This is a genomic window from Vibrio sp. 10N.261.51.A4 (assembly GCF_041471945.1).
GTDB lineage: Bacteria > Pseudomonadota > Gammaproteobacteria > Enterobacterales > Vibrionaceae > Vibrio > Vibrio crassostreae_C.
In genome coordinates, this window is sequence record NZ_JBFRPJ010000052.1 from 1 (window position 1) to 115,343 (window position 115,343).

The 115,343-nt window shown below is 44.4% G+C and carries 95 protein-coding genes, 5 tRNA genes, 1 riboswitch and 1 other annotated feature; of the genes, 59 read left to right on the plus strand and 41 right to left on the minus strand.

The features are described 5' to 3' along the window. Positions 1-37: 37 nt before the first annotated feature. Together AB4384_RS12280 and AB4384_RS12285 are read right to left on the minus strand one after the other, a co-directional pair. A complete protein-coding gene (locus AB4384_RS12280; RefSeq protein WP_017062099.1) occupies positions 38-355 on the minus strand; it encodes a DUF2007 domain-containing protein in 318 nt (105 codons plus the stop codon). Between the two features lie 64 nt (positions 356-419). Further along, entirely contained in the window at positions 420-1,100 is a 681-nt protein-coding gene (locus AB4384_RS12285) for a TVP38/TMEM64 family protein (protein ID WP_102394105.1), read from the minus strand. Positions 1,101-1,479: 379 nt separating this feature from the next. Between AB4384_RS12285 and AB4384_RS12290 the strand changes: the two genes are divergently transcribed. After that, positions 1,480-1,839, plus strand: a complete 360-nt coding sequence (locus AB4384_RS12290; RefSeq protein ID WP_017067843.1) for a DUF3316 domain-containing protein — start codon at positions 1,480-1,482, stop codon at positions 1,837-1,839. 97 nt (positions 1,840-1,936) lie between these two features. On the opposite strand, the gene AB4384_RS12295 is transcribed toward AB4384_RS12290, so the two are convergent. The 3 genes from AB4384_RS12295 to torD form a co-directional block, all read right to left on the minus strand. Then, on the minus strand, positions 1,937-2,527 hold the full coding sequence (locus tag AB4384_RS12295) for a TfoX/Sxy family DNA transformation protein (RefSeq protein ID WP_019820997.1): 591 nt from the start codon (positions 2,525-2,527) through the stop codon (positions 1,937-1,939). A 127-nt stretch (positions 2,528-2,654) separates the two neighbouring features. Then, positions 2,655-2,740: riboswitch (cyclic di-GMP riboswitch) on the minus strand. A gap of 170 nt (positions 2,741-2,910) precedes the next feature. Beyond that, positions 2,911-3,915: an HTH-type transcriptional repressor PurR gene (gene purR / locus AB4384_RS12300; RefSeq protein WP_372129613.1), complete on the minus strand. Its 1,005-nt coding sequence runs from the start codon at positions 3,913-3,915 to the stop codon at positions 2,911-2,913. A gap of 316 nt (positions 3,916-4,231) precedes the next feature. Further along, positions 4,232-4,879, minus strand: a complete 648-nt coding sequence (gene torD, locus AB4384_RS12305) for a molecular chaperone TorD (protein ID WP_372129614.1) — start codon at positions 4,877-4,879, stop codon at positions 4,232-4,234. 285 nt (positions 4,880-5,164) lie between these two features. Here torD and torR point away from each other — a divergent pair, with 285 nt between their 5' ends. Beyond that, complete coding sequence (gene torR / locus AB4384_RS12310; RefSeq protein ID WP_172379748.1) at positions 5,165-5,878, plus strand: two-component system response regulator TorR; 714 nt, start codon at positions 5,165-5,167, stop codon at positions 5,876-5,878. Positions 5,879-6,044: 166 nt separating this feature from the next. On the opposite strand, the gene elyC is transcribed toward torR, so the two are convergent. Continuing rightward, positions 6,045-6,896: an envelope biogenesis factor ElyC gene (gene elyC, locus AB4384_RS12315; RefSeq protein ID WP_372129615.1), complete on the minus strand. Its 852-nt coding sequence runs from the start codon at positions 6,894-6,896 to the stop codon at positions 6,045-6,047. A gap of 115 nt (positions 6,897-7,011) precedes the next feature. Between elyC and cmoM the strand changes: the two genes are divergently transcribed. The 5 genes from cmoM (at position 7,012) to fdhF (ending at position 19,101) form a co-directional block, all read left to right on the plus strand. Further along, positions 7,012-7,797 (plus strand): tRNA uridine 5-oxyacetic acid(34) methyltransferase CmoM, encoded by a 786-nt coding sequence (cmoM, locus tag AB4384_RS12320; RefSeq protein ID WP_372129616.1) that lies wholly within the window; start codon positions 7,012-7,014, stop codon positions 7,795-7,797. Between the two features lie 125 nt (positions 7,798-7,922). After that, complete coding sequence (gene mukF / locus AB4384_RS12325) at positions 7,923-9,260, plus strand: chromosome partition protein MukF (RefSeq protein WP_060982361.1); 1,338 nt, start codon at positions 7,923-7,925, stop codon at positions 9,258-9,260. Further along, positions 9,241-10,047, plus strand: coding sequence for a chromosome partition protein MukE (gene mukE, locus AB4384_RS12330; RefSeq protein WP_050643794.1), 807 nt, complete (start codon positions 9,241-9,243; stop codon positions 10,045-10,047). The genes mukF and mukE overlap by 20 nt, the downstream gene beginning before the upstream one ends. Then, positions 10,044-14,504 (plus strand): chromosome partition protein MukB, encoded by a 4,461-nt coding sequence (mukB, locus tag AB4384_RS12335; protein WP_372129617.1) that lies wholly within the window; start codon positions 10,044-10,046, stop codon positions 14,502-14,504. Before mukE ends, mukB begins: the two co-directional genes overlap by 4 nt. 367 nt (positions 14,505-14,871) lie before the next feature. Next, positions 14,872-19,101 (plus strand): formate dehydrogenase subunit alpha, encoded by a 4,230-nt coding sequence (gene fdhF / locus AB4384_RS12340; RefSeq protein WP_372129618.1) that lies wholly within the window; start codon positions 14,872-14,874, stop codon positions 19,099-19,101. Between the two features lie 124 nt (positions 19,102-19,225). Here fdhF and AB4384_RS12345 read toward each other — a convergent pair whose 3' ends face one another. The 6 genes from AB4384_RS12345 to AB4384_RS12370 form a co-directional block, all read right to left on the minus strand. Further along, complete coding sequence (locus AB4384_RS12345) at positions 19,226-20,206, minus strand: alpha-L-glutamate ligase-like protein (RefSeq protein WP_029235672.1); 981 nt, start codon at positions 20,204-20,206, stop codon at positions 19,226-19,228. Between the two features lie 3 nt (positions 20,207-20,209). Then, positions 20,210-21,715, minus strand: coding sequence for an inactive transglutaminase family protein (locus AB4384_RS12350; protein WP_029235671.1), 1,506 nt, complete (start codon positions 21,713-21,715; stop codon positions 20,210-20,212). Positions 21,716-21,732: 17 nt separating this feature from the next. Beyond that, a complete protein-coding gene (locus AB4384_RS12355) occupies positions 21,733-22,473 on the minus strand; it encodes an ATP-dependent zinc protease (protein ID WP_372129619.1) in 741 nt (246 codons plus the stop codon). A 312-nt stretch (positions 22,474-22,785) separates the two neighbouring features. Next, positions 22,786-23,757: a tRNA 5-methoxyuridine(34)/uridine 5-oxyacetic acid(34) synthase CmoB gene (cmoB, locus tag AB4384_RS12360; RefSeq protein ID WP_017062084.1), complete on the minus strand. Its 972-nt coding sequence runs from the start codon at positions 23,755-23,757 to the stop codon at positions 22,786-22,788. 186 nt (positions 23,758-23,943) lie between these two features. Further along, positions 23,944-24,672, minus strand: a complete 729-nt coding sequence (cmoA, locus tag AB4384_RS12365) for a carboxy-S-adenosyl-L-methionine synthase CmoA (RefSeq protein WP_017062083.1) — start codon at positions 24,670-24,672, stop codon at positions 23,944-23,946. 139 nt (positions 24,673-24,811) lie between these two features. Continuing rightward, complete coding sequence (locus tag AB4384_RS12370) at positions 24,812-25,717, minus strand: DUF72 domain-containing protein (RefSeq protein ID WP_029235140.1); 906 nt, start codon at positions 25,715-25,717, stop codon at positions 24,812-24,814. Between the two features lie 340 nt (positions 25,718-26,057). On the opposite strand from AB4384_RS12370, the gene aspS reads away from it, so the two are divergent. The 18 genes from aspS to AB4384_RS12460 all read left to right on the plus strand — a co-directional run bounded on the left by aspS (position 26,058) and on the right by AB4384_RS12460 (position 43,893). Beyond that, positions 26,058-27,830 (plus strand): aspartate--tRNA ligase, encoded by a 1,773-nt coding sequence (gene aspS / locus AB4384_RS12375; protein ID WP_017072253.1) that lies wholly within the window; start codon positions 26,058-26,060, stop codon positions 27,828-27,830. Positions 27,831-28,042: 212 nt separating this feature from the next. Then, positions 28,043-28,564, plus strand: coding sequence for a crossover junction endodeoxyribonuclease RuvC (gene ruvC, locus AB4384_RS12380; protein WP_004736470.1), 522 nt, complete (start codon positions 28,043-28,045; stop codon positions 28,562-28,564). 196 nt (positions 28,565-28,760) lie between these two features. Then, positions 28,761-30,221, plus strand: a complete 1,461-nt coding sequence (locus AB4384_RS12385; protein WP_102319668.1) for a methyl-accepting chemotaxis protein — start codon at positions 28,761-28,763, stop codon at positions 30,219-30,221. A gap of 92 nt (positions 30,222-30,313) precedes the next feature. Continuing rightward, entirely contained in the window at positions 30,314-30,925 is a 612-nt protein-coding gene (gene ruvA / locus AB4384_RS12390) for a Holliday junction branch migration protein RuvA (RefSeq protein ID WP_017062079.1), read from the plus strand. 103 nt (positions 30,926-31,028) lie between these two features. Next, positions 31,029-32,045: a Holliday junction branch migration DNA helicase RuvB gene (ruvB, locus tag AB4384_RS12395; protein WP_017062078.1), complete on the plus strand. Its 1,017-nt coding sequence runs from the start codon at positions 31,029-31,031 to the stop codon at positions 32,043-32,045. A gap of 551 nt (positions 32,046-32,596) precedes the next feature. Continuing rightward, positions 32,597-34,183: a cytochrome ubiquinol oxidase subunit I gene (cydA, locus tag AB4384_RS12400; RefSeq protein WP_017062077.1), complete on the plus strand. Its 1,587-nt coding sequence runs from the start codon at positions 32,597-32,599 to the stop codon at positions 34,181-34,183. A gap of 13 nt (positions 34,184-34,196) precedes the next feature. Next, entirely contained in the window at positions 34,197-35,333 is a 1,137-nt protein-coding gene (gene cydB / locus AB4384_RS12405; protein WP_017067531.1) for a cytochrome d ubiquinol oxidase subunit II, read from the plus strand. A gap of 31 nt (positions 35,334-35,364) precedes the next feature. Continuing rightward, the gene (gene cydX, locus AB4384_RS12410; RefSeq protein WP_372129620.1) at positions 35,365-35,472 is read left to right on the plus strand and encodes a cytochrome bd-I oxidase subunit CydX; all 108 of its coding nucleotides are present in this window, start codon (positions 35,365-35,367) and stop codon (positions 35,470-35,472) included. Beyond that, the gene (ybgE, locus tag AB4384_RS12415; protein ID WP_017067532.1) at positions 35,465-35,767 is read left to right on the plus strand and encodes a cyd operon protein YbgE; all 303 of its coding nucleotides are present in this window, start codon (positions 35,465-35,467) and stop codon (positions 35,765-35,767) included. Before cydX ends, ybgE begins: the two co-directional genes overlap by 8 nt. Before the next feature lie 172 nt (positions 35,768-35,939). Continuing rightward, entirely contained in the window at positions 35,940-36,377 is a 438-nt protein-coding gene (gene ybgC / locus AB4384_RS12420; RefSeq protein WP_017067533.1) for a tol-pal system-associated acyl-CoA thioesterase, read from the plus strand. Beyond that, positions 36,367-37,050, plus strand: coding sequence for a protein TolQ (gene tolQ / locus AB4384_RS12425; RefSeq protein ID WP_017062073.1), 684 nt, complete (start codon positions 36,367-36,369; stop codon positions 37,048-37,050). The genes ybgC and tolQ overlap by 11 nt, the downstream gene beginning before the upstream one ends. 3 nt (positions 37,051-37,053) lie before the next feature. Beyond that, positions 37,054-37,497 (plus strand): protein TolR, encoded by a 444-nt coding sequence (gene tolR, locus AB4384_RS12430; protein ID WP_017062072.1) that lies wholly within the window; start codon positions 37,054-37,056, stop codon positions 37,495-37,497. Positions 37,498-37,510: 13 nt separating this feature from the next. Next, positions 37,511-38,578, plus strand: a complete 1,068-nt coding sequence (tolA, locus tag AB4384_RS12435; protein WP_017062071.1) for a cell envelope integrity protein TolA — start codon at positions 37,511-37,513, stop codon at positions 38,576-38,578. Between the two features lie 12 nt (positions 38,579-38,590). After that, positions 38,591-39,943, plus strand: a complete 1,353-nt coding sequence (tolB, locus tag AB4384_RS12440) for a Tol-Pal system beta propeller repeat protein TolB (RefSeq protein WP_017062070.1) — start codon at positions 38,591-38,593, stop codon at positions 39,941-39,943. Between the two features lie 113 nt (positions 39,944-40,056). Then, positions 40,057-40,599 carry a peptidoglycan-associated lipoprotein Pal gene (pal, locus tag AB4384_RS12445; RefSeq protein ID WP_017062069.1) on the plus strand — a complete coding sequence of 181 codons (543 nt, stop codon included), beginning with the start codon at positions 40,057-40,059 and terminating at the stop codon, positions 40,597-40,599. A gap of 33 nt (positions 40,600-40,632) precedes the next feature. Continuing rightward, a complete protein-coding gene (ybgF, locus tag AB4384_RS12450; protein ID WP_017072257.1) occupies positions 40,633-41,415 on the plus strand; it encodes a tol-pal system protein YbgF in 783 nt (260 codons plus the stop codon). A 209-nt stretch (positions 41,416-41,624) separates the two neighbouring features. Next, on the plus strand, positions 41,625-42,686 hold the full coding sequence (gene nadA, locus AB4384_RS12455) for a quinolinate synthase NadA (protein ID WP_017083926.1): 1,062 nt from the start codon (positions 41,625-41,627) through the stop codon (positions 42,684-42,686). 175 nt (positions 42,687-42,861) lie between these two features. Next, a complete protein-coding gene (locus tag AB4384_RS12460; RefSeq protein ID WP_017063519.1) occupies positions 42,862-43,893 on the plus strand; it encodes a potassium channel family protein in 1,032 nt (343 codons plus the stop codon). Between the two features lie 75 nt (positions 43,894-43,968). On the opposite strand, the gene AB4384_RS12465 is transcribed toward AB4384_RS12460, so the two are convergent. Beyond that, positions 43,969-44,538 carry a UPF0149 family protein gene (locus AB4384_RS12465; protein ID WP_017062064.1) on the minus strand — a complete coding sequence of 190 codons (570 nt, stop codon included), beginning with the start codon at positions 44,536-44,538 and terminating at the stop codon, positions 43,969-43,971. A gap of 171 nt (positions 44,539-44,709) precedes the next feature. On the opposite strand from AB4384_RS12465, the gene AB4384_RS12470 reads away from it, so the two are divergent. The 6 genes from AB4384_RS12470 to AB4384_RS12495 all read left to right on the plus strand — a co-directional run bounded on the left by AB4384_RS12470 (position 44,710) and on the right by AB4384_RS12495 (position 52,258). Beyond that, positions 44,710-47,163 (plus strand): ATP-binding protein, encoded by a 2,454-nt coding sequence (locus AB4384_RS12470; RefSeq protein ID WP_372129621.1) that lies wholly within the window; start codon positions 44,710-44,712, stop codon positions 47,161-47,163. A 248-nt stretch (positions 47,164-47,411) separates the two neighbouring features. Next, complete coding sequence (locus tag AB4384_RS12475; protein WP_017062062.1) at positions 47,412-47,861, plus strand: L-alanine exporter AlaE; 450 nt, start codon at positions 47,412-47,414, stop codon at positions 47,859-47,861. Positions 47,862-48,041: 180 nt separating this feature from the next. Beyond that, positions 48,042-48,132: transfer RNA gene (locus AB4384_RS12480), tRNA-Ser, on the plus strand. Positions 48,133-48,386: 254 nt separating this feature from the next. Continuing rightward, positions 48,387-49,601, plus strand: coding sequence for a sodium/glutamate symporter (gltS, locus tag AB4384_RS12485; RefSeq protein WP_017062061.1), 1,215 nt, complete (start codon positions 48,387-48,389; stop codon positions 49,599-49,601). A 251-nt stretch (positions 49,602-49,852) separates the two neighbouring features. Next, positions 49,853-50,779 carry a LysR family transcriptional regulator gene (locus AB4384_RS12490; RefSeq protein ID WP_017071749.1) on the plus strand — a complete coding sequence of 309 codons (927 nt, stop codon included), beginning with the start codon at positions 49,853-49,855 and terminating at the stop codon, positions 50,777-50,779. Between the two features lie 225 nt (positions 50,780-51,004). After that, the gene (locus tag AB4384_RS12495) at positions 51,005-52,258 is read left to right on the plus strand and encodes a D-amino acid dehydrogenase (protein ID WP_372129622.1); all 1,254 of its coding nucleotides are present in this window, start codon (positions 51,005-51,007) and stop codon (positions 52,256-52,258) included. Positions 52,259-52,375: 117 nt separating this feature from the next. Here AB4384_RS12495 and AB4384_RS12500 read toward each other — a convergent pair whose 3' ends face one another. Next, complete coding sequence (locus AB4384_RS12500; protein ID WP_017071751.1) at positions 52,376-53,155, minus strand: hypothetical protein; 780 nt, start codon at positions 53,153-53,155, stop codon at positions 52,376-52,378. Between the two features lie 499 nt (positions 53,156-53,654). Here AB4384_RS12500 and AB4384_RS12505 point away from each other — a divergent pair, with 499 nt between their 5' ends. The 6 genes from AB4384_RS12505 (at position 53,655) to AB4384_RS12530 (ending at position 62,788) form a co-directional block, all read left to right on the plus strand. After that, positions 53,655-55,289, plus strand: coding sequence for an ABC transporter substrate-binding protein (locus AB4384_RS12505; RefSeq protein ID WP_017071752.1), 1,635 nt, complete (start codon positions 53,655-53,657; stop codon positions 55,287-55,289). A gap of 55 nt (positions 55,290-55,344) precedes the next feature. Continuing rightward, on the plus strand, positions 55,345-56,319 hold the full coding sequence (locus AB4384_RS12510) for an ABC transporter permease (RefSeq protein WP_017071753.1): 975 nt from the start codon (positions 55,345-55,347) through the stop codon (positions 56,317-56,319). Positions 56,320-56,339: 20 nt separating this feature from the next. Then, positions 56,340-57,317 (plus strand): ABC transporter permease, encoded by a 978-nt coding sequence (locus tag AB4384_RS12515; protein WP_371957688.1) that lies wholly within the window; start codon positions 56,340-56,342, stop codon positions 57,315-57,317. Beyond that, positions 57,317-58,270: an ABC transporter ATP-binding protein gene (locus AB4384_RS12520; RefSeq protein ID WP_048659634.1), complete on the plus strand. Its 954-nt coding sequence runs from the start codon at positions 57,317-57,319 to the stop codon at positions 58,268-58,270. Before AB4384_RS12515 ends, AB4384_RS12520 begins: the two co-directional genes overlap by 1 nt. Positions 58,271-58,280: 10 nt before the next feature. After that, positions 58,281-59,270 carry an ABC transporter ATP-binding protein gene (locus AB4384_RS12525; RefSeq protein WP_017071889.1) on the plus strand — a complete coding sequence of 330 codons (990 nt, stop codon included), beginning with the start codon at positions 58,281-58,283 and terminating at the stop codon, positions 59,268-59,270. A gap of 74 nt (positions 59,271-59,344) precedes the next feature. Continuing rightward, positions 59,345-62,788, plus strand: a complete 3,444-nt coding sequence (locus tag AB4384_RS12530) for a hypothetical protein (protein WP_102319663.1) — start codon at positions 59,345-59,347, stop codon at positions 62,786-62,788. A 90-nt stretch (positions 62,789-62,878) separates the two neighbouring features. Here AB4384_RS12530 and AB4384_RS12535 read toward each other — a convergent pair whose 3' ends face one another. Further along, entirely contained in the window at positions 62,879-63,874 is a 996-nt protein-coding gene (locus AB4384_RS12535) for a LacI family DNA-binding transcriptional regulator (protein ID WP_102319824.1), read from the minus strand. A gap of 546 nt (positions 63,875-64,420) precedes the next feature. On the opposite strand from AB4384_RS12535, the gene AB4384_RS12540 reads away from it, so the two are divergent. Both AB4384_RS12540 and AB4384_RS12545 read left to right on the plus strand, forming a co-directional pair. Then, entirely contained in the window at positions 64,421-66,019 is a 1,599-nt protein-coding gene (locus AB4384_RS12540; RefSeq protein WP_372129623.1) for a family 16 glycosylhydrolase, read from the plus strand. A gap of 456 nt (positions 66,020-66,475) precedes the next feature. Beyond that, complete coding sequence (locus AB4384_RS12545; RefSeq protein ID WP_019821079.1) at positions 66,476-67,807, plus strand: carbohydrate porin; 1,332 nt, start codon at positions 66,476-66,478, stop codon at positions 67,805-67,807. A gap of 307 nt (positions 67,808-68,114) precedes the next feature. On the opposite strand, the gene AB4384_RS12550 is transcribed toward AB4384_RS12545, so the two are convergent. Next, positions 68,115-68,993 (minus strand): helix-turn-helix domain-containing protein, encoded by an 879-nt coding sequence (locus tag AB4384_RS12550; protein WP_048664698.1) that lies wholly within the window; start codon positions 68,991-68,993, stop codon positions 68,115-68,117. 142 nt (positions 68,994-69,135) lie between these two features. Here AB4384_RS12550 and AB4384_RS12555 point away from each other — a divergent pair, with 142 nt between their 5' ends. Then, positions 69,136-71,949, plus strand: coding sequence for a glycoside hydrolase family 3 C-terminal domain-containing protein (locus AB4384_RS12555; protein ID WP_017071400.1), 2,814 nt, complete (start codon positions 69,136-69,138; stop codon positions 71,947-71,949). 88 nt (positions 71,950-72,037) lie between these two features. Here AB4384_RS12555 and AB4384_RS12560 read toward each other — a convergent pair whose 3' ends face one another. From AB4384_RS12560 to AB4384_RS12580, 5 genes are all read right to left on the minus strand, one after another. Beyond that, entirely contained in the window at positions 72,038-72,943 is a 906-nt protein-coding gene (locus AB4384_RS12560) for a MalM family protein (RefSeq protein ID WP_061038885.1), read from the minus strand. A 176-nt stretch (positions 72,944-73,119) separates the two neighbouring features. Beyond that, positions 73,120-73,857: a dienelactone hydrolase family protein gene (locus AB4384_RS12565; protein WP_102320465.1), complete on the minus strand. Its 738-nt coding sequence runs from the start codon at positions 73,855-73,857 to the stop codon at positions 73,120-73,122. A gap of 222 nt (positions 73,858-74,079) precedes the next feature. Further along, on the minus strand, positions 74,080-75,015 hold the full coding sequence (locus AB4384_RS12570) for a pyridoxal-phosphate dependent enzyme (RefSeq protein WP_136973591.1): 936 nt from the start codon (positions 75,013-75,015) through the stop codon (positions 74,080-74,082). Positions 75,016-75,142: 127 nt separating this feature from the next. Then, on the minus strand, positions 75,143-76,441 hold the full coding sequence (locus AB4384_RS12575) for a sensor histidine kinase (protein WP_372129624.1): 1,299 nt from the start codon (positions 76,439-76,441) through the stop codon (positions 75,143-75,145). After that, positions 76,438-77,115, minus strand: coding sequence for a response regulator transcription factor (locus tag AB4384_RS12580; RefSeq protein ID WP_017062034.1), 678 nt, complete (start codon positions 77,113-77,115; stop codon positions 76,438-76,440). Before AB4384_RS12580 ends, AB4384_RS12575 begins: the two co-directional genes overlap by 4 nt. Positions 77,116-77,240: 125 nt before the next feature. On the opposite strand from AB4384_RS12580, the gene AB4384_RS12585 reads away from it, so the two are divergent. Genes AB4384_RS12585 through AB4384_RS12595 form a run of 3 tightly spaced genes read left to right on the plus strand, consistent with a single transcriptional unit; the run spans position 77,241 to position 80,195 of the window. Beyond that, positions 77,241-78,260, plus strand: coding sequence for a glycosyltransferase family 2 protein (locus AB4384_RS12585; RefSeq protein ID WP_102320467.1), 1,020 nt, complete (start codon positions 77,241-77,243; stop codon positions 78,258-78,260). Further along, complete coding sequence (locus AB4384_RS12590) at positions 78,257-79,744, plus strand: ArnT family glycosyltransferase (protein ID WP_372129625.1); 1,488 nt, start codon at positions 78,257-78,259, stop codon at positions 79,742-79,744. The genes AB4384_RS12585 and AB4384_RS12590 overlap by 4 nt, the downstream gene beginning before the upstream one ends. Then, the gene (locus AB4384_RS12595) at positions 79,731-80,195 is read left to right on the plus strand and encodes a GtrA family protein (RefSeq protein WP_017070766.1); all 465 of its coding nucleotides are present in this window, start codon (positions 79,731-79,733) and stop codon (positions 80,193-80,195) included. The genes AB4384_RS12590 and AB4384_RS12595 overlap by 14 nt, the downstream gene beginning before the upstream one ends. Positions 80,196-80,280: 85 nt before the next feature. On the opposite strand, the gene AB4384_RS12600 is transcribed toward AB4384_RS12595, so the two are convergent. Beyond that, positions 80,281-82,578, minus strand: a complete 2,298-nt coding sequence (locus AB4384_RS12600; RefSeq protein ID WP_017067347.1) for a YgiQ family radical SAM protein — start codon at positions 82,576-82,578, stop codon at positions 80,281-80,283. Between the two features lie 330 nt (positions 82,579-82,908). Here AB4384_RS12600 and AB4384_RS12605 point away from each other — a divergent pair, with 330 nt between their 5' ends. Both AB4384_RS12605 and AB4384_RS12610 read left to right on the plus strand, forming a co-directional pair. Beyond that, positions 82,909-83,589 (plus strand): hypothetical protein, encoded by a 681-nt coding sequence (locus tag AB4384_RS12605; protein ID WP_017069996.1) that lies wholly within the window; start codon positions 82,909-82,911, stop codon positions 83,587-83,589. 132 nt (positions 83,590-83,721) lie between these two features. After that, the gene (locus AB4384_RS12610; RefSeq protein WP_004736508.1) at positions 83,722-83,922 is read left to right on the plus strand and encodes a DUF4250 domain-containing protein; all 201 of its coding nucleotides are present in this window, start codon (positions 83,722-83,724) and stop codon (positions 83,920-83,922) included. 138 nt (positions 83,923-84,060) lie between these two features. Here AB4384_RS12610 and AB4384_RS12615 read toward each other — a convergent pair whose 3' ends face one another. Continuing rightward, positions 84,061-84,972 carry a LysR substrate-binding domain-containing protein gene (locus tag AB4384_RS12615; protein WP_050621806.1) on the minus strand — a complete coding sequence of 304 codons (912 nt, stop codon included), beginning with the start codon at positions 84,970-84,972 and terminating at the stop codon, positions 84,061-84,063. A gap of 280 nt (positions 84,973-85,252) precedes the next feature. Between AB4384_RS12615 and metE the strand changes: the two genes are divergently transcribed. Then, on the plus strand, positions 85,253-87,616 hold the full coding sequence (metE, locus tag AB4384_RS12620) for a 5-methyltetrahydropteroyltriglutamate--homocysteine S-methyltransferase (protein ID WP_372129626.1): 2,364 nt from the start codon (positions 85,253-85,255) through the stop codon (positions 87,614-87,616). 99 nt (positions 87,617-87,715) lie between these two features. On the opposite strand, the gene AB4384_RS12625 is transcribed toward metE, so the two are convergent. The 6 genes from AB4384_RS12625 to AB4384_RS12650 all read right to left on the minus strand — a co-directional run bounded on the left by AB4384_RS12625 (position 87,716) and on the right by AB4384_RS12650 (position 91,327). Further along, positions 87,716-88,111 carry a GspS/AspS pilotin family protein gene (locus tag AB4384_RS12625; RefSeq protein WP_372129627.1) on the minus strand — a complete coding sequence of 132 codons (396 nt, stop codon included), beginning with the start codon at positions 88,109-88,111 and terminating at the stop codon, positions 87,716-87,718. A gap of 1 nt (position 88,112) precedes the next feature. Continuing rightward, positions 88,113-88,409, minus strand: a complete 297-nt coding sequence (locus tag AB4384_RS12630) for a YciI family protein (protein WP_004741234.1) — start codon at positions 88,407-88,409, stop codon at positions 88,113-88,115. A gap of 195 nt (positions 88,410-88,604) precedes the next feature. Next, complete coding sequence (gene yciA, locus AB4384_RS12635; RefSeq protein WP_017061510.1) at positions 88,605-89,003, minus strand: acyl-CoA thioester hydrolase YciA; 399 nt, start codon at positions 89,001-89,003, stop codon at positions 88,605-88,607. A gap of 188 nt (positions 89,004-89,191) precedes the next feature. After that, on the minus strand, positions 89,192-89,758 hold the full coding sequence (locus AB4384_RS12640; RefSeq protein WP_102533827.1) for a septation protein A: 567 nt from the start codon (positions 89,756-89,758) through the stop codon (positions 89,192-89,194). Between the two features lie 146 nt (positions 89,759-89,904). After that, positions 89,905-90,153 carry a hypothetical protein gene (locus AB4384_RS12645; RefSeq protein ID WP_004736516.1) on the minus strand — a complete coding sequence of 83 codons (249 nt, stop codon included), beginning with the start codon at positions 90,151-90,153 and terminating at the stop codon, positions 89,905-89,907. Positions 90,154-90,439: 286 nt separating this feature from the next. Beyond that, entirely contained in the window at positions 90,440-91,327 is an 888-nt protein-coding gene (locus AB4384_RS12650) for a LysR substrate-binding domain-containing protein (RefSeq protein ID WP_102445375.1), read from the minus strand. A gap of 181 nt (positions 91,328-91,508) precedes the next feature. Between AB4384_RS12650 and hisC the strand changes: the two genes are divergently transcribed. Both hisC and AB4384_RS12660 read left to right on the plus strand, forming a co-directional pair. After that, positions 91,509-92,660 (plus strand): histidinol-phosphate transaminase, encoded by a 1,152-nt coding sequence (hisC, locus tag AB4384_RS12655; protein ID WP_102445376.1) that lies wholly within the window; start codon positions 91,509-91,511, stop codon positions 92,658-92,660. Between the two features lie 10 nt (positions 92,661-92,670). Beyond that, on the plus strand, positions 92,671-93,444 hold the full coding sequence (locus tag AB4384_RS12660) for an ABC transporter substrate-binding protein (protein WP_371720724.1): 774 nt from the start codon (positions 92,671-92,673) through the stop codon (positions 93,442-93,444). Between the two features lie 122 nt (positions 93,445-93,566). Here the strand turns inward: AB4384_RS12660 and AB4384_RS12665 are convergent, their stop codons facing one another. The 8 genes from AB4384_RS12665 to AB4384_RS12700 form a co-directional block, all read right to left on the minus strand. Further along, positions 93,567-94,886: a dicarboxylate/amino acid:cation symporter gene (locus tag AB4384_RS12665; RefSeq protein ID WP_346393668.1), complete on the minus strand. Its 1,320-nt coding sequence runs from the start codon at positions 94,884-94,886 to the stop codon at positions 93,567-93,569. Between the two features lie 310 nt (positions 94,887-95,196). Continuing rightward, a complete protein-coding gene (gene trpA, locus AB4384_RS12670) occupies positions 95,197-96,003 on the minus strand; it encodes a tryptophan synthase subunit alpha (protein ID WP_372129628.1) in 807 nt (268 codons plus the stop codon). After that, complete coding sequence (gene trpB, locus AB4384_RS12675; RefSeq protein WP_017061500.1) at positions 96,003-97,193, minus strand: tryptophan synthase subunit beta; 1,191 nt, start codon at positions 97,191-97,193, stop codon at positions 96,003-96,005. Before trpB ends, trpA begins: the two co-directional genes overlap by 1 nt. Positions 97,194-97,324: 131 nt before the next feature. Continuing rightward, complete coding sequence (trpCF, locus tag AB4384_RS12680; RefSeq protein WP_372129629.1) at positions 97,325-98,776, minus strand: bifunctional indole-3-glycerol-phosphate synthase TrpC/phosphoribosylanthranilate isomerase TrpF; 1,452 nt, start codon at positions 98,774-98,776, stop codon at positions 97,325-97,327. Between the two features lie 25 nt (positions 98,777-98,801). Next, positions 98,802-99,797 carry an anthranilate phosphoribosyltransferase gene (gene trpD, locus AB4384_RS12685; RefSeq protein ID WP_229647081.1) on the minus strand — a complete coding sequence of 332 codons (996 nt, stop codon included), beginning with the start codon at positions 99,795-99,797 and terminating at the stop codon, positions 98,802-98,804. 9 nt (positions 99,798-99,806) lie between these two features. After that, positions 99,807-100,415: an aminodeoxychorismate/anthranilate synthase component II gene (locus AB4384_RS12690; RefSeq protein ID WP_372129630.1), complete on the minus strand. Its 609-nt coding sequence runs from the start codon at positions 100,413-100,415 to the stop codon at positions 99,807-99,809. A 2-nt stretch (positions 100,416-100,417) separates the two neighbouring features. Then, complete coding sequence (locus AB4384_RS12695; protein WP_372129631.1) at positions 100,418-102,025, minus strand: anthranilate synthase component 1; 1,608 nt, start codon at positions 102,023-102,025, stop codon at positions 100,418-100,420. A 125-nt stretch (positions 102,026-102,150) separates the two neighbouring features. Continuing rightward, positions 102,151-102,265 (minus strand) — a sequence feature (Trp leader region). After that, positions 102,212-102,337, minus strand: a complete 126-nt coding sequence (locus tag AB4384_RS12700) for a trp operon leader peptide (protein WP_009848753.1) — start codon at positions 102,335-102,337, stop codon at positions 102,212-102,214. (Overlaps the previous feature by 54 nt.) A 120-nt stretch (positions 102,338-102,457) precedes the next feature. Here AB4384_RS12700 and rnm point away from each other — a divergent pair, with 120 nt between their 5' ends. From rnm to rluB, 3 genes are all read left to right on the plus strand, one after another. Beyond that, a complete protein-coding gene (gene rnm / locus AB4384_RS12705) occupies positions 102,458-103,312 on the plus strand; it encodes an RNase RNM (protein WP_017061496.1) in 855 nt (284 codons plus the stop codon). Between the two features lie 62 nt (positions 103,313-103,374). Continuing rightward, a complete protein-coding gene (locus AB4384_RS12710) occupies positions 103,375-103,995 on the plus strand; it encodes an L-threonylcarbamoyladenylate synthase (protein ID WP_009848751.1) in 621 nt (206 codons plus the stop codon). Positions 103,996-104,154: 159 nt separating this feature from the next. Continuing rightward, the gene (gene rluB / locus AB4384_RS12715; protein WP_017055112.1) at positions 104,155-105,189 is read left to right on the plus strand and encodes a 23S rRNA pseudouridine(2605) synthase RluB; all 1,035 of its coding nucleotides are present in this window, start codon (positions 104,155-104,157) and stop codon (positions 105,187-105,189) included. Positions 105,190-105,416: 227 nt separating this feature from the next. Here rluB and AB4384_RS12720 read toward each other — a convergent pair whose 3' ends face one another. The 3 genes from AB4384_RS12720 to yeiP form a co-directional block, all read right to left on the minus strand. Beyond that, positions 105,417-105,899: an RNA methyltransferase gene (locus AB4384_RS12720; protein ID WP_017061495.1), complete on the minus strand. Its 483-nt coding sequence runs from the start codon at positions 105,897-105,899 to the stop codon at positions 105,417-105,419. A gap of 147 nt (positions 105,900-106,046) precedes the next feature. Continuing rightward, positions 106,047-106,376, minus strand: a complete 330-nt coding sequence (locus AB4384_RS12725) for an HI1450 family dsDNA-mimic protein (RefSeq protein WP_004741258.1) — start codon at positions 106,374-106,376, stop codon at positions 106,047-106,049. Between the two features lie 10 nt (positions 106,377-106,386). Further along, positions 106,387-106,956 carry an elongation factor P-like protein YeiP gene (gene yeiP, locus AB4384_RS12730; RefSeq protein WP_017055115.1) on the minus strand — a complete coding sequence of 190 codons (570 nt, stop codon included), beginning with the start codon at positions 106,954-106,956 and terminating at the stop codon, positions 106,387-106,389. A 137-nt stretch (positions 106,957-107,093) separates the two neighbouring features. On the opposite strand from yeiP, the gene AB4384_RS12735 reads away from it, so the two are divergent. Further along, on the plus strand, positions 107,094-107,861 hold the full coding sequence (locus AB4384_RS12735; RefSeq protein ID WP_017061494.1) for a hypothetical protein: 768 nt from the start codon (positions 107,094-107,096) through the stop codon (positions 107,859-107,861). 141 nt (positions 107,862-108,002) lie between these two features. Here the strand turns inward: AB4384_RS12735 and AB4384_RS12740 are convergent, their stop codons facing one another. Continuing rightward, positions 108,003-110,366 (minus strand): DNA polymerase II, encoded by a 2,364-nt coding sequence (locus AB4384_RS12740; RefSeq protein ID WP_372129632.1) that lies wholly within the window; start codon positions 110,364-110,366, stop codon positions 108,003-108,005. Between the two features lie 426 nt (positions 110,367-110,792). Between AB4384_RS12740 and uvrY the strand changes: the two genes are divergently transcribed. From uvrY to AB4384_RS12775, 7 genes are all read left to right on the plus strand, one after another. Beyond that, a complete protein-coding gene (gene uvrY / locus AB4384_RS12745) occupies positions 110,793-111,437 on the plus strand; it encodes a UvrY/SirA/GacA family response regulator transcription factor (protein ID WP_004729778.1) in 645 nt (214 codons plus the stop codon). Between the two features lie 15 nt (positions 111,438-111,452). After that, positions 111,453-113,285: an excinuclease ABC subunit UvrC gene (uvrC, locus tag AB4384_RS12750; protein WP_029235144.1), complete on the plus strand. Its 1,833-nt coding sequence runs from the start codon at positions 111,453-111,455 to the stop codon at positions 113,283-113,285. 46 nt (positions 113,286-113,331) lie between these two features. Beyond that, positions 113,332-113,889, plus strand: a complete 558-nt coding sequence (gene pgsA / locus AB4384_RS12755) for a CDP-diacylglycerol--glycerol-3-phosphate 3-phosphatidyltransferase (protein WP_017061490.1) — start codon at positions 113,332-113,334, stop codon at positions 113,887-113,889. A 266-nt stretch (positions 113,890-114,155) separates the two neighbouring features. Further along, positions 114,156-114,229, plus strand: a tRNA-Cys gene (locus tag AB4384_RS12760). A 36-nt stretch (positions 114,230-114,265) separates the two neighbouring features. Next, positions 114,266-114,341: transfer RNA gene (locus AB4384_RS12765), tRNA-Gly, on the plus strand. An 80-nt stretch (positions 114,342-114,421) separates the two neighbouring features. After that, positions 114,422-114,508, plus strand: a tRNA-Leu gene (locus AB4384_RS12770). Positions 114,509-114,540: 32 nt separating this feature from the next. Further along, positions 114,541-114,616 (plus strand) — tRNA-Gly (locus AB4384_RS12775). Positions 114,617-115,343 lie beyond the last annotated feature (727 nt).

Consider the following 115,343-nt stretch of genomic DNA (forward strand, 5'->3'; position numbering starts at 1 on the left):
ATTAGGAAACAAAGCCTATCAGGTTACTGAGACCTTGCTATTCAGGTGAGGCAGCACCGCACTGCCAGCACGAGCCGAATTGCGCTTCGTTGACTTCATGACACTCACCACAACGCCACTCTTCATAGATGATCGAATCTTGCTGCTTTTGGTAGTCATTGACGAGCATGCGAGCTTTACTGGCCAATTCTGGCTCATATAACCATACGTAAGGGTCAGTTTCTTCGGTGAATGGGATTTCCCCCTTTAATCCGAACAACCCCTCACCACGGACTTCACAGGCAATATTCTCGCTTTCTAATAATCCACAGATGATATGAGCTTCTGTCGGATTCGATGCACTGAAGATTTTCATTGAAATAGAACCTTATTCGGCTATCTGTGTTATTTAGCTATTATAAACTATTCTGCTATATACGTTATTCAGCTACGGGTGCTGAGCGAAACTTACCCATCAACCATTTAGCCACTATTGGGAATATACCCAATAACGCAAATGACAATAGTACTGAAGGGGAGACGATGCCCGAAAGTGAATCAATTTCTGCGAGCTGAGTGCCAGCATTCAAGAAAACTGCCGTCCCCGGTAACATCCCGATTTGACTCGTAATGTAGTAACGACTCACTGACATCGGTGTTAGACCCATCAATAGGTTGATAAGGAAAAATGGGAATACAGGAATCAGACGCAGAGAAAACAGGTAAAACGCGCCGTCTTTTTCAACCCCCTTGTTAATCGTCGCCAATTTGTCACCAAACTTGGTTTGAATCCAGTCACGCAACAGGTAACGGCTACTTAAGAAGGCTAAGGTCGCACCGATCGCACTTGCGAAAGATACCAGCAGCAAGCTGTTCCAGAAGCCAAATAGCGCGGCCCCTAATAAGGTCACAACAGCGGCTCCAGGAATGGAGAAAGCCGTAATCATGACATACGCGACAAAATAGATAGCGGCAGCCGCAATAAAGTTGCTGTCAATGTATTCATTTAACACAGCTTGTTGGGCCTTAGCATTTTCAAGCGTTAAGTACTGGCCGAAATTGATGCCCAACAACACGATGGTTACGACCAACACAATACCCAATATCATTTTCTTACTCATTGATACTTCCTCTAAATTTTCAATGCATACCGATAGTATAGATAGACAGGCAAAGCATAGATTAACTTTCACCAGTTAATAAAAAACTATTTGTTCTAGACGATGGATCGGGGGCAAAAAGCTAGCCTAATTGCTTAGTCTTATGTTAGCGACAAGTATTGGCGGAATAGAGGTGGAAAAAGATTCGTTGATTAGAAGGTTGTGACTCTCTGCTAGGGACTTGTTTTGTATGCATTATTTTATTAGCGATAATTTGTACCACGTAAAAAGTAACAAAAATTTGAAAGAGTTTTGGTCTTGGCTCGTTCTATATACGTAACAATCGTGGCATGAAGATTGTTTTAGATAATTATTCAGGCAGACAACTAAGGAGCTAGCTATGAAATTATTATCAATGATTACGGTTATTGCTACAACGGGCCTATTCTCTTTCCAAGCCATGGGATCGGGCGTCTATCACCGTGCGGCTGTTGAGTCTAAAGTATTTAAAGGCGATGTAGTGGCGAGCCAATCACAGGCTTACGAATCTGGAAAAAAAATCTGGATGGATATAAACAGTAAGCGCTCATATGAATTGAGCAAAATCTTACCGCAAGCCTCTGAAAAAGTAGATGTACGCTCGTTTGAAATCAAAAACGGTACCATCAAAGTAAAAGAAATAATGGATTCCTCTGGAGAAATTAACTTCATTCCGATGGTTAAAGTGGATTACAAATACTATTACCGTCCATCTTTTTGAACTCAGTGGTTCAGCTATACATAAGACTAGTTTTGTCGACATAAAAAAAGCCGCAGTAAATGCGGCTTAGTTATGTATATAGATTGCACTGACAATGTTAATTGACGCGATTGATAAGCTCTTCGCGACGCTGCTGCGGTATAACAGACCAATGTGTACCATTAATCGCGCCTTCTAGCGCCCAAAGTAGTTCAATACTGACAGAAGACGCATGCGATTCTTTGATGGCGTTAAATGCGTTTACAGAGCCAGATTCATATAAACGTTCTACAGAATCGATCCCTGCCTTTTTCAACATACGCTCGGTAGCGAGTCGAAGATTAGGCAGATCTTTGAGTCGGGTCGGCTTAGCAGAAGACTGCTCAGCTTTTTCTTCTTTAGCAAAACCTAGAGACGTGGTTGCAAGCTGCAAGATTTTCTCTTGGTCTTGCCAGAGGCCTTCAGGTAAAGCGAAATATTTAGTAACGACAGGGAAACCACGTTTTTTGTAGACGTACGGTTGAAACCCTTGTTGTTCGAATTGTTTAGTTGTGCCTTTGTCTGCGCGTATGTGCAACTGGTCATTTACAACCAGAGCAAACATAGTGTCATCAGCAAAAAGACCGAAGCCACCAAACATTGAGCGTGATTTTATTTTTCCTAGGGACTCAAATAACTTCATCGAGTCCTTTAGTATCGGTTTATCCATGTTATTTATCTCGGTGTATTTGAACTACGCCACCAAATAAGCAGGTCCGAGAGATTAGCAAAATGTTGCAATTAAATTGTCAATAAGCCGTAAATTACTAAATTATTAGTAGTTACTGCATTTTGCCATCGGTAACCCCGCTACCATACCAACGAGTGGTTTAGGCCGGAAGCTTTGCGTCTCACTCTTTCGAGTGGTTTGCCCTGTGCGTGACTGATTGAATAGAATAAAGTTTTTGTTGAATGAAGCTCACACTTGATATTTCAAAATGTGATACTGCTTCAATTAATGATCTTTCATTTATGCATAAGGGTTCATTATAGTTGCTGATAAGAAAAGCGCACCTAAAGGTGCGCTTGATGAAATTAAACTCGAATTATCAATTAATTTAACGTCTTAACTGTACTTCGTTCAACAATTTCAGGGTGCATTTCGAAGACGCGTTTTTCGTGGTCTTTGTCTTTGATGCGCTCCAATAGAATTTCGAATGCATTCTTACCAACACGACGTTTTGGTTGGTGAACTGTCGTTAACGGCGGAGAGAAGTATTCAGCGAGTTCGATGTTGTCGTAACCGATCACTGAGATATCTTCAGGAATGCGGATGCCTTTTTCTTGCAGTCGGCTCATTAAGCCGAGTGCCATTGTGTCGTTAAAGCAGAATACCGCCGTTGGACGATCTTCCATCTCAACGATTTGTTCTGCAGCAAGAACAGCCGTATCACACTCAAAGTTACCTTCAATGATCAAGCGTTCGTCAGTGGCAATATTAGCTTCGTCAAATGCACGTTTGTATCCTGCGATACGTTCAACACAGGCTGCTTTATCTAAGTGGCCACTTAAACAAGCAATCTTAGAGTGACCGCGTTCAATAAGGTACTTGGTCGCAAGGTAGCCACCTTCTTCAGAGTTATCAATGATCTTGTCGGCTTGAGAGCTCTCAGGACCCCAGTCCATCACTACTTTAGGAATGTCAGCGTGACGGTCTAACATTTCTCTTAGTTCTTCAGTTAGGTCTGAACACATAACCAAGATGCCATCTACACGCTTCTCTGCAAGCATTCGAATGTAATCACGTTGCTTCTCATAAATACCGCCTGTGTTACACAAAATCAAAGTGTAGCCTTGACGGTAGCAGTAGCTCTCTACGCCATCGATAACCTCAGAGAAGAATAGGTTGGTTGACTGAGTTACTAGCATGCCGATAGTGCGTGTTGTATTACATTTCAAACTACGAGCAACAGCACTCGGTGCATAGTTTAGTTCGTCTACGGCTTTGTTTACTTTTTCTTGAGTCGCTTCTGCGACAAAACGTGTTTTGTTGATTACGTGAGAAACGGTTGTTGTTGATACGCCTGCTAAGCGAGCGACATCTTTTATAGTGGCCATGGTTTTATCCTATTAGAAGCTACTTTCCCAAAGTACGGAATAAAGTAGCCGTTAAGCTACTTAACTAAGAGCTTAAATTTGTAGGGCTCTTTGGGTACTAAAGTGCTAAAAAACAAAAAACCGCTATTGAGCGGCTTGTCTTAACACCGAAATGCTCTGAACTTAAATAAGCATAGCATTTCGTGAATGTTTCATATTTTATCGTTTGCGGTCACAATTTTAGACTGACTAGAAATTACTCGCAATATAATTCACCCAGAAATCCGGGTGAATTGTCACATTCTACTGAATTTATTTACCTAGTCGTTGGGCGAACTTATTCACAAGCTAAATATTGAGTGTCTAAATTGCAAAATGCGAGTAGCAAAGATGAGACCGAAGCGTAGAAACCAAATTGGTCAACGTCATGACATTTCACATTAAACTTTGGCAACCAAGTAAGTAGTTGCTGCTCGATAAACTGCTGTTGAATGACGAACGATTTCTCTAATTCTTCTTCAAGCTCAGTTTCATTTGAACGGATGATTAGATTGCCAAGGAAGTCGAGTTCGATAGCAATGTGATCTGCAGGTTCTTTTAAGTCTTGGTTCACGATTAAGTTGTGCTTAGCCATGATCTCTTCCATGTCTTTAGCTGGCTTATCGTTTAATAGACCTGTTTCGCCGATGTACATTGAAGCGTAAGGAAGAGCGCCGTGCTTATCTGTCTTTAAGAAAAGGTCGCAGAAGTCAGCAGACAGTTCCAGTTGGGCATCTTCACGTGTTTGTAGACGGTTCAATGCGTCTACAAGCTTATCAATCGAAGGCTTTAGAGCTTCATTCGAACCTAAACCAGAAAGGAAAGAACGAATTTCAACAGAGTGGTAGTGATCGAGTTCTTCTTGAGTGAGCTCTTTGGCGAATAAGCTTGATAGCCACCAGTATATTTCTGCTCTTTGCTCGTTGAACGCTTTCGTATCTTTCATTTGTTAGATCCTGACTTAGTCTTGTGATGTTGCTTATATGCATCTTGAAGTCACTTGGGCATAAGCACACCAAGGCTGAATAACAAGGTTATTTGCGAAACGCAAAGTTACTCATTAGTAGTAATGTCTATATTGAATTGCGATGGACGATAAATAGCAAGGTTTAAGATTGTCTTGTATCAAAAAAAATCCATGTTTCTGGCTTTTATCTTCTGTACCACTAGAATTGTTACTAGTTATGAATAGAATAGTCACTGAAACTATTAAATAAGAAAAGTGGTGTAGATGAGCTATCACGTATTAGTCGTAGAAGATGATGTGGTAACCCGCAGTAAACTGGTTGGATACTTCCAGAACGAGGGTTACACAGTGAGCGAAGCAGAAAGCGGCGCTCAAATGAGAAACGTGTTAGAAGAAAACAACGTTGACCTCATTATGCTGGACATCAACTTACCAGGCGAAGATGGATTGATGCTAACTCGCGAATTACGCAGTCAATCAGACATTGGAATTATTTTAGTTACTGGACGCACGGATAGCATCGACAAAATTGTTGGCCTTGAAATGGGCGCTGACGATTACGTTACTAAACCCTTCGAACTTCGCGAGTTATTAGTTCGAGTTAAAAACCTACTTTGGCGTATTTCTGCCGCTCGTAAAACAGCTGCGGGCACAGTCGAAGAAACATCAGATGAGTCTGTGGTTCGTTTTGGTGAGTGGACATTTGATATCCCTCGTCGTGCGTTAAGCAAAAACGGCGAACCGGTGAAACTGACCAAAGCAGAATACGAACTGCTAGTGGCGTTGTCTTCTTACCCTAACCAAGTATTAAGCCGCGAACGTATTCTGAATATGATCAGCCACCGAGTGGACGCGCCTAATGACCGTACTATCGATGTGCTGATTCGTCGTATGCGTGCAAAAATGGAGTTCGATCCTAAGAACCCACAAATCTTTGTGACGGTTCACGGTGAAGGTTACATGTTCGCTGGTGATTGATTTTCTTCGGGAGTGATTAATTAACAACGGCATTTAAACGTAAAAAGCCGAGACATCATTGATGTCTCGGCTTTTTTTATTACTCAGCTTTACTGGTAACGACCAGAGAATCTACAAATACTTGCCGACTCAGTCTGCACAAGATGAGTTTAAAGATTCAATGGGCTTACTGAGGCTGAGCCGCAGAAACTTCACCGTCATCTTCAATTAAGCTGGAAGCTTCTGGAATCACCGGCTCTTCAACAATGTCATTGCTTGTATCAAGCCAATCACGTAAATCTTGCCAAACTAATCCCATGGTTTCGTGCCAGTAACGCTCAGTCTGCTCAAGGTAGAGAGCTTTTGGCATGTACTTATTCCAAGGCTCAACAACGCCTTCTTGTGCAAGGTAGTTGGTTGGTGCAGGCAGTGGTTTCATACCAGCTGCATGGAATTCATTGAGTGCACGAGTCATATGGCTCGCTGAAGTCACCAGTACCATTTTTTTATTCTTAACGAACGCAGCGGCTTGGCGAGCTTCTTCCCAGGTGTCTTTTGCGGTTTCAAGCAGAATGATATCGGGTTTTGCTACGCCAAGTGCTAATGAAACCTTAGCCATCATTCTTGCGTTACTTACTTCAGTGCCTGCGCCATAGCCAGACAAAATGAGTTTTGCACCAGGGTAAAGACGTAGGATACGAATCCCTTCACTTAAACGCATCAGGCCGGTGCGGCTAAGTTCTGATGTCGGTGGAATTTGGTCATCTACGACGTGACCACTTCCGAGAACCATCACGTAATCGACGGTTTCATCGACAGGTAAAAATGCGGTGTGTTGCCTTTCCATTGGCATTAAAAGTTGACTAGAAACTGGTTGGAAAGCGATTAGGAAAATACCACATAGGGCTGAAAGGGTGATTAGGCAACCAGTCTTCCTTTTGGTAGTAAACATCACTAGGGCTAAACCCAGAAAAGCGAGAATTAACATTGCTGGTAGTGGCATCAATAGCGAAGACACTACTTTTTTCAGCTCAAACATATCCGAATAGTCCGAAAAAACATCACTTAGTAGTAAAAAGAGACATCGCCTCTTTATTCCTGAAATTCCTGTGACAGAATAGCAGGCACGATAGGACATAATAACTCAAGTAGCCGTGACTGAAGACCGTAATTTCGACGATATTGCCCACAAATTTGCAAAAAATATTTACGGCTCTGACAAAGGAGAGATCCGTCAGATCATCGTATGGGAAGATTTAGAACAAGCTTTGAGCAAATTTGAGCAATCAGCTTCGCCGCTGCATGTGCTTGATGCTGGAGGCGGACTTGCGCAGATGTCGCAAAAAATTGCGTCGCTTGGGCATAACGTTTCTCTGTGTGACCTCTCTTCTGAAATGCTGAAGCTCGCAAAAGAAAGTATCAGCGAAGCGGGTTTGCTAGAGCAATATCGATTTATTCATTCACCGGTACAAAAAGTCGCAGAACATCTCGATGAGAAAGTCGATTTTGTGATGTTTCATGCCGTAATGGAATGGTTAGCCGATCCTAAAGAGGCGCTTGATTTATTGCTTGAACAAGTTAAACCGGGTGGCGTTGCTTCGATAATGTTTTACAACCACCACGGATTAGTCCTGAAAAATGTGATTTGTGGCAACATTCCTCATGTATTGAATGGGATGCCACATCGAAAACGGTTTAAGCTGCAACCACAAAAAGGCTTGAAGCCGGAAGAGGTTTATCAATGGATAGAAGACGCTGGTCTAGAAATCTGTGGTAAATCAGGCATTCGCTCTTTCAGTGACTACATAGGTAATATGGAGTACATGGGCGATTACCAATTTGAAGATGTATTGGAACTGGAAAAACAGCTATGTCGCCAAGAGCCATATCTGTCACTAGGCCGTTATATTCACGTTTGGGCTCAAAAACCTGCGCAATAACAGCGGTGAATGTGGTAAAAGAAGCCACAACATGCGCTATGCAATCGTAAGAAGCCCGCGTCATAAAGAAATAGGCGTCATATCTAATAGATTCGATATGACGAAGAACAGTAACAGGAACCACAATGAGTGAAATGACTCAAACTGCCGAAGAGCAGCCAATTGATGAGTTGGTGGGCTGGGTCAAGCAGCATGATTTTTCATTAAACTTGCCACCAGAGCGCTTAGCATTTTTGATTGCTATCGCAGTACTAAGCAATGAAAGGTTCGATGAAGAGTTGGGCGAGGGTGAACTGCACGATGCATTTACCATCGTCACTCGACTGTTTGAAGATACTGGCGAAGCGTCCGCGTTTCGTGCCAACAATGCCATCAACGAGTTAGTTAAACAGAAGTTGATTAGCCGCTTTACTAGCGAAATCACCGATGGTGCGAGTATTTATCGCTTATCACCATTGGCGATTGGTATTTCAGATTATTACTTACGCCACCGTCAGTTCTCTAAATTAAAACTGTCTATCCAGCTTTCTATGGTTGCGGACGAGATGGCAAAAGCCATTGAAGCAGCACAAAAAGGCGGAACTCCAGGGCATTGGAGAAAGAATGTTTACGGCGTGCTCAAGTATTCTGTTGGTGAAATTTTCGATCAGATTGATCTTAACCAACGTGTTATGGATGAGCAGCAGCAAACCGTTAAACAGCAAATTGCCGACCTTTTAAACAAGGATTGGCGAGAGGCGATTAACAACTGTGAAACCTTGCTTTCAGAAACCTCTTCCACACTGAAAGAATTGCAAGACACCTTGCAAGCGGCGGGTGATGAACTGCAAACACAGATCCTCGATATTCAAGAAATTGTTTACGGTGACGATGAACTCGAGTTCGTTGGCGAAACCCTGTTCGGCTTGCAGATGAAGCTAGACCGAATCACCAGTTGGGGCCAACAAGCCATCGATTTATGGATCGGCTACGACCGCCATGTTCACAAGTTTATTCGTACCGCGATTGATATGGATAAAAACCGTGCCTTTAGCCAACGCTTGCGTCAGTCGGTTACCGACTACTTTGATGCGCCTTGGCTTTTGACCTACGCCGATGCTGAGAAGCTGACGGATCTTCGTGATGAAGCGCTCGTGCTTCGTGATGACGAAGTGATGGGACAAGCACCAATCGACGTTGAGTACGAAGAATTTGAGCAAGTGAATGACCTGCTTTCAGATCGAATTGCAGAGATGTTAAAAGCTCACAAACAGCAAGGCGCGCCAATTGATCTTGGCCATGTGTTACGCGATTACCTCGCTGCACACCCTCGCACACACCATTTTGATTTAGCCAGAATTGTTGTCGACCAAGCCGTACGCTTAGGTTACTCAGAGTCTGACTATCAGGCTATTCAGCCAGATTGGCAGGCAATCAACGATTTCGGTGCAAAGGTACAAGCAAATGTCATTAACAAGTACTGATGATTACATGCCAGAGAAACTGGTAAAAGCGATAGCGAACCCACTGTTCCCTGCGCTAGATAGCATGTTGCGTTCAGGCAAGCATGTTTCAACAGAAGATCTAGATAACCACGCGTTGTTGTCCGATTTTGAAGTTGAGCTTCAGCATTTCTATCAACGCTACAATACGGAACTGGTAAAAGCGCCGGAAGGTTTCTTTTACTTGCGTCCGCGTTCTACGTCTCTGATTGGTCGTAGTGTGTTGTCTGAGCTCGACATGTTGGTTGGCAAGGTGTTGTGTTTCTTATACCTAAGCCCAGAACGTCTTGCTCATGAAGGTATCTTCACCAACCAAGAACTGTTTGATGAGTTGATGTCGTTAGCGGATGAGAAAAAACTCATGAAGCTAGCAACCAACCGTGCGTCTGGTTCTGACTTAGATAAAGAAAAGCTGTTCGAAAAAGTACGTACTTCTCTGCGTCGTTTACGCCGTATCGGTATGTTGATTGCGATTGGCGAAACCGGCAAGTTCCGTATCAGCGAAGCGGTATTCCGTTTTGGCGCCGACGTTCGTGTTGGCGACGATATGAAAGAAGCGCAATTACGTCTTATCCGTGATGGTGAAGCTGTGGTTCATACCCAAGAGCCTAACCAAGGTAGCTTGTTGAATGAAGAACAAGCGGAAGCTGTATCAGAAGTCGTTGCAGACGTAGACGAAAACGGTCAACAAGACATTTTTAACGATCAAGCTGACTTTGACCTTGAGTCAAACGATGGCGAACAAACAAAAGTAGAAGGTGAAGCATGATTGAAAGAGGTAAGTATCAATCATTAACCATGGTCAACTGGAACGGCTTCTTTGCGCGTACTTTTGATATTGATGGATTGGTTACAACGCTTTCTGGCGGTAACGGTGCGGGTAAGTCGACCACAATGGCGGCATTCATCACAGCACTGATCCCTGACCAAAGCCTTCTGCATTTCCGTAACACAACGGAAGCGGGTAGCTCGCAGTCGTCACGTGATAAAGGCCTTTACGGTAAGCTTCAGCCAGGCGCATGTTATGCCGCACTAGATGTTGTGAACTCTCGTAATCAGCGTCTATTGTTTGCAGTAAAACTGCAGCAAGTTGCGGGTCGTGATAAGAAAGTCGATATCAAACCGTTTGTTATTCAAGGCCTTCCAAGCCATGTGAAACCAACGGATGTGTTGATTCAGAACGTTTCAGACAGCCACGCTCGCGTATGTCAGTTGAACGACGTGAAAGCGGCGGTAGCACAATACGAAGGCGCGCATTTTAAGGCCTTCTCTTCGATTGTTGATTACCACTCGCAAATGTTTGAATACGGTGTGGTACCGAAGAAACTACGTAACAGCAGCGACCGTTCTAAGTTCTACCGCTTAATTGAAGCATCACTTTACGGTGGTATCTCAAGTGCGATTACGCGTTCTCTGCGTGATTACCTTCTACCGCAAAATGGTGGTGTGAAGAAAGCGTTCCAAGACATGGAATCAGCACTACGCGAAAACCGTATGACGCTAGAAGCGATCAAAACGACTCAGTCGGATCGTGATTTGTTTAAGCACTTGATCACTGAATCTACGAACTACGTGGCAGCAGATTACATGCGCCATGCTAACGATCGTCGCAACAAGCTTGATCAAACCATGAAGTTCCGTGGTGAGCTGTTTGGTTCTCGTGAAACCTTGCTTGATCAAAACAACTTGTTGAACCGCGTTCAAGAAGAACTAGAGTTACTTGTCGATCAAGAATCAGCACTAGAGCAAGATTACCAAGCGGCTTCGGATCATCTGCAATTAGTTCAAACTGCACTTCGTCAGCAAGAGAAAATTGCCCGCTACAGCGAAGATCTAGAAGAGCTTAACGAGCGTCTAGAAGAGCAAATGATGGTGGTTGAAGAAGCTCAAGAGCGAGTACTTCTTGCTGAAGAGCAGGCAACCATCACTGAAGAAGAAGTGGATAGCCTGAAAACTCAGCTTGCTGACTACCAACAAGCATTGGATGTTCAGCAGACTCGTGCACTTCAATACCAGCAAGCGGTTCAAGCATTAGAGAAAACTAAGCAGCTACTTGGTGATGAGTCTATTACGGCAGAAAGCGCACTAACTCTGGTTTCTGAGCTAAAAGCACAAGAAGAATCAAGCACTCAAACGCTGCTGTCTACTAAACATAAACTAGACATGTCTTCTGCTGCTTCTGCGCAGTTCGACAAAGCGCTCGCTCTTGTTAAAAGTATTGTGGGTGACGTTGAGCGTAAAGAAGCGTCTCAAAGCGCTAAGCAAGCTTTAGAAAAAGGCCGTAACGCAAAACACGTTGTTGAAAATGAACAGCAGTGGCGTGCTCAGCACCGCGATATGGCTCGTGATGTGGCTCAGCAGCGTCAAGCAAAAGAGCTAGCGACTGAATACCAAAAGCAACACAACATCTCACTGACTGACGAAGCGGTTTTCGATGAAGAACGTGAACGTCACGCTATGCAGATCGAATCTCTTGAGTACGCTCAAGAAGAGCTGCGTGAAGCGAAGAGTGAGCAACGTCGTGTACAACAAAACCACGACCAAGAGATTCAAAAGCTTGAGTCCATTGCTCCTGCGTGGATCACGGCAAACGATGCGCTTGAAGCACTGAGAGATCAAACCGAAGCTGAGCTAGAAGATAGCCAAGCGGTGATGACTCAAATGCAGCAAGTGCTTGAAGATGAGAAATCTCAAGCGGTAGCAAAAGATCAGTTGGCTACGCGCCGAGCTGAACTTGAGCACGAAATTGAGCGTTTAGCGTCTCCAGGTGGTTCTAACGATCCTCGCCTCAAAGGCCTAGCGGATACGCTTGGTGGCGTGCTGCTTTCTGAGATCTACGATGATATCACTATTGGTGATGCGCCGTACTTCAGTGCGATGTACGGCCCGGCTCGTCACGCAATTGTGGTTTCTGATCTTGATGGTATTAAAGAGAAGCTGGTGGATCTTGATGATTGTCCAGAAGACCTTTACATCCTAGAAGGCGATGTCGACGCGTTTGATGACAGTTCATTCAATGCCGATGAGCTTGAAGGCGCAGTGTGTGTTCAGCTGAACGATCGCCAAATGCGTTACTCTCGTTTCCCTGAGATCCCACTGTTTGGCCGTGCGGCTCGTGAACAACGTCTAGAGAAATTGCGCGAAGAGCGTGACGTTGTGGTTGAAAACCACGCGAAGGCAGCGTTTGACTCTCAAAAACTGAATCGCCTATACCAAGCATTCAACAGCTTTGTTGCGAAGCACCTGCACGTTGCGTTTAACGCAGACCCAGAGCAAGCACTTGCTGCGATTCGTGATAAGCGTAATCAAATTGTTCGTTCTCTGGCTGAGCTTAACTCTAAAGAGCAGCAGCAACGCAGTCAGCTTCTACAAAGCAAGCAGGCACTTGGTGCGCTAGATAAATTAGCACCAATGGTTCGTATTTTAGAAGACGAAACATTGGCTGAGCGTTTAGCTGAATTAGAAGCGCAACTAGAGCGTTTAAGTGAAGCGAAATCTTACTTGAATACGCACGGCAAGGCGCTTACTTCTCTAGAACAGTTCGTATCTGCACTAGACGCTGACCCAGAGCAATTCGAAGCTTTGGAAGCAGAGTACCGTCAAGCAGACAACGCGCTACAAACGCTAAAAGGCAAAGTGTTTGCACTGTCTGATCTGATTGAGCGTCGTCATTACTTTGCTTACGCGGATTCTGTTGATTTGCTTAATAAGAGCAGTGAACTGAGCGAGCAACTGAAAGCGAAGTTGGTTCAAGCTGAACAAGCAAGAACCAAAGGCCGCGATGGCTTGAAGCAAGCTCGCGAACAGATGAACCAATACAACCAAGTATTGGCGGCACTGAAGAGCTCACATCAAGCGAAGCAAGAAACGGTTCAAGAGTTCAAACAAGAGCTACAAGAGTTCGGCGTAAACGCTGACGAAGGCGCTGAAGAGCGTGCTGTACGTCGTCGTGACGAGCTTCAAGAGCGTCTGCACACATCTCGCAGCCGTAAGAGTGAATACGAGCGTACGATTACGTCAACTGAACTTGAGATGAAAGCACTGGCTAAGCGTCTTAAGAAAGTTCAAAAAGAGTACACCGAGCTTCGTACTTTCGTTGTTGCAGCGAAAGCGGGTTGGTGTTCAGTACTTCGTTTAGCGCGTGAGAATGATGTTGAACGTCGTCTGCATAAACGTGAACTGGCTTATCTAACGGCAGGCGAGCTTCGCTCTATGTCGGATAAATCACTGGGTGCGCTACGTCTGGCGGTAGCCGACAATGACGACCTGCGTGATTCGCTGCGTTTATCTGAAGACAACGCGCATCCAGAGCGTAAAGTTCTGTTCTACATTGCGGTTTACCAACACCTTCGTGAGCGTATTCGCCAAGATATTATTCACACGGATGATCCGGTTGAAGCAATCGAAGAGATGGAAGTGGAGCTAGCTCGACTAACAGAAGAGTTGACGCAGCGTGAAAATCGCCTGGCAATCAGCTCTGAGTCCGTAGCAAGCATCATCAAGAAAACGATTCAGCGCGAGCAGAACCGTATTCGAATGCTGAACCAAGGTTTGTCTAACATTTACTTTGGTCAGGTTAAAGGCGTACGTCTGAACGTTAAGATCCGTGAAAGCCACGAGATCTTGCTATCAGGGCTAGCAACTCAACAAGAGCAACACAAAGACTTGTTTGAATCAACGCGCTTTACCTTCTCAGAAGCGATGGCGAAGTTGTTCCAACGAGTGAACCCGCATATCGATATGGGTCAACGTTCTCCACAGGTTCTTGGTGAAGAGCTACTGGATTACCGTAACTACCTAGAGCTGAGTGTTGAAGTTAACCGTGGTTCAGATGGTTGGTTACAAGCTGAATCGGGCGCATTGTCTACGGGTGAGGCGATCGGTACGGGTCAGTCAATCCTATTGATGGTTATTCAGAGCTGGGAAGAGGAATCTCGTCGACTTCGCAGTAAAGACATCGTTCCATGTCGTTTGTTGTTCCTTGATGAAGCAGCACGTTTGGATTCTAAGTCGATCTCTACGCTGTTTGAACTGTGTGACCGTTTGGGTATGCAACTTCTGATTGCAGCACCTGAAAACATTAGCCCAGAGAAAGGTACAACCTACAAACTGGTTCGTAAGGTCTTCAAAGACCACGAACACGTACATGTTGTTGGCCTGCGCGGTTTTGCTCAAAACAAACCAGCATCTCCGGTGCAAGAGCTTATCGAAGAAACTGAGCAATAACTTTGATAGCCGAATTATAATCTTGATAGCCGAGCAATAACCTTGATAGCTTAGCTATAAGCTCGAAAGCGACTCAATGATATTTGTTCAAAGCCCCTAATCATTAGGGGCTTTTTTGTACCTTGAATCTGATTTCTTACTTCTTACTTCTACAGCAGAACCCCTCCCGCTTAATCCTTTCGTCGACACTGATAAGACCACTCATACATTATGGTTATTATCAATGGAACTTGTTTGAGGTCACACGCACAAAACCACAAATAATGTATGGTAATGACATAGATTTAATAATATTAATAATATTGTATTACTTAAATTTTAATTGTTGATAACTCGCGTGTGCGAAAGGTAAAGGTAGGACTTAGGTATGATTCAAATCGTTATTGATGGGAAATATCGAATCGTCGAGCAAGGACAAACCGTTCTTGAAGCGGCAAAAACATGTGGTTTGGAAATCCCATCTTTATGTGGTTTGAATAAAACAGCGGATAAAGTGCCGTGTGATTTGTGTGTTGTGGAAGTTGATGGCGTTGGTGTTACTCGCTCTTGTGAGCTTGAAGTGTCTAATGGGCTGAATATTACCACTCAGTCAAAACAGTTAACGAATCATCGACAAGAAGCGTTGAATCGCATCATGACCGATCACTACGCTGACTGTGAAGCGCCATGCCAAACAGCCTGTCCTGCTGGGGTCGACATCCAATCTTACCTGCACCATATCGCTCAAAATGATCACATCAAAGCGATTGAAGTGATCAAAAAGACATTGCCAATGCCGCTTTCAATTGGTCGTGTGTGTCCTGCTTTCTGTGAAACCGAATGTCGTCGTAACTTGGTCGATGAATCCATTGCGATTCGCCAACTTAAACGACACGCTGCTGATGCGGATCTAGCGGCTCAAGAGAGCTACATGCCAGCGAAGAAACCAAATAAAGGCAAGAGCATTGCTATTGTTGGTAGTGGCCCCGGTGGTCTTACGGCGGGTTATTACCTATCTAACGAAGGCTATGATGTCAGTGTCTATGAGTCGATGCCCCAAGCGGGTGGTTGGCTGCGTTACGGCATCCCTGAATATCGCTTACCGAAGTCGATTTTAGACAAAGAAATCGAGTTGATGTGTCGTAACGGAATGGTGGTTGAGTGCGGTAAAAAACTCGGTGTTGATTTTACACTGTCTGATTTAAGTAACGATTTTGATGCGGTTTGTTTAGCCGTTGGCGCATCACAAGCGGTCGAGATGAATTACCCGGGTAGCGAACTCGGAGGTTGTTATTTGGGTGTCGATTATCTGAAAGATTACGTGACCGACCAGCAGTACGTCACTGGTAAAAAGGTTGCCGTGATCGGTGGCGGTAATACAGCGATTGACTGTGCTCGAACCGCAGTTCGTGATGGCGCGGATACTACGCTGATTTATCGTCGTACTCGAGATGAGATGCCAGCAGAAGATTACGAAATCGAAGAAGCTGAACATGAGGGTGTGAAGTTCCACTTCTTAACCAACCCTGCAGAAAACATAGCCGATGAAAATGGTCATGTATCAGAAATACGATTAGAACGAATGGCTTTGGGTCCTGCTGATGCTTCAGGCCGCCGCAGCCCTAAACCAACTGGCGAGTTCTTTGTTGAAGCGTTTGATACGGTTATTGCTGCCGTGTCGCAAAAGCCTGATCTGAGCTTTATGGACAATGAAGCGATTGATATTCCTCTTACTCGTTGGAATACCGCAGATGCTGATCCACAAACCATGCATACCGGAACCGGAAATATTTTCAGTATTGGTGATTTCCGACGCGGCCCTGCAACCGCAGTCGAAGCGGTGGGGGATGGGCGTATTGCTGCACAAGCGATCGATCGCTTCTTCCATGGTGATATGGACAATATTCCAGCCAAACCGTTTAACTCAAGAAAGCACAAACAGCTCAAAGCGGTGGATCCTGAGCAATACCAGTCGATACAACGCATGGCTCGTAAGATCATGCCAGAACTAACGCCCGAGCAGCGTGAACAAAGCTTTGATGAAGTAGAAACAGGGTTTGAGAATGCTGATGCAATAGCGGAAGCTGCAAGATGTCTAGAGTGTGGCTGCCAAGCCAATACCGATTGCGACCTACGAGACTACTCGACCGAATACAAAGCAACGCAAACGCATCCAGAGTACAAAATCGATGTGGCTTCGAATGAGAGTTGGCAGGCGATTCGTGCTGAAGAAGCGAAGGTCGGGTTAACAAGGCAAAAATTTTCGGTCGATGACAGTTCTGAGTTCATTATCTTTGACGCCAACCGCTGTATTAGTTGTGGCCAGTGTATTCAAGCATGTCGAGAACAGAATGTTCATGGCGTTCTAAGCTTCATGAATCAATCGGATGGCAAACCTGCATCAAGACCTGAATGTCGCCCTAACTTTGGGGCAGATAAGACCTTAATGGGCGACTCAAACTGCGTTCAATGTGGATCGTGTATTCAGGTGTGTCCAACCGGTGCAATGGTGGATGCTCGCGACAGAAAGCAGGGAGACACAGACGTACTCAAGAAAGTCGATACCATCTGCACCTATTGCGGTGTCGGCTGCAAGCTAACCATGCATATCGATGAGCAGAAAAACAAAATCCGCTATATCGAAGGCGGAGACTCTCCGGTTAATGAAGGCATGTTGTGTGTTAAGGGACGATTTGGCTTCGATTTTGTGGGCAGCGATGCGCGTTTAACCACACCATTAATTCGTAAAGATGGCTGGTTGCAACCTGCAAGTTGGGATGAGGCAGTTAAGCTTATTGCCGAGAAGTTTACTGCGATTAAGCAAGGCTTTGGCAGTAACGCTTTAGCGGGGTTCTCGTCGGCGAAAACCACCAATGAAGATAACTATGCCTTCCAAAAATTCATACGTCGTGAACTCGGTACCAATAACGTCGATCACTGTGCGCGCCTTTGTCACGCATCTACTGTTACTGGTTTAGAGGCTTCGCTAGGTAGCGGGGCGATGACCAATGATATTCCAAGCATCAAGCACTCAGATGTGATCTTTATTATTGGCTCCGACACCACGTCAGCACACCCAATTATTGGCTCGCATATCAAGCAAGCTGTGAGACATGGTGGAGCGAGATTGATCGTTGCCGATCCAAAACGAATCGATATTGCTGACCATGCTGAACTTTATTTAGCGCACCGACCGGGTACTGATGTAATGTTGATCAATGGTGTGATGCAGCAAATCATCAAACACGGTTGGTACGACCAAGAGTATATCGAAGACCGTGTGGATGGCTTTGATACCTTGCTTCAAGAGGTAATGTCACCAAGTTATTCACTAGACAAAGTGGAGCTGGTAACTGGCGTTAAAGCGGAAGACATCTTCGCAATGGCGCGATTGATTGGTACAGCAGAGCGTACAGCGGTGTACTACTCGATGGGCATTACGCAACATACCACTGGTCACGATAACGTTCGATCAATCGCTAACCTACAGCTCTTGTGTGGCAATATCGGAATTGAAGGCGGCGGTATCAACCCATTACGTGGTCAATCCAATGTTCAGGGTGCGTGTGACATGGGCGCATTGCCAAATAACCTTCCGGGTTATCAGAAAGTGTACAACCCAATGGTTCGTCAAAAATTCGCGATGGAGTGGGGTGTTTCTGACCTACCGGCTGAAACAGGCTTAACGTTGACCGAAATTATTGATGGAGCGTGTCATCGAGATGTTCGTGGTCTGTACGTAATGGGCGAGAACCCAGTGCTGAGTGACCCGAACCAAGCGCATGTGATTGAAGGTCTTGAAGCGTTAGATTTCCTCGTGGTTCAAGATATTTTCTTAACCGAAACCGCTCAATATGCCGATGTGGTGCTACCGTCTTGCTCGTTTGCTGAGAAGTCTGGTCATTTTACTAATACCGAGCGTCGTGTTCAGCGTATTAACCCGGCGGTATTGCCTCCAGGTGAAGCGAAAGAAGATTGGGTGATTATCCAAATGTTGGCTAATGCGATGGGCGGCAATTGGGAATATGACTCGGTTGCTGATATCACCAATGAGATAGCGCGTGTCACGCCACAGTATGGTGGTTTACGTTGGGAGAACATTACGGTGAACGGCGTGCAATGGCCAAGTAATAAGAACAACCCTGATGGCACACGTATCATGCACCAGACCCAATTTACGCGTGGGCGTGGTCAAATGGAGGCGATTCCGTTTAGATACGCTGCTGAGCTACCGGATGCGGAATACCCGTTAGTATTAACGACAGGCCGTATTCTAGAACAGTTCCACACCGGAACCATGACACGTAAAACAAAAGGGTTGGATAACTTAGCAGGACCGCGTGCCATGGTGAGTGTTCATGATGCTGAAGCGCTAGGTATCTCGAATGGTCAGATGCTTAAGGTCTCAACACGTCGTGGTGAAATCGAAATCGCGGCCTTTGTGACTAAACGAATGCAAAAGGGTGTGGTATTTATTCCATTCCATTTTGTTGAATCACCAGTTAACCGTTTGACTACCACAGCGACTGATCCACACGCGAAGATCCCTGAATTTAAGGTGGCGGCTGTGCGTATTGATCCTATTCGTGAGCCTGAGTGTGAAGTAACAGAGGCTTAATCATATTAGCTCGGTGAAGACGGCTGGCATTAAAAAGCCGCGTAACTCTCAGAGTTATGCGGCCTTTTTATCGAGCTAGATTCAGTATCAATAACTGAGTCGTTTCGCTTTAATTTAGATGAGCTTAGTTTTGAACAATTTCGCTACCGTGAACACCAAATTGCTTAGCAGCGTAGGCAACGCGCTCTGCTGGTTTTGGGTATTCAGCCGGTGTGCCCAGGTTTTCAATATGATGCAAGCGAGGTAATAAACCTGCGCCGTTTGCAATCTGTATTGCTAATCCAGGGCGAGCGTTTAGCTCCAGTACCATCGGGCCTTCTTCTTGGTCTAAAACCATGTCCGTACCCATGTAACCAAGGCCTGTCATTTCCCAAGCACTTGATGCAAGTGTCAGCAGCTTTTCCCAATGGGGTACTTGTAGTAGCGCCAACTCTTTACCCGTATCTGGGTGGTGAGTCACTGGGTGGTCAAATTGAACCGCACGAACGGCTTTACCCGTAGCGATACAAATACCTACGCCCACAGCACCTTGGTGCAAGTTAGCTTTACCATCAGAAGCCGAAGTCGATAGACGCATCATCGCCATTACAGGGTAGCCCTTGAATACAATGATTCGTACATCTGGTACACCCTCGTAACTGAAGCCGTCAAAACACTCGTCAAACTTGATGAGGTTTTCAACTACAGCAACATCGTTCTTACCACCGAGTGAGAAAAGACCCGCGAGAGCGTTACTGATGTGGCGCTCTACGTCTTCTTCATTGATAGTCGAACCCGATGGCTTGGTGTAAACGCCGTCCTTGTGAGAAGTCACAACAAGGATACCTTTACCACCACTGCCTTGAGCTGGCTTGATTACGAAACCCGGCCACTCTTTTACCATCTTGTGGATTGTTTTTACTTCAGCTTGATGACCAATCACGCCAATCAGTTTTGGTACAGTAGCACCAGCCTGTTCAGCAATGATCTTCGTCTTAAGCTTGTCATCAACGAGTGGATACTTGGAACGATCATTGTAGCGACCAATATAACTATGGTTACGCTTGTTCATTCCCATTATGCCTTTGTCTTTCAACCTAAACGGTGAAGTAAACTGATCAAACATAACTTAGTCCTCCGCTAGCGGTTTAAAGCGACGAAGCTCGGTTAGACGGTATCCTGTGTAGTTACCTAGTAGCAAGATGGTCGCTAGAATAACAAGTTGTAAACCAATAAAGTTAAACGTTAAGTGCTGAATGAACGGGTTAGTCATGCCTAAGTAAACAAGAACCGCAGTGAATAGAGAACCACCACCTTGCAGCATTACTTCTTTCGCGCCTTCTTCTTCCCATAGGATAGACATACGTTCGATAGTCCAAGATAGGATAATCATTGGGAAGAACGTAATGGATAGACCTTCAGTCAGACCCACTTTAAACGCGACCACAGTGAATACAGAAATGATCATGATTACCGTGATGATTACGGCGGATATCCTGGCGACCAGCAGTAAGTTGAGCTTGGATAAGTAACTTCGAATAATAAGACCTGTACCTACGATAAGTAGGAAGCCGACAATACCCGTTACCAATTGTGTTTGTACAAAGGCTACCGCAATCAGTACAGGCATGAACGTACCAGACGTTTTCAGACCGATGATGACACGTAGGAACACAACAATCAGAGCACCTATAGGAATCAGCATGATGGTTTTAAACATCGCTTGCTCTTCTAGCGGCAGACTATGAATGGAAAGGTTTAACAGTTGATCCGCAGAGACTTTACTGTTGGTTGCTTCAGTGGGAGTCACCTCCTGAGCAATCATCGAGAAGTGAACTTTACTGTTCTGACCGCCAACCACGTCTAATAGAGATACATTTGATTCATCCCAAATTAGCAGGTTTGGCTGAACTTGCTGTTCGCTTGATTCAGGAGAGAATAAAACCCATTGGTCGTTATCCCAGATCTGGTTCATTTGCTGGATAGATTGACGACGACGTCCATCTTCTAGCTCGATAACACCAACCACTTTATTGTGAATGTTTGCTGCTGAAAGTAGCTTGTGTGTCGCTTCCACTTTAGTCATGTTATTCAGAATTAGCGCTGAGTTTTGGCTGTCTGGATCGTTAAGTGTTTTGATGAGCTCACGGGTAAAAGTGAGGTTGTCTGCAGAACGCTTTGTCGCTCTATCAATCAATGCAAAAGAAGCGGCTTCTTCAGGGCCGTCGAAGCTTGGCTGTGCGACTTCGCCTTCTGGCGGTATAGCATCAACTTTTGCTTGGTTGTCGACTAGGAATTGTGTTTTGTAGTAGATAGTTTGAGGGCCATCTGCGTATCGAATAGACCACTCTGCGCGGCGACCTGATTCGGTATTCAAGTAAGAGATACCATAACCTGGCGATGAAGCCGATTCGCCGATAAGTGTGTAGTTAGACTGAGTATGAGGAGCCGCTAAGGAAACTTTTGCTTCTTTGCCTACTGCGTTGAACTCGATGCGAGCTTCAACGTCCCAAACCTGTCTGGTTTCCCCTGGAGTCCAAGGTACACCGTAGGTCGTATGTCTGAACATACTCAGTGTTATACCTGCCACAATAAGCAGGAATATAGAGATATAAAATGGAATTCTTGACGTCATAGCTTACCCTACTATTGTTATTTAACTTCCGTTTGTACGTACTTTTTACTTACATCTACTAGCGCTATGTCTTTGATAAATTCGCGCCCTAGTAACACAGGGTGACTCATTTGAGAGCGATCCGCCAATGTAAATTGCGCTTTTTCATGGATTTTTCCAACTTTCACCCATAATTCGATCACAGCTCGACGTTCTGCTTGATCATTGGTTGATTGACGGATTTTTACATAACGTACAACAGGCGCTTCAATCCATTTCTGGTCTTCTTTAGCTTGGGCTTTGTCGTCTAGGTGAAATTTAACCCAGTTCTTGCCGTTACGTTCGAATTCTTTGATATCGACAGCGTTTAAAGAAGAGGTGGTTGCACCTGTATCAACACGAGCATCAAAGCTTTGCTTGATAGAGTCGATAAACACTTTTTCGATGCCGCCAAGGATAGTCGGTTGTGATATAGGAGCGATAGGAGCAACGGCAATAGCGACCGGTTTCTCTTCCTCTAGCTCTTCAATAACCTTGTGTTCCATGCTCGTTAGATGGGTATCTAATTGACTAGAAAGGGTAGTAATTTCGTCTTCTAAGCTTTCAATATAGTCACTTTGATTGCTTAGTTGCAGTTCAAGATTTTGAACCTTATTTGCGATGTTTGTCTCTGAGCGGGAAATAGCGTCGAGAGTTTCTTGGTGGTAGGTAGCACCATTTGTAAGAGTACAACCAGAGAGCAAACCAACCGCCACAATAGGCGATAATCGCTTAAACATAAAAAAACCTTTGAGAATTAGAGAATAGTTCAGACTATTTAGAAGTTTAGCCCACAAAAAAGGATGCGTGAAGCATCCTATTGTAAGAGTCTGGTCATATTGAATCGCAATGTGAGCGCTACGCCAATTATTGCTATTTGGAATAGCTCACTTATTAAACACAAGTCAATTTTTGTTCAATTCTTAAGCTAAGGAAGCAAGGTTCACCGCGAAATTAACAGTGGCTTTTTGACCATGCAAGCAATTGTTTTGCTGCCTTAATAGGCTTGTGCTTTATTTACTCAATATGCCACTGCTTTGTGGGCAGTAAATCTATGGCTTTGTTGCTACCAGAATCGCACGTCTCGGTGCAGGGTGACCTTCAACCGTTTTACTTGGATCGTTCGGATCGAGGTAATCTGGAAGAGAGTTGTGTGTCATCCATTCTGTGGTGCGTTGTTCACCAATTGTCGTGACATTTTCGTCAACGATTCGTACGTCTTCAAAACCAACTTGTTCTAGCCAGCGTTTCAGTGCGCGAGCTGAAGGGAAGAAGTAGACGTTTCTCATTTGCGCGTAACGGTCAACCGGAACTAATACTGCGTTCTCATCGCCTTCAATCACCAAGGTTTCAAGAACCAGTTCACCGCCAGACACCAATTGGTCTTTCAGTTGAATCAAGTGGTCCAGTGGTGAACGACGATGGTAAAGCACGCCCATGCTGAATACCGTGTCGTAGGCTTCTAGCTTTGGGAGCTGCTCAATACCTAGAGGTAATAGGTGAGCTCGTTGGTCATCGCCCATCAACTTACGAATTGCTTCAAACTGAACCAAGAATAGGTGGGAAGGATCGATACCAACCGTTAAGCGAGCACCTTCACCCAGCATGCGCCACATGTGGTAACCATTGCCACAACCTACATCGAGAACCGAACGGTTTTTTAATGGAGATATATGTGGAAGCACACGATCCCATTTCCAGTCACTGCGCCACTCTGTATCGATATGGATGTCGTGAACCGTATAAGGACCTTTTCTCCACGGGTGGAAAGTCTTCAATAAGCTTTCTAGCTTTTTCAGTTCGCCTGTGTGGTATGGCGTAGAACTACCAATCGTCACTGAATTTTTCAGGTCAACTTGATCTGGCACGTCTTGTGGAATCTTGTTTAGTGCACGTAGCCAGCGGTCAAAGTCACCGTGCTCTGCATTTTGCCAATCGGTCAGTTGCTGTGGCAGGACATTTAGCCACGGCTGAAGGCGAGTATCTTGGGCAATAAGTTGATAAAAATTGGCAAAATTAAACATAGGTTTTCACTGAGTTGGTGGTGTAGAAATTAAATTTGTCACTCCATTAAGAGTGTGGACAAACATGCTAGGGAATCTCGTTTATCGTGTTTGATAAGAGATCCCCAATTCGTTTGTTCCTCGCTCTTGAAGATGACATTTTAGTACGTGCTAACGGTGTCGCGACGGTTACGTAATCTAAAATGTTTACTTTATCGCGAACATTGAACCAAAGTTGAAACATTGGAACCAGACTTCGCTGCTTGAGAAGCCAATCTTATCAAATCGCTCTCTGTGAACAGGGATCGAATCCGGGCGCATCACGTTTTCAATTGCGCTACGTTTCTGACTTACTTCTAGCTCGCTGTACCCGTTAGCACGTTTGAAATCATGGTGCAGGTCGATAAGCAGTTCATTTGAGCTTTCATCTTCGAATACGTATTTTTCTGACAGGATTAAGATCCCGCCTGGGCGCAAGCCAGCATGAATTTTCTCAAGCAGAGCGTATCGATCGTCTGGAGAAAGAAATTGCAGCGTAAAGTTAAGCACCACAACAGAAGCGTCTTTGATTTCCACTTCACGGATGTCGGCTTCAATCACTTCTACCGGTGTGTCACTGCGGTAAGCATTAACGTGCAATTTGCAGCGCTCAACCATGGCTTCTGAATTATCGATCGCGAAAATCGTGCAGCCTTCTTGCTGAATGTGACGACGCATAGAAAGTGTCGCAGCACCAAGCGAGCAGCCAAGGTCGTAAATATTTGAGTGTGGCTTTACAAAGCGCTCAGCCAGCATGCCGATTGCAGAGATGATATTGCTATAGCCAGGCACCGAACGTTGAATCATATCCGGAAATACTTCAGCAACCCTTGCATCAAAGGTGAAGTCTCCAATTTTATCAATAGGAGCGGAAAAGATATTGTCTGTGTTGCTCATAGCATTTTCTCTCGACAGTCAGCGTAATTGGCACAAAATTCGTACCAAATAAAAGGGGGCGTATTTTACGTAAAAAAAACGCCACTGTCACGAAAACTGAGATTTAGCTCAAGGTTCGAAGCTACTTACAAGTGAGAGGTTAAAACATCGAGATTTGGTGATTGCCTTTTTGAGCTGGAAACTGAGCCAGTTCGGGCAGTAATAATGATGTATTTTCAGAGACTTGCTTTTGTAACCTCTTATAAATAGCAATCGCAAGTTCAGGTGCGTGGTTATTGTCTGGGGTGTGGATCATTAAATAGGGCTGCTTGCCTTCATTAAGCCAGTTTGGGATTTTGGCAAACCAAGGCTTAAAAAACTCAATATTAGGTTCTTGGTCTGGGTGACCAATAAATCGAATCATCGGGTTATTGGCGGTAGCAATTGCATGAACAGGAACACGCGGTTTTTTCTGATGCGCATCGATCACCGCTTCTGTGGTGGGTGGCGCAGAGAAAACGGGGCGGCTGTCCATAATGATGCGATTGATGCCTTCCTCAACCAGCCATTGGTTGAAGCGTTTTTCCGCATCGCCCTTATCAAAGAAACCTAAGTGTCGAACTTCGACGCCAAGCTGCATATCTTTTGGGAATAAGGTGCAAAACTTTTGTAGGGCAGGCAGCATGCTGGGCTCAAAACTGTGCGGCAGCTGAATCGTCCATTGACCAATACGGTCATGCAGTGGCGACATCGTCATCAAGAACTCTTTGAGTTCGGCTTGGCAGTGTCTCAGTTGTTGCTGGTGGGTGATGAATTTGGGCAATTTGAAGGTGAACTTGAAATCATCGTGACTGGCGGCTTTCCAATTGTGAACGGTAGACATACTTGGCGTAGCGTAAAAGGTGGTGTTGCCCTCAACGGTATGGAAAACTTGGGTGTATTTTTCCAAGCGTTCGGCAGGCTTGGTGCCTTTACCGTAGAACTGACTTTGCCACTCAGAATGAGACCACATAGTTAATCCAAGTCTTAGAGGTAAAGTTTCTGTTGTTATTACACGATTATCCATCTATTACACCGTTATCCATCACGCCATCAGTCATTACAAAACCATCACGCCATCAGTCATTACAAAAAGTTTTTGGGTTGAAACGAAAATCTACTTTACGAGAGTTTTGCTGATTAAGGTACTTTCGAGATATAATTATCGCAATTTTTTCGGTTTTGATGAATCTTTGCGCACTTGATGGGCTAAAAAGCAGCAAAGCCAGATAAAACACAATAAATTCGAATGTGGAAGGTCGATTTTAAGCGAGTTTCCGCGTATAAATGTTCCTTTGCTCTGTTGTGTGGAATGACCACTGACAGCTTGGAAATTAGTAAATAATTAAGAGATTGGGAAATTCATTATGCGTACCCATTACTGTGGTAACCTGAACAAGTCCCTGGCGGGACAAACTGTAGAATTGTGCGGCTGGGTAAACCGTCGCCGTGATTTAGGCGGTCTTATCTTTATTGATATGCGTGATCGTGAAGGCATCGTTCAGGTTGTTGTCGATCCAGATATGAAAGATATCTTCCCGATCGCTAACCAACTGCGTAATGAATTCTGTATCAAGTTTACTGGTGAAGTACGAGTTCGTCCGGACAGCCAAGTAAATAAAGACATGGCTACTGGTGAAGTAGAACTTTACGCGACGGGTCTAGAGATCATTAACCGTTCAGAAGCGCTTCCACTAGACTTCAACCAAACGAACTCTGAAGAGCAGCGTCTTAAGTACCGTTACATCGATCTTCGTCGTCCAGAAATGAGCGACCGTATTAAGCTTCGTGCACGTGCTTCTAGCTTCGTTCGTCGTTTCCTAGATGAGAACTTATTCCTAGACATCGAAACGCCAGTACTAACGAAAGCGACACCAGAAGGTGCTCGTGACTACCTAGTACCAAGCCGTGTTCACAAAGGTAGCTTCTACGCACTTCCTCAATCTCCTCAGCTTTTCAAGCAACTGCTGATGATGTCTGGTTTTGACCGTTACTACCAAATCGTTAAATGTTTCCGTGATGAAGATTTACGTGCTGACCGTCAGCCTGAATTTACTCAAATCGATATCGAAACATCTTTCATGACTTCTCAAGAAGTACGTAACGTGACTGAGAAGCTTGTTCACGATATGTGGAAAGAACTTCTAGATGTTGAACTAGGTCAATTCCCAGTAATGCCTTTCTCTGAAGCGATTCGTCGTTTCGGTTCTGATAAGCCAGATCTACGTAACCCACTAGAGCTAGTTGACGTTGCTGACTTGGTTAAAGATGTTGAATTCAAGGTATTCTCTGGCCCAGCTAACGACGAAAAAGGTCGCGTAGCAGTTATCCGTGTTCCAGGTGGTGCTAAGCTAACTCGTAAGCAAATCGACGGCTACGCTGAACACGTAAACATCTACGGCGCGAAAGGCCTAGCTTGGATGAAGGTTAACGACCGTGCTGCAGGCATGGAAGGTATTCAATCTCCAGTTGCTAAATTCCTAAGCGAAGACGTAATCAACGGTATTCTAGATCGTACTCAAGCTGAATCTGGCGATATCATTCTGTTCGGCGCAGACAAAGCGGGCATCGTTGCTGAAGCAATGGGCGCACTTCGTCTTAAACTAGGTACGGATCTAGAGCTAACAGACACATCTGCATGGGCTCCACTGTGGGTTGTTGACTTCCCAATGTTCGAAGAAGACGGCGAAGGTAACCTACACGCAATGCACCACCCATTCACATCACCACTAGGTGTGAACGCGGAAGAGCTAAAAGCGAACCCAGCAGCAGCAAATTCTGATGCATACGACATGGTAATCAACGGCTACGAAGTAGGCGGCGGTTCTGTACGTATCCACAACGCAGAAATGCAAACAGCGGTATTTGGTATCCTAGGTATCGAAGCACAAGAGCAACAAGAGAAGTTCGGCTTCCTACTTGAAGCGCTTAAGTACGGCACGCCACCGCACGCTGGTCTAGCATTCGGTCTTGACCGTCTAGCAATGCTGCTTTGTGGTACTGAGAACATCCGTGACGTTATCGCATTTCCGAAAACAACAGCTGCAGCATGTCTGTTAACAGACGCGCCAAGCCTAGCAAACCCAGCATCACTGGAAGAGCTAGCAATCGCTGTTAACTTAGCTAAGAAAGAAGACTAATCAAACGATTAAGCTCAGCTTTCTAATCAAGCAGTGAGTTTTCGATAGAGCTTAAGTCTTAGATAGCACTTTAGCTTTCAACAAAACTTAGTTTTTGATAGAACTTTTTCTTTCGCAGAACAATAAAATGCCCGTTAATTTGACGGGCATTTTTTTTTGCGTTCGATATACTAAGCTCATAAAGCATGTATAAATAATCAGTATTTGAAGTTATGTCTATTATCTTAGGGATTGACCCTGGCTCACGCATTACCGGTTACGGTGTTATTCGTCAAAATGGCCGCCACCTATATTACTTAGGGAGTGGTTGCATTCGCACCTCAGAAAAAGAGTTGCCGGGCCGACTCAAACAAATCTACGCCGGTGTGAGCGAAATTATTACTCAGTTCCAACCGGATGTGTTTGCGATAGAGCAGGTCTTCATGGCTAAGAATGCAGACTCAGCGCTTAAGCTTGGGCAAGCTAGGGGCAGCGCGATCGTAGCGGCTGTAAATGCGGATTTGCCTGTTCATGAATACGCGGCTCGTTTAATTAAGCAAGCGGTGACGGGTAATGGTGGTGCGGACAAGTCTATGGTTCAGAACATGGTGATGAGCATGCTTAAGTTACCCGCTAAACCACAGGCCGATGCTGCCGATGCTCTAGGCGTAGCGATCACTCACGCCAACACCAATAAAACCTTGGTAGCTCTTGCTGGTAAAGCGACAGGCGCGAGAAAAGGGCGCTACCGTTAATCCCATCCCTCTATTTTCTAATAGCTTGCATTACATGAGCCTTACGCCTCGTTTGGCTCAGTTCAAAACAATACGCCCCTAAATCCTTGATGAAATGAGATCTTTCGAACACAAACCAAATAATAACATTGCGCATCATTTAACATGTTATTAACATTGGTCAGAGGTCTAACAAGTTAATCAAGGATGATCACTGATGAACCCTATCAAGCTGTGGCGCGCGTTGTTTCTACCCAAAAGTAATGGGTGGAGTAACAACCAAGTCAGACAAGCCGATATCTTATTACTCTTTACCTTTATCGCCTTCTTTGTGGGTGTCTACAGCTTAATTAAATGGACAAAGCACGAAGAGCAACTTCTGATCACCACATCTGTATTCCTTATCGTGTTTGAACTGATCTCCGCACTGCTGTTGCGTGTTACCAGTAAACCCAGCCTTGCACTTAACTTTGGTTTTGTCGGGATGGCAGTACACGCTTTGAACATCATCTACCAAAGCGGTGGTGTGGTGGCGTCAACACAGGCTTATTGGGTGCCGTTGTTAGTGGTCGCTTTTTTCTTGTCGGGAACTCGAATTGTCGCCCTTGTATGGAGTGGGTTAGTGATTGGCGTTTCTTTGGTGATGACTTCAGCTCATCTTGATGGCTTTGAATTTCCGCAGTTAGTACTTACTCCGGAAGCGGTAGTGGTTGAAACGTGGTCTGGTGTGATCATGCCGCTGGTGGTGATTTGCATTGCTCAAGCGTTTACCGCTAAGCAAAAAGAGGTGGCGATTGAAATGGCAGAAGATGCGATCTCGGAAAGCCAACAGATTGCCAATCAAGCGACGCAAAGTGAAGGTCGACTTTCTATTGTCCTAGACCAAGCTAACTCAAACTCTGAAAGCTTACAGGGCGTATCTGTCCATTTAGATCAGCAGTCTCAAGACCTGCATGCTCAAGTTGAAGTGTTGAACATCAATTGCGAATCTCAGGCGAGTGCAGCAGAACAGATGAGCCAACAACTGCATCAAATGACTCAAGGCATCGAAGAATCTAATTCATTTGTGGGTGAGCTAAAAGAGCGCAGCGAAGCGGTCGGAATGAAAGCGCAAAAGAGCTCAGAATCACTAGAAGCCTCAACCAGTGCAATCAGCCAGATCATTCAAAGTAATCAAGAAATCATGAAAGTCGCTGATTTGATTACCTCGGTTGCCGAGCAAACCAACCTATTAGCACTCAATGCAGCTATAGAAGCGGCTCGTGCCGGTGAGCAAGGACGAGGTTTTGCGGTAGTTGCAGACCAAGTGAGAGAGCTATCGGCGAAAAGCAGCCATTCCGCGATAGAAATTCGAACCTTATTAGACCGAAGTAAAGAAGAAGTGGAACATGGCAGAGCCATCATTGAAACTACGGCCAATGAAATGAACGGCATTATCTCTGAGGTGCAAACCATCTCGACCGATGTTAATCAGCTCACCAATATTATGGCGATGCAGATGAGCTCATTGAAAGAACTCGATCTCGCCAGTTCAGAAGTGGCGCAGAGCGTTGCAGAAACCAAATCCGTGTCAAGTTTAGTCGCTAATTATGGTTCTGAACTGACCGGGCATGTCACCTCAGTAAAAGAACTGGTCGAAAGCTTAAACAGCGTGGTTTCCCAAGCTAAGCAAGCTTAAATAAATCATCCTAATAAACACAAAGAACTGGATAAGCATCCAGTTCTTTTATATTCTGTCCCTCAAATTATATTCCATCAAGAGAGTGAATTGTGATCGGACGTCTACGCGGTACATTAATAGAAAAACAGCCACCAGAATTACTAATCGAAGTGAGTGGTGTTGGCTATGAAGTTCAAATGCCAATGAGCTGTTTTTATGAATTACCAAATGTTGGCGAAGAGGCAATTATCTACACTCACTTTGTTGTTCGTGAAGATGCACAACTGCTTTACGGATTCAATACAGTTAAAGAACGTGCGCTGTTTCGTGAAGTCATCAAAGCAAATGGTGTTGGTCCTAAGCTCGGCCTTGGCATCCTCTCAGGCATGACTGCGAGCCAGTTTGTGCAGAGTGTTGAGCGTGAAGATATCTCTACGCTGGTTAAACTTCCGGGTGTGGGTAAGAAAACCGCTGAACGTCTGGTTGTTGAAATGAAAGACCGCCTGAAAGGGTGGGGCGCGGGTGACTTGTTTACTCCAGCGACAGATGCAGCTCCGATTGATTCTATGCCAACCGTTCACGACGCGGAAGAAGAAGCGGTAAGTGCGCTACTTGCATTAGGCTACAAGCCGACTCAAGCTTCCAAGGTGGTTTCTCAAGTGGCTAAAGATGGCATGACCAGCGAACAGTTGATTCGCGAAGCTCTGAAATCGATGGTTTAATACCCAATATACTTGTTCGACAAAATAGACTCATTCACTTTGCCTTTACACAGAGTCAAGAAGCGCAGAGTCAACAAGAGCATAGTTAGGAATAGCAGAATTTATGATTGAAGCCGATCGCCTTATTGCACCGGATAACCCAGTATTCAAAGATGAAGATGTCATTGATCGTGCAATACGCCCTAAAGCACTGGCTGACTATCAAGGTCAGGATCACGTTCGTGGCCAGATGGAGATTTTCATCAAAGCGGCACAACTGCGTAACGAGGCGCTCGACCATCTGTTGATATTTGGCCCTCCAGGCTTGGGTAAAACCACGTTGGCGAACATTGTTGCCAATGAGATGGATGTCAACATTCGTACGACTTCAGGCCCTGTTCTAGAAAAAGCAGGCGACCTAGCGGCGTTACTGACCAATCTCGAAGAAAATGATGTCCTGTTCATTGATGAGATTCACCGTTTAAGCCCTGTGGTTGAAGAGGTGTTGTACCCTGCAATGGAAGACTACCAATTAGATATCATGATTGGTGAAGGCCCAGCGGCACGCTCTATCAAGATTGACCTTCCTCCTTTTACTTTGATTGGCGCAACCACTCGTGCTGGCTCACTGACATCGCCGTTACGTGACCGTTTTGGTATTACTCAGCGTCTTGAGTACTACAAGGTTGAAGATCTACAAAACATCGTTCAGCGCAGTGCAGATTGCCTTGGTCTTTCTATGGAGTCCGAAGGGGCGCTAGAAGTTGCTCGCCGAGCTCGTGGTACGCCACGTATTGCTAACCGTCTACTGCGCCGTGTTCGTGATTATGCGGAAGTAAAAGGCGACGGGCATATTTGTCCGGAGGTTGCTGACAAAGCGCTAAACATGTTGGATGTCGATGCTAAAGGTTTCGACTACATGGATAGAAAGCTTCTGCTGGCGATTATGGAGAAGTTTGGTGGTGGTCCGGTAGGTATCGACAACATGGCTGCCGCGATTGGTGAAGAGAGAGACACTATTGAAGATGTGTTAGAACCTTACTTGATTCAACAAGGTTACCTACAAAGGACGCCAAGAGGTCGAATCGCGACCGACAGAGCGTATTTACACTTTGGAATAGATAAACCCTCCAATCGTTAAATTATTCATTTTTAAAGATCCCAGTTGCATAAGCGCTGGGTTTTTTGCTTTTTACTGAATAACAACTCTTTGAGCGAGTCGATAAAAAGATCGAAAAGGGAGCTTCAAAAATGGAAACTTTGATTTCAGGTTTGATTTAGATAACAGGAAATGAAATAAGTTGTCATATTTTTTGTTAATACTTTATAGGTAGTTGTAATTCGGATGTTGAGGCGGTGCTGAGCATTTGTCACAGATATCATGCGCTGTTATTAAGACAAGCATAATTGGTGTGATTTTAATCATAATTGTACAAAAATAACTCTAATTTGCTCGAATAAATTTGATACAAATCAACGCAGGGTTCTCCCATAAACCTTTTGAAACATACTGATTTTACCAGTAATATTAGCGCCAGCTATATTAGCTCATGCTTAACAATAATCTAACTATAACGGTACGTTTTTGCTACAAATTTCAACTTGTAATAACAATTACATAAATTGTTTTAACATGGATTTTTGCGGTGAATAATCACACAAGTGTCATTCAGCCGACACAAAGGAGTTACCATGATTGATGTTGTTGATCTGTCGCGATTGCAGTTTGCATTTACAGCGATGTATCACTTCCTATTTGTTCCACTGACTTTAGGTATGGCATTTCTACTTGCCATTATGGAGTCAGTTTATGTAATGACTGGCAAGCAAATTTACAAGGACATGACCAAGTTCTGGGGTAAATTGTTTGGTATTAACTTTGCTCTTGGTGTAGCGACAGGCTTAACCATGGAGTTCCAGTTTGGTACTAACTGGTCTTATTATTCTCACTATGTTGGCGACATTTTTGGTGCTCCGCTAGCTATCGAAGCGCTTGTTGCATTCTTCCTAGAGTCTACTTTTGTTGGCCTATTCTTCTTCGGTTGGGACAGACTGTCAAAGCGTCAGCACTTAGCGGTAACTTGGTTAGTAGCACTTGGCTCTAACTTCTCTGCGCTTTGGATCTTGGTAGCAAACGGCTGGATGCAAAACCCAGTGGGTGCGGAATTTAACTTTGAAACTATGCGTATGGAAATGGTGAGCTTCGCTGAAGTTGTACTAAACCCAGTAGCACAAGTTAAATTCGTACACACAGTAGCTTCTGGTTACACAACGGGTGCAATGTTCATCCTTGGTATCAGCTCATACTACATTCTTAAAGGTCGTGACCTTGCCTTTGCTCGTCGCTCTTTCGCGATTGCAGCGTCTTTCGGTATGGCGGCGATCTTGTCAGTAATCGTACTAGGTGATGAATCTGGTTACGAGCTTGGTGAAGTTCAAAAAGTGAAGCTCGCTGCTGTAGAAGCGGAATGGCACACTGAAGAAGCACCAGCCGCATTTACTGTTTTTGGTATTCCAAACCAAGAGACAATGAATACTGACTACGCAATTAAAATTCCTTACGTAATGGGTATCATCGCAACGCGTTCGCTTGATACTGAAGTAACGGGCCTACGTGACCTACGTGATGACCACGTTGATCGTATCCGTACTGGTATGTACGCGTACGAGCTGCTTGAAAAGCTACGTGCAGGCGATAAGTCTGAAGAAAACATGGCTGCGTTCGACGAAGTGAAAGGTGACCTAGGTTACGGCTTGCTTCTTAAGCGCTACACAGACGACGTTGTTGATGCAACTGAAGACCAAATCCAAATGGCTGCGGATGATTCTATCCCAACAGTTTGGCCTCTATTCTGGTCATTCCGTCTGATGGTTGCTTGTGGCTTCATCATGCTGTTTGTATTCGGTGCTGCGTTTGTTCAAACGTGTCGTCAGAAAATCGAACAGAAACCATGGGTACTTAAAGCTGCGCTATTCTCAATCCCACTTCCTTGGATTGCGATTGAAGCAGGTTGGTTCGTTGCTGAGTTTGGTCGTCAACCATGGGCGGTTGGTGAAATCCTACCGGTTAACGTTGCTGCATCAGCACTGACTATTGAACAGCTTTGGACTTCTCTATTCGCTATCCTGGCACTTTACACAGTGTTCTTGATTGCAGAAGTTTACCTAATGCTGAAATTCGCACGTAAAGGTCCAAGTAGCTTGAAGACAGGCCGTTACCACTTCGAACAAAACGATAACTCTGTTGAAGACAAAGTTAGCCGTTCAGTTGAAGTATAAGTGAGGGAATATTATGTTTGATTACGAAAGCTTACGACTTATTTGGTGGGTATTGATCGGTGTTCTACTGGTTGGTTTCGCCGTAACTGATGGCTTTGATATGGGTGTTGCCGCTCTGTCACCTGTTATCGGTAAGAGCGACACTGAACGTCGTATTATGCTAAACACGATTGCCCCTCACTGGGATGGTAACCAAGTTTGGCTTATCACTGCGGGTGGTGCATTGTTTGCTGCATGGCCACTGGTTTACGCAACGTCGTTTTCTGGCTTCTACTTCGCAATGTACGCGACGTTAGCAGCGCTTTGGTTACGTCCACTTGCACTTGACTACCGCTCTAAGATCGAAGATCCAAAATGGCGCAAAACTTGGGACTATGCACTTTGCTTTAGTGGCGCAGTACCACCAATCATTTTCGGTGTGGCATTTGGTAACCTACTACAAGGTGTTCCATTTGAACTGAACGAATTTATGATGTCTAAGTACCATGGTACGTTCTTCGCTCTGCTTAACCCATTTGCATTGCTTTGTGGTGTGTTGGCTCTGATGTTGTTCGTGATGCAAGGTGCAACATGGCTTCAAATGAAGACAACAGAAGCGCTGCACGCTCGTGCTCGTAACGTTGCTCAGATCACTGGCCTAATTGCTATTGCTCTATTCGTTATTGGTGGTTTCTGGGTTCAATCTATCGAAGGCTATGTAATTACGAGCACTATCGATACGTTTGCTGACTCAAACCCACTAAACAAAGAAGTATCACTTCAAGTGGGTGCTTGGATGACAAACTTCGAAACTTATCCAGCAATGTGGGCTGCGCCGATCCTTGGTGTAGCAATGCCACTGCTTGCTGTGATTGCATCTCGCTTTGAGCGTGGTGGTTTCGCATTCTTGTTCTCAAGCCTATCGAACGCTGGTGTTATTCTAACGGCTGGTTTTGCAATGTTCCCATTCGTAATGCCATCAAGCCTGAACCCTAACCAAAGCTTGACTATGTGGGATTCAACAGCGAGTGAGCTAACGCTTGGTCTTATGACTGTCGTTGCGGCGGTAATGGTTCCTGTGATTCTTGGCTACACAACTTGGACATACTACAAAATGTTCGGTCGTCTAGATAAGAAACACATCGAAGATAACGACGTTTCAGCTTACTAAGCTAGAAGTGAAATAACTTAGGAGAAATTTTATGTGGTACTTCGCATGGATTTTGGGTGTACTTCTAGCATGTGCATTCGGCATCATCAATGCTCTATGGCTAGAGTATTCAGAAATGATGGACAAAGACAGTGAGTAATCTCGCAGAGCAAATCGCTAAGCTGCATCAACCAATGGATAAGACTCTGCTTAGAGCCTTATCCCTAGTATTGGGTTTCATGCATGTGGGTTTAGTGATGTGGGATCCTGAAGCGTATGCGACAAGCATCGGTGGCTTTAACGCGATCATCGGGCCAATGTTCATTTGGGCAGTATGCTCAAGCATGGTTTACGGTATCGGATTTAAGCCAAGAGCTTGGATGTGGCAGCTACTGTTTAGCCCATATGTTTCACTCACAATTTTGCTCTACCTAACGACGCTGCGCCTTCTATAAAAGGCAAATGATTTAGGTTCATAACAACGTGAACCTTTATACTTGTTGGGTTTTTAGCCAAAAAGAGGTCATCTTATACAGATGGCCTTTTTTTTCGTCTCTCAAATCAAAAAATTCACAGCGATATACTATTAATGATAAGGAGTTAGGTTATAGTGAGATCTTTATCGTTTTGGATTGTGGTATCAAATTGCAGGGATTATCTAAGCCATTTACGTGGCCAGTGACAGTGTATTACGAAGACACCGATGCGGGTGGCGTTGTATACCATTCAAACTATCTTAAGTTTTTCGAACGCGCTCGAACTGAGATGTTGCGCTCAATTGGCGTTTCTCAGCAAGTATTGTTAGAACAAAACATCGGTTTTGTAGTCCGACATATGGACATTGATTTTATTCAAGGCGCGCGTCTTGATGATTCTTTACAAGTCATTACAAATATTTACGAGTTGAAGCGAGCTACCTTGGTCTTCTGTCAAGAGATCGTAAATCCTGATGGCAAGGCATTGTGTAAAGCAATGGTTAAGGTAGCATGTATCGATAATCAAAAAATGAAACCCAAAGCAATGCCAACATTTATTCTCACGGAGCTAACGAATAGTGACTGCTGAAATCTCAATCTTAGGCCTAATTTTAGAAGCTAGTTTACTAGTTAAGATGGTCATGCTGACTCTTATGGGCATGTCTGTTGTTTCTTGGGCGATGATCATAAAAAGAAGTAAAGTGTTATCTCAAGCTTCTAAACAAACAGAAGTGTTTGAAGACAAATTTTGGTCAGGCGTTGATCTTGCAAAACTGTACCAAGAGAGCAACAAACGCAAAGACGAGCTTTCTGGTACTGAAGAAATTTTCTACGCAGGCTTTACTGAGTTCGCTCGCCTTCGTAAATCGAATGCAACATCACCTGACTTCATCATGGAAGGCACTGGCCGTGCGATGCGCGTTGCCGTTGCTCGTGAAGTCGATGAACTAGAAACTAACTTACCTTTCTTGGCGACTGTTGGCTCTATCAGCCCATACATCGGCCTATTTGGTACGGTTTGGGGCATCATGCACTCATTCATCGCACTAGGTGAAGTGAAGCAAGCGACGCTCGCAATGGTTGCCCCTGGTATTGCAGAAGCACTGATCGCAACAGCAATGGGCCTATTCGCTGCGATTCCAGCAGTAATGGCGTACAACCGCTTCAGCAGCCGAGTAGGCAAGCTAGAGCACAACTACGCGACTTTCTCTGAAGAGTTTCACAGTATTCTTCACCGTCAAGCGATGGCTGGCAGGGAATAATAGATGGCTGGATACCAACCTAAAAAACGCAAAATGACAGCAGAGATTAACGTTGTACCTTACATCGACGTTATGCTTGTTTTGCTGATCATTTTTATGGTGACTTCGCCGTTTGTTACTCAAGGCGTTGACGTTGAATTGCCTCAGGCTTCAACGGCTAAATCGGCACAAGACCTACTGGGTGACGACAACGCAAGTTTCATCATCGTTGAAGTGAACAAAGACGGTGAACTTGGCTTGAGCGTTAATGACGAAGAAGTACAGCGTGGCTTATCAATGGAAGATATTATCGTCCGTGTGAAAGCCGAGTTGTCTCTGAAGCCAAACTCTCCAGTGGCGGTTGGTGGTGATGCCGCAACGCCATACGCTGAAGTGGTTTTATTACTTGATGAATTAAGCCGTGCAGGTGTGCCAAAGGTTGGCCTTTTAACGGATATAAGGGAATAGCTCCGTAGCATTCATGAAAGCGAATAATAAAAAATCCAATAATTTCAGATCACCGCTTCTTATTTCTCTTGGGCTGCACGTCATTTTATTCGTTGCGCTCATTTGGGGGGCGGATTTCACGATGTCAGAGCCAAAGCCTACAGGGCAGATGGTTCAAGCAGTGGTGATTGATCCTCAGTTGGTTCGCCAGCAAGCTCAACAGATTCGTCAACAAAGAGAAGCGGCGAGCAAGAAAGAGCAAGAGCGTCTAGACAAACTCAGACGTGAAAGCGAACGACTTGAAAAGAATCGTAAAGCTGAAGAAGAAAATATTCGCAAGCTAAAAGAACAGCAAGCGAAAGAAGCTAAAGCAACTCGTGAAGCTGAAAAGCGTCGAGTTGAGAAAGAGAAACAACGCAAAGCTGAAGAAGCGCGTTTACAGCAAGAGCAAAAGAAAGCCGCTAAAGCCGAAGCTGACCGTAAGCTAAAAGAAGCTGCGTTAGTGAAAGCCGAGAACGAGCGTAAAGCCAAAGAAGCGGCAATCGCAAAAGCTGAACAAGAACGCGTGGCAAAAGAAAAAGCAGCGAAAGAGGCAGCAGACAAAGCTCGTAAAGAGAAAGAAGCCGCTGAACTCGCGGAAAAGCAACGCATAGCGAAAGAGAAAGAAGCGGCAGCCGCAGCAGAGAAAGCCCGTAAGGCAAAAGAAGCTGCAGCAAAAGCAGAAAAAGAGCGTAAACAACAAGAAGCCGCATTGAACGATATCTTTGCTGGGCTTGAAACGGAAGCGACTCAAAACTCTTCAGCAAGACAACAATTTATCACTGATGAAGCGCAACGTTATGGGGCTATCTATACCCAACTGATTCAACAGAACCTGTTGTTAGAAGACAGCTATCGAGGACGCTCATGTCGAGTGAACCTTAAGCTGATTCCAACGGGCTCTAACGCGATATTGGGTAGTTTGAGTATCTTAGATGGCGATAGCCGTTTATGTGCAGCAACCAAGCGTGCGGTGGCACAAGTGCAATCTTATCCGTTGCCTAAAGACCCAGACATTGTGAACTCACTGAAAGACATTAACTTAACTGTATCACCAGAGTAAAAGGACGAACTTGTGTTAAAGAAACTATTACTGAGTTTTGTTTTCTTAATAGCTACAAGCAGCCAGTTTGCACATGCAGCGCTGGAGCTGGTTATTACAGACGGTATTAACTCTGCAAGACCTATAGCTATTGTACCTTTCCGTTGGGAAGGCTCAGAGCCATTGCCACACGATGTATCAGCGGTTATCGCTTCTGACTTACAGCGCAGTGGTAAATTCAGCCCAGTTGCGACAAGCAAAATGCCTCAAACGCCTTACAGCGAAACTGAGGTTAACTTTGATGCTTGGACTAACCTAGGTGTTGACTCATTGCTTACCGGTAGTATCACTAAAAATGCCGAAGGGCAGTATGTGGTGAATTACCAATTGATCGACATTGTTCGTGGTCAACTGACCAAAGGACAAAGTCGTGCGCTGAGTGATGAAGGCCAATTAGTGCTTTCTAAAGATCACGTTCTATTCAATAAGAAGGCTACGGTTCCTGGTAATCGCTTGAGAGAGTACGCACACCGTATCTCAGACCTAGTGTATGAAGAGCTAACTGGTGAGAAAGGCGCGTTCTTAACTCGTATCTCTTACGTGGTAGTGAACGATAAAGACAAGTACCCGTATCAACTTCGTGTTGCTGACTACGATGGCTTTAACGAGCGTTTAGTACTTCGTTCTAAGCAGCCTCTCATGTCTCCAGCATGGTCACCAGACGGCAAAAAGCTAGCTTATGTGAGCTTCCAGAATGGCCAAGCTGAAATATTCATCATGAATATTTACACGGGTGAACGTGAGAAAGTGACGTCATACCCTCGTCACAATGGTGCGCCAAGATTCTCGCCAGATGGTAAAACATTGGCATTGGTATTGTCGAAAACGGGCAGCCTTCAGGTGTACACACTTGACCTTGCTAGCCGTAAGCTGACTCAAATTACCCGCGGCCGTTCGAATAATACTGAACCATTCTGGCACCCAGATGGCAAGTCTCTTATTTTCACATCGGATCGTGGTGGTAAACCACAGATTTATAATGTAAATTTGTCCAATAATTCGACTTCTCGTATTACTTGGCAAGGTAGCCAAAACTTAGGTGGCCAGATCACTCCTGATGGTCGATTCATGATCATGGTGAATCGCAGCAACTCAGGTTTTAACTTGGCTAAGCAAGATTTGGAAACCGGTGCGGTTCAGGTACTAACAAAAACATTGTTAGATGAGTCTCCAAGTATTGCACCGAATGGAGGTATGGTTATCTATAGCTCTATTTACAACAAAACAAATGTACTATCGATGGTTTCTATCGATGGACGTTTTAAAGCTAGATTACCGGCAACTAACGGACGCGTAAGAGCGCCTGCATGGTCACCGTTCCTCTAGGGAAAATTACATATTCTTTTAGCTATTGATAGTGTTAACTATTGTGGCATTTAACTATCTATAGCACTCTTAGTCGCTGTAGAAACTAAGTTTGATAACGTAAGGAAAAAAAGATGCAACTTAACAAAGTTCTTAAAGGCTTGATGATTGCACTACCAGTGATGGCAGTAACGGCATGTAGCTCAACTGATGAAGCAACATCTGCAACATCTGGTACTGAAAGCAACCAAACAACTTCAGGTTCAGAAGGCAATGTAGACACAACTGTTGTAACGCCAATTGACGCTAACGGTCAACTGTCTGAGCAAGAGCTTAAAGAGCAAGCGCTACGTGAAACTCAAACAATCTACTTCGCATTCGATAACTCTACTATCGCTGGCGATTACGAAGAAATGCTAGCAGCTCACGCAGCATACCTAGTTAAGAACGTTGACATGAACGTTACTATCGAAGGTCACGCTGATGAGCGCGGTACTCCTGAGTACAACATCGCACTTGGCGAGCGTCGTGCACAAGCTGTAGCGAAATACCTACAAGCTCTAGGTGTTCAAGCTGACCAAATCTCTATCGTAAGCTACGGTGAAGAGAAGCCACTTCTTCTAGGTCAATCTGAAGATGTGTACGCTAAAAACCGTCGCGCAGTACTAGTTTACTAATTTTAGTAGACTATATAATTGAGGAATTGCCTCATGTTCAGTAACACAAAGCGAGTCATTTTGCTTTCGTTACTGGCAAGTGCAGCGAACACCGCGTTCGCTGCACCAGCTCCAGTATCCGATCTCAATAGCACCGCAACCAATTCATCATCTTCCTCTCGATCAGCATCTAACGAATCAGATATTGAGCGTTTAGAGCGCCTGCTTCAAAATCGCAATCTCGTTCAGCTTCAAATGCAACAGCAAATCGACGACATGGCACTGGAGATCAGTGAACTTCGTGGTGAGCTGGAACGAAACAGCTACGATATGAAGCAAATGCTAGAGCGTCAGCGTGAACTGTTCATTGAACTGGATCGCGTAAGAGGCGAGGTGAAAGCAGCAGGAACAGCAACGGTAGCAGTGGCGGCGAGCGAAGGCTCTAAAGACGCTTCTGGTACGTTCAGTACTGATGTGGATGAGCAAACTGCTTATCAAAATGCTGTAGATATGATTCTAAAGCAACGAGACTACACGGGTGCTATCGCTGCATTCCAAAAGTTTCAAAAAGACTTCCCAGATTCTACCTTCACACCTAACTCACATTACTGGTTAGGTCAGCTTTATTTCGCTAAGAAGCAAGATAAAGAAGCCGTGAAGAGCTTCGCTGCTGTTGTGTCGTACAAAGACTCAAACAAGCGAGCAGATGCACTGGTTAAGCTTGGTGACATAGCAGCGCGCAACAACAACGCGACGCAAGCTAAGAAATATTACCAACAAGTCGTAACCGAGCACCCAAACAGTGCTTCGGCTAAAGTGGCCAAAACCCACTTATAACCAAAATAGGGGTGCTTAGGCGCCTCTTTTTTATACCTGTTCACTTCCGTTTAGTGTTTACTTCTCTTGCTAGTGATGATAACACATCGCCTTGTTTATGCGTTTTAAGCATTAGCTAGTCACCGCTTGCAACCAATCCTTTTTGATCCCAATCGCTGTCCTGTGTAGAATACTCGGATTCTCGGAAGAAGTTGCGTAGAGCAAGAGCAATGAGTCATATACTAGATAAAATCGATACAGTTTACCCGTTTCCGGCAAAGCCAGTTCCATTGAGCGACGCTCAGAAACAGGCCCACATCGCAAACATCAAAAAACTACTTCAAGAAAAAGATGCAGTTCTAATTGCACACTACTACACCGATCCTGAAATTCAGGCTCTGGCAGAAGAAACTGGTGGTTTCGTTGGCGATTCATTAGAAATGGCTAAGTTTGGTAACCGTCATTCAGCAAGCACTTTGATCATCGCTGGTGTTCGTTTTATGGGTGAGTCTGCAAAGATCCTTACCCCTGAAAAACGCATTTTAATGCCAACGCTTGAAGCTGAATGTTCACTTGATCTTGGCTGTCCGGCTGACAAATTCACAGAATTTTGTGATGCTCACCCCGACCACACCGTGGTTGTATACGCGAACACCTCTGCGGCTGTTAAAGCACGTGCAGATTGGGTCGTTACGTCGAGCATCGCTTTAGAAATTGTTGAAAGCTTAGATGCTGAAGGCAAACCCATTATTTGGGGGCCAGACCGCCACCTAGGTTCTTACATTGCAAATCAAACTGGCGCTGACATGTTGCTTTGGCAAGGTGAGTGTATCGTTCATGATGAGTTTTCAGCTGATGCTCTGAAGAAAATGAAATCGGTATATCCAGAAGCCGCTATTTTGGTTCACCCAGAATCACCAGCAAGCGTAGTTGAGCTGGCTGATGCTGTGGGTTCAACAAGCCAACTGATCAAGAAAGCGAAAGAGCTGCCTCATCCACAGATGATTGTCGCGACAGACAAAGGTATCTTCTTTAAGATGCAGCAATTGGTTCCTGAAAAAGAGCTGATTGAAGCGCCGACTGCGGGTGCTGGTGCAACTTGTCGCAGCTGCGCACACTGTCCTTGGATGGCTATGAATGGCCTTGAAGCGATTGAAAATGCACTTGAGCATGGTGGTGAGCAACACGAAATCTTCGTTTCTGACGAATTACGCGTGAAGTCTCTTATTCCATTGAACCGCATGCTAGATTTTGCAGAGCAGTTAAATGTGCAGGTAAAAGGTAACGCGTAAGTCGTTCTTTTATCTAACCAATAAAAAAACCAGCCAATAGTGCTGGTTTTTTTGTATCTGCGTATAGGCCGCCAATATCAATCTTGTGGTCATGTATCTTTTTCTGATGATACATCTTGTTGATATCGCGTATTTTTTCTAGCATGTAAGTAAGAGGAAAAGATTAGAGGCTCGAATGATAATCTGGTTACAACTCAAACGCTGGATCAAAGCAAACATCTTTGTTTTGAATGGCAAAAACTTACTGTTCACTTTTCTTGGCTACATCGCTTTATCGTGGTCGATGCTGTATTTGGCGGGTGAAACAGATTTAACCAGTTCGGTTACCGTATTCGCTTACTACTTGGTGGTGACGGCTTCTACGGTTGGTTATGGTGATTTATCACCGACCACGGTAGCGGGGCAGTGGATCGTTATTCTATTTGTGATTCCAGGCGGGTTGAGCCTTTTTGCCGCGTTGCTCGGTAAAGTGGCGACAGAAGGTGTTGAATATTGGCGAGCGGGCTTGCTAGGAAAAAGGAGAGTTAGAGTGGACAACCACATTTTGATGTTGGGGTGGAATGAGCAAAGAACCATTCATCTCATCCGCATGCTACAACACGAAGAAACGGGTAAACGACCAATCGTGCTATGTACGCGTTCAGATATCGAGAACCCGTTACCCGGTGAAATCAATTTCGTCAAAGTAAACAGCTACACCGATGGCAAAGAGATGGAGAAAACGGGCATTGAGTCTGCAAGTTGCATCCTGATTGATAACCCAGAAGACGACATTACGTTATCTGCGGCGCTTTACTGTGCCAACCGAAACCCTAAAGCGCACCTTCTTGTTTACTTTAAAGATGAAGCGCTGAGCGATTTGTTACACAAGCATTGCCCTAACTCAGAATGTATTCCAGCGGTGGGTGCTGAGATGCTAGCAAAGGCTGCGGTAGACCCAGGTTCCAGTGCGCTTCACCAAGAATTATTGAGCTCAACAAGAGGCATGACACAGTATTCAACGTATTTCCCTGAAGACGCTGAGTCTGTCACCGTCGCGCCTATTTTCTCAGTGTTTAAAGAGAAGTATCAAGCAACTCTGATCGCCATTGATACGGGGAGCGGTATTGAACTCAACCCAGAGTTAGATCAAGTGGTCAGCAGTGGCACTAAGCTGTTTTATATTGCTGATGAGCGAATTGATGACTTCGATTGGAAAGGCTTCTAAAGCGACTATTTTATTTCGTCTGAAAACTAAAAAAGGCCTCATAATGAGGCCTTTTGGCTTGTATAAAGCTAACTGTTATTGAGCTTCAGCCAGTGCAATGCCACGCTGCGTTAGTCCGCAAAGCATCACAGGAACAGCGTTAAAGATCTCTTCGAACTGCTCTAGGCCTTCGATGCCTTGCTCTGCAAGCGTAGCAATTGACGTTTCTGGATCGTAAAGCATGCTCAGTGACAGCAGGACACCGCCAACGAGTGCGTTATCTTCGCTCTCTTCAGGCATTAGTGTTTCCCAATCGTCGCGAGCAATCTGCCAGCCTTGAAGCAAGCCTTCACAAAAATCACGAGCGGCAGTGTTCACCACTTCTTCGTCGTCTAATTGACAAGCTTCAGGCCAAACCCAAGTCCCTTCAATCAGTTCTGGGCGGGTTTTATTCCAAAGCTCGATGATAACTTCAATGTAGCTTTCTAGCTGTTCACCATCCGTAAAAGGTGCGACTTCTTCGCCACCCCATAAGAACGGTAGCCACTCATGCGGGGTTAACACATTCGGTGCCGCTGCCATTGCAGTGACAAAGCCCATTGTTTTGTGTTCTGTGATTAGCTTTCCTTCCAACTCTGGAAGCGCAAGAATATCTTGTAAAGTCAAAGTGAGGTACCGTAAAAGGGAACATATTTGCGCTTATAGTACCAATGAACTTGTGCCAATCAAGCTTCAATCTAAAAAGGCTTGATGTCATGGATGATAAACACTAGGTTTAACAGAAAAGAAAACAATAAAAGAATTATGCAGATACGGTCGTCTTTAAAGAAAAAAAGCATGGTAGCGCTTGGATTATACCTTGCGATGTTTATTGCCATTGTCGGTAGTGTGACGTATTACGTCGTAGAATCCCCTGTGCGCGCCAAATTACAACAAAATCTCGACTTGCGTACGCAATTGTTATCCGCATTGATTACAGAGCCACTCAGCAGCTCTCAAGGCTTTGTAGACAGTCTCGTTGGGTTTGCTCAAGCACATCGCAATGGTGATGATGTTATTCCGCTATTTAAGTCCATGTTGGCGGCGAGCGACGATACAATTGTCAGTGCCGGTATTTGGCCTGAACCTTATGCGCTCGATTCTAAAAAGCTTCTCAACAGTTACTTTTTTAATAAAGCCGACGATGGAAGAATCGATCAGATATATTCTTACAACAACCCCAAAAATGCCCCTTATCAAGAAGAGTATTGGTACACCTCTGTCGTCAACAAAAAACAAGGAACGATCTCTTGGAGCGATGTGTATATCGACCCATACACACACGTTCGAATGATTACGGCGTCTTCCCCTTATTATTACGACGGTACTTTTGCCGGTGTTGCCACGGTGGATCTCTCGCTCGAAGAGCTGCTTGGTTTTATCAAGAACCACGCCGAAGAATACAACCTTGGCATTACGCTCAGAGATAAGCTTAACCAAGTGTTGGTTTCGCATAACTTTAATCTCGTTGAAGGCATTTACATCAGTAGCAATCAATTTGGTGATTTCGGCTGGCAAGTGGATGTGGTGAACTCCAAATCACGAGTAGAAGACGAAGTGTTTCGTCAGGTGATGAGCATTGAAGGCGGTATTGTTCCGCTATTGCTACTTTGTGTCATGGCGGGGTATTACTTATTGAACCGTTATTTGATTAGTCCAATCACAAGGATTGCAGCACAGGTTGATAGCTCGAAAGCCGGCGAAATCATTGATGTGGATTACCCGAGTGATGACGAAATCGGCCATTTGATTAAAACCTTCAACGAAAAGACCATTTATCTCGAAGCGGAAAAGGTTAAAGCTCAGGCATCCACCAATGCAAAAACCGCTTTCCTTGCGACCTTGTCACATGAAATTCGCACTCCGATGAATGGGGTATTGGGTACCGCTCAAATCCTATTAAAAACGCCTCTAAATTCTGAACAAGAGAAGCATCTTAAGAGCTTGTATGAGTCCGGCGATCATATGATGACTCTACTCAACGAGATCTTAGACTTCTCGAAGATCGAGCAGGGCAGGTTGGATCTTGATGAAACGCGTTTCCCGCTTGATTCGATCATCGGCAGTATTAACAGTGTTTACTACACATTGTCTTCCGAGAAAGGGCTTCAATTCAAAGTGTACTCTGAGGTGACTTCGGGTCGTTGGTACTTCTCAGATAAAGCTCGCCTTCGCCAAATTTTGTTTAATCTATTGAACAACGCGGTGAAGTTCACCTCCAGAGGCTTTGTTGAGGTGTACCTGAAAGAAGTTGTAGAGGGGAGTGACACCTATCTGAGCATTCGAGTTCGTGATACCGGAATTGGTATTTCTAAAGAAGCTCAGAAGCGTATTTTTAAACCGTTTGAACAAGCGGAGTCTTCGACCACAAGGCGTTTTGGCGGTACTGGCCTTGGCCTCGCGATTGTGAAGAAAATTGCCCAGTTGATGGATGGCAGTATTACCGTCACCAGTGAAGAAGGGATAGGCACGAGTTTTGATGTTCGCTTGAAGATTCAGCCATGTCAGCCAGGAGAAATCGAGAGTTTGCCACATAAGAAGTTGGACTACTCTGGCTTAAAGGTACTGATCGTCGAGGACAACCGAACTAACACGGTGATCATTGAAGCCTTCATGAGCAGTAAAGGCTTTACCTGTAAGAGCGTCGAAAACGGTGAACTTGCGATACAAGCCGTGGTTGCTGAGCGCTTTGATTTGGTGCTCATGGATAACCATATGCCTGTGATGGATGGCGTTGAATCAACCACTGCTATTCGTGCTTTGATAGGCGATGTGTCATCGGTATTGGTGTTTGGTTGTACGGCTGATGTCTTTAAAGAGACTCGTGAGCGTATGTTGGGGGCAGGTGTGGATTATATTATTGCTAAGCCGATTGACGAGCGTGAACTGGATGATGCCTTGTTCCGCTATTCAAATAAGCTTTATCAATACCATGAAGTAAAAGCGGATGAGCTCGAAAGCCAAGACGTAAAACCACACGATTCGAAAAGTAAAAGCGAGTCACTGCCTAAACCTGATCTTCGCAACAAAGATAACACTGAAGAGCTGTTAGTGACGTTGTATGTGGCGCTAGAAGACAACAACCTAGAACTGGTTCAATTTGCACTAGAGAGCCTACGTGTCCACGTTGAAGCTATGAACAACGTGGAACTTACTGAACAAGTCGATAAAGCGTTAGAGCAGGTTGCTTTAGGATCACCACCTACACAAGATGTCATTAATATCATTACTGTAAATCTACCTATGGCTTAAATGTTGTTTAATTACGGTAAGTAAATGACGAACTGTCCAATATTTGACCTTGGTTGGGTTTTTTGGTGAAAGTGACTGCTTTTAAAGTGGTTTTTGGTTGTTAATTTACAACTTGATTTTTAATTTGGAGTGTATGACTACTAATCTTGTGATTTAATAGCGACATTATCTGGTGAGGTGCAAATGTGCCTTGTTTATATGTTACTAAATCACTAATTAAGCAGTGATATATTTTAGGTTTGTCGTCAATGAAGTCTCGTGGTCCATTTTGTATTCGAAACGCAGCTGCGGATACATTTGCTATGGTCGTTTTCTGTTTTATTTCTGGCATGATCGTAGAAGTGTTTATTTCTGGTATGACGTTTGAGCAATCTCTTGCTTCTCGAACGTTATCTATTCCTGTAAACATTGCTATCGCTTGGCCTTATGGCGTTTTTCGTGATTGGTTCTTACGCAATGGTGCAAAACTTTCAGAAAGCTCATTGATGAAAAACTTGTCTGATTTGATGGCATACGTGTTATTCCAGTCTCCAGTGTATGCGGGTATTTTGTTGGCAGTGGGTGCTTCAGGCGACCAGATCGTTACGGCTGTCACCAGTAATGCAGTTATCTCGTGCGGTATGGGCGTACTTTACGGCTACTTCCTCGATATGTGTCGTAAATGGTTTCGAGTTCCTGGCTACTATCAACAAGCTTAAGAAAAGCAACAAGCGTAAGTGCAGCGAAAGAATGAAATTTGGTTTGTTTTTGATCTAATGAGTTAATTTGTAATCGAACAAACCGAAAAAGGCAGTTTTTTTGAGAATGCCCCTTGACCAAAGCAAGCAGAATCAATAAAGTAGCGCCTCGTTGAGTGACATGCTCAACACACAATTTGTGGAAGGATGGCTGAGTGGCTTAAGGCGCTCGCCTGGAAAGCGAGTATACGTTTATAGCGTATCTGGGGTTCAAATCCCCATCCTTCCACCACTATTCAAAACCCTAGCAGAAATGCTGGGGTTTTCTCGTTTTAGAGCCTCTATATCCCACCTCATCTGTATACCTCCCTAATATCCGTTCCTTTAATCATTGCTTTATAGTTATAATCTCTATTAATACCGTCGCAGAATTAACCATATTAGGTGTTTTTATCATAGATAATCGCTTGATTTTTTGGCGTGAACCTAGATTATTAATAGTACGCAATATTATGAATAATCTAACTATTAGGAATCCATAACCTCATGACAGAAACCCTAGTTTCTCCAATGCTCTCTTTTACGATCGCGATTTCATTACTGTTTATCGGTAAAGGTTTGATCGAGCGATCTGAAGTATTAAGAAAGTATTCACTGCCAGAGCCTGTGATTGGTGGCTTTGTCTGCGCAGCGACCGTAGCGGCGCTTTACTATATTTTTGAAATCCAAATCACTTTTAGCCTAGATGTCAGAGACTTTTTGCTTCTCTACTTTTTTGCTGGCATCGGGCTCCAAGCGGATATTAAAACACTGATTAAAGGCGGGCGACCGTTGTTCATCCTACTGTGTCTTGCTGCCATTTTTATCGTGTTGCAAAACGTAGTCGGAATGGCAGTCGCTTCTGGCTTTGGAATGGATGCGAAAGCAGGCTTGCTATCTGGGTCTGTTAGCTTGATAGGCGGCGTAGGCACAACGTTAGCTTGGGCGCCAATGTTTGTGGAAGAGTTTGGTATTGCTAACGCGCTCGAACTTGGTGTCGCTTCAAACACGGTTGGTTTAATTGCAGCGTGTGTGATTGGTGGTCCGATTGCGAACTACCTGCTCAATAAACACAAAGTAAGCCCTTCTAATGAAGAAGAGGTTACGGTTGGTGCATTCCAAGAGAGTGAAACAAAAACAGAGCTTAGCCACTACGGCGTTCTGTGGGCGTGGTTGATTCTTAACTTAACACTAATGCTGGGTTACAGCTTGAGTGAAGTTATCGACTCGATGGGCCTAAAACTGCCGTTATTCGTTAGCTGTTTGATCGCAGGTATCCTAATCGGAAACGTTGGTCGCGCACTGTTTAAGAAACGTCGTACACAAGAGAAAATCGCTCAAGGCCGCAAAGGCTTAGCGATGATCTCTGATATTTGTTTAGGCATGTTCTTGACCATGGCATTGATGGGGTTGCGTATCTGGGATCTCGATGGACTGTTTGGCTATATCTCTGTTGTCATGAGTATCCAGATCTTGCTTTCCCTGTTGTTTACTGTGTTTGTCGTTTATTACTTGATGGGAAGAAACTACGATTCTGTGGTGATATGTTCAGGCTTCGGTGGTATCACTCTAGGCTCGACCGCAACAGCAATTGTGAACATGACGGCAGTAACTCATCGATATGGCGCAAGCCCACAAGCATTCATTGTGGTGCCATTAGTGTGTGGTTTCTTTGTTGATTTGATTAATGCGCTAGTGATCAGTTTCTTTGTTGGTCTGTAGTGAAGTGACCGGTTATTGACTGCTTGAGGTTTACATCGGGATAATGACCACAAAGGCGATGACGAAAGTTGTCGCCTTTGTTTTATCGACAGCAAGCTAAAACACGTATATCAGCCTTTGATGTGATGTCTTGAAGTGACTCGGTGCACAAGTTAGTAAGAGCAATTACGATCTTGATAAATTGGGATATATGTTCGCAGCAAATTTGTGAGACGCTTGATTAAGTGTCAGTTGAATTACAAGGAAGTTGAATGCACCACTTTAATATCCGTGCTCTCGAGTACTTAAACGCGTTATCAAAATACAGGTCGTTACGTAAGGCATCTAAGATGATGAACGTTGACCCTGCCGCGATGAGTCGAATGCTGACACAGTTAGAAGCGCAAGCGGAAATGAAAGTATGGGAGCGCAACAACCGCCAATCTCTGCTGACTGAGGCGGGGAACGAACTGTTGAACTACTATCGCTCCATTGTTCGTGGAGAGGCGGCAGTGCTTGCTCGACTAACCAAGCTTAAAAACCTCAAGGGCGGTAATGTTAGCATCGCGATTGGAGAAGGATTTATTACTAACTTGGTCTCTAAACCGATGCAAACCTTCATGACTCGTTATCCTGATATCAATCTTTCTATTGAGATCGCAGGGGCATTGGATGCAGTCAAGATGTTGGAAGATCAACAGATAGACTTTGCGATAACCTATGCGTCTGCACCACATCCTAAACTGCACTCTCACGTTGAACGCAGCCATCCGCTCGAATTGATTGCTCCGAAGGGGCACTTCCTTACGATGAAAGATGCACCAGTGGTAATGCAAGATATTCAAGACGCTTCTCTCGCCTTGATCGATAACTCGACCGGTATGGGGAGGCTGGTAAAGCAGGCTGAACAAATTTCCCATCTTACCTTGCAGCCAAAACTTCAAACTAACTCAGTCACGGCACTGACTAACTTCGTTTCAGCAGGGTTGGGCGTCACCTTTATGCCTAAACTCACTGTGATCGATGAGATAAAGTCAGGGCAGATAGAAGTGGTTGCGACCGAGTTGGAGATGCTATCGAAGGCGACGGTTAAGGTTCAATCTTTGAAAGGCCGTGCACTAACGCTACAAGCGGAAACCTTGTTAGATTTCTTACTCGAGAACGCCACTTTCTTGAGTCATGACGCTTACAATATCTAGGCTTAATCAGTTTACTTAGCGACTCCTACCTAAGCTTTCAAATACCGCCAATATCACACTTCCAAACTGCTGGATTTGTTTTCGAGTCGAATTGATGTTTTGTCAATGCCACCTCTATTGTTAAGTCAACACATGCGGAATAAGTTACAAATTATTAACGAAACGAGTTTTAGACTGACAGCTGTGTTCGACAGATTTGGCTTTGTCAGGCATTAGGGGAAGAGAATGGAAGTTATTGTAATTGGCAGTGGTGTTATTGGATTGACCAGCGCATGGTACTTGGCAAAAGAAGGTCACTCGGTCACGGTTATTGATCGTCAAGATAGCAGTGGCAAAGAAACCAGTTTTGCGAATGCCGGGCAAATTTCTTACGGTTATTCATCACCATGGGCGGCACCGGGCATCCCTTTGAAAGCGATGAAATGGCTTATCCAAGAACATGCGCCACTTAAAGTGAAGCCTTCTCTTTCTCCAGAGTTAATGTCTTGGGCGACTAAGATGCTCGCCAACTGTAATGAAGCCAAGTACGCACAGAATAAATCGCGGATGTTACGAGTCGCTAACTACAGCCGAGATTGCCTGACTCATCTAAGAATCAGTGAAGATTTGGCTTATGAGGACCGGCAGAAAGGCACCTTGCAAGTATTCAGAAGCGAAAAACAATTGGACGCTATTCAGCAGGATATGAAGCTATTAACAGAGAGTGGAATCGAACACTCGCTGTTTGATGTTGAACAGTGTCTGTCAGTGGAGTCTGGTTTAGCAGACGTTAAAGACAAGCTGGTGGGCGGCCTGTATTTACCACACGATGAAACCGGTGATTGTCATCAGTTCTGTTTAACCTTGACCGAAAAAGCCAAGCAACTCGGCGTTCAGTTCGTGTTTAATACCGAAGTGGTTAGGCTCAATCATCAGAATCAAACCATTGAGAGTATTACAACGACTCAAGGCGAGTTCAAAGCGGATGCTTACGTGGTCGCTTCAGGAAGCTATTCTCGAGAACTGTTGAAGCAAGTCGATTTGTCGATCCCGGTTTATCCAGTGAAAGGCTATTCGCTAACACTGCCGATCGTGAATGCAGATAAGTCACCAACCTCGACTGTGATGGATGAAACTTACAAGGTAGCGATGACGCGATTTGATGATCGTATTCGCATTGCAGGGACGGCAGAACTTGCGGGGTTTAATTACCTTATCCCTGAAAAACGCAAAGCCACGATTGATATGGTGATTAAAGATCTTTTCCCACAAGCGGGTGACTTTTCTAAGGCTGAATACTGGACTGGGTTAAGACCAATGACGCCGGATGGTACGCCTATTATCGGTAAGACGCCTATCAAGAACCTATTTACAAATACTGGACATGGGACATTAGGTTGGACAATGGCATGTGGCTCAGGAAAGATCTTGGCAAGCGTGGTCAGTGGCTCAGCTAGTGATATTAAAACTGATGACTTAAGTATCCACCGCTATATGTAAAAGCAAGCCGTTAGTTATCTTGCCTATGGTTTGATGATATCGACATTAGGAGCATGAAGCGGATGCACCTAATGTTGTAAATCTAGGTGCATGGTTTTAAGTCTCCTCTATTTATAATCACGAGATGACTTGAGACTTAAATGATCTTAGCTCTGGCGGTAGCTCCTTATTTACGAGGTTAATAGCTTTGCGATGTTCTAATCCAATGGATCTCACTACGTCCCCGAAATGTTGGTTAAACAATAGCTCGAAATCACCACTGAGTTTGTAGTCTTGCAGTTTGTCCTCAAGTAATTGAGCCAGTTGAGCCTTGTCTGGGTGGACATAGAAGACCAGAGGAAGAGGGTAATAAAGCATAATACTTTTTTCTATGACTAACCCATCCAGGGAATAGGTATGTTCTTGGTATATGCTTTCAACTTCATTGGCTCCGAGTGACACATAATCACATTTTTTATCTGAGAGAAGTTTCAGAATCTCTGGTAACGTTCCTTGCTCTAGTACTCGATATCCATTTGCTCTAAACAGCTCAGCATCAGCCCATGTCGCAGGAATTCCAGCGATAAGTGATTTCAGTTTATTGCTGTTGATATTATGGAATGTGGGTTGATCTTGTTCCCTAATTATCAGGATACGGTGTCCTAATAAGCCTTTACAAATTGGAGAGTTGAGTTTGATTGCAGGCTTATCAGCAAATTTACGGTTTCCCGCCACCGTGACGAGTACATCATAATTCTTGCGGAATATATTTCCTTCATCCTCAGCTCTTGGAAAGTCTGTATTATCGCTGTGAACGACAATAGGTTCGTTCGGATCCCAATTCAACAAGCTATGAATTAGCTCCAACTCATAGTGCTGTCTTTTACCTGATTTATTGCCATTCCAAAAGTTAAACATAGTTGTCCTAAGGGGGAACTTACATTTTATGACTGGTATGCTGACATAGGTTTAGCGTCCAAGAAAGCGCTTTCTTTTGTTTTTGAGAGAATCATACATAGATACAGTCTATGTATGTTGAGAATCGCGACGGAAAGGCTATTTTAAAGAAAGCACATAAGTTCATTGATGGGTTAGAGGTTCGACGATTAGGAAAGACCATGGGGGTACCATTAGTGAATTTTAACTTATTGTTTTTAAATTGTTTTTCGTGTTAGTGAACAATTAATGTGACGAATGGCACTGTTGTGTATTTCTATTCTCAATCTATTCTAAATTTGTGATCTATGGTTCGTTTCACCGAAATGTAAGTTGAAGAATCATTCTATCGGCTTATTATCCACCTAAAGAAAGCGGTTTCTTGATGCGAGTTGCCGATAGTGAATACGAAAACACCCCCTTTTTTAAAGTTAAAAGAAAGCGCTTTCTTTCTGGTTATTATCATTAAAAGGACAACGTGATGCACAAAAAGACATTGATTGCTTCGCTCGCCATTGGAGCTTTATTCGGAGCCTCTGTACAAGCAGATGAAGTTAAGCAGGGTGGCACACTAACGGTGCCAATTATCAATACTGGCTTTGTTGAAAACTTTAACCCTTATACAACTAAAGACTTGCTGCATGGGGTAATGTTTGAGCCATTGGTCGTATTCAACAACATGACAGGTGATGTTGATTATCGCCTGGCTGAGTCGGTTGAGTATTCAACTGACCTGAAAACATTGACGCTTAAGTTACGAGAGAATTTGAAGTGGTCTGATGGTTCAAAGTTAACTGCAGACGACGTTGTTTTTAGCTTTATGTTGACTAAAGAGGCACCAGCTTTTGACCAGAAAGGTATTTGGTCTTCAGGTAATTTAAAAGAAATCAAATCTATTGACGCGCGAACCGTCGTGTTTGAGCTGACGGAAGCGGATTCTACATTTGCTTGGAACTTAGAGCGTTACCATATTGTACCAAAGCATATTTGGTCGAAAGTTGAAGAGCTGACAACGTTTACCAACCTTAACCCGGTAGGTAGTGGCCCAATGACGACGGTTAAATACATTAAACCGCAACAGATGGAGCTGTGCCGAAACCCAAATTACTATTTAGAAAATAGACCTTATTTAGATTGCATCAACTTCCGTTCTTACAATGACAACTCTCAGATCCAACCTGCCTTAATCAAAGGTGAGATTGATTGGGGTTCAAATTTTATTGCTGACGTTGAGTCAACATTTGTCGATATGGATAAAGAAAATAACCATTTTTGGTATCCAGCGAATGATGCTATCCACCTTTACGTAAATACCAAAGAAGCGCCATTTGATGACCTAAGAGTACGACAAGCACTTTCTATGGCTCTTGATCGTGAAACCATCGTTGATATTGCTGCTTACGGTTATCCGACCGCAAACTTCAATGCTGGTGGCATCGGTGAGCTATACGAAACGCACATTGATAAAAATGTATCTAAGAAATATGGTTATCTAACTAAGTACGATGTTGAAAGAGCAAACGCTTTACTTGATGAAGCGGGCTTAGTTGACAAAAACGGTGATGGATTCCGCGACAAAGCAAACGGGGAAACGGTTGAGTTTGATATCGAGGTTGTAAACGGTTGGACCGACTGGATCCAAGTGGTTCAGATGGTATCTGAATACTTTGAAGAAGTGGGTGTGAAAGCAAACGTTAAGACTGTGGATTGGGCGGTATATGACAGCAATTTGAAAGAAAGCAAATATACCATGTCAATTAACTGGTCAATGGTCGCGACAAATCCAATCTTGGCGTACCAAGAGTACTTCTCAACGTCTCGAATCGGAAAAACTTGGCATGCTGGTCACGGTGTTAATTCACCAGAAATCGACGCATTGATCGACAGCTTCGGCAAAATTGGTGATGCAGAGCAGCAAGAGAAAGTGTTGAGTGAACTTCAGGAATTTACGGCTGAAAACCTTCCCTTTATCCCTCTATTTTCTAACCCAACTTGGTTCCAATACAGTACTAAACATATTGTTGGTTGGCCAAGTGAAAAAGACCCATACGTACAGCCAGTATGGTACGACGGTGGTAAGAGAGTAATAATTCTCAACAATCTACACCTTAAGTAAGTTATTTTTGAGAGGGCTACAGCTTAGGTTGTAGCCCCTAGGTTAAAAGATTTTTATGTCGTTTTTAATTCGCCGATTTGGCTTCTATTTTACCGCTTTCTTAATCGCTATCTCGTTTAATTTCATGTTGCCTCGCCTAATGCCAGGAGATCCTGTTGATGCTCTTTTCGCTGCAGCTCAAGGTCGAATGGATCCTGCTCAAATGGATGCCGTTCGTGAAATGTACGGTTTTGTTGATGGCAATGTTTTCGAACAATACTTCGCGTATATGAAAAGCGTATTCACTCTTGATCTGGGACCTTCAGTGCTTATGTTTCCTGTAAGTGTTTCAGATGTCCTTGCTATGGCACTGCCGTGGACTATGTTCCTAGCGCTTGGTTCGCTGATTGTTGCTCTTATCATTGGTGTCAGTATTGGTACGTATGCATCGTATCGACGTGAAGGGCTATTTGGACAAATTGTTCCGCCAGTTTTGGCATTTATTAGTAACTTCCCGTACATCGTGACCGCGTTACTGTTGTTCTATTTCTTCGGTTTAAAACTCGAACTATTACCTTTGGCATACACTTATGACCCATCGCTAGAGCCAGGTTTTACATGGGAGTTTATTTCTAGTGTGGCTAAACACGCTGTGTTGCCTATGGGCTCTATGGTCCTGGTTGGGATCGCAACATGGGTCTTCAATATGCGTAATGCGATGATCAATGTGTTGGGTGAAGATTACGTAACGATGGCTGAGGCCAAAGGCTTGAGTAGTTATCGTGTTATGTCTCGCTATGCTGGTCGAAATGCCATCCTTCCTGTTGCGACCGCTATTGCAATGGCAATCGGATTCTCATTCGCAGGCTCAATCATGACCGAAGTGGTTTTTAACTACCAAGGCTTGGGGAACATCCTTCTTAAAGGCATAGTTGCTCGTGATTACCCACTTATCCAAGCCATTCTTCTTATCTTGGTGACAGCGGTACTGACCGCTAACTTTATTGCCGACCTTCTATATGTCTGGCTTGACCCTAGAATCTCGAACTGAGGCGCATGATGGATAATTTAATGGATACTCAAAAAACCGCTAACCAGCCGAATATGCCAGTACGTGAGCCAAAATGGTCGTGGAAAAACGTAAAGAAAACTCTCGGTAAAGCTTACGCATTTTTCTACGGTAACCCTCCAGCCATTGTAGGTACTTTTTTACTTACGATTGTCTTAGCTGGGGCGTTATTTGCGCCTGTATTATCGACTCATAATCCAGAAAAGCGCGTAGCACGTCCACATATTGCACCAAGTTCTGAGCATATTATGGGCACTACTCGTAGCGGGCGTGATGTATATAGCCAGGTTCTATTTGGAGCAAGAAAGTCGCTTACTGTTGCGATCTCTGCGGGCGTAATCGCGATGACAATAGCAGTGCTCGTCGGGGTTTCATCTGGTTACTTTGGTGGAAAAGTCGATGAACGCTTGAACTTCGTTACTAACGTATTTCTTGTGTTTCCACAGTTGCCCTTGCTGATTGTTCTCGCCGCATTCTTAGGGCAGGTCGGTTCGCTGGTTATTACCGTGTTGTTAGGAATAACCTCCTGGCCTTGGGGAGCTAGGGTGATTCGTGCACAGACCATGGCAATTAGAAGCAAAGAATTCATCATTTCTGCAGAAGTTATGGGTGAATCAAAAATCCGCATTATTTTAGTAGAGATCTTACCAAACTTAGTTTCGATTGTTTTTGGCGGGTTCCTAGGCACGGTTATCTACGCAATGGGCTCTGAAGCTGGTCTAGGTATTTTAGGTTTAGGTGATGCAACAGAAGTGAGTTGGGGCTCTATGCTGTATTGGGCACAGACCTCTTCATCGTTATATACCGGAGCGTGGTGGGAAATGCTGGTTCCTGCATTGGCGTTAGCGATTACTGGTGGTGGACTCGCATTGATTAACATGTCAATTGACCAAGTGAGCAACCCTAAATTACGTACGGGCCCACACATCAAACTGTGGCACAAACTTAAAAAAGAAGCAGATAAACGCCGAGGCCTATAATGAGCAATCTATTAGAAATTAATAACCTGTGTGTTGATTACGTTTCTCCTAATGGCGTAGCAAGAGCCGTTAATGACGTTAGTATTTCCATTGCGCCCGGTGAAACGCTCGGTATTGCCGGTGAGTCTGGTTGCGGTAAAAGTACATTGGCTTTTGCTATATCACGCCTACACAAAGCACCAGCGCTTATCTCTGAGGGTGAAATACTCTACAAAGGGCAGGATGTTTTAAAGATGAATAACAAGCAGTTACGTGACTTCCGTTGGAATGACGTTTCTATTGTTTTTCAAAGCGCAATGAACTCACTTAACCCTGTCATTACCATCGGTGAGCAGCTAACGGACGTTATTCTAGCGCACAGAAAAATACCTTATAAACAGGCTCACGATCGTGCGGTCGAGCTGTTAGGAACGGTTGGGATTCATGGCGACAGAATGTCGAGCTTTCCCCATCAACTGAGTGGAGGTATGCGTCAGCGAGTTGTTATTGCGATTGCTTTGGCGCTGGAACCTAAACTGATCATCATGGACGAGCCAACAACGGCACTTGATGTAGTGGTTGAACGTGAAATCTTGAATGAACTGTATGAGCTTAAGAGTAAGTTTGGCTTCTCTATTCTGTTTATTAGTCACGACTTAAGCCTCATGGGCGAAATTGCTGATCGAATTGGCGTGATGTATGCGGGTAACCTTATTGAATTAGGTGATGCGAAAACGGTATTTAGTGAACCTAAGCATCCTTATACAAAAGGGCTTATCTCTTCATTCCCGACTATTCATGGGCCAAAAGAACGTCTCTACGGGATCCCTGGGAATCCTGTCAACCTTTTGGATACACCTCAAGGATGTAACTTCCAAGAGCGATGTGGCGAATGCATTTCAATGTGCATTAAAAGTGAGCCTCGTTTGGGCGCTATTGCGACTGGGCATCACGTATCTTGTCACCTAGTTTGAGCGAAAGATTATGAATACTTTAAAGAACGTTGATAAAAGCGAAGTTATCTTATCAGTTAAGAATTTGGTAAAAGATTTCCCACTTGGCCAGTCAGTCAAAAGCAATATGATGCGAGCCGTAAATGATGTTTCATTTGATCTTCGTAAAGGAGAAGCATTAGCGATTGTTGGCGAATCTGGCTCAGGGAAAAGCACAGGAGCTCGAATTCTTACCCGAATTTACGATAAGACGGCTGGAGATATCGAATTCAAAGGTGAGCCTCTGTCTGACTATATTGAAAAATATGGTGAGCTTGAATATGCACGCCAAGTGCAAATGATTTTTCAAGACCCGTTTGGCTCGTTGAATCCTGTACATACGATTTACCACCATATTGCGCGACCATTACTTATCCATAAACGAGCAGAAAAAGAAGCGATTCCGAACCTCGTTTATGAATTGCTTGAAATGGTTGGGCTTACACCAGTTAAAGAGACCGCAGAGAAGTACCCCCATGAACTAAGTGGTGGACAACGACAGCGTGTCGCAATTGCACGCGCAATTGCTGTTAGCCCTGAAGTTATCCTAGCTGATGAACCTATCTCTATGCTTGATGTGTCTGTGCGGTTAGGAATCTTAAACCTAATGGCTGACTTGAAGGATAAGCATGGTATTTCGTTCATGTACATCACTCATGACATTGCGACAGCGCGTTATTTTGCTGAGAAAACGGCGGTGATGTATGTAGGACATATGGTCGAATGGGGCAATAGCGACAACGTCACTCAGAACCCACAACATCCGTATTCTCAGTTGTTGTTGTCAGCAGTGCCAGAAGTCGGTAAATCGGGCAAGCGTGACATGAACGTGAAAAAAGGCGATATCCCTTCTTGGAAGCCAAGTAGCGTAGGTTGCCCGTTCGCAAGCCGTTGTATGAAAGCCGATAAACTTTGCACGCAATCAATACCAGAACCGACTCAAATTGCAGAAGAGCATTTTGCTCGTTGTCATCATTTGTAAACTTTAAATCCTTTTTGAAACGCAAAAGAAAGCGCTTTCAAAGTTTAAGTGTAAGAATTTTTTGGAATTTTGATATGAAACAAGACTACAACTCAACACCAGAGGTCGATGGCAAGTTCGTTGATTTAGATGGTGAGCGTTACTACCAAATCTCTAATGTTGACCAAATGACGCCATTCTTTATTAGCGTTGTATCGTCGAGCGATCACTGGTTATTTATTTCATCAACAGGCAGCCTTTCAGCTGGACGCATTCGTCCGGAAAATGCGCTTTTTCCTTACAAGTCTGTTGACCATATTCATGAAAATGCGGAAAACACCGGCTCAAAATCCATCTTCCGTATTGAACATGGCGACAAGGTTGTACTTTGGGAACCGTTTAATACATTCCATGATGGTATTTTTGATGTTGAACGCAATCTTTATAAAAATACGATTGGAGACAAGATTGTATTTGAAGAGATAAACCATACTTTGCAACTACAGTTCCAATACAGCTGGAATACGAGTGAAAAATACGGCTTTATTCGTCGTTCAAAACTGACCAACCTCGCGAGCTTTGAGCGTAAAGTCGAAGCACTAGATGGCTTACAAAATATACTTCCTTCAGGCGCTCCGTTATCAGCTCTTCAAACAAGAAGTGCATTAGTTGATGCGTACAAGTGGAATGAACAAGTTGATGGTAGTTCATTAGCTCTGTTCAGCATGTACGCGAAATTGAGCGATAGAGCCGACCCTGCTGAATCTTTGCTAGCGACGACAGTCTTCAGCTTAGAAACGGAAAGCAGCCAAATTTTATTGACGAGTGCTCAAGTTAATGCGTTCAGAAAAGGTCGAGCGGTTAAAAGTGAACCTTTAACGAAAGGGGTTAGAGGGAGCTATTTAGTTCATAAGTCTCTGACGCTGCGAGCACATCAAACCAAAGTTTGGTCGATTGTCGCTGATATAGACAAGACTCATTCCGATATCTGTCAGCTTCAATCTGAGCTCTCTGTTCCTGCTAACCTAGCACTAGCTTTAGAAAAGAGCGTTGCAGATAATCAAGATGAATTGATCACATTAATGTCTGGCGCGGATGCGTGGCAAATAACAGCTGAAGAAAATACCAGCGTTCACCATTATGCCAATGTGTTGTTCAATAACATGCGTGGTGGCGTGTTTGAAAACGGCTATATGTTAGAAAAGGTTGACGTAGTTAAAACTATGGAAAAGGCCAACTCTCAGGTAGCTGGCCGCCATCAAGACTTTTTTGATCAGTTAGGGGATGTTTTCAGCCATTCTGAATTAGTTTCGCGCGCTAAAGCGACAGGGGATTCTCAATTAGTTCGATTGAGCTACGAGTATCTACCGCTTACTTTTGGACGTCGTCATGGTGACCCTAGTCGCCCTTGGAACCACTATGAGATTAAGCTTAAAGATGAAAATGGCGAACGCTTACTTTCTTATCAAGGCAACTGGCGTGATATTTTCCAAAACTGGGAAGCGATGGCTCTTAGTTATCCAGGGTTCATCAAATCATTCATCTCTAAGTTTGTTAATGCTTCAACGGTGGATGGTTACAATCCGTATCGAATTACTAAAGATGGTGTAGATTGGGAGCTGTTAGAGGCGGATGATCCTTGGAGTAACATTGGTTACTGGGGCGATCATCAAATCATTTATCTATTAAAATTCCTTGAGTTAGCAGACAAATTTGAGCAAAGCGATCTTATCGAATTACTAGAGAGTGACATTTTTAGTTATGCCAACGTGCCTTACGAGCTTTGTGGAGTTCAAGGCCTCTTTGATAACCCTAAAGATACCGTAGAGTTCAACCAAGACTTGCAGGAATTGACAGAGCAACGTGTAAAGAGCTTAGGCAGTGACGGTCGCTTGTTGATGACGGGTGACCAAGAAGTTTATATGGTCAACTTAATGGAGAAGATACTCGTCCCTTTATTGGCGAAATTGAGTAACTTAGTGCTTGATGGTGGTATTTGGCTCAATACACAACGTCCAGAATGGAATGATGCAAACAACGCTATCGTTGGCAACGGCCTCTCAATGGTAACCTTGTACTACATGCGTCGCTATGTTGCCTTTATGCAGCGCCTGTTAGAGAAGTCACCATCGTCATACAGTATTTCCAAAGAAGTGTTTGAGTGGATGTCTTCTGTTACACAGATCGTTTCAGAGGCAAATACAGAGATTCGTCAAGATACGGTCACTCGTCAAACGCGTAAAGCAATGCTGACTAAGCTGGCTAAATCCGCTGCTAATTATCGTGAGCGCGTGTACCGAGTAAATGGATTCTCAGGGAAAACGAAAGTTGAGAAAGAAGCGATTGTTCAATTGATGGGCGCGAGCTTAAAAGTCCTAGATTCTACGATTGCAAACAACTTGCGTGAAGACGGTTTGTACAATGCGTATAACATCTTGAGTTGTTCTGGTGAGAGCTTAATGGTTGAAGAGCTTTACCCTATGCTAGAAGGGCAAGTTGCAGTATTGAGCTCGGGTCTATTATCATCTAAACAAGCGGTTGAGTTGTTGGATAAATTGTTTGCCAGTGACATGTATCGTGCTGATCAAAATAGCTTCATGCTTTACCCTGACCGTGAGCTGGCTTCTTTTATGGACAAAAACTGTTTAGACGCTAAAGACATTGACCAGAGCAAATTGTTAAGCATGATGGTTGTTGCCAAAGATAACCGATTAGTAAACCAAGACAGCAAAGGTTCTTACCACTTCAATTCAAGCTTTGAAAACAAAGGTTTCCTTCAGGCTGCGATTGATGAAATTAAAGCCGATTACCCGTCAATTAGTGATGATGAATTTTGTCATGTATCTAGTTTGTATGAGCGTGTATTCAACCATAAAGCCTTTACTGGGCGTTCGGGAACCATGTTTGGTTATGAAGGTTTAGGTTGTATCTATTGGCATATGGTTTCTAAGTTGCTGCTAGCTGTGCAAGAAAACTATCAGCATGCTTGGAGTATGGATTCTAATAGCCAGGAAACTCTTAAATTAGCGGATTACTATTACAAAGTGAGAGCTGGTATTGGTTTCAACAAAACGCCGGAAAACTACGGTGCGTTTCCGACGGATCCGTATTCTCATACGCCAAAGCACTCTGGAGCACAGCAGCCAGGGATGACAGGGCAAGTTAAGGAAGAAGTGATTACTCGTTTTGGAGAGCTAGGTCTAGAGGTCGTTGATGGCACAATTGTAATTAACCCTTCACTTCTTAGTCCTAAAGAGTTCTTACAAAAAGCGGCGACTTTTGACTGCCAAAATATTGAAGGACAAATGCAGAGCTTTATTGTTCAGGCTGGGCAACTGGCTTTTACTTACTGTCAGGTACCGTTTATTTACCAACTCAATGATGAGCCAACACAGGGTATTGAAGTTCAGTTTAAAGACGGAACAAGTGAGGCATTTGCATCGTTAACGCTAAACCATGAAATGGCTTCACAGCTCTTTTCTCGTAGTGGTCTTATTGAGAAAGTCGTTGTCGTGTTGTCAAAGCACCAGTTACTCTAATTCTAATTTAAAGTGAAATAAAAAGGCTCTAAGTGAATACTTAGAGCCTTTCTTTTAAGTGTAAAAAATGGGGTGCTTGATATACAAAAATCAAAGCTTAGCCACGGACTCTCTTACAATCAATGTCGGGGTTAGTTTGTGCTTCAATGGGTAGTCGCGTTTATTAATTAACGATAAAACACCTTTTGCAGCTTCTTCTCCCATCTCATGAACTGGAAAGTCGACCGTCGATAAGCGAGGACGAATATGCTGGCTATGAGTATCGTTATCGAAGCCTACGACTGAAAGGTCTCGCCCAATAATGAGGTTTCGCTCTGCTGCTACGTCATATACAGCAAGCGCGATGTTGTCATTTTGACAGAAAATCGCGGTGATCTCAGGGTCTCGGTCTAACAAGCGTCGCGCAGCTTCGTGGTTGCCTTGATGATCAAAGCGTCCCTCTACAAACAGCCCTGCGTCGTATTCGATACCGAACTCTAACAAGGCATTTCGATACCCTTGAAAGCGATCTCTACTATCAACTTTACTCAACTGGCCTGTGATACAAGCGACTTTTTTATGGCCGTTCTCGAGTAAGTGCTTCGTTGCAAGGTAGCCACCAAGCTCATTATCAATGTAAATACAGCGATCAGAAATCTCAGGAATAAAACGGTTGAGAACAATCATTGTTTCACTGTCTTTCGCTATTTTGATCAGTTCGTCATCACTGAGCTTGTCTGAGTGAACAATGAGGCCATCCACAAGTTTAGATTGCAAAAACTGGATAGAATCGAGCTCTTTGGTTCGTGATTCCTGGCCACTTGTAACGATTAAGTGAATATTATTTTGGCGAACGGTATCTTCGGCTGTATGCATTAATGGTCCATAGAAAGGCCCATCAAGCGAACCAACTAGCATGCCAATGCTATTTGAACGACTGGAGGCTAGAGCTTGTGCAAACGCATTAGGCTTGTAGCCTAGTTGATCAATAGCTTTGAATACTTTTTCGCGATTGGCTTCCTTTACCGTAGGGTGACCATTTAATGCTCGTGAGACGGTTGATTGAGAAACTTGAGCAAGTTCAGATACTTCTTTAATGGTGATCAATGGTAGTGGCCTTATCTCTACAAGGAGTGAACTAAGCTATATTACCTTCGTGATCAATAAGAGCCTAGTAATCCAATGATTAATATTTAAAAACTCAGAACTGCTTAACGCTAAATTTGAAGGTTAAGCATACAAAGTAACGTCACGAATATTTCCATATACTCGTTCAAATATCAAGCAAGCGCTTTCTTTGTGTTGTAATAAAAGTGAATCTGTTTTTCTGAACTTCGTTGTAAGCTAGAAAAAACAGAAGCCTTAGAATAAAGGGATTCTAGGGTGTTATGCAGATAATCAGGTCAAAAAATTCTTGAGAATCTACACAAACCACAACGAATTTTAGCAAAATGTGAAACCCAACAAGAAAGCGCTTTCTTAAGGTGAGCGTTGTCTCTTTTTTGAACTATGCACTTTTATATACTCATTTTGAAACAGTCGTGCATGGCATATTGGGTCCATGCTCGCGGACTTATTCATTTATCGACTTTCTGTTATGGGCTCCGATATTACGTGTCGCCTGCTTAGAAAGTCGTGATACAAGGAGTTGTAATGCAAGATCTAACCAATCAGGTAAAGATATTAACGTCTTTTATTTCTGCCGCTTTGATGTCTGGCTGCACGGCGATAGAGCTGCCGGTATCCGAAAGTGCTGACTTAGCTCAAACTGAAAAAGCGATTGTGCTATCCCATGCTCCAGTTACTTTAAGTTCAGACTGGCAATTGGTGTGGGAAGACCAGTTTGAAGGCGAGCAAATAAATAAACGTAATTGGTCATTAGAAGTGAACTGTTGGGGAGGAGGGAACAATGAACAACAGTGCTACACGGATGATCCTAATAACGCATTTGTTAAAGATGGCTTTTTACACATTGTCGCGCTGAAGCAAAGTCATACTGGGCCTGACAATGCCGAAGGTACGATTGGCGGAGCAACTAAAACACTCCCTTATACTTCTGCGAGGCTAAGTACAAGAGACAAGCGTGACACCAAATATGGCCGTTATGAAATCAGAGCAAAGTTACCCGGTGGACAAGGTTCATGGCCCGCGATTTGGATGCTGCCAACCGACAATAAATATGGTACATGGGCTGCTTCTGGCGAAATCGATATTATGGAAGCGGTTAACCTAAACACACTTTCAGATGCGGCGGGAGCGAAAAATGATGCTCTAGAGAGCCGGGTCTACGGGACGTTACATTACGGACGAAATTGGCCAGACAATGTTTATAAAGGGCAAGCCGCGACATTGCCAAATGGTGTGAACCCTACTGAGGGCTTCCATACATACGCGATTGAGTGGGAAGAAGGTGAAATTCGTTGGTATGTAGACAATATTCATTACGCGACTCAAACTCAAGAGGGCTGGTACAGCCAATATGAAGCGGAAGAAGGGAAACTCATTAATGCGAGTGGAGCAGCTCCGTTTGATGAAAAGTTTCATTTGTTATTGAACTTGGCTGTCGGTGGGGCGTGGTCAGCGAACGCAAATGATAAAGGCATCGACGAAGGTTTGTTTCCGAAAACAATGCTAGTTGATTCGGTCAAGGTATACCGTTGTAAGGTTGATCGTTGGAAAGGAAAAGGGTGTGCAAGTCGCTCTGAACATGCAATACAAGTGATAGGGCACGAAGCTCCAGAGATCTTAGCAACCGATGATAGTTATGCTGATGGACCAACGTTGGAGATTTTTACCGAAACTCTTAACGCAAGCTTGGCTTATGCAAGCTATGATCCATTGGATATTGTTGACTATCAAGAAGTGACCGAACCAGATCGTGGAACAGTGCTACAAGTGAATAAGAAAGAAGGATCAGGAAATATCTATTTTCGTTCTCCTGTAACAGATGTGACACATTGGCAAGAAACGGGTGAACTGGTCTTTGATTTGAAAGTTGAGAGTATGGCTGATGGGGTTGAACTATTGGTTAAGATGGACAGCGGCTGGCCGAAAACAAGTGACTATACCGTGCCGTTATCAGCAATGAATGAATGGAAGACGGTACGTATTCCAATCGCTGACATTTTAAAGAGAGACAACCGTTTTGCTGGTGGGAATCAAGCTGATCCAAAAATGATCACTAACCTTTTAGTGTTTGAGCCTCAAGGAGGAATGCGTTTTAAACTAGACAATATTCGATTTGAAAAGTAAGCGTTTTAACAAAAGGGTTTGAATAAAATTCTGAATATAAAGGGAACATACAATGTATGTTCCCTTTTTTATTTCGACGATTATTTGAGGAAGACAACCGACGGTGTCATTCGAAACAGGTTCTGAGTGTTTGAACGGAGCAATTCGTCCTTAATATGTGAACAGTGATATTTTACTTGGTTCCATGATTGTTCAAACAAAATACTTAACATCTCTATTTTTGTGACTTACGCATAAGAAAGCGCTTTCTTTGGTGGGGTTGATCACGGTTTATATTCACGAGATCGATTTATACTCTTTCCATACCAACTGAGCGGTTAAAGCCAATAAGGTTAAGAGTGCATAGTGAATGTGGGCTTAGATTTGATCTTCTTTAAATCTGTTCGATTGGTTTTTTTAAGAAAAATAAAGAAAGCGCTTTCTTTGTGAAAGTATAATTTGGAACATGGAGTTATTATGAAACTTTCTAAGCTTACCCTTGCTTGTTTAGTCGCTACAGCTGGCTTGTCTACTGCACCTGCTGTACATGCCGAAAAATCGGATGGATTTGAATTTCACGGTTATTTCCGTGCTGGTGTTCTATTCAGTGAAAATGATGATTTTAAACGAGCAAAGTTCCCAGCATCTAAAGAGCGTTTAGGTCGATTGGGTGTTGAGTCGGATAGCCACTTTGAAGTTGCACTGCAGAAAAATTTTGAGAATGACGGTGGTCAGAAAATTCGAATCAAAACACGAGCAGCAGCCAACAATGCGGAATATGCAACCAACCAACTTGGTGCCAATGCCGATGCAACCAACAGCGAAATTGGTATGGCAGAAACTTTTGTCGAGTTTGAAGGTGTATCTGAAACCGGTGTTGTATGGGGTGGTAAGCGCTTTTATGGTAAAGATAATTACATCTTTATGACCGACTTTTTCTACACGGATATGTCAGGTACTGGTGTTGGTATTGAAGGTGTTGAGCTAGGTGGTAATAAGTGGGACTTTGCTTATATTGCAAGCGATGACTCTGGCGATACAAGTTTCTGGGGTGACAGCAACAACATCATGCATGCACTTCATGCTGGCGTGAACTTTGGCAGTGTTGAGCTTCACGCTATGGCTAAGTATATGCCAGACAATATGGTCGATTTAGGTTTTGGTAATGGCCCAGAAGCATTCGCTGAGAATGGCTATGAAATGACGGCAATTGTTCACACTGAGTCTGTCTTTGGGTTGTCAGATAAAGGTTTTACAAAATACATCGCGCAGGCTGGTAAAGGCTTAGGTTCAGGTAACCTTTTAGGCGGTACTCTTACGACTTACAACACGTACAAGCCTGGTAGCGACTATCAAAGTTGGTTAACGACAGGCACGGGCTGTGGTACGTCTTGTTTGAAGGCTGTTGATGAAAACGATGTATCGCTACGTGCTTTAGCATGGGGTGGGTACTTTTTTGAAAATGGTGTGAATATTTTCCACTCTCTTCAAACCCAGTACAACGATTTTGACAATGGTGACACAGACGGCTGGGTATCAGCAATGGTGCGACCAACGTTCCCAATTTCAGAAAACTTCTTTATCGCTACCGAAGCTGGTTACATGTACAACTACGAAGACCGTAATGGTGAGTCAAAGAATTCTTATGATTACAAGCTAACAGTAGCACCGACTCTAGTTGTGCACTCTGGCTTCGGTCCATCTCCAGAAATTCGCTTCATGGCATCTTACCTTGATGGTGAAATGCAAGATGGTACGGGTAAAGAGGGCGACTTTGTTGTAGGTATTCAAGCTGACATGTGGTGGTAGAATTTTTTACCTTCGGGTCTTAAGTGATATCGAGCATACCGGGGGAGTGGTATGACGGCCTTGCCTTTAGGGCGGGCAAGGTTCTCGATATCCTATTTATTGCAATAGTTGAGCTCTTTCCTAGCAGCACAAAGAGTTTCATTTTTATTGCTATGAGTCTTCCATATTTGAGTTTCGTTTCAAATGTGTTCTTGCCAAAGATACTCATCGACCGCTTCGAAAGGAGCGGTTTTTTTATGTGTGACATATCTAATCTTTTAAGGCTTAAGGCTTAAGGTTTAAGGTTTAAGGTTTAAGGGGGAAAGGGTTATGAGTTATGGGAAGAATGTTGCTTTCTAAATTCGCGAGGGCTGCATCCATTTTGGGCCTTAAAACATTTGGAGAAATAGTTGCTGTCAGAAAAGCCGCAAGACTCAGCAATGTGTTGGATGCTTTTGTTGTCGTTTAATAATAAGGATGCCGAGTGTCGAATTTGAAGGTCTTTGACGTATTGGTTTGGGGATGTATTTAAAAACTGCCTGAATAACCTTTCTAGTTGCCGCTTGCTGATATAGGCCGCTTGCGCAATGGTTTCTGTATCTAATCCTACTTCTTTGTAATGACGGTCAATATGTGCGAGAGCACGGCTCAATGCCAGGGTTGTTTTTGGTAAGCTATGGGTCTGTTCTTGATATCGCCGAGCAAGTTCTATCGCAAGTTGCTGCATTGTGCTCGTCAATATGATTTCAAACCCCTGTTCTGCGTTGTCGTATTCCGATTTGATTTGTTGTAGAAGTCCATTGATTCGTTTCAACTGAGAAAGTGATAACGTAAGCTTTGCTTGATATTCAGATGCTTGTCGAGCAATTGGTTCTACCTTGAAAAGCGCTTGATAACCTGGCATTTGACGCATTGAAGGGACCTCAAAAAAAGGCAATGCCGTATCAAACATCAAGTTTACAATCTTCAGTTTATTTACTTCACAAAATCCATGTTCAATATCCCCATTAATAACAAATACATCTCCTGTACTTAAAGGGTAAGTGTGGCTAGCTACCGTATGCTTTCCACTACCACTCACAACTAAGAAAAGTTCAGAAAAGTCATGGCTATGTACGTCAAAGTCGAAATCGTGATGACCATCGACATAGGCAAATTTTATCTGAGGATATCTCTGATGACTTTGGAGTCTAAACTTGGTTTTCATGTCGCTATTTTACCTATTTCTGTCGCTTATTTGGTAGTTAAACGCCGTGGTTAAGATTACTATTTTTTGAACAAAGACAATATTAACTTTTAGAGCGAGAGGTCAAATTTTTGCTCTAAGTAAAAAAATAGTAGGACTTTAAATGAATACTGTGGAAATTCTCGAAGCACAGAAGCAGCTTGCACCCATAAGTCGACAAGCGGCTACTGAGGGCATTGTGCTACTAAAAAATAGTGATTCAATATTGCCATTGCAGGCTAGTGATACGGTGTCTCTTTTTGGTCGCTGTCAGATTGATACCTACCGAAGTGGCACTGGATCTGGTGGAGCTGTGAATGTCCCTTATTCCGTTAATGCATTACAGGGCTTGTATGAGAATCCAAACATCAATCTTAATCTCAGTTTGGTGGAGGTATACAAACGTTGGGTCAAGGACAACCCGTTCAATGACGGAGGAGGTGGTTGGGCAGCAGAACCTTGGTTTCAAGATGAAATGCCTCTTTCAAATTCAGTTGTGATGGATGCCGTTGCCAAATCTAACAAAGCCGTTATTTTTATCGGTCGAACGGCGGGTGAAGATCAAGATAATGCACAGCAGCAAGGCAGTTACAATTTAACCGCGCTAGAAATACAAATGTTGGAGAAAGTGACAGAATATTTTGATGATGTCATTGTGATACTGAACGTGACCAACATAATCGATATGTCATGGACAAGTTCACTTAAAGGTTCTGCTGCGATTAAGGCTGTTCTGTATAGTTGGGCCGCAGGTATGGAAGGTGGGCATGCTTTAGCTGATGTTTTATCAGGTGATGTTAGCCCGAGTGGACGTTTGACCGACACTATTGCGCACTCTTTATCTGATTATCCTTCCAGCGCTAGCTTCGGAAATAAAGAGCGTAATCTGTACCAAGAGGATATCTATGTCGGGTATCGGTATTTTGAAACTTTCAATCCTAAAGCTGTTCAATTTGAGTTTGGTTTTGGGCTGTCCTACACCCGCTTTTCCAATAAATTAAATGCATTGACGACTCTTGGTTCCGGCTCTGAACAAGAGTTGGTCTTCGATATTGAAGTTAAAAACATAGGCGAGAAATACAGTGGTAAGGATGTGGTTCAACTGTATGTTGAATCGCCTCAAGGTCACCTTGGTAAGCCTTCACGAGCACTGATCGGTTTTGTGAAAACACCGACCTTGGACCCGCAAGATACGGTGTGTTTGACTATTTCATGTCCTCTATCTTCCTTCGCATCATTTGATGACTCCGGTAAAACGGGACACCCAAATAGTTACGTACTTGAAGCTGGAGAATATCACTTTTATCTAGGAGGAAGTGTTCGCCAGGCAAAGCTTGTTAGTGAGAGCGTTAAAATAGAAGAGCTGTTAGTTGTTGAGCAATTAACGGAAGCACTTGCTCCTGTCACCGGATTTAGTAGGTTGATCCCAAAAGGCAACGAGGAAAATGGTGTTTACAGTTGCGATTACGAATCTGTGCCGCTGCGAACTATTGATTTGAGTAAACGTATTCTGAGTGAGCTTCCAAGCTCTATTCCTCTTGGTGAAGATACGGGCATTCGTTTACTGGATGTTAAGCAGGGGCGAGCGAACATTGACGAATTTATCTCGCAAATGACCGTAAAGCAGTTAGCGACAATTGTTCGTGGGGAAGGTATGTGCAGCCCTAAGGTGACGCCAGGTACTGCTGCTGCTTTTGGGGGTGTTTCGCCGAGCTTATTTGATTTAGGTATCCCTGTCGTTGCAGCTGCTGATGGTCCGTCTGGTATCCGAATGGACAGCGGACATAAAGCATCTCAAGTCCCAATTGGTACATTATTAGGCTGTACATGGAACCCAGAACTGAATGAGAAACTATTTCATTTAGTGGGGAAAGAGATGCAAGCCAATCATATTGATACGTTGCTTGGTCCTGGGATTAACATCCACCGCCACCCTTTGAATGGTCGAAATTTTGAGTATTTCTCAGAAGATCCATTTCTCTCAGGGGTAATAGCTGCATCTCAAACTCTTGGTCTTAAAGCTGCAGGAGTATCTGGCACAATCAAGCATTTGGTGGCGAATGATCAAGAAACGTCACGGTTTGATGTTGATAGTGTTATATCTCAAAGAGCACTTCGTGAGATTCATCTGAAGCCTTTTGAAATAGCGGTAAAACAAGGAGGAGCTTCGAGTGTTATGACCTCCTACAACCCTATTAATGGTCACTGGGCTGCATCCAATTACGACCTCAATACTACGATTCTTCGTGGGGAGTGGGGTTATAAAGGGATAGTGATGACGGATTGGTGGGCAAAAATGAATGACCCAATCAAAGGTGGCTCTGAAAGTCGAAGTTACACATCCTTTATGCTTCGCTCTCAAAATGATCTTTATATGGTTGTTGAGCATGATGGTGCGGAAAATAACGTGTCGAATGACGATACGTTACAGGCGCTTGAAAACGGAACGTTGAGCTTAGGGGAGTTGCAACGAAGCGCGATGAATATTTGTCGTTTTATTATGGACTCTCCAGCAATGGGTCGCCCATTAGTCGCTTTTGATCCAGTTAAGAGCTTTGAGGCGACCCAAAATCTTAATAAACAACAGAGTAAAACTGATGGAGACTTTTGCTCTCTGACGGCAGAGCAACATGCAATAGTATTACCACTTAATATCAGAGAAAACCGTAGCATTGTTTTGGAAGTTAAACAGGCTGGTGTGTATCGATGTGCAGGTATTGTTAACTACGATAGTGGCACTTTGGCTCAATCTGCGTGTAGTTTAAGTCTCAATAACGTGTACGCGATGTCTCTATCAGTGAATGGTACTAATGGCGAGACAGTTTCAGTTGAGGGGCTCTCCGTTAAGCTTGATAAAGGCTTTTATTCTTTGGATATTGAATTCATCAAATTAGGCTTAGAATTGGAGCAATTAGTATTTTCGTTTATGCCTGAATAGGGCTAAGGGATAACAGTCGTTTATTTAACTCTCGTTGCTCAAAAAAGAGGTAAAGTGAGAGAAAATAAACGACTACTTTGAGGTTGAGTTATTGTGCTTTTTGATATTGCTTCATCGCGTCAACAAAGGAGTTTCGCATCCCTTCGATTCCTAATCGCTCAGATTCTTCAACGTAAGTCAGTGCTGCACTAAAATCTCCAGATGAAACCGAGTTTTCTATAAGAGTTTGATAAACCTCTTTCTTATTCAGTGTATTTTCCGTTAATAAATCTGATTGGGCTACGGTTGATTCTGGAATAATTTGTTGAACTCGCTTTTGACGGTTTTGTTCTTCAACAACGGTGGTTACCGCTGTGAATTTAAAATCAAAGGAGACTTTCCCGATTGCAGAATGAGGGATGGCGTAGTCCGTGTTATGAGCGATGTTTGCCTGGATATCACCAGAACGTATCGCCATATCACTTGGTTTTTCGACAGGAGTTGTTTCCGCGAGTGCTTCGCTGGTTGTGAATACGACCAAGTAAGCAGGAGCCTCGCCGTTTAAGTAACGTTCTTGCAGTTCGATTTGCGCGCCATATTGTGCACCATCAAGCAGGCTAAGTGGTTGGTACTTAATACTTTCATTGCCAATGACATCTAGCGGCTGGTAATTTTTGTCTAAGACTAAAAGTGACGGAACGAATGCTGAATAACTAGCATTTGAAGTCACTGAAAAACGAATAGCATCTAGTGTTGCAGGAAGCTTTAGCCCTCCAGCAAAGGATCGGCCCGATTTGAACTCGATCTTAGGGCTTGCTGTGGTGATCGAAACAGATGTTTCTTCTGGGTTCGTAACGCTTTGATATTGAATTGTACTCAGGTTTTCACAGCAGTTTTCGTTGTTCTGTAGTGACTCTAGCCCCGGAGAAGTTTTGTGGTAGCTAACCGGTGACTCTGTCACTGTTGAACAGGCGCTTAGTGCGAATACCGCTGGTAGAATTGCTAAATATTTCATAATTTCTCACAGTTAAAAAAGCATATCTGATTCAGAGTGCCTGATTGATAATAGAGACACACTACAAGAAAGCGCTTTCTTTTTGAGTGACGAACACCAAATTTAAAGAAATACTCGCTAATAATTAGTACGAATTAGGTAACAGGCTGCCGTTGGGCTGTTACCTAGATTGAAAGTTAACGAGATACCGAACTTAACAACTGAGTAAAGCGTTGCCATGATTTTTGGTCAGCTTCATGTTGATAGTTATTCGATCCGAATACTGTGAAGGCGTGTGGCGCACCACTATAAGTGATCATCTCATGCGGAACTTTGGTTGATTCAAGTTGAGCGGCGAGGCTTCCAAAGTCGTGCATTGAAATCATGGCATCAGCCGTGCCGTGGAACACGACTACGGGAGCTTTAGTCTGCGAGTAGTCTTGACCTTTTGGTGTTGATAAACCGCCATGGAAGGTGACATAAGCCTTCGAAGGAATGCCCGCACGAGCGGCTTCCAATACAGCGGCTCCGCCGAAACAGTATCCCATCATTACGTTGTTATCTAAGTTGCCGCCAAGTCTTTTCGCTTCCATGGCACCAGCGTTGAGCAACGTACGCATTTTTTCTCTGTCTTTATACAGCTCGCCTGTATGTTGCTTTTTATCTTTCACTTCCGTAGGGCGAATGCCTTTACCAAATAGGTCGATGGCGAACACGTTGTAACCGAGTTCGTTGAGCATCTCAGAACGTTTCTTTTCGTAATCGGTTAAGCCATCCCAATCGTGTATTAGCAGTACCAAAGGCGCTTGGTCACTGGCTTCACTCCAATAACCTTCGTAATCCATCCCATCGACTTGGTAAGTGACGTTTTCTCCTGATATCGCAGAGAAGGGCAGTAAAACTGAAAACAGGCCGAGCGTAGTGAGTTTTTGCATGCGTAATTCCTTTCGATGACAATTGACGTTCCAATCGAAAGTATAGATAACGCGATGATTCTCGCCAGATTTCTGTCTCTAACTTGAAATGTCTGGCAGGGATAGCAGGTGGCTATTACTGATAAACAGCCATCGAAAGGGAGTGCGATGGCTGTTCATGATGCGCTGAGAAATTCTCAGTTCGCAGAAACGCGGGGCATTAGAGTAGAAAAGAACGGATTACTACCAAGTAGCGTTATCAGCGGTGTGGCTACTTCGAAGTTCTGGGTACTTACGTTGATAGCGCGGCAACATCGACTCATTACCTAAGATGCCACCTTGATGGATATAGATGACGGTTTTGGTTGGGTTCTCTTCTTGCCATTGCTCTAAGCATTGCCACATTAATGGGTCGTAGAGCAGGTCGAATTCAATATCAGTTTGTTCTTGTAGATCCAACCAAGTTTGATAGTCCTGCTGGTACAACTTACCAAAGTGGTGTTTGGCTTTAAGCGGTAATATCTGCGGGTGATCGGTTTCGCCAAGCTCGTTGAACTGTTGCGTTAGGTAATCACTGCCGCCAACACATGCACAGGTTAATACCGGGATGTTGTGTAGTTTTAAATGCTTATGTAGATACAGAGCCGTGCTGCCTGTGCCTGCTGGCAGTGCCACAACAAAATCGTATTGGTTTTCAAAGCGAGTCCAGCTCAGTATTTCCATCGCCAGTTGTTTTACGCCATATTCAGAAAGCTGAGAGCGTCCACCTTCTGGTAACACAATGCATTGTGAGTCAGGTTGTCTTACTTGCTCAATATACTCTTGTGGATGAAGCTCAGAGCCTGTTTCTTTGACTGAAATAACCTCAGCCCCGAGATCGATAGCGCCACGGTAGTTGCCGAGTGGGCGTTCTTGTAGCCATCGAGGTAGGTGATCAACGTAAAACTCAAGCGTCCAACCTTTGATTTTTGCAAGTGCGGCTAGCGAGAACAATGAGTTGGCTTGAGCGGAACCATAGCTTATTAGGGTGGTAGTGCTTGGGTGCTCGTCTTCCAGTAGCTTCATGAACTTTCTGGCTTTGTTGCCGCAAAAGTGGGAATGAAGCTGATCGTCACGCTTTAAGAAAAAGGTGTGGTCGTTGTATTGATGTTGAGTTACAGGGCTATTATTTAGTTTCATCGCACTTAGACAAAATGCTGACTCAAGAGCCAGCATTTATAGTTCAAATAGGACTAGCGAGTATCTAGTAGCTAGGGACCGCTGTAAACCAACTAAATCAAGTTTTCGTTCGATATTGAGCCGTGAACTACGAATTCATTTGCTCTGGGATTGATGAGGATAGATCGGTTTGAAAGGTGATTTTAGCGGTACATCCACCACAACTGCGATTGACCAATTCAAAGCCCCATTGGAAGCGTTGACATAAGTCCTCGACAATCAATAAACCCAATCCATGCCCATTCGGATTGTACTGTTCTTGGAGGCCTTCTCCTTGGTCTTCAATCACAACACTCTTTTGGGACAGAGTGACCGTTACGGTGCCACTATTGGTCGCTGCAATGGCATTTCTCAACAAGTTTCCGACCAACATATTCATTATCGCGCTGGTGGCTTGAATGGTGGGTTCGGATTGAACGTGCATGGAAATTTCGACGTCTTTCTCATCCGCCTGTGCTGAGTTTTTGGAGACGATAGCCTCTAACTCTTGTTGGCTAAACAATCGCAGTGGTGCATCGTCACTGTTTCTTTCATAGCGAACCAGACCAAGCAGGGCGTCGACCATCTCTGACATCTGAACAATAGCATCATCAATACGTTCAACTTGGCGAGATTGAAATTCCGTGGTTTCGCTTCTTAAAAGTAATTTATTGGCACCACGAGCGACCGTTAGTGGGGTTCTTAGTTCATGGCTTGAATAGCGTGCGAAAGCTTGCTCGCGTTTTACTAGAGAATTGATTTCTCTTCTGTATTGATTGAGTTGATCCGTCAACTGACGAAACTCCACCGCCGCATCGTCATTCACTCCAAATTCTTCGTTTAGATTGAGCTTATTGGATTCAAGCTGTTCAGACAGGGAGTTGAAGGGCTCAATCAGCCGTTTAGACAACCGATAGAGCAGAGCTCCGAAGCTGAATATTAGAATAGAGAGAAGGGCTAATACAAATGTGGTGGCATAAACGAGCTCAAAGACACTAAGCTCGACACGGTCTATTTCAGAAAGCAGAACAATAGGGTGAGTTCTACCTTCATGAGTATACTCGCCTACATAGACCATGCGAGATTCTGGATCTTCACCGACCTCACCAATGAAATTTTCTTTGCCTTCAATATACTTTAAATACTTTTTCGGTAGATAGGAAAGATCGTTGTAAGCGATAGTCAGGTCATCAATACGAAGCTCTCCACTTTCACCTGACTGGAATAACCCGACTGCATAGTTGCGGTCAATTAGGATGCGTCTTTCACCCACGCGGTCTTCCGACAAGTACAGGGCTGTGATAAATACCACATAGACAAATGCCGACACAATTACGGCCATTAACCCAAAGAAAACCGCTAAGCGGCCCGTTAGGGTTTTTGTGCTTGTAAGAACATTTGAAATCAATTCGATGGCTCCAATCGGAAGCCAACTTTAGGCACCGTAATTAACATCTGAGTGTCGAAAGGCTTGTCGAGTTGATTACGTAACTGATAAATGTGACTGCGCAACACATCATTGTTGGGCTCGTTTTCTTCCCATAACTTGTAGGAAATAGCTTCACGAGTGACTACTTCAGGTGCGCTTTGGCACAGCATCTCAAGTATGGTGTAAGTGGTTGGGTTGAGCGCTAGTAGTTTATCTTGGCGGTAAGCTTTACGGGTTTTTTGGTCGATGGTGAGTTCATCGAACTGAAGTTTTGAAGAGGCGACTTTTCCGCGGTAACGACGGACTAACGCGTTCATTCTTGCTTCTAGAATATCCAAATCAAATGGCTTGGTGAGGTAATCATCGGCACCGTGTTCAAAGCCTTTCAGCATATCTTCTCGGCTATCTAAGGCGGTCAGCATCAAAATAGGTGTCGCGTTACCTTGGTCTCGCAGTTTATTACAAACCGTTAGGCCGTCCATTCTCGGTAACATTAGATCCAATATGATGATATCAAATGAGTTTTCCAACGCGAGTTGTAGGCCAAGTTCACCGTTGTCTGCGTAATCGAGTTCCATGCCAATACACTCAAAATAATCAAACAAGACACCTGCAATTTCACGGTTATCTTCGACTAATAGAACTCGTTTCATTTTGATTCTCATACAGAAATAGACAGTAACATTATCCTGAGTGAGCGTGAAAAATATGTCAATAACATAACTTTCACTTATGGGAGGGTAGATTGGCTTCAGATTAAAAAATAGAAGAACGTATTATGTCTGAACTTCATATTAGCCGCCCTAAGATATCTACATCGCAGATCAATCCTGCGGTCTCTTTGTCTATCATTGTGCCTTTTTACGATGAACAAGAGGTATTGGAAGAGTTCCACTCTCGCCTTACCAAGGTGCTTGATAGCTTACCGATCACGAGTGAGATTGTTTATGTCGACGATGGCAGCAAAGACAACAGCTTGGACTTGGTGAGTTCATTCACTTCAATCAATAGCTCAATTTCTGTGATTGGTTTAAGCCGTAACTTTGGTAAAGAGTCAGCCATGAGTGCTGGTCTTGAGCATTGCCGAGGACAAGCGGTGATCTTGTTAGACGCAGACCTGCAAGATCCGCCGGAGCTGATCCCACAAATGGTTGCCAAGTGGCGCGAAGGCTATGACGTTGTGAATATGCAGCGCAGCCAGCGTGATGGTGAAACGTGGTTTAAGAAGTTTTCAGCAGCAAGCTTTTACAAAGTCATGAACGTGGCAGCGAAGATCGATGTTCCAGAAAATGTCGGTGATTTCCGACTGTTAAGCCGAGAGGTTGTCGACCATATCAACCAACTGCCTGAACGTAATCGCTACATGAAAGGTATTTTCTCATGGCCGGGTTTTAGGCAAGCAACGATTCAGTTTAAGCGCGATGCTCGCTTCTGTGGCGAGACGAAATGGAACTACCTGAAACTCATCGGATTGGCGATGGATGGCATCACATCATTTTCTATCCGCCCACTGCGTATTGCGACGGCCGTTGGTGGATTAGTGGCGCTTACCGCTTTTGTGTATGGCGTCTTCATCGTGTTCAAAACCATGATGTTTGGTGAGCCTATCACGGGCTATCCGTCAATGATGGTCGTACAGCTTGCCCTTGGCGGTATCCAACTGTTGTGTATTGGTTTAATGGGAGAGTACATAGGTCGTATTTTCATTGAAACCAAGAATCGTCCTTTGTATCTGATCCAATCGGTGGTCGATACACCGGCATTAAAAACACATTTTAAATTAGAGGAGTCAGCATGAGCCTGAACCGAACGCACCTATGGTACTTGTTGGCTTTTGCATTGGTTTTAAGGCTTTTATCTTTGGCAACCTATCCATTAATGGATACCACAGAAGCGCGCTATGGCGAAATGGCACGTCTGATGGTGGAAACTGGGAATTGGTTAACGCCTCAGTTTGATTACGGTATTCCTTTCTGGGGTAAGCCACCGTTGTTTACATGGATGAGCGCTGCTGGTATTGAGTTGTTCGGCCTGAGTGAGTTTGCCGTTCGCGCACCACATTGGTTAGCGGGTGTAGCAACGATTTTGTTGACCGCTTACATGGCGAAACGAACAGGGCAAAGTGCGTTGGTTGCCGCGGTAGTGTTGGCGACATGTGGTATTTTCTCTATTGCGGCAGGTGCTGTGATGACAGACATCGCGTTAACCTTAGCGATGACTATTGCCATGCTGGGTTTCTACCTATGTTGGCTAGGAGGAGAAGCGGGGAAGGGTGAAGGGAGTGCGAAGACTAATCGGTCTTGGGGTTATGTTGGTTTCATTGGTTTAGCATTAGGCTTGCTGGCAAAAGGGCCGGTAGCGATTGTCATCATGGGTATCGCAGTTTTCCCTTGGTTGGTATTACAACACGGCTTCTTTGGTGCTTTCAAAGCGCTTTGGCAACGTTTCCCATTGTTGTCTGGTTTAGGTGTGATGTTAGCGATTGCTCTACCTTGGTACATCATGGCTGAAATGGCAACACCGGGTTTCATTGATTACTTTATTGTTGGCGAGCACTTTAAGCGTTTTGTTGTGAGTGGTTGGGAGGGCGATTTATACGGTTCTGCCCATGACCAAGCAAGAGGCATGATTTGGATTTTCTGGATTCAAGCGGCTGCGCCGTGGTCGATTGTGTTGCCTATTTTGACTTTCGCCCGTCGTAAGAAAATCGCAGAAGTTAACGCTGAACATAGTGGATTGTTTTCATTCCTCGTGTGTTGGTTGGTCTCTCCTCTGATTCTTTTTACCATGGCGGGTAATATTCTTCCTGCCTATGTGTTGCCAGGCATTCCTGCCCTTGGCTTGTTGGTGGCAATGCTTGTAGTAGAAAAAGATAAGAAGTGGTTCTCGAGTGTGGCTTTAGTGCTACCTGTGTTGCTAATGATTGCAATGGTCTACCTCAACTTAGGCAAAGCGAATGAGAAAAGTGACCGTATTATCTTCGAACAGATTACGGATGAAGCGCCGAGCTTTTATGTCGGTAAACGACCGTTCTCCGGGCAGTTTTACAGTCATGGACAAGCGAAAAAGTTACTCGATGTTGAACAGTTAGATGGTATCGACAAGTTCTATCTGATTGGTAAAAGAGCGGAAGTAGAAACCAAGATTAAAGACAACGCGTTAACCTGTATTTTAGAACCGACGGTGAAGATCAAGCGCGCTCTATTTAGTTGTCATAGCCAAAATATCAAACCAAATCTATCGTTGAGCCATATTCGAAGTGATGGCGATGTTCAATTTTAACTCGTCATCGAGACTGTTTAGCCACAAGTTCGACGCGCTAAACAAAAAACTACAACCTCACCATAAGATGATTAAATTCGCTATGGTGGGGGCGGGTGGCTTTGTTGTCGATTGTGCCGTGTTTGCATTGCTGCATTACGTTATTGGACTGCCTTTGATGAGTGCTCGAATTGGTTCTTTCATCGTAGCTGCAACGACAACTTGGTTTGGAAATCGAGTGTTGACCTTTGAGCTCAAAGGGCAGGGGAGTTGGTCCGAAAAGCTGATTCAGTGGCAAAAGTTCATGCTGTCAGCATCGATATCGGCGATACCTAATTTGCTGTGCTTTAAGTTGATGACGGAGTTACTCCCTGCATTTACTGGGGCAGTGTTTATCGCAATGGCGGTTGGCATCTTGGTGGGCATGGTCAGTAACTATTTGCTTAGTCAGTATTGGGTGTTCACACGTTAAGCTCCCTAGTAGCAGACACAAAAAAGCGCAGCTAAATAGCTGCGCTTTGTGTTTTTACGATAGCGAAGTAAACTGGTTCGCGATATTAGCGTTGTGCTGCGCGCTGGCGGTTCTTGCCGTTACTTGCAGGTTTGCCACCTTGACCATTGCCCGCTTTGTTACGGTTTGGTTTGCCATTTCCGCCGCCATTACCTTGTGATTGCTGACCACCAGGACCTTTCTTAATGAAGCCAGTCGCTGGTTTACGAGCATTGCCATTACCGCCACCTTGGTTAGCATTACCTTGGCTACCGTTGCCGTTACCATTCGGCTTCTTGCCACCCGGTTTCTTACCAGAGTGGTTACGTGGGCTTTCGCCACCAAGACCTGGCTGAGATTTACTGTGCTTAGTCGCAAAGCGTTGTGAACCGTGACGACCAGACTTACGACGTTGTGCCGGTGTTTGTGCATCAAAGTCTTCTGCTGGTACTAGGCAGTTTGCTTTGTCACCAATTAGGTGCTGTTTACCCATGCTGATCAGTGCTTCACGGATGATTTTCCAGTTTTCAGGATCGTGGTAACGAAGCAGTGCTTTATGCAGACGACGTTGACGATCACCTTTCGGCACAGGAACATCTTCACGCTTCTTATATTTCACGCGTTTCAGAGGGTTAGTCTCTGAGTAGTACATCGACGTTGCATTACACATTGGCGATGGGTAGAAGTTCTGTACTTGGTCACACTCGTAGTTGTGCTTTTTCAGCCACATTGCAAGGTTAAGCATGTCTTCATCTTCTGTGCCCGGGTGAGCAGAGATAAAGTAAGGAATTAAGTACTGTTTCTTACCGGCTTCAGCGCTGTACTTCTCGAACATCTCTTTGAAACGATCGTAAGTGCCCATGCCCGGCTTCATCATCAGATCCAGTGGGCCTTTTTCAGTATGCTCTGGAGCAATCTTCAAGTAACCACCAACGTGGTGAGTCACAAGCTCACGAACGTATTCTGGAGATTCAATCGCTAAGTCGTAACGTACACCAGAAGCGATCATGATCTTCTTAACACCCGGTACTTTTCTCGCAGAGCGGTACAGGTCGATAGTGTGTTGATGGTCTGTGTTTAGCTTTTCACAGATTTTCGGGAACACACATGATGGACGACGACAGTTAATTTCAGCTTTTGGATCTGAACAACCTAAACGGTACATGTTCGCCGTTGGGCCGCCCAAGTCAGAAATAGTACCTGTGAAGCCCGGTACTTTATCTTTAATGTCTTCGATCTCATCCAAGATAGATTCTTTCGAACGGTTCTGAATGATGCGACCTTCGTGCTCTGTGATTGAACAGAAAGAACAACCACCAAAACAACCACGCATGATGTTAACCGAGGTTTTGATCATGTCGTATGCTGGGATTTTCGCTTTGCCGTACATCGGGTGCGGAACACGCTTGTACGCAAGGCCAAACACGTAGTCCATCTCTTCTGTGGTCAATGGAATAGGCGCTTGGTTAATCCAAAGCTCGCGATCACCGTGACGTTGAATCAGAGCACGACCTGAGTACGGGTTTGTCTCAAGGTGCAGAATACGACTAGCGTGAGCGTAAAGAATACGGTCATTGTTTAGCTTTTCGTAACCTGGGATACGAACCGCTGTAGTTTTTGCATCGTGACGAGAAGGGCGAATAGTAATAGGTTGCGCTTTTACTTCTTCTTTTTCGTCTTTCTTGGTATCACACTGCGTTTCAACTTCGTACGGGTTAACCGGAACATACGCTTTGTTCGGCTTTTCGATACGAGAAGAGTCAATGATCTTGAAGCCTTCAGGGGCCGCAGGAAGATTGATAGCAGTACCGCGGATATTGGTCAGCGTAGACATGTCTTCACCATCGGCAATGCGGTGTGCTACTTCAACCAGTGCACGCTCAGCGTTACCAAAAAGAAGAATGTCAGCTTTTGCATCAAACAATACAGAGCGGCGAACTTTATCTGACCAGTAGTCGTAGTGAGCTACACGACGTAAGCTCGCTTCAATACCACCAAGCACGATTGGCGTGCCTTTGTAAGCTTCACGACAACGTTGAGAATAAACCAGAGTTGCACGATCAGGACGCTTGCCACCTTCATTGTTCGGAGTGTAAGCATCATCGTGACGTAATTTGCGATCAGAGGTGTAGCGGTTGATCATGGAGTCCATGTTACCCGCTGTGATGCCGAAGAATAGGTTAGGTTTACCTAGCTTCATGAAGGCATCTTTATTGTCCCACTTTGGCTGAGCAATAATGCCCACGCGGAAACCTTGAGCTTCAAGCAGACGGCCGATGATAGCCATACCAAAGCTCGGGTGATCGACATAAGCGTCACCAGTTACAATAATAATGTCACAGCTATCCCATCCAAGAGCATCCATCTCCTTTCTACTGGTAGGCAAAAAGGGTGCAGTTCCGTAGCACTCGGCCCAGTATTTTTTGTGTTCGTGAATAGGAGTGATATCGCTGTACATATTTCAACCTCTGATTTTTGAGGCGGGAATTATAGCGGCATGAGCCTAGACTAGCCAGTAGAACATGCCCCTGTTAGTTCTGGTGTCTTTCGTCTTTTTACGGTAAATGGCGACAAAAGAACCATACAACAGCATAGTTGAAGCCTTGAATAACGTCGCTAATTTGTGATTTTGATTAGTGTTCGCAGCAGTTTTTGATATTATTCGCGAAAATAAGTCTGAAGAAGTAGATCCACAATGGTCGAAACGTTATTAGTACAATTTGCTCCGATGCTTTTAGGAGCCCAACTGATCTTAACCCTCATCTTGGTGAAAGGGGATATTTGTCCGGGGCAGCGTGGTCGGATCCACAAGATGTTACCTGCGATTGGCGTGCTGTGGCTTGCCGTCGCTTCAGTAAAAATTGAAGCCTTTCTGGTCGTGTTTGCGATCTTTTATTTCTATTCTCAAGTTCAAACCAAGAAGACACGTGATTCCGGCCCTATTTGGGTGATGTACTTAGCTTGTGGTTTGGCATTGTCTTACGTGGCTATTCAAGCGACTGAACAAGCAACTACTGTCGGCATCATAACTACTGTATTGCTAGTGGCACTGTTAGGCTCAGCGTTTGGCCATTTATTGCTGACGATAGCAAGAACACGCTTACAGGCATTTCACCGAGTTCTGCCCGTTGTTGGTGTGCTGACGGGTATGTTAGTGGTTTTGGCGACAGTCGTGAGTGTTTATTCTCTTTCTGAAGCTCAATTAGAGCCTGTGATTTCAACGCTACTGTTCAGCTTTGCTTTGTTAATCTCCGCTATCGTGGTTTGGTGTTGGCATTTACTGTTCGTTAAAACCCCGGAAAAGCTGCAACTGACGATTTCGTTACTGATGTTATTGGCTGCGGCTGTGGGTTTAACGCCAGTTTGGGCACTTTAATCGCGCACTTTCATTAATTACGTACGCTCATTAATCACGCATTCTCTTTAAGAAGTGTGATCAGTTTTTTAGCATGGCGTTGGTAAGCGTTCTAAACTTAATTATAGTCGGTGTGTTCGTAAGGAGTACGAGATGGATTTAAGCAACGTCAAAGGTTTCGATAGCATTATCTTGCTGGGAATCGTGAATGAAAAACTTCGCCTAGAGTGCGATAGCTTTGAAGAGCTGATCAGTATGTATGAAATGGATATAGAAAGTGTCGTGGGCAAGCTCGATATGCTTGGCTATCAATACGACCCATTGACTAACCAGTTTAAGTCTTATCCAAGATAGTCTATTTTCGCGAATCAACAGATATCGAAAATCATCGGTACTGAAACTAAAAAGTCACAGATTATCTGTGACTTTTTTTGTTTCTGGCGTTTGCCTATCCGATTTAACACAGGCTTAAACTAGCCAACAATGAATCTCTTAAACAACCTCAATGCCATCTAAGTGACTCTTACTTTGCTGTCTTGCTGTGCTAAAGAAAGCCTGCAGGTAACGTTTGTCTTTTTCTGAGTTTCTTACTGCGGCAAACAGTCTTCTTGAAAGCCCTTTGCCCAACGGCTTGCTGGCTATCAAGCCTTGTCTTGAGAACTCACTGATTGCCCAATTTGGTAATGCCGCGACACCTAATCCTGCCGATACCATTTGCACCAACATCAAGGTATTGTCTGCTTGCTTCCACTTCTTAGGTTCTACACCTGCAGGTTGTAAAAAGTGCTTCACCACATCCAAACGCTGTTTTTGAACTGGATAGGAGAGCATCGTGAGATCGCTAAGATCTTGCGGATCAATGCTCGCTTTATCGGCCAAAGGCGAGTTGATCGCGGTGATAAGACGCATCTCAAAATCGAAAAGCGGCTCGTAATGAACTTCAGAACGAGGCTGTATATCTGAGGTGATCACCAAGTCCAATTCACCAGCCATTAATGCCGGTAGCGGTTCAAAACCAAAACCTGACGAGAAATCTAGGGTCACGCTTGGCCATGCAACTTGATATTCCTTCAAAGCGGGCATTAGCCATTGGAAGCATGAGTGACACTCAATCGCCATGTGCAATCGACCATTCACATCCTCTTTCAGGCTCGCCAACTCATTCTCTGCTTTCGCGATTCTTGGCTGTATCTCATCTGCGAGCTTAAGCAAGATCTCACCCTCAGAAGTGAACTTCACTGGCCTAGTTTTACGCAGGAAAAGCTGACCACCAATACGTGCCTCTAGGTCTTTCAATTGGTGTGAAAGTGCCGACTGAGTTAGGTGAAGAGAGGTTGCAGTCGCGGTTAGTGAGCCGCTGTCTCTTAAGGTAGTCAATGTTCGAAGGTGTTTAAGCTCTATCATGAGTTTTCCTCATATTCCCTAAGCCAATTCAATATTTCTTAATAATCACCCTACGGGGTTTTCTTTCATTTGTAAACGTCTAGATGTCCAGATGGATTTAATTTTTCAGCTTTAGATTATTCAAGATGAATATTTTTAATAAACAAGATGAATATTTGGACGTTGTTCATCGTTCAGATTAGGGAGATAGTTTAGCCATCTAGACGCCTTGTAAAGAACTTAAACCATAAGCTAGGCAGTTTGACCGAACACTAAAAATTATTGAATAAGGAACAGGTTCATGACTACGACAACGCATATTTTAGGCTACCCACGTATCGGCGAAAAACGCGAACTCAAATTCACTTTAGAAAAATACTGGCGCGGTGAGATTAACCAATCAGATTTAAAGCAACTCGGTAGCGAACTAAGAAATCGTAACTGGAATGTACAAGCTAAGGCGAATCTAAGCTTTGCAACTGCGGGTGACTTCGCATGGTACGACCATGTTCTAACAACGACGTTACTTCTAGGTCATGTACCTGAGCGTCACGCTGGTGGATCAGAAGGTGAAAAAGCCTTCCCAGATTTAGATACCTTGTTCCGCGTTGGTCGCGGTCAATCTCAAACTCAAATACAATCTCAAAGGCAGCCAACTTGTTGTGGCGCTAAGCACGGCTCTGAAAGCGCTAAAGATGGTGCAGCAGCATCAGATATGACGAAGTGGTTCAACACTAACTATCACTACATTGTTCCTGAGTTCAGTAAAGACGACACCTTTGAAGTGAGTTGGCCACAACTGTTTGACGAAGTGAGTGAAGCGATTAAAGCGGGGCATAAGGTGAAGCCAGTTCTTCTAGGCCCATTATCTTATTTATATCTCGGCAAGGAAGTAGAAGAGGGCTTTGACCGTTTAACTTTGCTTCCACGCTTGCTTACCGCTTACCAAGCGATTCTGGCAAAACTGGCCAAGTTGGGCGTTGAGTGGGTACAAATCGATGAACCTATCCTTTCTCTGGAACTTGAGACTAAGTGGGCAGATTCATTCAAATTGGCTTATCAGGTGATTCAAGGTGATGTGAAGCTACTCCTTACCACGTACTTTGATTCTGTGACTGACACGTTAGATAAAATCATGGAACTGCCCGTCAACGGCTTACACATCGATTTGGCTGCCGCACCCCAGCAACTCGATCAAGTGGTGAACAAGCTACCTGAAGATTGGGTGCTTTCTGCAGGAGCAATCAACGGACGCAATGTTTGGCGAGCAGACTTAGCCGCGCAGCTTGAGTTGCTGCAACCAGTGAAAGAAAAGCTAGGCGATAAACTATGGGTCGCAAGTTCATGTTCATTGTTGCATAGCCCAGTCGACCTTGAGTTAGAAGAGACGCTTAGCGAAGAAGTGAAGAGTTGGTTTGCCTTTGCAAAACAGAAAGTCACTGAGGTGAGCTTATTGGGTGCGGCGTTAGACGGCGACCAAAATGCCATTTTAGCGTGTGAGACGTATAGCCACCCGATTGTTGCACGCAAGAGTGCAACTCATGTGAATAAGCCGCAAGTTCAAGCTCGTATTAACACGATAACTAAAGCGCTAGCAGAGCGCACTGCTCCATACGCAGAACGTGCCGCGCACCAGTCTGAGGTGTTAGGCTTACCGCTGTTTCCAACCACAACCATTGGTTCATTCCCACAGACAGGCGAGATCCGTGTTCAACGTAGCGCTTACCGCACTGGCAAACTGAGTGAAGCGGAATATAACACTGCATTGAAAGGCCATATTGCGGATGCCGTTAAACGTCAAGAAGCACTGGATTTGGATGTGCTTGTTCATGGCGAAGCTGAACGTAACGACATGGTGGAGTACTTTGCAGAAAACCTAGCAGGCTTTCAAACCACTAAGTTTGGTTGGGTACAAAGCTATGGCTCACGCTGCGTGAAGCCGGCGATTGTGGTCGCGGATATAGAGCGTGAGAAGCCGATGACCGTAGAATGGTCGACCTATGCCCAATCTCTGACCTCGAAGCAGATGAAAGGGATGCTGACAGGCCCAGTCACTATCTTATGTTGGACATTCCCACGTGAAGACATTTCACGCAAAGAGATCACTAATCAATTGGCATTTGCGCTGCGAGATGAAGTGTCTGATTTGCAAGACGCGGGCATCAACATTATCCAAATCGATGAACCAGCGATTCGTGAAGGTCTGCCATTGAAAAAGCGCGACCACGCAGAATACCTAGAGTGGGCGGTCGATGCCTTTAAGATCTCAGCGGCAAGTGCTAAACCAGAAACTCAGATTCATACCCACATGTGTTACAGCGAGTTCAACGAGATCATTGATTCAGTAGCCGCGCTAGATGCCGATGTGATTACCATTGAGACTTCTCGCTCGAACATGGAACTGCTGAAAGCATTTGAAGAGTTCAACTACCCGAATGCGATTGGACCTGGCGTTTATGACATTCACTCACCAAACATCCCGTCAGAAGAGTGGATTGTTGATTTACTTAAGAAAGCGGCAGAGAAAATTCCAGCGGAACGTTTGTGGGCAAACCCTGATTGTGGGCTGAAGACACGGAACTGGGCAGAGACGGAAGCGGCGCTGACTAACTTAGTTTCGGCAACTAAAGCACTGCGTAAAGAGTGGGAATCAACCGAGGCATAATTCAGTCTAGGATTTTGATTGCTCCGCTAATCTACGATGAACCACAACAAAGGCCTCGCAAATGCGAGGCCTTCTGGTTTTATACTTGTTCGGTCGAATCTAGTTGCTGCTCTGACACGTCTCTTTGCTGATCAACTTCTCAACCATCAGTTGTCCGCGAGTGTTGCGAATCTTGATGTTGTAAGCCAAGCCCATATCAAGGTTTGCTCTCACTTCAGAGTTGGTGCAGTAGCTATTCACACTCATGTCTACAACTTGGTTTAAAGGCTTAGCACCTTTTGCATCTTGGTTGTAGATCATCATGATTTCGATAACCGTGTTTTTTGCTAGCACGCGCATGACCGACAGTGGGCCATACTCAATCGGCAGGCCTGCAGATAAAACGCCAGCTCGGTGCTGCGCCATCATCTCTAGCTGTCTTTGTTCGTCTTGCTCACTTGAAGAACAGCCTGCAAGCAGAGCTAAAGCCAGTGAGCCAATAATCCATTTTTTCACGTTAAAATACTTTCTTGAATGGTTTTACAATCACATTTTGGTAAACGCCAGCATCAATGTACGGGTCAGCGTCTGCCCATGCTTGTGCATCTTCCAAAGAGTTAAATTCAGCAATCACAGTTGAACCTGTAAAGCCTGCTTCGCCAGGGTTATCTGAGTCAATCGCTGGCATTGGACCTGCTGTTAACAGTCGGCCTTCATCGTGAAGTGTTTGTAGGCGTTCTAGATGTTGTGGGCGAACACTTAGGCGTTTTTCTAATGAATTTTCGACGTCTTGAGAAAAAATCACGTACCACATATTGAGATATCCTTATTTTACTTCACTAAATTTGGGGCGTTTAAATTCGCTATCTTGCTAATTTACGCGAACTAATTGGTATTGGAAGGGCTAATGATAAGAAATTGTGAAATGGTGCGGGAGAGTGAGAAGGTCTTTAGCATTTTTAATCGAAACGACTAAAGACCTTAAAGTGCGATAGGGTCGTCGAAAGTACTATTTATTAATTGGGCGGGGTTTACCGCTTTCGTCTACAGCAACGTAGTTGAATGTCGCGCCACATACCTTGTAACGATCGCCGATGCCGTGATCAAGTACCGGCTTAACCCATACTTCTAGGTCGATATTCATCGAGCTGCGACCAATCTTGGTGCAGTCACCATAAACACACACAACATCACCCACTGAAACCGGCTGTTTGAACTCGATACTCGATACTGAAACCGTGACTATCTTGCCGTTAGATATCTCTTTTGCCAGTATGCCGCCAGCAAGGTCAAGCTGTGACATTATCCAACCACCGAAAATCTGGCCTGCTGCATTTGTATCAGAAGGCATCGCTAATGTGCGAAGAAGTAAAGAACCAATCGGGTTCAAAGTTGATTGAATAGTCATTGTCGTACTCTTAATGGTATTGATTGTTTTATATAAAAATAGATGTGTTTACGAGACTCATGGTGGTCTAATTTTTAACGTCTTCACCGAACACAAATAATCAGCGGCCAATGATCACGAGTATCATTGGCCAATCGCATATTGATAATAATTGTATCAAATAGGGTATGAGGACTCATCCCTAAGGGCTATTTCTCGTCGGTATTTTTATCCGTTAACTCTTTCTGCTGGTCTTTTGGTAGATGCTTATAGATATAAACACCAGTGAGCAAGGTGAAGAGCAAGGTCGCGATGAGTAGACCAAACACTTTGAAGTTTACCCAAACATCCAACGGTAGGCTGAAAGCAACGTAAACGTTGAGAATGGCACATAGAGTAAAGAACAAAGTCCAAGCCCAGTTGATCTTGCTCCATACCGCTTCAGGAAGTGTGATCTCTTTACCCAGCATGCCTTTAATCGCTGACTTGCCCATTAGGTGACTGACGGTCAGGCCGATAGCGAACAATGCATAAACGATGGTTACTTTCCATTTAATGAAGTTGTCATCGTGCAAGAAAATGGTCATGCCACCAAATACAGCAACCATCAGAAAGGTGATGATCTGCATTTTCTCTACTTTCTTGTAGATGACGTATGTCAAAACGATTTGTACTGCGGAAGCAACAATCAATGCACCTGTAGCCGTGTAGATGTCATACATCTTATACAGCGCAAAGAAAATAATGAGAGGAATGAAATCAAGGATTTGCTTCATGTGGCACTGACTGTCCAGTTAGTTGAGTTGCAGACAGTCTAACGAAAACTGTCTCGATGCTAAATAGCCCGAGACAATTGGGTGCTAATTAATTCCATGTAAATGCTTTATCTAGTCGGATCTTTTCATCATCGAGTTGGATAACGTTATCGCATTGATGTGGTTTGGTAGCGAGGTATTAGCTTCTTGATATCTTCAAGGTAACCCTCGCTCTTTAAGCTGTCTAAGGTGTTTTCGAGCTCTTGCTCACTCATGGCAAAACACGTCGATTTGCCTGTCGTTAGGTCGAGATACTCGTGATATTCACGCTCTGTGAAGTGGCCAATTCTGTCCATTAATAAGGTTTTAATTCCATGGTGAATCAAGCCGTAATACGTATGTCTTTGTAAGGTCATAGCCTATCCTCCGTGACAAGCTGCAGTGAAACTGTTGCAACCTGCTGTATATTGGTTGGGTTATCTATGACAAAGCAATTCGAATGCCATTTTCTCTAATTGAACGGAACATTTTCCCTACCAAATAGAATTGAACTTCTTTTCAAATAGTTAAAGCAAGGTACGTTCTGTTCTCAGACAACCAATACGTAACAGACATAGAATAGTTTCATTTTGAGAACGATGAAATTCTCATTATGACGCTCTACTGCCATTTATAGTGTGCTTCTATCTACGATGATTGCCGCTAATCGACAAGCCAATCAACCAGCGTAGATAAAGATGTATTTTGTCGATTCTTAGGCTGCAGCAAGAAGTAACCATTTCCAGAAAAGACACTGCCTTCACTCACTTTCACCAACCTGCCCAAATCAATATCTTGCTTAGCCAGCGTGATGTCGCCTATGGCAATGCCAAACCCTTGAATGGCTGCGTTCATCGCTTGATCAAGTGTCGCGAATTGTTGGTTGTTCTTACTTGAAAGGTCATGACTTCCTATGTGCTCTAACCAAAGTCGCCAATCACTTTGCTCATTGTTGGCGTGTAACCAAGTGTATTGAGCGAGCTTGTGTGGCTTGATGATAGTAGAAGCGCTACTTACAAGATGGCCCTGAGTAATGCTTTGCGCCTGGCAGACCGGAGCCAGCTGTTCATTGAACAATAACTGGCTCACAATCGATTGTTGGTTTGGCTTCTTACCATAGGTGATTACGGCGTCAAACGGGTCAAAGCTTGGTTCAAAAACGTGCTTGATGGTCGACGTGAGCTCGACATCAATTTCAGGGTAGGCTTGCTGAAAAGACATCAACTTGGGTAGCAGCCAAGAGGTAATACAGCTTGGTGCGTTGAGTTTGATCTTGGAGGGAGAACTTGCCACTTGATTGAGAGCCGATTGCAGTTGATGAATCGTTCCTTGTATCAGAGGAACCAGTTCTTCTCCTTTCGGCGTTAAAGACAATCCTCGAGCATGTCGATAGAAGAGATCACAGCCAAGACTTTCTTCAAACGACAATACCTGACGACTCACTGCACCTTGCGTAACATTGAGCTCATGTGCCGCGCGCGTAAAGTTGAGATGCCTTGCCGTCGACAAGAACGCGAGCAAGGTTTTAGTTGAAGGAAGTGTGCGATTCATATCTTTACCTATGATTTTTTATCATGGCTATTATGTGATTATTTCGATTCATTTATCAATAGTGTTCTGTTTGAATGTAAATACTTAATCATCATTTGTGATTCAATATGTGTATAGGTCACATTTTTTGAATATGAAGGCAGTGGTGAAGACATTGTGATTTTGTGAAAGGGATAGCTTCTTGACATCTTTTATCGATAGTTTAGTACCTCAGGCTGTAAAAAAATTAATACCTTATCAATCAGCAAGAAGAATTGGTGGTGATGGACGAGTCTGGTTAAACGCCAATGAATTGGAAAGCTCGTTGTTTCCAGGAGAAGCAAGCCACAATCGATACCCAGACTTCTTACCACAAGATATTGCTAAGGCTTACCAAGATTACTGCGGAACTGATGCTGCAACGGTTGCCGTTCGTGGCGCCGATGAAGCGATAGATTTACTGATCAGAACATTCTGTAAGCCAGCGAGTGACAATATACTTATTTGTTCACCAACGTATGCAATGTATGAGTTTTGCGCCGATGCATTGGCGATTAATACCTTGGATTCTCCATTGCAGGAAGACTTCAGCCTTAACGTCACTGATATTGTGAACAAAGCGAAGTTGGCTAATATCGTGTTTCTTTGCTCACCAAATAACCCAACGGGCAATGTGATTCCTAAATCGGATTTGATTCAGGTACTGGAAGGCACGACTGGAAAGTCGCTAGTGGTCGTCGATGAAGCGTATATCGAGTTTGAACCACAAACGTCAGCTGTGAGCCTTATTGAGCGTTATCCGCATTTGGTAGTGATTCGCACCTTGTCTAAGGCGTTTGGACTGGCTGCGGTTCGATGTGGCTTTATCTTAGCGAGTCAAAATGTGATGCAGTATGTCGCGAAGCTGATTCCACCTTATCCGATGCCGGATTGCTCATCGCAAATCGTGTTAGACGCTTTGTCTGATGAACGAGTCTCAGTGATGCAAGACGCGACACAAAAGCTGGTCGAACTACGTAACTGGTTTGCTTGTGAGTTAACGCAATTTGATTTCATCGAGTCTGTTTACCCTTCATCGACGAACTTTATTTTGCTGCGTCAAAAACCTGGGCATCAAGTGTTCAGTGTATTGGCGAAGGATGGCATTGTGACAAGGAATCAAAACCACGAACATGCTTTGCGTAATTGTGTTCGAATCAGTATTGGTAGCCAAGAGAGCATGTTAGAAGTGATAACGTCACTAACACGCTACCAAACCGAGCTACAACAGACTCAACAAGATCAGCAAAAACGACAGCATCAACAAGATCAATATATAGAAACTCAATCTCAACTCGATAAAGATCATATCTAGGATGGCAATGATGAAAAAGATAATACTAGGACTCGCTTGTGCGGCCGCTTTACTTGGTACAACGGTACAGGCGAAAGAAATCCGTTTGGCGTCGGACTTTACGTATCCGCCATTTAACTACAAAAACAGTGATGGTGTGCCTGTCGGGTTTGATATTGAGATAGCTGATGCTCTGTGTGAGCAAGCCAAACTCGATTGTACTTGGGTTTCACAAAGCTGGGACTCGCTAATTCCAAGTTTGTTGGCAAGAAAGTCAGATGTGATCATGGCGTCAATGCGTATCACCGAAGAGCGTAAGCGTAAGATCTTGTTTACTGATAAGTACTACCAAACACCAGCCGTATTTGTTGCTGCTAAAAGCGCTGAGTTCAGCGTCGATCAGGCAGGCTTAGCGGGCAAAACCATAGGTGTTCAGCAAGGTACGATTCACGATCGCTACGTAACCGACAAGTTTGGCAATGTTGCCAACATTAAGCGTTACACAGGGCAAGATGAAGTTTATCTGGATCTGCAAAATGGTCGTCTAGATCTAACCTTTGGCAACTCGGATCAACTGTCATTAGCTTTCTTAGATAAAAAAGAAGGTGAGGGCTTTGAATTTAAAGGTAAAGCAGTAACCGACAAAGCCTACATTGGCGAGGGTACGGCGTTAGCACTAAGAAAGCAGGATTCAAAACTGGCGAAACAATTCAATGCCGCGATTGAAGAGATCAGAGCGAACGGTACTTACGACAAGATCGCCGCTAAGTACTTTACGTTTGATATCTATGGCGCTGATTTGTAATTCGTCTAACGCCTAAAAATTAGAACACCAAAAACAAAAATCCGAGGGCTGTAAGGCTCTCGGATTTTCTAGTTTATGCTGGTGGTGTCAATTCAAGTCACCATCAACTTAGCGTTTTAATATTACGCTTGCTGTTTTTGTAGCTCAGCTTCTTTCGCTTCGTCTTCGATTAGAGAATCAACGATGACTGCACATGCTGCATCACCAGTGATGTTTAGAGCAGTACGGATCATGTCGAAGATACGGTCTAGAGCGAACAACAGAGGTAGACCTTCAATAGGGATACCAGCTGCTAGAAGAACCGCAACCACTAGGAAAGAAGGACCTGGAACACCTGCTTGACCAACTGCGCCTAGAGTCGACGTTACGATGATAGCAATGTAAGCGCCCATAGACAGGTCGATGTTGAACAGCTGTGCGAAGAAGATAGCAACTAGGCCGTAGTAAATTGCGTTACCAGACATGTTGATCGTCGCACCAAGTGGCAGAACGAATGAAGCCGTAGAGTTACGAACGCCAAGTTCTTTCTCTACCGTTTCCATTGTTACTGGCAGTGTCGCCATTGAAGAGGCTGTTGATAGTGCAACCGCTTGAGGCTTCTTCATTGCCACTAGGAACTTCTTAGCAGAAGTCTTAGTGAAGATTTGAATCATTAGCGGGTAAGCAACAAAGCCGAAGATCAGAATCGCAGCGATGTAGACAACGAACAGTTTGAACACAACCATAAGTGCGCCAAAGCCGAATGTACCCACAGCTTCTGCCATTAGGCCGAATACGCCTAGTGGTGCAATGATCATAACCTTGTTGATCATCCAAACCATAGCGTCAACAATCGCGTTTACGCCATTGATGATAGGGTCACGTTTCTCTTTCGCTTGTTTAGAAATCGCAATACCGAAGAATAAGCAGAAAACTAGAATTTGCAGAATGTTTGCTTCATTCAGTGATTGGAAAACGTTGGTCGGGATCATGCCTGTGATGGTTGCCCAGAACGTTGGAAGTTCACCTTTCGCAGCGTATTCAGAAGAGAACATGCCTTCAACGCCAGAAACATCGATACCACGACCTGGTTCGAATATTTCACCCATTACTAGCGCTAGTGCTACAGCAAGTGCAGACGTTAGTGCAAAGTAACCTAGAGTGGTCACGCCCACTTTACCTGCTGATGAGCTGTTGCCTAGACCAGCAGCACCTGAAATTAGGGCAACCGCGACTAGAGGGATAACCAGCATCTTGATCAAATTGATGAAGATAGCACCCAGTGGAGCGAACATAGTTGCGCTGTCACCCATCATCGCACCGACTAGGGTACCGATGATCATTGCAATAACGACTTGAACGCCGATGTTGCTTAGTAAACTCTTTTCTTTTAACACTTCCATAACCTCTGTGCTACTAAATATAAAAATCCCAGAACTACTCACCAATGTACGATGTACCATTGGATTAATATTTCGCGAGAAGTTTTACACGTATCTTTTACATTTATCAATATGAGCAGAGATGAAAGAACACCAAAAAGCAGTAATCAAATGTCATTTGATGATTTTTCACACTAAAGCAAACGTTTGCTTTTTGATTTGTCATTATTTTTATAAATGGTGGTGATGTTTTGGTGGGGTATTATAGGTGTGCTACAGGTTTGTATGAGGTGTTGTTTTTATCAGAAATTTAACAATTGAGAGGGTTTGGACGTGTTCTCGGAGAAAAACTCCCACAGCGCTAATTATCGCACTAGTGGGAGCCTATTTATTATTTTTGCGTTGCCGCTTTCATTGGCGTAACAAACTCAGCAAGTGCTTTAAGCATTGCTTCTGGTTGTTCAACGTTGTTTTCAATGATTTTCACAACCGCAGAGCCAGAGATAGCACCAGCAGCGCCAGCTTCGATGGCTTCTTTTACTTGCTCAGGAGCAGAGATACCGAAACCAAGCAGTGCTGGTGGCGCATCAAACTTGTTCAAACGGTCAAGTAGGGCTGTCACAGGCATGTTTGCTTTGGTTTCTGCACCCGTTACGCCAGCACGAGAAAGTAGGTAAGTGTAACCACCACCTAGCTCAGAAACCGATTGAAGCGTCTCATCACTTGCTGTTGGTGGAGCAATAAATATTGGGTGAATACCAAACTTCTTAGCTGCAGCAACAAACTCGCCACTCTCGTTGGTTGGTACATCAGCAATCAATACTGAATCGATACCTGCATTCGCACAACGCTCGTAGAAGTTCTCGATACCACGTGCGTACACCAAGTTTGCGTACATCAGTAGGCCGATTGGCAGATCTGGGTATTTAGCACGAATTTGACCAATAAGATCAAAACACACATCTGGCGTTACTTTTGAATCTAACGCACGAATGTTTGCACCTTGGATTGTCGGGCCATCTGCAAGCGGATCTGAGAATGGAATACCAAGTTCAAGTGCATCAGCACCCGCTTCAACGAGTGTTTCCATGATCTTAAGAGACTGCTCAGGGTTAGGATCGCCAACCGTTACGAATGGTACAAATACGCCCTGATTCTTTTCAGCTAAGCGAGTGAAGAGTGATTGATAGCGATCCATTATAATGCTCCTTTCTCTTTAAGAATGTCGTGTACAGAGAAGATGTCTTTATCACCACGACCAGATAGATTAACCACTAATAGCTGTTCTTTCTCTGGGTCATCGTGAGCCATTTTAACAGCATGAGCCAAAGCATGAGATGACTCTAGCGCTGCGATAATACCTTCTTTACGTGCAATCAATTGGAACGCTTCTAGCGCTTCGTCATCGGTCACGTTGTCGTATTCAGCACGGCCAATAGCATTTAGGTGCGCGTGTTGAGGACCAACTGATGGGAAGTCTAGACCCGCAGATACAGAGTAAGACTCTTCTACTTGGCCGTTCTCATCTTGCATCAGTGGCGCTTTCATGCCGAAGAAGATACCGGTTTTACCGTGCTTAAGCGGCGCGCCGTGTTGGTCGGTATCAATACCTTTACCAGCCGGTTCTACACCGATTAGGCGAACAGTTTCTTCTTCAATGAAATCCGCAAACATACCGATAGCGTTCGAACCACCGCCGACACAAGCGATAACCGCATCAGGAAGGCGACCTTCACGAGCTAGAATTTGGTTCTTCGTTTCTTCACCAATCATGCGTTGGAAATCACGAACAATCGTTGGGAATGGGTGAGGACCCGCTGCAGTACCCAATAGGTAATGCGCGTCTTCATAAGTTGCAGACCAGTCACGTAGTGCTTCGTTACACGCATCTTTTAGCGTTGAAGAGCCAGAATGAACAGGGATAACCTCTGCGCCCATTAGCTTCATACGGAACACGTTCGGGCTTTGACGTTCAACGTCTTTTGCACCCATGTAAACACGACACTTAAGACCTAGTAGAGCACACGCTAGAGCCGTTGCCACACCGTGTTGGCCTGCGCCAGTTTCAGCGATGATTTCCTGCTTACCCATGCGTTTTGCTAGCAATGCTTGGCCAAGAACTTGGTTTGTCTTGTGAGCGCCGCCGTGAAGGAGATCTTCACGCTTTAGGTACAGTTTGGTTTTTGTACCTTTAGTCAGGTTACGCGTTAGCGTTAGTGCCGTTGGACGACCTGCGTACTCTTGAAGAAGCGTCATGAATTCACTGCGGAACTCAGGATCTGCTTGTGCATCGATAAATGCTTGTTCCAGTTGGTCTAGTGCTGGCACTAGGATCTGCGGTACGTATTGACCACCGTATTCACCAAAGTAGGCATCGAGTTTAGCCATTGTGTTATTCCTTCAATTCTATCGATGTGTATTCACACCAAGTCATTTAATCTTGCTTGAGCTTCGCAAAAGGCAAAGCTCACAAATATGTTTTTAGTTTCTGCTTTCTAATTTCTAGCGCCGAGCTTGGACTAGTAATTACGAATCGCTGCAAAAGCGCGTTGCAGTTTGTCTGCGTCTTTTTTACCTGGAGCTGATTCAACGCCTGAGTTTAGGTCTAGCCCTAAGCAGCCTAGTTTCGCTGCTTGGTTAGCATTGTCTGGGTTTAGGCCACCCGCCAACATGATTGCGCTTTGGTTGTTGATTAGGCTCCAATCAAACGCTTGACCTGTACCACCCGTTTGAGAACCTACTTTAGTATCTAGCAGGTGACGAGTCACGTTGCTTTTCAGTAATTCTGGTAGCGCGCTTTTAGCACCGTTTTCAGCACCAGAAGCAACACCGTAAGCTTTCCAAATCTCAACGCGTTCAGGTAGAGATTGTTTTAGTTCATCGACAAATGCTTGAGACTCATCACCGTGCAGTTGCACAGCGAATAGGCCTAGCTCAGATACCGTTTTCGTAACGTCTGCTACGCTGTGGTTTTGGAACACACCCACGTAGTTCAGCGGTGCGCCACTCATAGTTAAACGAGCCGCTTCGATATCCACATGACGCTTAGATGCTTCAACGAATATCAGACCACCGAATACCGCACCAGCTTGATAAGCCTTTGCTGCATCGTCAGAGTGAGTTAAACCACACACCTTGTTTTCACCCAGTGTTACTTTGCGTACCGCAAGCTCGAGGTTCTTCTCTGCCATTAGAGAGCTACCGATTAGGAAGCCATCTGCAAACGTTGAAAGGTCACGAACTTGTTGATGTGTGTAGATGCCAGACTCTGAAATCACAACTGCGTTTGGAGCCAGTTCGCGAATCAGCGGCGCCAACTCTTTAGTACGGTTCAAATCAGTCGAAAGGTCACGAAGATTACGGTTGTTAATGCCGATCACCTTAGCGTTTAGAGCGACTGCACGGTGAAGCTCTTCTTCGTTGCTGACTTCGGTCAATACACCCATGTTGAGTGAGTGAGCGACTTCCGCCAGCGCTTTGTACTCTTCGTCATCTAATACCGATAGCATTAACAAGATAGCATCAGCTGAGTAATGACGAGCTAGATACACTTGGTAGGTATCAACCATGAAGTCTTTACACAGGATAGGCTGCTTAGCAATGCTGCGAACTTTAGGTAAAAACTCAAAGTCACCTTGGAAGTACTTCTCGTCTGTCAGCACAGAAATCGCGTTTGCGTGGTTGTTGTAAACAGAAGCAATGTAGTCGAGGTCAAACTCGTCACGGATTAAACCTTTTGACGGAGAGGCCTTTTTACATTCAGTGATGAAAACCGTTTGTTCTCCGCTCAGAGCGTCATAAAAGCTGCGGTCTGTTGCAGTTAGTGACGCTTTAAACTCGTCTAATGGTTGAGTCTGCTTACGTGCTTCAACCCATTGGTATTTATCACGAACGATTTTTGCTAATACTTCCGCCATTTCAGCTTCTTTGACTGAAACGTGGGTCGACAGTTTATCGGTAGTCTGTGTCATGTTCTTTGTCTCGATTCGTCGTTCGTTAGGCGTGTGCAGCAAGCTTTTGTACAAGCTCGTATGCTTTGCCAGAGTTCATCGCGTCAATTGCTTGCTGTGCGTTGGCTTTTAGGTCTTCGTGACCAAACAGACGCATCAGTAGAGCAACGTTGACTGCCACTGCGCCAACTTGAGCATCAGTGCCTTTACCCGTCAGGATATCGGTTGTGATGGCTTTGTTCTCTTCTGGCTCGCCGCCCTTGATTGCTTCAAGAGGGTGAGTGTTCAAACCAAAGTCTGCTGGTGTCACTGTGTATTCGTGAATTGTGCCATCTTTGATTTCAGCAACCATGGTTTCGCCGTGAATCGCTACTTCATCAAGGCCGCTACCGTGAACAACCGCCGCGCGCTTCATGCCCATTTGCAGCATGGTTTCTGCGATAGGGCGTACCAGCTCTTTGCTGTAAACACCCATTAGCTCGATGTTAGGGCGAGCAGGGTTAATCAGTGGGCCAAGAATATTGAAGATAGTGCGCGTTTTCATTGTTTGACGAACCGGCATCGCGTGACGTACACCAACGTGATATTGCGGAGCAAATAGGAATGCTACGCCAAGTTCATCAACAGCCGTACGTGTGTCTTCAGCTGTCATCGCTAGGTTGATACCGAACGAATCCAGTAAGTCAGAAGAGCCTGATTTGCTCGATACGCTGCGGTTACCGTGCTTCGCGACTTTTAAGCCACACGCTGCGGCAACAAATGCAGAAGTCGTCGAGATATTGATGGTGTTGTGACCGTCGCCACCTGTACCTACGATGTCTGCGAAATCGTAATCAGGGCGCGGGAACGGGTTTGCATTCGCAAGTAGTGCTTTTGCTGCGCCTGCAATTTCATCGGGCGTTTCGCCTTTGATTTTCAGTGCAGTTAGCGCAGAAGCCATCAAGATTGGGTCTAGTTCACCCTTGATGATCACATCAAATAACTGTTGGCTTTCTTCTTGAGTAAGAGACTGCTGTTCGTAAAGTTTATTAATCTGTTCCATGATCGTTTCCTATTTTCCAGTCTTTTCAAGGCGAAGAGGTTTCTCAAGAGCCCATTCGATAGCGTTTGCTAGAAGCGTTGCACCGTAGGTCGTCATAATTGATTCAGGGTGGAATTGGAATCCACACACCTTGTCTTGTTCTTGAACCACAGACATCACCAAATCATCTACTTCAGCGGTCACCGTTAGGCTATCAGATACATGCGTTGCCACTAAAGAGTGGTAGCGAGCGATAGCCAATGGCGAAGGTAAGCCTTGGTAAGTCGCATGGTTTTGGTGTTCCATCATCGACACCTTACCATGAATGATTTCGCCAGCGCCTGCAACGGTGCCGCCATAGGCTTCAACAATCGCTTGGTGGCCTAAGCAAATACCAATCATTGGCACTTTACCTTTTAGAAGCTGAATCAGCTCTGGCATACAGCCCGCATCTGCTGGAGCGCCAGGGCCTGGTGAAAGCAGTGCAACAGGGGTGTCTAGTTCGTTGATCGCCGCTTCAACTACCTTTGCTGGAATGTTGTTACGGTAAATTTTCACGCTGTGACCCAATGAACGGAACTGGTCTACAAGGTTGTAAGTGAACGAGTCGAAGTTATCGATGAATACAATATCAGCCATGATTACGACTCCTTCTTATTTGATGAGTGTTGGTTTGTAGCAGAGCTCTTAGTATGAGCTGCTTGAATCGCTGAGATAACCGCTTGTGCTTTGCCGCGAGTTTCATCGGCTTCTGCTTGTGGGTCTGAATCGAATACCACACCAGCGCCAGCTTGTACTTGTGCTACGCCATCTTCAACGTAAGCAGAGCGAATTACGATACAAGTATCTAGAGTCCCTTCACCGGTTAGATAACCGACTGCACCACCGTAGCTACCACGACGCGTTTTTTCTACGTCACGAATAAGCTGCATTGCGCGGATTTTTGGTGCGCCCGTTAGCGTGCCCATGTTCATACAAGCTTGGTAAGCGTGCAGAGCATCTAAGTCTTCACGGAGCTGACCAACAACACGAGAAACCAAGTGCATTACATGGCTGTAGCGGTCTACTTTCAGTAAGTCTGCTACGTGGCGAGTGCCAGCTTCGGCAATACGTGCCACATCGTTACGCGCTAGGTCAACTAGCATCATGTGCTCGGCGTTTTCTTTCTTGTCGGTACGCAGTTCAAGCTCGATACGGCTGTCTAGGTCGAAATCGATTTGACCGTCAGGGCGCTTACCACGACGACGAGTACCAGCAATCGGGTAGATCTCGATTTGGTTGGTTTCTGTCTCGTATTTCAGCGCGCTTTCTGGAGATGCACCGAACAGAGTAAACAGCTCGTCTTGCATGTAGAACATGTAAGGGCTTGGGTTGCTTTGTTTGAGTTCTTTATAAGCCGCCAGTGGGGCAGGGCAAGGTAGAGTGAAGCGGCGTGAAGGTACCACTTGGAATACATCGCCTTTAACTACGTACTCTTTTAAATCACGAACCGTTTGGCAGAAGTCTTCATCTGAAACGCTAGGTACAGCTTCAACGTTGTCTAACGGCGTTACTTCAGTGATGGCTTTCAGGGACTGACACTGAGTTTGAATGTCGGCTAGACGGTCAGTTAATTGCGCTTTGATGTTGTCATCTTGAGCAAATAAGCTCGCGTGAAGTAGGCCTTCGTTCTCTTGGTGATCGAAACGCAATAGTGTTTCAGCTACGTAGAATACAAAGTCAGGACAATTGTTGGTTGCTTCAGCATCACCTAGTGGCTCAAAGTTTGCCACGATGTCGTAAGCGAATAAGCCCGCCATGAATAATGCGTGTTTGTTATCCGCGTCTTGCTCAAAGCTGTGCTGAACCAAACGCAGTGCATCGAATGAAGAGGCTTCTCTTAAACGTGAGTCTTCGTCTAATTCGTTGCTTGGTTCGATAAAAGTCAGCGTCAAAACGTTATCAGTAAGGTCAGATTTAATTTCTGCTTTCACGTTTTGAGTGAGATGTTCGATAAGCGCTTGACCGTTTTCAGTCAATGCTTGAAAGGTTACTTCATGTCCGCGACATACGATGCGAACAGCAGAGTCGATAAGGAGTAGGCTTGTCAGGTTCTGTTTAGATTCAATCTCGGCAGATTCCAACAAAAGACTATCAGTTTTGTTTTCACACAAAGTATGAAAAACGCTGGTTGGATCTTGCGAGTAAGGAACTGAGGAATTGATGACCTCAATGGTTCCCAGCTTTTTGATTTCAATGGCCTTGTTCACAAGACCTCCTTTATGATTCTTTAAATTTCCTGCCGTACATAGTCGCATAAAGATACCTTTCACCCAATCTAGAATATGGTCAATTCGATGATTTGTTAGTCAGTTGAATGTGAGATGTTCGACAAATTAAAAAGCCCGCTATTAAAGCGGGCTTAGTGATAACTTTTTTATAAACAAACTGTTTAACTAGAAGTACACGTTAGCCCACCAAGAACTTGTCCAAGTGCGCCACCAATTAAGCTCTGAACTTGCTTCTACTGAAGAAAGTTCTAAAACTTTATCTTTATGGTTTTGGTTAAATTCTTGTAACATGGTGAACCTATCAAATGTGATACTTCGTATTTGTGTACTAGTTAACTAGTTTTCTGCTTGCGGGTCAAGTGTGTTGACACAAATATAACGATAAAAATTGAAAACAATGAAAAAGAATATATGAGAATTGATCTACATAGTCATACAACAGCCTCAGATGGCCGACTTACTCCACCTGAGCTAATTGACCGAGCGCTTGGCTTTAACATCGAAGCGCTAGCGATTACAGATCATGACACGACTGATGGGCTTGCTGAAGCACGCAGCTACATTGCGGATAACAACCTTCCTATTCAGTTGATCAACGGCATTGAGATTTCGACTGTTTGGCAAAACAAAGATATCCATATTGTTGGGTTAAACGTTGATCCTGAGTCACCAGAACTCAAAGCGCTCATTGAACAACAGAAGCAACACCGTATTGGACGTGCAGAGATGATTGCTCACCGTCTTGAGAAAGCGACTCGTGAAGGGGTGTTAGAAGAAGTTAAATTGATTGCGGGTGATGCACCAATCACTCGCGCTCACTTTGCTAAGTGGCTAGTCGACAATGGCTATGCGAAAACTATGCAGCAGGTGTTTAAAAAGTTTCTTACTCGTAATAACCCAGGTTATGTGCCGCCAACTTGGTGTTCAATGAGTGATGCTGTCACGGCTATTCATGCTGCTGGTGGACAAGCCGTACTCGCTCACCCTGGGCGATATGGACTTACAGCCAAGTGGGTTAAGCGCCTGCTAGCGGCATTTGTTGAAGCGAAAGGGGATGCGATGGAAGTAGCTCAACCTCAGCAAGCGCAACAAGAAAGACGCACACTCGCGGATTATGCTATACAATACAAACTATTAGCCTCCCAAGGCAGTGATTTCCATTACCCATCTCCGTGGATGGAACTTGGACGCAATCTCTGGCTACCTTCTGGGGTCGAAGAAGTATGGAAAGATTGGGAGTTTCAAACGGTTTCACCATCTGAATAGTCTTTAGGTGAGCCAGCTCCTTCTGATGATAGAGTCGAGAGATTCGATAACGAGGATCAACAATGAGCCAGTTTTTTTATGTACACCCAGATAACCCACAAGCACGCTTAATTACTCAAGCGGTTGCGATTATTCGCAATGGCGGCGTTGTGGTTTATCCAACAGATTCCGGTTATGCGCTGGGCTGTCAGCTTGAAAACAAACAAGCACTTGAACGTATCTGTAAAATTCGTCGCATCGATGACAAGCACAATTTCACCTTGTTATGCCGTGATCTTTCTGAGTTATCACTGTATGCACGCGTTGATAACGTGGCTTTCCGTCTGCTGAAAGCACACACGCCAGGTGCTTACACGTTTATCTTTAAAGCAACTAAAGAAGTGCCAAAGCGTTTGATGAACGCCAAGCGTAAAACGATTGGTATTCGTGTCCCAGACAACAAGATTGCACTCGACCTGTTGGAAGCGATGGGCGAACCACTGATGTCGACGTCTCTGATTCTGCCGGGTAACGAGACTACGGAGTCGGATCCAGAAGAAATTCGTGACAGCCTAGAACATGCGGTTGATGTCATTTTGAATGGCGGTTACTTAGGTGAGCAACCGACGACGGTTATTGACTTCAGTGACGATGATGCCGTGGTTCTACGTCGTGGTGCTGGCGATCCTGCGCCGTTTGAATAATCGCTTTACTGATTAACAGTCTGTAACGATACAGCAAACCTGCCACAGTAAATAACAAGTGCTTTTTGGCAGGTTATTTGCGATAATACGCGACCGCGATTTGGTCGCGAAAAATTCATTCGACGTCTGTGAAGACGACAATTAGGTAGAAAAGAGTAAATGAGCGAAAAATTACAGAAGGTTTTAGCGCGAGCTGGTCACGGTTCTCGTCGTGAACTAGAAGGTTTAATCAAATCTGGTCGTGTAAGTGTTAACGGTCAAGTTGCGAAACTGGGCGAGCGTCTTGAAGACGAGAACTCAGTGATCCGTATCGATGGCCATACTGTTTCAGGCAAGGCTTCTGAAGAAGTGGTTTGTCGTGTACTTGCTTACTACAAACCTGAAGGTGAGCTTTGTACTCGTCACGATCCTGAAGGCCGCCGTACTGTTTTCGATCGTCTACCTAAGATCCGTGGTTCTCGTTGGATTTCAGTTGGTCGTCTTGATGCAAACACATCAGGCCTTTTGCTTTTCACTACTGATGGTGAGCTTGCAAACCGTCTAATGCACCCAAGCCGTCAGGTTGAACGTGAGTACCTAGTACGTGTATTCGGTGAAGTGACTGAGCAGAAAGTTAAAAACGTTACTCGTGGCGTACAACTAGAAGACGGCATGGCTCGTTTTGAAGATGTGGTTTACGCTGGTGGTGAAGGTATGAACCATACTTTCTACGTAGCGATTAACGAAGGTCGTAACCGTGAAGTTCGTCGTCTTTGGGAATCTCAAGAAACGACAGTAAGCCGCCTGAAACGTGTACGTTACGGTGATATCTACCTTGATAAGAAACTGCCTCGTGGCGGTTGGAAAGAGCTAGATCTTCAAGAAGTTAACTACCTGCGTGAGCTTGTTGAGCTTAAGCCTGAGAAAGAGACACTGTTGGATCTTGATCCTTCAAACACTTCTCGTAAGCGTGAGCGTTCTCGTAGCCAAAAAATTCGTCGTGCTGTTAAACGTCATGAAGAGCGTGCAAACGCACCAAAAGGCCGTAGCAACCAAACTAAGCGTAAGAAGCCTGCAACTCGCGGTACTACAACACCTGATTCAGGTCGTAGCGCTCCAGCTGCAAACAAAGGCAAACCTCAGGCTAACAAAAGTAAGCCTAAACTGAACAACGGTCGTCCGGCTAAACCAGCTAAGCCAAGAACACGTCAGTAATTACGTAATTTATTGCGCGTAAAGCTTCATTAGCTAAAAGCACTGAATACTAAAAAACCTGCTCATTGAGCAGGTTTTTTTACGTCTAGAAGAAATAAAAGATTCGGGATGCGAGTAATCGAGTATCGAAAACATACTGCCATAATCGGCAGTAAGCATGCTCTTCGCATCTCTTATCTCGTTTACACGTATCTATAAATCTTTTCGCATCTCGTATCTCGTTCTATTTACTTATGATTCGAGAAGTTATCGCCTTTCGCTAATCGGTCGTAAAGCACTACATTCACTGATGCTGCTAGGTTCATGCAGCCGTTGGTCGGAACGTAAATCGTCTCACGACAGAAATCTGTGATCTCTTTCTTTAGCGTGCCATCTTCTGGGCCAAAAATGTAAAACGCGCGTGGTGGGTGCTTGTAATCAGGTAGAGGCTTAGCACCTTCAATCAGATCAACAGCAACCGGCACGCAGCCTACTGGAATAATATCTTTCAGCTCTTCAACACCAATCAAAGGCAGGGCTAAGTGCTTTTCTTTGGTGTCGGTATGGAATTTTCGCGCATGGTCGTAGCGTGTGCCAGTGTAAAACACAGAGTTGGCGCCGTAGCAGCCAGCAGCTCGCATTACAGAGCCTACGTTTTCAGGCGTCTTTGGGTTAACTAGGCCAATGCAGGCATAGCCTTTTGATTGTGTGTCTGTTTTTGCTTTGGTCATAATCAGTGAATCTAACGTTGATGATGAAAGTGAGTAATCATGATGAGAAATGGCGTGATAAAAATAGCCGAGCAATCGGCTCGGCTAACTTTTAACTCGCTTACATGAATACTTGTTTACTCATGCTGATGAGCGTCAACAGCGGTATTAGTCACGTTTCCACAGCATGTGACAGAACTTATGTTCTGGATCACGGCTGATTAACATGCGAGCAAATACGTCGTCTAGAACGTCATCAGCTTCATTCACAAGACCAATGCGCACTTCAGCGTAGATCTCTTTGTCGACTTCAAAGCCAACATGTTCAACCCAATCATCGCCAGTTTCAACAAGCTCTGCTGCGCCACGATCTTCAAACTGAGCAGTGAAAAGAATCACGTCTGCAGGCTCTAGGTTGTCAGGTGCCATCTCTAGGAAGATGTCGTATGCAGTGTCAATTGCGTCGTCATAAGACATTAGGTCGTTAGCTTCGGTCATAATAAGTATCTTAGCTTGCGCGGTTCATGTATTTACGTTCAGCAGTGTTTACTACTACTTTGTCGCCAGTCGCGATGTATTCAGGTACTTGAATAGTAAGACCTGTAGAAAGACGAGCAGGCTTAGTACGAGCAGACGCTGATGCACCTTTGATTGAAGGATCAGTCTCTTCGATAACTAGTTCAACAGATGTTGGTAGCTCAAGCGTTGCAGCGTTGCCGTCGATAAGGATCGCGTACATGCCTTGAGTTTCTTCGTTGATGAACAGTAGTTCGTCTTCGATAGTCTCACCGTTGAAGATGAATTGTGTGTAATCTTCGTTGTCCATGAAGATGTACTCGTTGCCATCAACGTAAGAGAACATTACTGCACGCTTAGTTACGTCAATAGTTTCAACAATTTCGTCAGCCTTGTGGCGAACTTCAGTTTTAACGCCAGTTGCTACATCGTTACCACGGAAGCGGTAAATCTTTTGGCCGCCACGGCCGCCTGGTGTTGTTACTTCGATATCTTTAACGATCACTGTTTTGCTTTCTACTGTGATAGCAAAACCTTTTTTAATTTCACTTGCTCTAGGCATTTTGTGTTTGTCCTTAGTGGGTCTATCCGCTGATTATATCTCGGAGATGCTATAAATAGGAATAGCTTGAATCATAAAGTCACCTAGGCGATCATAGAGTTATAGTTAAATCATTATTTTATTTACCGAAACGACCTATGCAGCTACCCGTTATTGACCCAACACAGCCTTTTCAACCTGAATTTCAACCTGTGGTTAACGATCTGATTACCTTTCTAAAAGGTGGGTTAGGATCTAATCTGCACAGTATTTATATTTATGGCAGTGTGGCTCGTAAGCAAGCCGTCTTCGGTCGCTCCAATCTAGATGTGGTTGTGGTGACCCATCGACCGTTTCCTGACCAACGAACCACTTTGTTGAACACCATCAAATGGCGTTTCCAAAAGAGCTTCCCGCAGGTAACTCAAGTGGCGATAAAAACTACCTTAGTGAGTGAGATAGTCGATTTCGACAATATCTTCACTTGGGGTTTTATGCTCAAGCATTTAGCCGTGTGTGTGCATGGTGAAGACTTATCAGACTGCTATGGTGATTTTGAAACAAGTTGGGAAATCGCTAAGCACTGGAATATGGATGCGGAAAACTGGTTGGCGGTGTATCGCAACAAGATCGCACGAGCGACAACGCCAGAACAACAAGTCGCTGCGCAGGTGATTATTGCCAAGAAGCTTCTACGGGCGAGTTACTCACTGGTGATGTACCGCGATAAATATTGGTACGATGATCCTGTTGAATGTGGCCAACAGTTCTTGAAGTATCACCCAGATCGAGAAGTCGAAATCCAAAGGTTGGGCATTTTACTTTCTGGTCGACCAATCCCTAAACGTTCGGTGATCGGTATTCTTGATGGCTTTGGTGAGTGGTTGATTAAGCAGTATCAGAAAACCGAGTTCAGAATCGGATAGAGATTCGTAACCTCCCAATGAATACTAAAAAGCAGAGCGGGCTGAGTAACACAGCACTTCTCTGCTTTTTTCTTTTTGATGTTTGGCTCGAGTTTTAATAGATATCTCGAGTCTAATGTCGCCTCGAAAAGAGGGCTCAATCTAGAACAGACCTAGCTGCTGCCCGCTGACTCGTTCAAAATCTAAACCGATGAAGGGTAAGATAGCCTCTGCGACCGGTTTAATCTGCTTGTCGATGTAATGCTGATAATCGATACCATTTTTCAAGTACTCCTTTGGCTCAGGGCCACTCAGAGTAATCAAATACTCAATGCGTCCTTTATTTTGGTATTGAAGAGGGCGCCCTAACTGAGCATTGATCTCATCGGCCATACGAGCTGCGCGAACCTGCGGCGGAATGTTCTTTTGGTATTCATGTAATTTGCGGCGTAAGCGCTTTTGATACACCAATAAATCATCATGTTTGCCAGCAGAGGTTTCATCAACAAACTGTCTGACGTAGTCGGTTGGATCTTGATTGTGAAACACCATCTCATACAAGGTTTGTTGGAATTGCTGTGCGAGAGGTGTCCAATCGGTGCGAGCACTCTCAAGCCCTTTAAATATGATCTTTTCTTTATCGCCTTGAGTGATTAATCCGGCATAACGTTTCTTCGAGCCGGTTTCTGAACCTCTAATGGTCGGCATTAGAAACTTGCGATAGTGAGTCTCGTATTCCAATTCGAGTATTGAGGTTAGGTTGTGGGTCTCTTTTAAGTGATTCGTCCACCAATCGTTGATGTAAGCGACCAGTGTGTTCCCGATCTCGTCTGCTTTTTGCTGATCATAACTGCCGTTCAGAGACACGAAGGTTGAATCGGTATCGCCGTAAATCACTTGATAGCCTTTGTCTTCGATCAGAACCTTGGTTTGCTTCATGATCTCATGTCCACGCATGGTAATTGAAGACGCTAACCGGGTATCGAAGAAACGACAACCAGACGAACCTAACACACCATAGAATGAGTTCATGATGATCTTAATCGCCTGAGAGAACGCTTTCTCGTTGTTCTTCTTCGCCACATCACGTGCAGCCCAAAGGTTTTCGATCATCTCGGGCAAGAAGTGTTTAGAGCGGTGGAATTGCCCACCTCGAAAGCCATCAACGGCTTGGTTTTCTGCTGGGCCTAGTTCAAGCTTCAACCCTTCAATTAGTCCCATAGGGTCAATCAGAAACGAGCGAATGATCGATGGATACAGGCTCTTAAAATCGAGTACCAAAACCGAGTCGTACAGATTGGGAATTGAATCCATCACATAACCGCCGGGGCTCGCAATCCAATTCTCTGGCTCTAAGTTCGGTGCGACATAACCCGCTCTGTGGATTTGAGGCAGATATAAGTTAGTAAAGGCCGCAACAGAGCCACCAACGCGATCCAGCTCAACACCGGTTAATCGAGAGCGCTCAATCGCGAAGTCGAGTAGGTGAGTGTGCTCGAAGATGCTGTTTACCAGTACGCAGTCTTGAAGGTTGTACTTAGCGAGTGAGGGTTTATCGAACTTAAACATTCGGTTTATCTCATCCATACGGTCATGAACGTTATGGATGTCTTTGCCTTCCCCAAGCAGCTCTTGCGATACCGACTCAAGAGACCAAGAACGGAAGTGGTAGGTCGCTGTCTTGAGCATATCAATACCATCCAAGACAACGCGCCCCGGAATCGTGATAAAACCTTGCTGATTTTGAGCAGAACTGCGGAAAAAGCTCGGTTGGTTGTCTCTGCCGATGTTGAGCTTCACTTCGTTCCATTCTGAACGTTTGTGCAGCAGCCTAAAATCGAAGTCGATAACATTCCAGCCAATGATGATGTCAGGATCAAATTCAGAGAACCAAGCTATCATGGCTTCAAGTAGCGCTTTCTCGTTGGCAACCCATTGGATATTGGTTTCAGCTTGTTGTGCTTCGCCGACCATGATTACTCGGCTGTCCATCGGGCTGTCTAGGCCAATTGAATAAAGCACGCCTTTTTCCGAACACTCAATATCAAGCGAGACCACAGATAGACTGGGTAAGTAATCACCTGCTCGGCATTTTGCGTTTGAGACTCGACGATGCTGATTTTTTTGCACAGCAGATCCGGTGAACTCAATACTTCCCTTGATAAAACGTTCCATCAAGAATCGATCGGCGAGTCGAATATCGCTTTCAAAGGTTTGGATTTCTTCGTTGTGAAAGGCTTGCGCTAAACCAAAGCTGCTTCTCGACAGTGAGGTGTAACACGCGGCGAGAGGTGTTTGCTCGAATGTGGCTAATTCTAGAGGCTTAAATTGGCAATCGATCGACTCTTTCGCTGCGATTGCCTGACATGCCTCAACGTCAGATTGAGCGACAAAAAATACCGGTTTTTCATTTTGAATCGTCAGCAGAGTAGGGCCTTGAGGGGTGCTTAACCACAAGTCGATTTGTGTGCGCCCTGAAAAATCTCTTGCTTGTCTTGTGAGTACAAAGCCTTGCTGAATATCCAATGTAGTAACCTATTGAAATGGGGAATCGAATACTACCATCTAGCGACCTTCTGCGCACAAAAGGCAGTAAAAATACTAACTAAATTCTAGTTAGTAGAGGCAAATAACGGGACTCTATAAGCAAATAAGTGAAATTGTCGCGAATGGTTATTCAATGGTATTGAAAATATCTTTATCTTATGTAATTTTATTGGGTGTTGTTTTAACTGGTTGATTTTTAGAAAAAGCTTGTTGTTTTAGTTAGCTTATTTGTTAATAAGTACTTGCTAAAGTTCGTGTTTCAGCACATATTCAACAGAGCTTTTTTTTAGTAATTAAGTTAAGATGTACTCAATGCTGCGATCCACTGTTCCTTTGTTCAATTGTTTCAAACAGATGAAATGACACAGTGGTTGCAGAGCCAATTAATAGTGTGGAGATACAAGTTTGATAAATGTTTTCCTTGTAGATGATCACGAGCTGGTTCGCACAGGGATACGACGTATTATTGAAGACGTCCGTGGAATGAACGTAGCAGGGGAAGCTGAAAGCGGTGAAGATGCTGCAAAATGGTGTCGTACTAACAATACTGACGTTATTTTGATGGATATGAATATGCCTGGTATTGGTGGCTTAGAAGCAACCAAGAAGATCTTGCGTTTCAACCCTGATGTTAAAATCATCGTTTTAACTGTTCATACGGAAAATCCGTTTCCAACTAAAGTGATGCAAGCTGGAGCTGCTGGTTACCTTACTAAAGGGGCAGGTCCGGATGAAATGGTAAATGCAATTCGAGTGGTTAATAGTGGCCAACGATACATTTCACCAGAAATTGCGCAGCAGATGGCTTTGAGCCAATTCTCGCCTGCGTCTGAAAATCCATTCGCAGACTTATCTGAACGTGAACTTCAAATCATGATGATGATTACCAAAGGTCAGAAAGTGACGGATATTTCAGAACAACTCAATCTAAGTCCTAAAACAGTCAACAGTTACCGCTACCGCTTGTTCAGTAAGCTGGATATCAGTGGCGATGTAGAGCTGACGCATTTAGCGATTAGACATGGAATGTTAGACACTGAGACCCTTTAACACTGAGATCGTATAGTGACCAACTTGTTTGACTCAGTCTCATTCCTCAAGACAGTAACAGAGCAGCCCGGCGTTTATCGAATGTATAACGCCGAGGCTGCCGTTATTTACGTCGGTAAAGCTAAGAACCTCAAAAAACGCCTTTCCAGTTATTTCCGTAAAAAAGTCGACAGTGAAAAAACACGCGCTCTAGTTAGTAATATTGACAAGATCGATGTCACTGTAACGCACACGGAAACAGAAGCGCTCATTCTTGAGCACAACTACATCAAGCAGTACTTGCCTAAATACAACGTACTTTTGCGTGATGATAAGTCGTACCCTTATATTTTTATTAGCGGTCACAAGCATCCTCGTTTGTCGATGCACCGTGGTGCTAAGAAGAAAAAGGGCGAATACTTTGGTCCTTACCCTGATTCCGGCGCTGTGCGTGAGACGCTACACCTAATCCAAAAGATTTTCCCTGCCCGCCAGTGTGAAGATACGGTTTATGCCAATAGAACGCGCCCGTGTTTGATGTATCAGATTGGTCGTTGTGCTGCGCCATGTGTTAGCTCAATCATCTCTGATGAAGAGTACAGTGAACTTATCGACTACGTTCGTCTGTTCCTGCAAGGGAAAGACAAATTAGTCCTTGAGACGCTCATCGACAAAATGGACAAGGCAAGCCGTGAGCTTCGTTTTGAACAAGCTGCCGCTTTCCGTGATCAAATCCAAGCGATTCGACGTGTGCAAGAACAACAATACGTATCTGACGATTCAATGGAAGATATGGACGTGTTGGGATTTGCTCAAGAGAATGGCGTAGCGTGTATTCATATCTTGATGATTCGCCAAGGCAAGGTTTTAGGCAGTAGAAGCCATTTCCCTAAAATTCCCAACAATACGGTGCGAGAAGAGGTCTTTTCGAGCTTTTTAAGCCAATACTATCTTGCGCATAGTGAAGCGAGAACCATCCCAACCCGTTTGATTCTCAATGCCGATTTGATGGAAGATGTCACACCGATTCAAGAAGCCTTGTGTGAAGTAGCGGGTCGTAAGATTCACTTCAATACCAACCCTTCAGGTACTCGAGGTCGTTACCTTAAATTGTCTAATACCAATGCATTGACGGCTATTACCACCAAGATTAATCACAAGATGACGATTAATCAGCGCTTCAAAGAGCTCCAAGAAGTGCTGTCGATGGATGCTATCAAGCGCATGGAATGTTTTGATATCAGTCATACCATGGGTGAAAGCACGATTGCGTCGTGTGTGGTGTTCAATCAAGAAGGCCCGGTTAAACCAGAGTACCGTCGTTACAACATCACCGGCATTACAGGTGGCGATGATTACGCAGCGATGGCTCAGGCGCTTGAGAGACGTTATTCGAAGCAACTCGATATCGACAAGATCCCAGACATCATCTTTATCGATGGTGGTAAAGGTCAGCTAAACCGCGCTCATGAGATCATTTCTCAATATTGGGGTGATTGGCCGTTTAGACCAAGAATGATGGGTATTGCGAAAGGCGTGACGCGTAAACCGGGTTTAGAAACTTTGGTAACCCTTGAAGGTGAAGAGTTTAATTTACCTAGCGATGCACCAGCGCTGCATCTTATCCAGCACATTCGTGATGAGAGCCATAATCATGCGATTGCAGGGCACAGGGCGAAACGTGGTAAAACGCGCAGAACCAGTGCTTTGGAAGGAATTGAAGGGGTAGGAGCTAAACGTCGTCAAGCTTTGCTGAAATATATGGGTGGCTTACAAGAACTTAAGCGTGCAACTGTCGAAGAAATAGCCAAAGTGCCGGGCATTAGTCATTCTTTGGCAGAAAACATTTATCAAGCATTGAAACAATAGTAAAAATCCCGCACCATTAAAGCGCAATTAATAAGAGCCCAATAATATGCGTTTGAATATACCTAACATTTTGTCCTTACTGAGACTATTTTTGATCCCAGTATTCGTTGTCGTTTTCTATCTACCTTATCAATGGGCTCCTTTCGCTGCTGCGATGGTGTTTTGGGTAGCCGGTTTCACTGATTGGCTAGATGGCATGCTAGCTCGTAAGTTAGGGCAAACGTCTCGCTTCGGTGCCTTCATTGACCCTGTGGCTGACAAAGTGTTGGTCGCTACGGCTCTTATCCTGATTACAGAGCATTACCACTCTATTTGGATAACTATTCCAGCCGTGACCATGATTGCTCGTGAGATCATCATTTCAGCGCTTCGTGAATGGATGGCTGAAATCGGTAAACGCGCAAGTGTTGCGGTATCTTGGGTTGGTAAAGTCAAAACGGTTTCTCAGATGTTCGCTCTTTGGGTACTTATCTGGAGATACGACGACTGGATGGTGTGGGTAGGTTACATTGCACTGTATGTCGCCACCGTTCTTACTTATTGGTCAATGGCACAATACTTGATGGCTGCCAAAGACGATTTGTTAGACGAAAAACATCATTGATGAAGAAGCGAGCTGAGGCTCGCTTTTTTGATCTTTAACCTAAGGTTAAGTTATCAATAGTGGATATCTAATGTGATATAGATCTCCTTTGAATAACCCGCTCACAGTGTGTTTTGAACATAAAGTCAGCTATTTGGCCTGTTTCGTATGAAATCTATTCAAACGAATTAAAAATACAAAAATAATATTGACTCAATCGTCTGAATCCGTAGAATGCATCCCGTACCCAAGAGGATGGCAATGAGCGATTCGATTGGAGTTACTAAGGCGCCTTGGCAGAGTGGCTATGCAGCGGATTGCAAATCCGTGGACCTCGGTTCGACTCCGGGAGGCGCCTCCATTCTCTCTTTCTTCTAGAAAGAATTTGAATGAAAATGCGATACTAGCTCAGTTGGTAGAGCGCAACCTTGCCAAGGTTGAGGTCATCGGTTCGAACCCGATGTATCGCTCCAAATTTTGTAATGTTGACTGGCGTCAGCATTAAGATGGTGTTTTACTTTTCAGTAATCGGCATCGCAATAAAGAATTGCGTGCCCTGGTGGTGGAATTGGTAGACACAAGGGATTTAAAATCCCTCGGCGTTCGCGCTGTGCCGGTTCAAGTCCGGCCCGGGGCACCATCTATTAAAGTCTTTATCTCGATAAAGCAAATGCGATACTAGCTCAGTTGGTAGAGCGCAACCTTGCCAAGGTTGAGGTCATCGGTTCGAACCCGATGTATCGCTCCAAATTAAGAAGCCCGAACAGAAATGTTCGGGCTTTTTGGTTTCTGACGTTTAGCTTTTACGTTTAAGAACTCTTCTTGTTCGAATCCGCACTCAACATTCATTTCTATCTCTGTTTCAAATTTTGCAATCAAGTTAGTTTTTAAAAGCGAGATTCCCTATGAACTCGTTCCTCGTGCTAGGGAATAACGGAAAGACGGTATGACCTCAAAGTCTCTCTAGTAACGTTTATAAATCCACGTCGTCATCCTCGGGCGTGAGGAACGAGCGAACCGGGGAGCTCTTGCCGCTTGCTGATTAACTTCAGTTTAATCTATTGCATCAGATAGTTTCTGAATAAAACAATACATCGACATGTTGTAAGGGACTCCCAATGAACTCATTCTTCAGGCTAAGGAATGACGGAAAGGCGCCACAGCCTCAAAGCCATCACTAACACCGCCTGTACACCCACGTCGTCATCCTCGGTTGTGAGGAACGAATGAACCGGGGATCTCTTGCCGCTTGCTGATTAACTTCAGTTTAATCTATTGCATCAGATAGTTTCTTGAATAAAGCAATACAATGACATGTTGTAAGGGGTTCTCTATGAATTCATACCTCGCTCTAGGGAGTGACGCCATGACCTAAAAGCTTCTCTAGCAACGTTTATAACCCCACGTCGTCATCCTCGGGTATGAGGAACGAATGAACCGGGGATCTCTTTTCCAAACGATAGTGTGACGATATT

Bases quoted from the DNA above. Each gene is read 5' to 3' on its own strand.
- AB4384_RS12280 (WP_017062099.1), bottom strand. From the start codon at position 355: ATGAAAATCTTCAGTGCATCGAATCCGACAGAAGCTCATATCATCTGT.
- AB4384_RS12285 (WP_102394105.1), bottom strand. From the start codon at position 1,100: ATGAGTAAGAAAATGATATTGGGTATTGTGTTGGTCGTAACCATCGTG.
- AB4384_RS12290 (WP_017067843.1), top strand. From the start codon at position 1,480: ATGAAATTATTATCAATGATTACGGTTATTGCTACAACGGGCCTATTC.
- AB4384_RS12295 (WP_019820997.1), bottom strand. From the start codon at position 2,527: ATGGATAAACCGATACTAAAGGACTCGATGAAGTTATTTGAGTCCCTA.
- purR (WP_372129613.1), bottom strand. From the start codon at position 3,915: ATGGCCACTATAAAAGATGTCGCTCGCTTAGCAGGCGTATCAACAACA.
- torD (WP_372129614.1), bottom strand. From the start codon at position 4,879: ATGAAAGATACGAAAGCGTTCAACGAGCAAAGAGCAGAAATATACTGG.
- torR (WP_172379748.1), top strand. From the start codon at position 5,165: ATGAGCTATCACGTATTAGTCGTAGAAGATGATGTGGTAACCCGCAGT.
- elyC (WP_372129615.1), bottom strand. From the start codon at position 6,896: ATGTTTGAGCTGAAAAAAGTAGTGTCTTCGCTATTGATGCCACTACCA.
- mukF (WP_060982361.1), top strand. From the start codon at position 7,923: ATGAGTGAAATGACTCAAACTGCCGAAGAGCAGCCAATTGATGAGTTG.
- mukE (WP_050643794.1), top strand. From the start codon at position 9,241: ATGTCATTAACAAGTACTGATGATTACATGCCAGAGAAACTGGTAAAA.
- mukB (WP_372129617.1), top strand. From the start codon at position 10,044: ATGATTGAAAGAGGTAAGTATCAATCATTAACCATGGTCAACTGGAAC.
- fdhF (WP_372129618.1), top strand. From the start codon at position 14,872: ATGATTCAAATCGTTATTGATGGGAAATATCGAATCGTCGAGCAAGGA.
- AB4384_RS12345 (WP_029235672.1), bottom strand. From the start codon at position 20,206: ATGTTTGATCAGTTTACTTCACCGTTTAGGTTGAAAGACAAAGGCATA.
- AB4384_RS12350 (WP_029235671.1), bottom strand. From the start codon at position 21,715: ATGACGTCAAGAATTCCATTTTATATCTCTATATTCCTGCTTATTGTG.
- AB4384_RS12355 (WP_372129619.1), bottom strand. From the start codon at position 22,473: ATGTTTAAGCGATTATCGCCTATTGTGGCGGTTGGTTTGCTCTCTGGT.
- cmoB (WP_017062084.1), bottom strand. From the start codon at position 23,757: ATGTTTAATTTTGCCAATTTTTATCAACTTATTGCCCAAGATACTCGC.
- cmoA (WP_017062083.1), bottom strand. From the start codon at position 24,672: ATGAGCAACACAGACAATATCTTTTCCGCTCCTATTGATAAAATTGGA.
- AB4384_RS12370 (WP_029235140.1), bottom strand. From the start codon at position 25,717: ATGGATAATCGTGTAATAACAACAGAAACTTTACCTCTAAGACTTGGA.
- aspS (WP_017072253.1), top strand. From the start codon at position 26,058: ATGCGTACCCATTACTGTGGTAACCTGAACAAGTCCCTGGCGGGACAA.
- ruvC (WP_004736470.1), top strand. From the start codon at position 28,043: ATGTCTATTATCTTAGGGATTGACCCTGGCTCACGCATTACCGGTTAC.
- AB4384_RS12385 (WP_102319668.1), top strand. From the start codon at position 28,761: ATGAACCCTATCAAGCTGTGGCGCGCGTTGTTTCTACCCAAAAGTAAT.
- ruvB (WP_017062078.1), top strand. From the start codon at position 31,029: ATGATTGAAGCCGATCGCCTTATTGCACCGGATAACCCAGTATTCAAA.
- cydA (WP_017062077.1), top strand. From the start codon at position 32,597: ATGATTGATGTTGTTGATCTGTCGCGATTGCAGTTTGCATTTACAGCG.
- cydB (WP_017067531.1), top strand. From the start codon at position 34,197: ATGTTTGATTACGAAAGCTTACGACTTATTTGGTGGGTATTGATCGGT.
- cydX (WP_372129620.1), top strand. From the start codon at position 35,365: ATGTGGTACTTCGCATGGATTTTGGGTGTACTTCTAGCATGTGCATTC.
- tolR (WP_017062072.1), top strand. From the start codon at position 37,054: ATGGCTGGATACCAACCTAAAAAACGCAAAATGACAGCAGAGATTAAC.
- tolA (WP_017062071.1), top strand. From the start codon at position 37,511: ATGAAAGCGAATAATAAAAAATCCAATAATTTCAGATCACCGCTTCTT.
- pal (WP_017062069.1), top strand. From the start codon at position 40,057: ATGCAACTTAACAAAGTTCTTAAAGGCTTGATGATTGCACTACCAGTG.
- ybgF (WP_017072257.1), top strand. From the start codon at position 40,633: ATGTTCAGTAACACAAAGCGAGTCATTTTGCTTTCGTTACTGGCAAGT.
- nadA (WP_017083926.1), top strand. From the start codon at position 41,625: ATGAGTCATATACTAGATAAAATCGATACAGTTTACCCGTTTCCGGCA.
- AB4384_RS12460 (WP_017063519.1), top strand. From the start codon at position 42,862: ATGATAATCTGGTTACAACTCAAACGCTGGATCAAAGCAAACATCTTT.
- AB4384_RS12470 (WP_372129621.1), top strand. From the start codon at position 44,710: ATGGTAGCGCTTGGATTATACCTTGCGATGTTTATTGCCATTGTCGGT.
- AB4384_RS12475 (WP_017062062.1), top strand. From the start codon at position 47,412: ATGAAGTCTCGTGGTCCATTTTGTATTCGAAACGCAGCTGCGGATACA.
- gltS (WP_017062061.1), top strand. From the start codon at position 48,387: ATGACAGAAACCCTAGTTTCTCCAATGCTCTCTTTTACGATCGCGATT.
- AB4384_RS12490 (WP_017071749.1), top strand. From the start codon at position 49,853: ATGCACCACTTTAATATCCGTGCTCTCGAGTACTTAAACGCGTTATCA.
- AB4384_RS12495 (WP_372129622.1), top strand. From the start codon at position 51,005: ATGGAAGTTATTGTAATTGGCAGTGGTGTTATTGGATTGACCAGCGCA.
- AB4384_RS12500 (WP_017071751.1), bottom strand. From the start codon at position 53,155: ATGTTTAACTTTTGGAATGGCAATAAATCAGGTAAAAGACAGCACTAT.
- AB4384_RS12505 (WP_017071752.1), top strand. From the start codon at position 53,655: ATGCACAAAAAGACATTGATTGCTTCGCTCGCCATTGGAGCTTTATTC.
- AB4384_RS12510 (WP_017071753.1), top strand. From the start codon at position 55,345: ATGTCGTTTTTAATTCGCCGATTTGGCTTCTATTTTACCGCTTTCTTA.
- AB4384_RS12515 (WP_371957688.1), top strand. From the start codon at position 56,340: ATGGATACTCAAAAAACCGCTAACCAGCCGAATATGCCAGTACGTGAG.
- AB4384_RS12520 (WP_048659634.1), top strand. From the start codon at position 57,317: ATGAGCAATCTATTAGAAATTAATAACCTGTGTGTTGATTACGTTTCT.
- AB4384_RS12525 (WP_017071889.1), top strand. From the start codon at position 58,281: ATGAATACTTTAAAGAACGTTGATAAAAGCGAAGTTATCTTATCAGTT.
- AB4384_RS12530 (WP_102319663.1), top strand. From the start codon at position 59,345: ATGAAACAAGACTACAACTCAACACCAGAGGTCGATGGCAAGTTCGTT.
- AB4384_RS12540 (WP_372129623.1), top strand. From the start codon at position 64,421: ATGCAAGATCTAACCAATCAGGTAAAGATATTAACGTCTTTTATTTCT.
- AB4384_RS12545 (WP_019821079.1), top strand. From the start codon at position 66,476: ATGAAACTTTCTAAGCTTACCCTTGCTTGTTTAGTCGCTACAGCTGGC.
- AB4384_RS12550 (WP_048664698.1), bottom strand. From the start codon at position 68,993: ATGAAAACCAAGTTTAGACTCCAAAGTCATCAGAGATATCCTCAGATA.
- AB4384_RS12555 (WP_017071400.1), top strand. From the start codon at position 69,136: ATGAATACTGTGGAAATTCTCGAAGCACAGAAGCAGCTTGCACCCATA.
- AB4384_RS12560 (WP_061038885.1), bottom strand. From the start codon at position 72,943: ATGAAATATTTAGCAATTCTACCAGCGGTATTCGCACTAAGCGCCTGT.
- AB4384_RS12565 (WP_102320465.1), bottom strand. From the start codon at position 73,857: ATGCAAAAACTCACTACGCTCGGCCTGTTTTCAGTTTTACTGCCCTTC.
- AB4384_RS12570 (WP_136973591.1), bottom strand. From the start codon at position 75,015: ATGAAACTAAATAATAGCCCTGTAACTCAACATCAATACAACGACCAC.
- AB4384_RS12580 (WP_017062034.1), bottom strand. From the start codon at position 77,115: ATGAAACGAGTTCTATTAGTCGAAGATAACCGTGAAATTGCAGGTGTC.
- AB4384_RS12585 (WP_102320467.1), top strand. From the start codon at position 77,241: ATGTCTGAACTTCATATTAGCCGCCCTAAGATATCTACATCGCAGATC.
- AB4384_RS12590 (WP_372129625.1), top strand. From the start codon at position 78,257: ATGAGCCTGAACCGAACGCACCTATGGTACTTGTTGGCTTTTGCATTG.
- AB4384_RS12595 (WP_017070766.1), top strand. From the start codon at position 79,731: ATGTTCAATTTTAACTCGTCATCGAGACTGTTTAGCCACAAGTTCGAC.
- AB4384_RS12600 (WP_017067347.1), bottom strand. From the start codon at position 82,578: ATGGATGCTCTTGGATGGGATAGCTGTGACATTATTATTGTAACTGGT.
- AB4384_RS12605 (WP_017069996.1), top strand. From the start codon at position 82,909: ATGGTCGAAACGTTATTAGTACAATTTGCTCCGATGCTTTTAGGAGCC.
- AB4384_RS12610 (WP_004736508.1), top strand. From the start codon at position 83,722: ATGGATTTAAGCAACGTCAAAGGTTTCGATAGCATTATCTTGCTGGGA.
- AB4384_RS12615 (WP_050621806.1), bottom strand. From the start codon at position 84,972: ATGATAGAGCTTAAACACCTTCGAACATTGACTACCTTAAGAGACAGC.
- metE (WP_372129626.1), top strand. From the start codon at position 85,253: ATGACTACGACAACGCATATTTTAGGCTACCCACGTATCGGCGAAAAA.
- AB4384_RS12630 (WP_004741234.1), bottom strand. From the start codon at position 88,409: ATGTGGTACGTGATTTTTTCTCAAGACGTCGAAAATTCATTAGAAAAA.
- yciA (WP_017061510.1), bottom strand. From the start codon at position 89,003: ATGACTATTCAATCAACTTTGAACCCGATTGGTTCTTTACTTCTTCGC.
- AB4384_RS12640 (WP_102533827.1), bottom strand. From the start codon at position 89,758: ATGAAGCAAATCCTTGATTTCATTCCTCTCATTATTTTCTTTGCGCTG.
- AB4384_RS12645 (WP_004736516.1), bottom strand. From the start codon at position 90,153: ATGACCTTACAAAGACATACGTATTACGGCTTGATTCACCATGGAATT.
- AB4384_RS12650 (WP_102445375.1), bottom strand. From the start codon at position 91,327: ATGAATCGCACACTTCCTTCAACTAAAACCTTGCTCGCGTTCTTGTCG.
- AB4384_RS12660 (WP_371720724.1), top strand. From the start codon at position 92,671: ATGAAAAAGATAATACTAGGACTCGCTTGTGCGGCCGCTTTACTTGGT.
- AB4384_RS12665 (WP_346393668.1), bottom strand. From the start codon at position 94,886: ATGGTACATCGTACATTGGTGAGTAGTTCTGGGATTTTTATATTTAGT.
- trpA (WP_372129628.1), bottom strand. From the start codon at position 96,003: ATGGATCGCTATCAATCACTCTTCACTCGCTTAGCTGAAAAGAATCAG.
- trpB (WP_017061500.1), bottom strand. From the start codon at position 97,193: ATGGCTAAACTCGATGCCTACTTTGGTGAATACGGTGGTCAATACGTA.
- trpCF (WP_372129629.1), bottom strand. From the start codon at position 98,776: ATGACACAGACTACCGATAAACTGTCGACCCACGTTTCAGTCAAAGAA.
- trpD (WP_229647081.1), bottom strand. From the start codon at position 99,797: ATGGAACAGATTAATAAACTTTACGAACAGCAGTCTCTTACTCAAGAA.
- AB4384_RS12690 (WP_372129630.1), bottom strand. From the start codon at position 100,415: ATGGCTGATATTGTATTCATCGATAACTTCGACTCGTTCACTTACAAC.
- AB4384_RS12700 (WP_009848753.1), bottom strand. From the start codon at position 102,337: ATGTTACAAGAATTTAACCAAAACCATAAAGATAAAGTTTTAGAACTT.
- rnm (WP_017061496.1), top strand. From the start codon at position 102,458: ATGAGAATTGATCTACATAGTCATACAACAGCCTCAGATGGCCGACTT.
- AB4384_RS12710 (WP_009848751.1), top strand. From the start codon at position 103,375: ATGAGCCAGTTTTTTTATGTACACCCAGATAACCCACAAGCACGCTTA.
- rluB (WP_017055112.1), top strand. From the start codon at position 104,155: ATGAGCGAAAAATTACAGAAGGTTTTAGCGCGAGCTGGTCACGGTTCT.
- AB4384_RS12720 (WP_017061495.1), bottom strand. From the start codon at position 105,899: ATGACCAAAGCAAAAACAGACACACAATCAAAAGGCTATGCCTGCATT.
- AB4384_RS12725 (WP_004741258.1), bottom strand. From the start codon at position 106,376: ATGACCGAAGCTAACGACCTAATGTCTTATGACGACGCAATTGACACT.
- yeiP (WP_017055115.1), bottom strand. From the start codon at position 106,956: ATGCCTAGAGCAAGTGAAATTAAAAAAGGTTTTGCTATCACAGTAGAA.
- AB4384_RS12735 (WP_017061494.1), top strand. From the start codon at position 107,094: ATGCAGCTACCCGTTATTGACCCAACACAGCCTTTTCAACCTGAATTT.
- pgsA (WP_017061490.1), top strand. From the start codon at position 113,332: ATGCGTTTGAATATACCTAACATTTTGTCCTTACTGAGACTATTTTTG.